A 111,311-nucleotide genomic window follows, 5' to 3' on the forward strand; every position below is an offset into this window, starting at 1 on the left:
ACATTCCGAACCCGGAAGCTAAGCCTCACAGCGCCGATGGTACTGCAGGGGGGACCCTGTGGGAGAGTAGGACACCGCCGAACAAATATTGGGAAAGGCCCACGCCGTCACGGCGTGGGCCTTTCTGCGTTTACGGGTTCGTTTAGGCTCAGGACATGCGCTACGACCTGGTTATCTTCGACAACGACGGCGTCCTTGTCGACAGTGAGCCCATCTCCAACCGGCTCCTGGCCGGCTATCTCACCGAGTTGGGGCACCCGACCTCCTACGAGGACTCCATACGGGACTACATGGGGTCCGCGATGCACCGGGTCCACGACCTGGTCCTGGAGCGTACCGGGCAGCGGCTGCCGGACGACTTCGACGACGTCTTCCACGCGCGGGTGTTCGCCGCCTTCGAGGAGGAGTTGAAGCCCGTGGCGGGGGCCGCGGGGGTGCTGGAACAGCTGGCGGCGGACGGGGTGCCGTACTGCGTGGCGTCGTCGGGCAGCCATGAGCGGATTCGGGTGGGGCATCGGACGACCGGCCTCGACCGGTGGTTCGACGAGTCGCGGATCTTCAGCTCGCAGGATGTGGGGCGGGGCAAGCCGGCACCGGATCTGTTTCTCTACGCGGCCGAGCGGATGGGGATCGCGCCGGGGCGGTGTGCCGTGGTGGAGGACAGTCCGCTGGGGGTCCGGGCGGCTGTGGCGGCCGGGATGGACGTGTACGGGTTCACCGCCATGACGCCGGCCGAGCGGCTGCGGGGTGCCACCCAACTCTTCTCGGACCTGGGGCAGTTGGCTGACCTGCTGGAATGACCGGGGGCATGACGGCGGCGCTGACAATTGTCATGCCGAGCTCCGGACGTTCGTTTCTACTGGGGGACCCCGGCCGGACGCGAAGCTGGGGGCATGACGAAGACGACGAACACCGGGTCCCAGAGCAAGCAGCAGCCCAGCGTGCTGGAGAACCTCCGGCCGCTGATCGTGGACGTGGCGGTGCCCCTCGGGTCGTACTACTTCTTCAAGGGGGCCTTCGGGATGAGCACCTTCGCCGCGCTCGCCTGGAGCAGCGTGGTGCCGGCCGTGCGGACGGTCTGGAGTGTGGTGAAGGAGCGCCAGGTCAACGGGCTGGCAACGCTGATCCTGGTCGTGAACGTGGTCGGGCTCGCGCTCAGCTTCGTCTCCGGTGACCCGCGGCTCATGCTCGCCAAGGACGGTGCGGTCAGCAGCACCGTCGGGATCGGGATCCTGGTGTCGGTGGCGCTGGGCAGGCCGATGATGACGGCGGGGCTGAGGCCGTTCCTCCTCAAGGGGGACGCGGCCCGGGAGGCCGCCTGGGAGCGGCTGGCGTCCGGGACCGCGGCCAGGTCGGCGGAGTTCCTGCACAAGGAGCGGGTCTTCTCCGTGATCTGGGGGCTGGTCCTGGTGGTGGAGTGCGTCGTCCGGGTCGTCGGCGCCTACACGATCCCCGTGGACACCATGGTCTGGCTGAGCTCGCTGCTGCTGGTCGTCGCGATCACCCTCGGGATGGTGGTCTGCGGAGGTGCCGCCGCCGAGCCGATGGCGTGCCTGATCACCGACGAGGTGAAGCGCCAGGAGGCCGCGCAGAAGCAGGAACAGGAGCTCGCGGTCGCCGCCTGAGCGGGCGGAAGGTAAAGCTGAAGGAAATTCATCTTTGGCTGGATCTACCCACGAGTACGCCGGGGCCCTACGCTCGCCGCCATGACAGATGTGCTGCGGCGCGGTAGGGCCTCACTGGCGTTCAGCTTCTTCACTCAGGGTGCCACCTTCGCGCTGCTGGTGACGCGCATCCCCGCCATCCAGGACCGGTACGGCGTCTCCGACGCGCTGCTGCCGGTCTTTCTGGCTGCCGTGCCTATCCTGGCCGGTGTCGGCAGTGTCACCACCGAGCAGCTGGTGAAGCGAATACGGCCCAGCCGGCTGCTGCGCTGGTCCCAGCCCGTGGTGATGCTGGCGCTGCTCGGGGTCGGGTCCGGCGGGGCGATGGCCGAGCTGGCGGTGGCGCTGGCCGCGTTCGGCCTGGCCGTCGGCGCGCTGGACGCCTCGATGAACATGCTCGGGGTGAGCCTGCAGCGGACGTACGGGCGCAGCATCATGCTCAGCTTCCACGCGGCGTACAGCCTGGGCGGGATCCTCGGGGCCTCGCTGGCCTGGGTGGGGGCGCACTGGCATCTCGCGCTGTGGGTGTCGTACCTGCCGGTGGTCGCGGTGCTGCTGCCGGCCGCGCTGGTGGGGAGCCGGTGGTACGTGGACGGTGACTCCGCGCCCGTGGAGGAAGAGGCGGCCGGTGGTGGCGCGGGCGGTGGTGTCGTCTTCAAGGTGCTGTTGCCGCTGTGCCTGGTGATGACCTTCGCCTACATCGGGGACTCGACCGTCTCCAACTGGAGTGCGAAGTACCTGAAGGACGTGCTGGGCAGCAGTGAGCAGCTCGCCACCGTGCCGTACAACGTGTACATGGTGACCACGCTGGTCGGGCGGGGCATCGGGGACTTCGGGGTACGGCGGTTCGGTGCCGTACCCGTCGTACGGCTGGGGGCGGTGGTGGCGGCCGCCGGGTTCGCGGTGGTGGCGGGGGCGCCGGGGGCGTGGGTCGGCATGGTCGGGTTCACTCTGCTGGGGCTGGGGTTGTGCGTGCTGGTGCCGCAGACCTTCGCGGCGGCGGGGCGGCTGTTTCCGGGGGCTTCGGATGCGGCCATCGCGCGGCTGAATGTCTTCAACTACGTCGGGTTCTTGATCGGTTCGCCGTTGGTGGGGGCGCTCGGCGATGCGTGGAGCTATCGCGGGGCGATGCTGGTGCCGATGGTGTTGGTGCTGGTGACGTTGGTGTATGCCCGTTCGTTCGCGACCAGGTCGGACCGATACGGTGGCGGGCATGAGCGGCCGCGCACAGCTGATGTGGGACGAGGCAGTAACGAGCTATGACTTCGGTCCGGGGCATCCGATGGACCCGGTCCGGCTGGCGTTGACCCGGAGTCTGGTCGGTGCCTTCGGGCTCGACCGGGCGGTGGACGTCGTGGCGGCGAAGCCGGCCGGGGAGTCGACGCTGCGGCTGGTGCACCGGGAGGACTACATCGAGGCCGTGAAGGCGGCCTCGGCGGATCCGTCGGCGGCCGACCAGTCGTACGGGCTGGGGACGATGGACGATCCCGCCTTCGCCGGGATGCACGAGGCGTCGGCGCTGATCGCCGGGCAGTCGGTGGGGGCCGCCGAGGCGGTGTGGCGGGGGGATGCCGATCACGCCGTGAACTTCGCGGGCGGGTTGCACCATGCGATGCCGGGGGCCGCGTCCGGGTTCTGCATCTACAACGACGCCTCGCTCGCCATCGCGCGGTTGCTGGAGCTGGGTGCCGAGCGGGTCGCGTACGTGGATGTGGACGTGCATCACGGGGACGGGGTGCAGGCCGCGTTCTGGGAGGACCCGCGGGTTCTGACGATCTCGCTGCACGAGCATCCCCGTACGTTGTTCCCGCAGACCGGGTGGCCGGAGGAGGTCGGTGCCGGGGCGGGGGAGGGTTCGGCGGTGAATGTGGCGCTGCCGGCGGGGACCGGGGACGCGGGGTGGCTGCGGGCGTTTCACGCCGTCGTGCCGGAGCTGGTCGCGGACTTTCGGCCGCAGGTGCTGGTGACGCAGCACGGCGCCGATACGCACTTCGAGGATCCGCTGGCTCATCTGGCGGTTTCGCTGGATGCGCAGCGGGCGGTGCAGGTGGCGTGTCATGAGCTGGCGCACGAGTACGCCGGGGGGAAGTGGGTCGCGTTGGGTGGGGGCGGGTACGAGGTGGTGGATGTCGTGCCTCGGTCGTGGACGCATCTGGTGGGGGTTGCGGCGGGGCGGGAGGTCGCGCCTGAGGCGCTGGTGCCTGAGGGGTGGCGGCAGGAAGTGTTTGCTCGGACTCGGCAGTTGGGGCCTGGGCGGATGACGGACGGGCGGTGGCCGGTGGGGTGGGCGCGGTGGGACGCGGGGTACGACCCCGCTGATCGCTTGGATCAGGCGGTGCTGGCGACTCGGCGCGCTGTGTTTCCGCTGCGGGGGTTGCTGGCGTAAGGGTTTTCTCGCCCCCGCCGCCCCTACCCGTCCCGTCCCGTCCTTCCAGGGGGTGGGCCCCGTTCGACCGCCCGTTTCGGGGGCTGCCGCCCCCGGACCCCCGCTTCGGTCTGAACGGCCTCGTCCTCAAACGCCGGACGGGCTGGTGGGGGTGCGGACCGGCTCTCGTCCTCGAACGCCGGGCGATGAGAGGTGGTATCGGTCGGCCTTCGTCATCGGGTGGATTACGCCGACTGTGCGGTTTTCGTCTGTTCTGGGGGTCTGGTGGGGGTTGGGGCGTCAGGATCTCTGGTGTGGTGAGTAGTGGTGGGCTTCGGGACTATTTGGTGGCTGCCGGGCTGGCGGGGGTGGTGGGGACCTCGCGGGAGCGGAGTCTTCGGAGTTATCGGTTGTTCGCGGCTCGGGATCCTCGGGTGTTGATCGGGATTGATCCGCAAGGGGGGTGGGGAGAGGCGGAGTTGATTCGGTTGATGGCCGCCAAGTGTGGGGTTTCGGACGATCCTCGGCGTGTTTCAGGGCATGATGTGATCGATCCCGACTTGACGGTCGCGGGGCTGGACGCGTTCGCCGAGCGGGTGGGGGCGGCGGCCCGGCGGCGGGCTGCCGTGTTGTTCGGGACCGGGCATCCGCACCGGCTGATCGGGTTCTACGCCGGTCTCGCGGACGCACTGTCGGCGGCGGGGTGTGAGGTCCTCACCCCCGCGCAGGGTCACTGTGTCGACATAACGACCCGGTTCGGTCTACGTACGTGCAACCTCGATTACGTACGAGGTGTCGGGTTCGTGAGAGAAGTGGGCCGTGAACGCCCCGGTTGTGCGCCGGGTGCGCACACGCATTCGCCGCTGCCGGTTCGGGTGGCGCTGGATGCGGCGGCGGAGGGCGGCGGGCCCCTGCCGGAGCTGGTGGTCGGGGACCATGGGTGGGTCTGCGGTGCAGGTCAGCTCGGGTTTGAGGCCATTGGGCTCGCGGATACGGATGACCCTGCGCTCTTCGTGGGGGAGGCCGAGGGGGCGGTGTCCGTGGCCGTTCCGGTTGATGACGGCGTGCGGTCTGATTGCTACACGCCGCTCACCCGCTACGTACTCAATCGAGCGTGTCTGTCACAGTAGGCCGCCGATGGGTGCACCTCTTCCCCACTCGCATCACCCGCCCCTACATTGGGGAGTGAGCACGCAACGACGAAGAGTCACCGGAAGGGGAAGCCGGTGGCCCGTCGAGTGCGGAAGGTTCAGGTGTGTCATGGCAGCTGGCGAGAGGCCTCTGAACGAGGTTGTGTTCCTGACCGTGGCGGAGGTCGCCGCGGTGATGCGAGTGTCGAAGATGACCGTGTACCGGCTGGTGCACAGCGGTCATCTGCCCGCGATCCGGGTGGGGCGGTCCTTCCGCGTCCCCGAGCAAGCGGTACACGAGTACCTTCGCGAGAGCTATGTGGGGGTGGAGACCGCCTGACGACGGTTTCGGGATAACCCGGAGCACCTCGATTACGAGCTCAGCGCTCGGGCGGGTAGGATAACCCCTCGTAGGTCGTATGGGCCCATGATGCCCAGCACCGAGTGATGAGAAGTGAGCGAGGGTAGTCGTGGGCTCTGTTATCAAGAAGCGGCGCAAGCGGATGGCCAAGAAGAAGCACCGCAAGCTGCTCAAGCGCACGCGTGTTCAGCGTCGTAACAAGAAGTAATTACGGCGCCGAGCCGCGAGAGCTTGTGTGTGGCCCCCCACCAGTACGGTGGGGGGTCACTGCATTTTCCGGCCGTTGCGGCTTGTCGTGGCCTGCTGGGGGTCATGCCGGCGCAACATCGACCCGCTAAGTTGGCCCGCATACGGGAACACGGAAGAAAGGCGCTGATCTTGGGGAAGGTCGTGCTCGTGACCGGAGTGGCCCGTCAACTCGGGGGCCGGTTCGTACGGCGTGTTCAGCGTGACCCCGACGTGGACCGAGTGGTCGCCGTGGACGCGGTGCCGCCGGAGCATCATCTGGGCGGGGCGGACTTCATCCAGACCGACATCCGGCAGCCCACCATCGCCCGGGTGCTGGCCGAGAGCGGCGCCGACACGGTCGTCCACATGGACGTGACCGGGACACCGCTCGGCAGCGGGAGCCGGGCCACCGTCAAAGAGACCAACGTCATCGGGACCATGCAGCTGCTCGGCGCCTGCCAGAAGTCGCCGAACGTCAAGCGGCTGGTGATCAAGTCCAGTACGAACGTGTACGGCTCCGCGCCGAAGGATCCGGCCGTCTTCACCGAGACCACCCCGCCGAAATCCCTGCCCAGCGGGGGGTTCGCGAAGGACACGGTGGAGGTGGAGGGGTATGTGCGGGGGTTCGCCAGGAGGCGGCCCGACGTCGCGGTGTGCGTGCTGCGGTTCGCCAACATCCTCGGGCCGACCGCGGACACCCCACTCGCCTCCTATTTCTCGTTGCCGGTGCTGCCCACCGTCCTCGGGTACGACCCGCGGCTGCAGTTCGTGCACGAGGACGACGTGATCGACGTGCTGCGGATCGCCTCGCACGAGCCGGAGCGTGGCACGCTGAACAGCGGCACGTTCAACATCGCGGGTGACGGGGTGCTGTTGCTCTCGCAGTGCTCGCGGCGGCTGGGACGGCCCACCGTGCCGCTGCTGCTGCCCGCGGTCACCTGGGCCGGGTCCCTGGTGCGGACGCTCGGCATGAGCGACTTCTCGCCCGAGCAGATCCGGCTGCTGACGCACGGCCGGGTGGTGGACACGGTCCAGATGCGCGAGACGCTGGGATTCCGGCCGAAGTACACGACGGCGGAGACCTTCGCGGACTTCGTGCGCGCCCAGGTCCCGGGGCTGCTGCCGCCCCAGGCCGTGGCCGCGGCCGTCGACCGGATCGCCGCGCTGCCCGCCCTGCGCGGCGGGCGGACGCCGGCGGGGACCCCGACGCAGAACCCGACCCAGAGCGCCAACTGAGGAGCGCAGCAACGATGGCGGACGCCAAGGTCATTCCGTTCGACGACGACCGGTCCCGCGGGGCTGCCGTGCAGCGGCCGGCCGCCCGGCGCCGGGGTGCGGGAATCCGGCGCAAGGGCGGTGGCGAGCAGGCCGCGGTGCGTGAGCCTGCGGCGGGGCGCGAGTCCGCGGTGGTGCGTGAGGTCCAGCCTCTCGCCGGGCGGATCCCCGCGCAGGAGGATGTGCATGTGACCCGGGAGAACCCTGAGACGGGCGTGAAGCAGCCGCCGCACGACGAGGCCGGCCTGGAGCAGCGTGTCGCACGCGGACTCGCGTTTCTGCGGCGGCGGCTGACCGGGGAGTACGAGGTCGACGACTTCGGGTACGACGAGGAGCTGACCGACCAGGTCCTGATGTCCCTGCTGCGGCCGGTGTACGAGAAGTACTTCCGCGTCGACGTGAAGGGCATCGAGAACATCCCGGCCCACGGTGGTGCGCTGATCGTCGCCAACCACTCCGGGACGCTGCCGCTGGACGGGCTGATGATGCAGGTCGCCGTGCACGACCGGCATCCGGCGAATCGTCACCTCAGGCTGCTGGCGGCGGATCTGGTCTTCGTGCTGCCGGTGGTGAACGAGCTGGCGCGGAAGCTGGGGCACACGCTCGCGTGCGCGGAGGACGCCGAACGGCTGCTGGCCCAGGGTGAGCTGGTCGGGGTGATGCCGGAAGGGTTCAAGGGCATCGGGAAGCCGTTCGGCGAGCGGTACAAGCTCCAGCGGTTCGGGCGGGGTGGGTTCGTGTCCACGGCGCTGCGGCAGGGGGTGCCGATCATTCCCTGCTCGATCGTGGGGGCCGAGGAGATCTACCCGATGATCGGCAACGCGAAGACGCTGGCGCGGGTGCTGGGGATTCCGTATTTTCCGCTGACGCCGACGTTTCCGTGGCTGGGGCCGCTGGGGGCGGTGCCGTTGCCGACGAAGTGGACGATCCAGTTCGGGGAGCCGATCCATACGGACGGGTATCCGCCGGAGGCGGCCGAGGATCCGATGCTGATGTTCAACCTGACGGATCAGGTGCGGGAGCAGATTCAGCACACGCTGTACAAGTTGCTTGTGCAGCGGCGGTCGGTCTTTTTCTGAGTCGCGATGCGTTGAGTGGTGCGTGCGGGTGCGTGGGGGCTGGTCGCGCCCACGCGGCGGCAGCCGCACATCAAATACAGCCCCGCGCCCCCAGACGGCGGCGAAGCCGCCGTCTGGGGGCGCGGGGTCTTTAGTTGCTCGTGTCCTCGCTGTCGATGCCCAGGCCCGGGAGCAGGCCCGGCAGGAGCGGGGGCAGAGTCACGTCCGGGGCGCTGGATGCGCTCTTGGACGGAGAGGGGCTGGTCGAACCGGTCTTCGGCGGGTCCAGGAGGCCGCCCGTGGTGCCGCCGAGCAGGCCGTTGTCGGTGCTGCCGGAGGCGGAGCCGCTGGGGCTGCCGGTGCCGGTGTCGTGGCCCGAGGAGGAGCTTCCGGAGGAGGACGGGGCCGTCGACCGGTGCCTGCCGGAGGAGCCGGTGGACGCCGTGCCGGAGTCCTTGCTGCCGGTGCCGCCGCCGGTGTTCTGGGACGGCTGGGGGAGCAGGGACTGCAGCGGGGCGACCTCTTGGTCTATGGCGTCGAAGACCGACGACACCTGCTGACTGACGTCCCCGAGCTGGACCGGGAGCCTGCTGCGCAGGGCGCCCCAGGCCTCGCGGTGGGACTGGGCGAAGGCGGACAGGGCCTGGATGGGGCCCAGGGAGTTCGGGTCGCGCTCATACGCCTCGTGGAGCAGGCGGTGGCCCTCGGTGACGTCGTGCTGCATCCCGGACAGGGTGCGGCGGATCTCGCCGATCGACTCGTGGTCGAGGTGGCCGCCGCGGTCCCGCTCCATGAGCCGGCGGGCCTCCATCAGCCTGGTCGAGGCCTGGTCGAGGTAGGTCTGGCCGCGCTGGTCGTCACCGTCGGACAGATAGTTGAGCTTGAAGTCCTCGATGCCGCGTTTGAGGCCGTACAGGGAGTCGCCGGGCAGGGCGTCGGAGCTGGCGGCGGCTACCCCGCCGAAGGCTCCGGCGGCCACGCCGACGCTCAGGCCGCCCGCGGCGAGCCCCTTGGTGAGCCGGGAACGCGGACGCAACTTGCCCAGCGGGCCGGCCCGGTGCGCGCCCTTGGCACGGGACGCACGCTGCTCGGGTACCGAAGCGTCCGCCGCCCCGCCCAGGGTGCCCTCCGCCAGCATGGCCTCCATCGCGGCCACCAGCTGGGCCCGCTGGACGACCTTGACCTCCGGGTCGAGCTCCGGTTTGGGCAGCGCGGCGAGCCCTGTCGCCAGGGCCAACAGCTCGCCCTGCTCGGTCCGTTCGGCCCGGTCAGGGGCGGCCGGTGGATCGCCCGTGGGTCCTCCGGACGGCTCGGCCGCCGGGTCCCGGTCGGGCTGCTCCTCCAGAGCCTGGGCGAAGGCGTTCGCCCGCCGGTGGGCCGATACGTTCGCGATCACTGGCGGCACCTCCTCTCGTCATGACGGTCGACTCCCCAGGGGGTCCTGAGGGTTGCACGCCCCCGACCAGTCCACACGATCGGGTGACCGGGGTCTGGTCGGACGTGACCACAGGGAGCCTGTATCCCGCACAACGAGCGGCTCGGCACTTGGGTTACGGACGGCCGGGGATCGGCTGAGAAAGGCAACGTGCTTTGACGGAGCGTGAGTTGAGCGTCGCCCAGGGTGGCCGGTTCAGCGGGCGTCGTCGGGGAGGAGCCGGGCGAGAGTGCGCACGGCCCGGTACTGGAGGGTTTTGATGGCGCCCTCGTTCTTGCCCATCACGCGGGCCGTCTCGGCGACCGAGAGGCCCTGGAGGAAGCGGAGCGTCACGCACTCCTGCTGCTGGGGGTTGAGGCGTCGTACGGCGTCGAGCAGGGCCGCGTTGGAGAGCGACTCCAGGACGGAGTCCTCGGGGGAGCGCTCGACCTCGTTGGCGTCGAGCATCTCGCCGGTGGTGACCTCCAGGCGGAAGCGGCTCGACTTGAAGTGGTCGGCGACCAGGTTGCGGGCGATCGTGACCAGCCAGGCGCCGAAGTCGCGGCCCTGCCAGGTGAAGGTGCCGATCCTTCGCAGCGCCCGCAGGAACGTCTCGCTGGTCAGGTCCTCGGCGGTCGCCTTGCCGCCGACGCGGTAGTAGATGTAGCGGTACACGGTGTCGCTGTACTGGTCGTAGAGGCGGCCGAAGGCGTCGGCCTCGCCGGCCTGGGCGCGCTCCACGAGGTCCATCATCCGGGCGCTGTCGCTGTCTGCGGCCGGGCGGCGGGCGGTGGTGGCACCGGTGCCGGTGCCGGTGGTGCGGCCGCGTCTGCCCACGCCGCGTCCGTCGCCGGAGCGGCGGCCCTCGACGACGGCGCTGCGCGCCGGCGCCTGTTCCATGCCGTCGGCCAGTGCGTAGCACGGGCCGACGGGGGCGGCGGTGGCGAAGGCGGGGACGGCGTACGCGGTCGGGACAAGGCCGCGCAGCGTCTCTTTGACCGTCGCGACTGTTGCGCGCAGCGTAGCCAGGCCCGAGGCGTCAACCCCGACGTGTGGGTACACGGGACTCCCAGAGGCAGAGCTTCCATCACGTGCAGTACGGAACCTTTCACCCGTCGTAGCGACGGAGGGGTACCGGTTTGCGTCTGAGGAGAATAACGCTTCGTGCAGGCACTGCTACACCGAGTTGCTCAAATCATCGATTGCGTCGCTTCTGTAACCGTTTGGCGGTCGCTCAAGAGCCTTAGGCTGACCGGTTGTTGAACGAAAAGGTGCGGGTTTCGGCGATGTGCGGGGCGTGTTGGGGTGACCGAGCGATAATTCGGGGCGCGCGGCGGGTGGGGACCGGGGTGGGGACGCTCACCGGCGCCTGCAGGGTGCCTCCCCCGGCCTTCGGCCGGGGGGACCCCCAGCGCCCACCCGTGCCGCCCTGCGGCACGACTGCCCGCAGCTGTGCAGGGCACGGTTGAGCAGCGCCCCTTCAGGGGCGCTGGGGGTACCCCCAGCCGAAGGCCGGGGGAGGGACTGCGCGACCAGCCACGACGTGGCGGCGGCTGAGAACCGGCCCGCGGTGCTGCGGCGATGTCCTGCCCGGCCGAAGCCGGACTATCGACGCCGTCGGCTCAACGCGATCGCGGCCGCGGTGCCACCGGCCACCGCGCCGACGCCGGCCGCCGCCGGGATGCCCACCTTCGCCGCCTTGCGCCCCGTCCGGTAGTCGCGCAGGCGCCAGTCCAGCTCGCGGGCGTGTTTGCGCAGCTTCGTGTCCGGGTTGATGGCGTAGGGGTGGCCGACCAGGGAGAGCATCGGGATGTCGTTGTGGGAGTCGCTGTAGGCCGCGCAGCGGGAGAGGTCGAGGCCCTCGGCGGCGGCCAGGGCGCGTACCGCCTCCGCCTTGGCGGGGCCGTGCAGGGGCTCGCCGACCAGTTTGCCCGTGTAGACGCCGTCCACCGACTCGGCGACCGTGCCCAGCGCGCCCGTCAGGCCCAGTCGGCGGGCGATCACGCCGGCGATCTCCACCGGGGCCGCTGTGACGAGCCACACCTTCTGGCCCGCGTCCAGGTGGGCCTGGGCGAGGGCGCGGGTGCCGGGCCAGATGCGCTCGGCCATGTACTCGTCGTAGATCTCCTCGCCGATGGTCTGGAGCTCGGCGACGCGGTGGCCCTTGACGATGGAGAGGGCCGAGTCGCGGGCGTCCTGCATGTGCTCGGGGTCCTCGACGCCGGCCAGCCGGAACCACGCCTGCTGCCAGGCGAACCGGGCCAGGTCGCGGGTCTCGAAGAACTTCCGTTTGTACAGGCCACGGCCGAAGTGGAAGATGGCGGCGCCCTGCATGACGGTGTTGTCCAGGTCGAAGAACGCGGCGGCCTTGTCGTCGCCGAGCACCGGGAAGTCCGGCTCCGCTGCCTCGTCGAGCGGCGCCGTCGCTTCCTGGTTCTTGCGCGCGGCCTCCGCCGAGGCCTCGCCTGCCAACACGCTCCGCGCCGTGGCGGAGCGCCTACGGGGAGTGAGCCATCCGAGAGCGGCCATGTCGTGAGCATAGCCAGTTTGTTCGGGAGTTCCGGAGTCACGGGAGTTGGCTCGGTGTGAACTCTCCGCGACCGGGTCGTTAAACAAGGCGAAGAACCCGTGCAGAAGACGGCGGACATGCCCTCCCAGGGGCGGGACAATGGACGTCATGAGTCCCCTCTTTGGCCGGAAGGCGCCCGCGCCGAGTGCGCGATCGGTCACCCTCATCCGTAAACCCGGCTGCCATCTGTGTGATGACGCACAGGTCGTGGTCGAGAAGGTGTGCGGCGATCTCGGAGTGCCCTGGGAGCAGAAGGACATCACCCAGGATGCCCGGCTTCACGATCTCTACTGGGAACAGATCCCGGTGGTACTCGTCGACGGCGAACAGCACACCTTCTGGCGCGTGAACGAGGAACGGCTCCGCAAGGCACTGACCGACTAGTCCAAACCGGCTGGAAAAGTCGCTTAGGATCGAGCCGGCTTGGTCTCGGGGGCGGGATTCGTGAGGAGTGTGTACGGTTTTGCCCCCATCGGAGAGGGAGCGCGGGCGCTTGTGCGCCGGTTCCGCACGGCTGCGCCGGGGGCGCGTGACCCCGGTCACGTTGGCCGGGCAAATTGGACACCATCTTTGTGCACGCGTTCACAAAGACATAGCCTGCTGTCGACGGGGCGGTCTGGGTACGTGTGACCGTCCGCAGCCCCGCTCAACCCGTTGGAGCACCGTGGCAACTGGCCGAACTCACCGACCGGCGACCCGCAGCCGAGGGATCCCCGAGGCCACCGTCGCCCGGCTTCCGCTGTACCTCCGCGCTCTGACCGCACTGTCGGAGCGCTCGGTCCCCACGGTCTCCTCGGAGGAGCTGGCCGCGGCCGCGGGGGTCAACTCCGCGAAGCTGCGCAAGGACTTCTCCTACCTGGGTTCGTACGGAACGCGCGGTGTCGGCTACGACGTCGAGTATCTCGTCTACCAGATCTCCCGCGAGCTGGGCCTGACCCAGGACTGGCCGGTTGTGATCGTCGGTATCGGAAATCTGGGCGCCGCGCTCGCCAACTACGGCGGGTTCGCCTCCAGGGGTTTCCGGGTCGCCGCCCTCATCGACGCCGACCCGGCGATGACCGGACGGCAGGTCGCCGGGATCGCCGTGCAGCACAGCGACGACCTGGAGAAGATCATCTCCGACAACGGCGTCTCGATCGGCGTGATCACCACCCCGCCGGGCGTCGCCCAGCAGGTCTGCGACCGCCTGGTGGCCGCCGGGGTCACCTCCATCCTGAACTTCGCGCCGACCGTGCTGTCCGTCCCGGACGGCGTCGACGTACGCAAGGTCGACCTCTCCATCGAGCTGCAGATCCTCGCCTTCCACGAGCAGCGCAAGGCGGGCGAGGAGCACGAGGGCGTGGCCGCGCCCGTCACCGCGCACCAGGAGGCCGGCGAGCAGGGGCCCGACGGGGACGTACCCGCCGTGATGCCGGCATGAGTCTCCTCGTCGTCGGACTGAGCCACCGCAGCGCACCGGTCAGCGTCCTGGAGCGGGCCGCGCTCGGCGCGGACGCCCAGGTCAAGCTGGTCCAGGACACGGTCGCCGCCGAACCGGCCACCGAGGCAGCGGTCCTCGCCACCTGCAACCGCATCGAGCTCTACGCCGACGTGGACAAGTTCCACGCCGGGGTCGCCGAGCTGTCCACGCTGCTCGCCCAGCACAGCGGGGTCGGGCTGGACGAGCTCACCCCCTATCTCTACGTGCACTACGAGGACCGCGCCGTCCACCACCTGTTCTCGGTGGCCTGCGGGCTCGACTCGATGGTGGTCGGCGAGGGGCAGATCCTCGGGCAGATCAAGGACTCGCTGGCCCGCGCGCAGGAGCTGCACAGTGCCGGTCGGCTGATGAACGACCTGTTCCAGCAGGGGCTCCGGGTCGGCAAGCGCGCCCACTCCGAGACCGGGATCGACCGGGCCGGACAGTCCCTGGTCACCTTCGGCCTGGAGCAGCTGGCCGCCGGCACCGACGTCGAGGCCTGGGCCAAGGGCAAGAAGGCGCTGGTCATCGGCGCCGGATCGATGTCCTCGCTGGCCGCTGCCACGCTGGCGCGGGCGGGGGTCTCGGAGATCGTCGTCGCGAACCGCACGTACGACCGTGCGGAGCGGCTCGCGCAGATCCTGAACGACGCCGACGACACGGACGTGACGGCCCGCGCGGTACCGATGGATGCGGTGCCGGGCGAGCTGACACGTGCCGACGTCGCCGTCTCCTGCACGGGCGCGACCGGACTGGTGCTGGGCGCGGAGGCGGTTGCGGCGGCGGTCGAGGGCCGTACGGGTGAGCCGGTCGCCGAGATCGACGCACCGACGGCGCCGAAGCAGCCGCCGGCCGTCACCGGCCCCGGTGGCGGACTCGGCGCCGACGACAACTGCCCGCTCGACCGCACCGCCGAGCAGAGCGGCTTCTCCGTCATGGGGGAGGCCGCCGTCGCCGGGATGGCCGCGGCCGAGCTGGAGCAGCACGCGGCCTGGGTGGACAACGGGACCGTCGACCGACGGGACGCGGCCCGCCGTACGCCGGAGGCCGAGGCCGAGCTGATCGGGGCGCTGGCCGAGGCCGCCGCCCGGGTCGGCCGGATCCCGGAGCGGCGCAGGCCGGAGCCGGTCGCCGGGTTCGTCCGGCCCGCCCCCGCGCTCTTCCTCCTCGACCTCGCCATGCCCCGCGACATCGACGCGGCCGTGCACCGGCTGGCCGGGGTGCGGCTGGTGGACATCGAGTCGCTGGCGGAGGCGTCCGCGGACGCGCCGATGGCGGCCGACGTCGACCAGGTGCGGCGGATCGTTTCGGACGAGGTCGCCGCCTTCGGCGCGGCCCAGCGGGCGGCGCACATCACGCCTACCGTGGTAGCCCTGCGGACGATGGCCGCCGACGTCGTCGCGAGCGAGATCGCGCGGCTCGACGGGCGCCTGCCCGACCTGGACGAACGGCAGCGCGGGGAGATCCGGCAGGCCGTGCACCGGGTCGTCGACAAGCTGCTGCACGCGCCGACCGTACGGGTCAAGCAGCTCGCGGCCGAGCCCGGCGGCGCCGGGTACGCGGACGCGCTGCGGACCCTGTTCGACCTCGACCCCGAGACGGTGGCCGCCGTCTCCCGGGCCGTGGACAGCACAGACAAGAAGGACCGACCGGCATGAGTGACATTCCACTGCGACTGGGGACCAGGCGATCCAGACTCGCCATGGCCCAGTCCGGACAGGTGGCGGAAGCCGTGAGCCGGGTGACCGGGCGGCCCGTCGAGCTGGTCGAGATCACCACCTACGGCGACACCTCCCGCGAGCACCTCGCACAGATCGGCGGCACGGGCGTCTTCGTGACCGCCCTGCGGGACGCGCTGCTGCGCGGCGAGGTCGACTTCGCGGTTCACTCGCTGAAGGACCTCCCGACCACCCAGCCCGCCGACCTGGTCCTGGCCGCCGTACCGGTGCGCGAGGACCCGCGGGACGTGATCGTCGCCCGGGACGCGCTGAAGTTCACCGACCTGCCGCGCGGGGCCCGCATCGGCACCGGTGCGCCGCGCCGGGCGGCGCAGCTGAACGCGTACGCGCGCTCGCACGGGCTGGACATCGAGACCGTGCCGATCCGGGGGAACGTCGACACCCGGATCGGATACATACACGACGGCGAGCTCGATGCCGTGGTGCTGGCGGCGGCCGGCCTGAGCCGTATCGGCCGCATCGACGAGGTGACCGACTTCCTGTCGGTCGACACGGTTCTGCCCGCCCCCGGCCAGGGGGCACTGGCGATCGAGTGCGCCGCGGACAACGCGTCGCTGATCGCCGCGCTCGGGGAACTCGACGACCCGCTCACGCGGGCCGCCGTGACCGCCGAGCGATCACTGCTCGCCGCCCTGGAGGCCGGCTGCTCCGCCCCTGTGGGCGCGCTTGCCGACCTGCTGGCCGACGGGCAGATTGTCAAGGAAATGCGCCTGCGGGCAGTCGTCGGCACGACCGACGGCACCCGGACGGTGCAGATGTCCACCACCGGTCCCGTGCCCGAGACATACGACCAGGCGACGGCGCTCGGTCGCGAACTCGCCACCGAGATGCTTGCCCAGGGCGCGGCCGGTCTGATGGGGGAGCGAGCACATTGAGCCCCACCAACCTTCCCGCCGGCCTGGAACACGGGCACGTCACCTTCCTGGGTGCCGGACCCGGGGATCCGGGACTGCTGACCTTGCGTGCCGTGGAGGCACTGTCCAGCGCGGACGTCCTGGTCGCCGAGCACGACGTGCTCGACGTGATCAGAAGCCACGCCAGGCAGGGCGTCTCCGTCGTGGCCACGAATCCGGATCCGTCGTCGGACCCGTATCCGGGCACGGGCACGCCTCAACTCACGGTTGTTGACGGCGCGTCAACAACCGCTTCCCTCCCGCCCGTGCGGGATGCGGCTCATCTTGTCATGGAGGCCGCACGGGGTGGCAGGCGGGTCGTCCGTGCGGTGTCCGGGGACCCGGGACTTGATACGTACGCGACCGAGGAAATGCTCGCCTGCGTGGCCGCGGGTGTGCCGTTCGAGGTCGTGCCGGGTGTCGCGGCCGCGGTGGGTGTGCCGGCGTACGCCGGTGTGCCGCTGCGGGACGCGCAGGGCGCGGACGTCCGCTTCGTGGACGCCCGTACCGCCTCGGACCGGTGCTGGACCGAGGTCGGCGCCTCGGACGGCACCGTGGTCGTGTCGACGACCCTCGACTCGGTGGCCGCGGCCGCCGGGGAACTGGTCGCCGCCGGCCGTAAGCCGGACACCCCGCTGACGGTCACCGTCGCCGGTACGACGACCCGGCAGCGCACCTGGACCGCCACCCTCGGCACCATCGCGCAGACCCTGAAGCAGGCGAAGGTGCTGCCCTCGCCGGACGGCGGCCGGCCGGTGATAGCCGTGGTCGGTGAGCGGTCCGCCGCCGCCCAGCGCGACCAGTTGTCGTGGTTCGAGTCCAAGCCGCTGTTCGGCTGGAAGGTGCTCGTGCCGCGCACGAAGGAGCAGGCGGCGTCCCTCTCCGACCAGCTGCGGTCGTACGGCGCCGTGCCGCACGAGGTGCCGACGATCGCCGTCGAGCCGCCGCGCACGCCCCAGCAGATGGAGCGGGCCGTGAAGGGGCTCGTCACCGGGCGCTACGAGTGGATCGCGTTCACCTCGGTCAACGCGGTGAAGGCGGTCCGGGAGAAGTTCGAGGAGTACGGGCTCGACGCCCGGGCCTTCGCGGGCATCAAGGTCGCGGCGGTCGGGGAGCAGACCGCGAAGGCGCTGGTCGCCTTCGGCGTGAAGCCGGACCTGGTGCCGAGCGGTGAGCAGTCGGCCGCCGGGCTCCTGGAGGACTGGCCGCCCTACGACCCGGTCTTCGACCCGATCGACCGCGTCTTCCTGCCGCGGGCCGACATCGCCACCGAGACGCTGGTCGCCGGGCTCATCGAGCTGGGCTGGGAGGTGGACGACGTGACCGCCTACCGGACGGTGCGGGCGTCGCCGCCGCCGGCCGACACCCGGGAGGCGATCAAGGGCGGCGGCTTCGACGCGGTGCTCTTCACGTCGTCGTCCACCGTGCGGAACCTGGTGGGTATCGCCGGGAAGCCGCACAACGTGACGGTGATCGCCTGTATCGGGCCGGCCACGGCCAAGACGGCCGAGGAGCACGGGCTGCGGGTGGACGTGATGGCTCCGGAGCCGTCGGCCGCGAAGCTGGCGGAGGCGCTGGCGGAGTTCGGTCTGCGGAGGCGCGCGAGCGCGCTGGAGGCCGGGGATCCGGTGACTCGGCCGAGTGAGCGGCGGCCGGGGGCGCGGCGGAGGCGTACCACTACGTGAGCCTCGTGCGGTGAGAGAGGGGGTCCGGGGCTGCGCCCCAGGCCCCCCTTTCCCCTGTCGTCGGTCGGCTGCGGGCCGGTGAGGGCTGGTCGCGCAGTTCCTCCCCCAGCGCCCCTATCGGGGCGCGTCGTTGGCGAGGATCTTCTTCAGGTTTTCGACCACCGTTGGGATCTCGCGGTCGAAGGCCAGGCCGTCCACGCCCTCGTCGGTGACGACGGCCAGGAGGGCTCGGGTGCCCACCGCCGTGACGATGACGTGGCCCGCGCTGCACTGGGCCGTGAGCTGGCGGAGGGTGCCGGTGTCGCCCTGGTCGGCGAGGCGGTGGCCGAGGGAGAGGGCGGCGGAGGCCACGGCGGCCATGGACTCGGGTTGGGTCTTGTCGGTGTCGCTGGCCACCACCAGTCCGTCCACGGTGGCCAGGGTGGTCTCACGGACGCCCATCACCCGGTCGCGCAAGGAGACGAGGATGTCCTGCACGGGATCGTTCATGGTGGCTTCTTCCTGTGCTGTCGTGCTCGGCGGTGCGTGGGCCACCGCTGCCCGGGACTAGCGCTTGCGGCGGGGGAGGGGGGTCGACGACGGGCGCGGTGCTGCCGTGGGGGGAGCGGGTGGGGTGCGCGGGGCCGTGCTCGGGCGGCCGGCGGGGGTCGCGGACGGGGGCTGGAGGAGGCCCAGGGCCAGGAGGTCGCGGAGGTCCAGCATGACGGCGAACAGGCCGCGGCCGAGGGTGAAGGCGATGTCCCGGGGGGTCCTGCGGCCGTCGGCCACCGCCATGAGGTTCCGGTGGCGGGGCGAGAGACGGGCGGTCTGACGCGGGTCGCGGGCGGCCGGGGCCGGTTCCAGGCGGTCGCGGGCGAAGCGGGCGGTGGCACCGCGCTCGTTCGCCAGCAGGCGGATGCGGCGGGTGTTCTCGGTGACCAGGCGGTCGGGCGGTACCGCGACGCCCGTGTCGAGCAGGGGGCGGGGATAGGTCACCTCCCAGCCGTCCGGGGTGGTCAGGGCGAGGGCGAAGGCCGCGTCGAACAGGGCCGCCTGGCCGGTGATCTCCAGTTCGGCGGCGCCCAGCAGGCCCTCGGCGACCAGTTCCAGGGCCAGGCGTGCGGGGTCGGCGCCGGTGGCGCGGGCGGCCGTCCAGTCGTCCTCGGTGATCCGGTGCGACTTGAGGAGGAGTACCTCGACGCCGGGGGCGCCGGGGGTCTCCATGCCGACGACCATGCCGTCGCGGACGTGGATGACACCGCCCGGGGCGCCGGAGACCAGCACCGCACAGGAGCGCCGCTCGGCGTGCAGGCCGGCCAGCAGGGCGGGGACGTTGCGGGCGGCGGCCGGTGTCTCCCGCGTCATGCGAGCAGTCGGTCCGTGTGCTCGGCCAGGTCCCGCAGCGCCCACGTGATGTTCGTACGGTCCCGGTCCACCAGGGCGAACAGCAGGAGCGGGTCGCCCTGCCGGTCGACGCGGGTCGTCACATGGTGGTGGGCGGCGGTGGTGACGACGATGCTCTCCAACTCGCCCGTGAAACCAGCCCTGTTGAGGTGCATGGTCGCCGAGTGGGCGGTCTCCTGGGCGTCCTGGGCCGGTTCCGGGGTGCCGTACTCGGCATAGGAGAGGCCGGTCACGCCGTCCAGGAGGGCGGCCGCGGTGACGCCGGGCGTCCGTCCGACGTCGCGCAGGACGGTGTCGAGCAAAGCCATGAGTTCCCCCTCCCGACCCCTCGGTCGCACAGTACTTTATTGCCAACTGTTGCAACACTGGCCAAAGATGACGCTTATTCGGACTCGGAGAGGTCAGGGAGCAACCTCCGTCGAACTGCTTGCGTCCGAGTCGACCCACGTAAGGAAATCGAGGGCACCAGCGTGAACATCGAGACAGCGCTCAAGGAAGCCATGAGCATCGACGGGGCCGTCGGGGTCGCCCTGGTCGACTACGAAAGCGGTATGTCGCTCGGCGTGCTGGGCGGCGGACCGCACCTGGACCTGGAGTTGGCGGCCGCCGGGAACACCGAGGTCGTCCGCGCCAAGCAGCGCACGCTGAAGTCCATCGGCCTCGACGACGAGATCGAGGACATCCTGATCACGCTCGGCGGCCAGTACCACCTGATCCGTCCCCTGACCAAGGCCGGCGGCTCGCTCTTCCTCTACCTCGCGCTCGACCGCGGCCGGAGCAACCTCGCGCTGGCCCGGCACAGCCTCAGGAAGCTGGAGGGCGAGCTGGAGGTCTGACCTCCCGGTGCCGTGGCGTCCCCGCCCACCCGTGCGCGGGTCGGGCGCCGACGTCGAGTCCGACGCCGAGTCGGCAAGCGCGCTCTTGTGACGGGCGTAGCGTAGAGGGCATGACGAAGTACGGCTCCTTCCCCGGCACGCGGCCGCGACGGCTGCGGACCACCCCCGTCATGCGGCGCATGGTCGCCGAGACCCGGTTGCACCCCGCGGACTTCATCCTCCCGGCGTTCGTCAGGGAGGGCGTGAGCGAGCCGGTGCCGATCGCCGCCATGCCCGGCGTCGTGCAGCACACCCGGGACAGCCTGAAGAAGGCGGCCGCGGAGGCGGTCGAGGCGGGCATCTCCGGGATCATGCTGTTCGGGGTGCCCGAGGAGAGCAAGAAGGACGCCCTCGGCACGCCCGGCACCGACCCGGACGGGATCCTCCAGGCCGCGTTGCGCGACGTGCGCGCCGAGGTCGGCGACGACCTGCTGGTGATGTCCGACCTGTGCCTCGACGAGACGACCGACCACGGGCACTGCGGGGTGATGGACGCCGAGGGCCGTGTCGACAACGACGCCACCCTGGAGCGGTACGCCGAGATGGCCCAGGTGCAGGCCGACGCGGGCGCCCATGTCGTCGGGCCCAGCGGGATGATGGACGGGCAGATCGGCGTCGTGCGCGACGCGCTCGACCAGATCGGGCGCGAGGACGTCGCGATCCTCGCCTACACCGCCAAGTACGCCTCCGCCTTCTACGGCCCCTTCCGCGAGGCCGTCGGGTCCTCGCTGAAGGGCGACCGCAAGACCTACCAGCAGGACCCCGCCAACGTGCGGGAGTCGCTGCGCGAACTCGCCCTCGACCTGGAGGAGGGGGCCGACATGGTGATGGTCAAGCCGGCCGGGCCCTACCTCGACATCCTCGCGCGGGTCGCCGACTCGGTGGACGTGCCGGTCGCCGCCTACCAGATCTCCGGCGAGTACTCGATGGTCGAGGCCGCCGCCGAGAAGGGCTGGATCGACCGCGAGCGCGCGATCCTGGAGACCCTGACCGGCATCAAGCGGGCCGGCGCGCAGAACATCCTCACCTACTGGGCGGTGGAGGCCGCCCGGATGCTGGGCTGAGCGCGGACACCGGCGCCCCTGTCCTGCGCCCCGGCGGACGAGATTCCGCCGGGGCACTTTCACGACGTCTGCGCGGGCGTCCGTGCGGGCGTCGACGCCGGGGCCCGAGCAGGGCTGACGGCGGGCCGGACGCGGGCCGCGGAGGAGGACGGGCCCTCGTCGCGTACGCCCTGGCCGTCCCGGCATCCGCTCAGTGCGGTCGCGGCGACCAGCGCCAGGGCGGCCGCCGCCAGGAGACGGCGGCGGCCGGGGGCCGGGGTGCGGTGCGGGACGGACATGCGAGGGCTCCCTTGGCGATCTCGGCTCGCGCGGCGTTGAGGGTGGGGGGTGAGCGGTGGTGTTGACGTGCCCTCAGCCTGTGGGGCGGCCCGCCCCGACCGCCAGAGCCGACGGGAGATTCGGGACGCCCGAGCGCGGTTCACGCCTGTGAGCTGCGTGGATCCCGCCCCGTGGGACGGCGGAACGGGACGTCCGAAGCCCGCGGAAAGGCCGCGCCGGGGGTCCCGGCCCGCTGCCCCCTGCCCCGCCCGTCCGGATCGCGGAATTACGGGTGTAGGCGGCACGTACCTCTCTAGGCTCCCGCCAAGACGAGGATCAGCCCAAGGAGCCGTCCATGACCCTCACCCCTGCCCCCGCCCCGCTTCCCCCGCTCGCGGACCGGACCCGGACCGTCGGCGGGTCACCCGTGCGGGAGATTCTCGCGGTGACCGCCCGGCCCGAGGTGATCAACTTCGCGGGCGGGCTGCCGGCCCCCGAGCTCTTCGACCGGGAGGGCATCGCGGCCGCCTTCCGCACGGTGCTGGAGGAGGCGCCGGAGCGGGCGCTGCAGTACTCGACGACCGAGGGCGAGCCGGCACTGCGGCAGCGGCTGGCGGCGCGCATCGCCACGCGCGGCCTGCCCACCGCGGCCGACGACCTCCTCGTCACCACCGGCTCCCAGCAGGCGCTCTCCCTCCTCGCGAGCGCCCTGATCGACCCCGGGGACACGATCCTCGTCGAAAGCCCCTGCTATCTCGCGGCACTTCAGGTGTTCGGGCTGGCCGGAGCACGCGTGCTGCCCGTGCCCGGGGACGCGGACGGCGTGGACCCGGCCGCCCTGGAGGAGCTGATCCGCGCCGAACGGCCCAAGCTCCTCTACCTCGTCCCGACCTTTCAGAACCCCACCGGCCGCACCGTGCCCGCCGCCCGCCGGGCCGCCCTGGCCACGGTCGCCGCCCGGCACGGTCTGTGGGTCATAGAGGACGACCCCTACGGCGAGCTCCGCTACGACGGCGACCACGTCCCCTGGATCGCGTCCTTCCCCGGCGCCGAGGACCGCACGGTCCTGCTCGGCTCCTTCTCCAAGGTCATGGCCCCCGGCCTGCGGCTCGGCTGGCTCCGCGCCCCCGCCGCCCTGCGCCGCGCCTGCGCGGTGGCCAAACAGGCCGCCGACCTGCACACCCCGACCCTCAACCAGCTCGCCGCCGCCCGCTACCTGGACGTGCTGGACGCCCACGTCGCCAAGGTGCGCGCGGTGTACGGCGAACGCCGCGACGCCATGCTCGCCGGACTCCCCGACGCCCTCCCGGCCGGCTCCACCTGGAACCGGCCCGAGGGCGGCATGTTCCTCTGGGCCAGGCTCCCGTCGTCGTACGACACCACCGCGCTGCTCCGCCAAGTGGTGGACCACAACGTCGCCTACGTCCCCGGCGAGCCCTTCTACGCCGCCGACCCCGACCGCTCGACGCTGCGGCTGTGCTTCGTGACGCAGACGCCGGAGGAGATCGGGGAGGGGTTGCGGAGGCTGGCCAAGGGCTTGGGCGGCTGAGCGTTCCGCGGGTTACGCGGTTCGTTCTCTGCGGGCCGGTGGGGGCTGGTCGCGCAGGTCCTCCCCCAGCCTTCGGCCGGGGGCACCCCCAGCGCCCCTTACGGGGCGCTAGTCCCACCAGAAGTGCCACAGCCGCTCGCCGACCAGCTGCTCGGCGTACGACGAGAGGGTGTCGTCGGCGCCGGGCAGCACGGTGTACGGGCAGAACGCGAAGTGCTCGGCGGCGACCGCCTCTGCCGCGTCGAGGTCGGCGGGCGGCGCGGCGACGGACAGCGCGAGGTGGTCGAAGCCGAGCGCCACCACCCGGATGCCGAACCGGTCCTCCCAGGAGCGCAGCACCGCGCACAGCCGGGCCACGTCCTCCTCGTAGTTCACCGGGCCGCTCCAGCCGATGGCCGCGGGTATGTCCGCGCTGCGCCGGGCGGACACCAGCGCCAGATGCGGCTCCTTCAGCCAGGGCCGTCCCTGGCTCAGCGCGTCGGCGACGTCCGCGGCCCGCGAGTCCGGGTCGGCGACCAGCGCCGGAGAGGGGGCGAGCCCCGGCCACTCCTCGCCCTCCGGCGGGTCCTCCTCCCAGTAGTCCTCCAGCACCTCGTCGGCGTCGTGGTCCCCCGGGTACGACGTCTCCCCGGGCGCGAAGTCCCAGTCGTCGACCTCGGACACGTCGATGAGCACCGGCAGCAGCCCCGCACGCGCGGCCGGCGCGCCCAGCGCGGTCCAGGTCCCGGGCCCGGCGGGCTGCCCGGCGTACCACAGCAACGGCGCGTGCCACGGGCCGTCGAGCGTGTCGTCGAGCAGCGTCCCGGGCGGGAGTTGGAGCCCAAGTGACCGACCACTGGGGTCGGTCGCCAACTTGGGCAGCGGGTTGGGAAGAGTCGCCATGGCGATGACTGTAAGGGGCGTCACTGACAACGCCGGACGCGGTTGTCCCACGGACACTCGGCAAGGTGGTCTGGGCCGAGTTCGAGCGCTCGGTCGGGACGGGCGTACGGCGGTGACCGCCGGGGCGCTACGGCAGATACTGACCGGCCCCTGCTCCCAGGACGTTCAGCAGGGCCAGGGCCTCGGCGTCGGGGGATCCCGGCGGTGCGCTGAACAGCACGAGGTACTGGTCGCGGTCGGTGAGGGCGAGGGTGTCGCAGTCGACGGTGACCTCGCCGACGGCCGGGTGGCGGAAGGTCTTCGTGAGCATCGGCGCGGCCTGCACGTCGTGCCGCTCCCAGAGCCGGGCGAAGTCGGGGCTGGTGTCGCGGAGTTCGTCGACGAGTCGGGTCACGGCGGGATCGGTGGGGTAGCGGGCGAGGGTGGTGCGGAGCTGCATCACGACGCCGAGGCGGAAGTCGGCGGCGTCGGAGATCCCGTACAGCGGAGCTTCGGTGCGCTCCGGTCCGGGAAAGGCCCGGCGGGCGAGGTTGCGGTCCGCGGGGGCGAGCGGGGCGAAGTCCTCCATGAGCGCGGCGGCGAGGTCGTTCCAGGCGAGGACCTCGCACGCGGCGGACATCACGAAGCCGGCGGTCTGCGGCAGCCGTTCCAGGAGCGTGAGGATGCTGGGGCGGACGTCGCGCCGGTGCAGTCCCGTACGGTTCGGGGCGGTGCCCGCGAGGACGTGGAGGTGGTCCGACTCCGCGTCGGTGAGCCGCAGCGCTCCCGCGATCGCCGCCAGGACGTCGCCCGAGGGGCGTGGCGCCCGGCCCTGTTCGAGGCGGATGTAGTACTCGGTGGAGATGTGCGCGAGGACCGCCACCTCCTCGCGGCGAAGCCCTGGCGTGCGGCGGCGCGGGCCGGAGGGAAGGCCGACGTCCTGCGGGTGGAGTCGCTCGCGGCGGCTGCGGAGGAACGCCCCGAGTTCCTGTCTGTCCATACGCCCAGTGTGCGCGCCGCCCGGCGGCGGATCCTGGTACAGCCTGTGCCTGTATCCGGCCGGCGGCCGACCGGACGCTGTTGCCATGACGAACAACACGAACACCACCGAAATCGGACCCGCCGGCCTGCTCGACGGCAAGGTCGTCTTCATCACCGGCGCCAGCCGTGGCATCGGCGCGGCCGCGGCCCGGCTCTTCGCCGCCGAGGGCGCCGCCGTCGTGCTCGCCGCCCGCAGCACCGACGCCCTCGACCGCATCGTGAAGGAGATCCGCGCCGACGGCGGCACCGCCGACGCCGCCACCCTGGACCTCGCCGACAGCGCGAGTATCCGCGCCGCCGTCGATCGCGTCGAGGAACTGCACGGACGGCTCGACGGTGCCTTCAACAACGGTGCGGTGATCCAGCGGCCCGGCCCGGTCGACACCACCTCAGACGAGGACATCGACAAGCAGTTCGCCGTGAACTTCCGCGCGCACTGGACCGCCATGAACGCCGAGATCGCCCTCATGCGCCGCACCGGCGGCGGGGCCATCGTCAACACGTCCAGCATCGGCAGCCGCCGCGCCAACCCCGGCCTGCCCGCCTACGGGGCCATGAAGCGCGCGCTCGACAGCCTCACCGAGACCGCCGCGGTCGACCTGGCCTCCGCCGGCATCCGGGTGAACGGCATCACCCCCGGCGGCACCGCCACCGAAATGATCGACGAATGGGAGGCGGCGACCCCCGGCATCATCGAGGGGATGAGCGCGAGGATCCCGATGGGCCGGATGGGCGAGCCCCGGGAGATCGCCGAGGCGGCCGCCTGGCTGCTCAGCGACCGCGCCTCGTACGTGACCGGCGCGATCGTCCCGGTCGACGGCGGCGCCGGCGCCTGAACAGGAGCTACCCGGTTCCGGGCCGCTCCTCGCCGTCGGTCCCGCCCGACGTCGCGGACGCGGTCGAGTTCCTCACCGGCGAGCCGGCCCGCTGGATCAGCGGACAGCAGCTGCTCGTCAGCGGTGGCGCGCTGAGCTGATCACGCGCCACCGCCGGCGGACCGGTCAGAGCTTCTCCGGCGTCCGGATCCCCAGCAGCGCCATGCCCTGGTGCAGGGTCCGGGCCGTGATGTCGCACAGGAAGAGGCGGTTCTCCACCTGCTCCGGGGTCTCGGCCTTCAGGACCGGGCACTTGTCGTAGAACGACGTGTACAGGGACGCCAACTGGTACAGGTACGCGGCCAGCTTGTGCGGGGCGTACTCCGCCGCCGCCTCGAAGACGGTGTCGCCGAACGCGTCCACGTGCAGGCCCAACGCCCGCTCCGCCGCGTGCAGTTCCAGCTCCGGGTGCGCGGCCGGCCGGACCTCTCCCGCCTTGCGGAGGATCGACCGGATACGGGCGTACGCGTACTGGAGGTACACCGACGTGTCGCCGTTGAGCGAGACCATCTGGTCCAGGTCGAACTTGTAGTCCCGGTTCGGCGACGTCGACAGGTCCGCGTACTTCACGGCGCCGATGCCGACCTGCTGGGCCCGCTCCTGGATCTCGTCCTCGGTCAGGTCCTGCGCCTTCTCCCGGACCACCTCGGCGGCCCGCTGCACCGCCTCGTCCAGCAGGTCCTCCAGCCGGACGGTCTCGCCCTCACGCGTCTTGAACGGCTTGCCGTCCGCGCCCAGCACCGTGCCGTAGCCCATGTTGTGCGCCGTGACGTCGTCGGTGAGCCAGCCCGCCCGCCGCGCCGTCTCGAAGACCATCTTGAAGTGCAGCGACTGGCGGACGTCCACGACGTAGATCAGGGACGTGGCCTGCAGGTCCTGGACCCGGTTGCGGATCGCCGTCAGGTCGGAGGCCGCGTAGCCGAAGCCGCCGTCCGCCTTCTGCACGATCAGCGGGACCGGCTGGTCGTCCTTGCCCCGGATGTCGTCGAAGAAGACGACCAGTGCGCCTTCGGAGCGGACCGCGACGCCCGTCTCCTCCAGGAGCCGGGCGGTCTCGGGCATGCCGTCGTTGTACGCCGACTCGCCGACGATCTCGTCGTCCCGGATCTCCATGTCCAGCTTCTCGAAGACCGAGTAGAAGTAGACCTTCGACTCGTCCACGAACCGCTGCCACAGCTCCAGCGTCTCCTTGTCGCCGGACTGCAGGGCGACCACCCGCTTGCGCGCCCGCTCCTTGAAGGCCTCGTCCGCGTCGAAGACCGCCCGGGACGCCTTGTAGACCCGGTTCAGGTTCGACATCGCCTGCTCGCCGTCCGTGTCGGTCTCCGCGGACAGCTCGTCCGGGTTCTCGATCAGGTGCTGGATGAGCATGCCGAACTGGGTGCCCCAGTCGCCGATGTGGTGCCGGCCGATCGTCCGCTCGCCGGTGAAGTCGAGCATGCCGCGCAGGGCGTCGCCGATCACCGCGGAGCGCAAGTGGCCGACGTGCATCTCCTTGGCGACGTTCGGCTGCGCGTAGTCGATCACCGTGATGCCCGGCTCCGCCTTCGCGGGCACGCCGAGCCGGTCGCCGTCCGCGTACCGCGCGGCCAGGTTCCCGGTGATCGCCCGGTCGGAGAGGGTGATGTTCAGGAAGCCGGGTCCGGAGACCTCGACGTCCCGGATCAGGTCCGCGCCGGTGGTGAGGTGGGAGACGACCTGCGTCGCCAGCTCCCGCGGGTTCGCCTTGGCCCTCTTGGCGGCGGCGAGGATGCCGTTCGCCTGGTAGTCGGCCCGGTCGCTGCGTCGCAGCAGCGGGTCGACGGAGGCCTCCGGCAAGGTTGCCGAGAGGGCGTCGGTGAGCTGCTGGTTGACGGAGGCGCTGAGGGACGTTACCGGGGCCATGGGGTGGGAGCCGTTTCTCCTCGGGGGGCTTGGTAGACGGCTCCAGTATTTCACGGGGGGCAAAGGGGTTTTTGCGGCTACGAGCTCGGGGGGTCCGGTGCGTGGCCGGGTGCGGCGCCGTGTGGGCTGGTCGCGCAGTTCCCCGCGCCCCCAAGCGACGGCTGCGCCGTCGGCTGGTCGGGCAGTTCCTCCCCCAGCCTCCGGCCGGGGGTGCCCCCCGCGCCCCCAGACGGCGGCTGCGTCGCCGATCAGGGGCGCTTCGATAACCCGTTTTCGTGGATTCGACCTCGGCTGGGACAATGGAGCGGTCAGCCGTGCGACCGTACCGGCTGTCCCGTGCCAGAAAGAAGGACGTGCCGATCGTGGCTCAGAGCACCGAGACCACCGACTGGGTCTCCCGTTTCGCGGATGAGGTCATCGAGGAGTCGGAGCGTCGGGCCCCGGGCAAACCGGTCGTCGTCGCGTCCGGGCTCTCGCCGTCCGGGCCCATCCACCTCGGCAACCTCCGCGAGGTCATGACCCCGCACCTGGTCGCCGACGAGGTCCGGCGGCGCGGGCACCAGGTCCGGCACCTGATCTCCTGGGACGACTACGACCGCTACCGCAAGGTGCCCGCCGGTATCGCCGGGGTCGACGAGAGCTGGGCCGAGCACATCGGCAAGCCGCTGACCTCCGTGCCCGCGCCGAAGGGCTCCGCGTTCCCGAACTGGGCCGAGCACTTCAAGGCCGCGATGGTCGAGTCGCTGGCCGAGCTCGGTGTGGAGTTCGACGGGATCAGCCAGACCGCGCAGTACACGTCCGGTGTGTACCGGGAGCAGGTGCTGCACGCCATGAAGCACCGGGGTGACATCGACGCGATCCTGGAGCAGTACCGGACGAAGAAGGCCCCCAAGAAGCAGCAGCAGAAGGCCGTCGACGAGGCCGAGCTGGAGGCCGAGGAGGGCTCGGGCGCGGCGAGCGAGGACGACGGCTCGTCCGGCACCGCCGGGTACTTCCCGTACAAGCCGTACTGCGGCGGGTGCGGGAAGGACCTGACCACCGTCACCGCGTACGACGACGACACCACCGAGCTGACGTACACCTGCAACGAGTGCGGCTTCTCCGAGACCGTCCGGCTCAGCGAGTTCAACCGCGGCAAGCTGGTCTGGAAGGTCGACTGGCCCATGCGGTGGGCCTACGAGGGCGTGATCTTCGAGCCCAGCGGTGTCGACCACTCGTCGCCGGGGTCCAGCTTCCAGGTCGGCGGGCAGATCGTCGGGATCTTCGGCGGGAAGCAGCCCATCGGGCCCATGTACGCCTTCGTGGGCATCAGCGGCATGGCGAAGATGTCGTCCTCCCGGGGCGGGGTGCCCACCCCGGCCGACGCGCTGAAGATCATGGAGCCCCAGATCCTGCGCTGGCTGTACGCCCGGCGCCGGCCCAACCAGTCCTTCAAGATCGCCTTCGACCAGGAGATCCAGCGGCTCTACGACGAGTGGGACAAGCTGGACGCCAAGGTCGCGGACGGATCCGCGCTGCCCGGCGACATCGCCGCGCACGCGCGTGCCGTCCGCACGGCCGGCGGCGAGCTGCCCCGGACGCCGCGCCCGCTGCCCTACCGGACCCTCGCCTCCGTCGCCGACATCACCGCCGGGCACGAGGACCAGGCGCTGCGCATCCTCAGCGAACTGGACCCCGCGAACCCGCTGGGATCGCTGGACGAGGCCCGCCCGCGGTACGACAAGGCCGAGGCCTGGATCAACACCCAGGTGCCCGCCGACCAGCGCACCATCGTCCGCGACGAGCCCGACGCCGAACTGCTGAAGTCCCTCGACGAGGCGTCCCAGCAGTCCGTACGGCTTCTGCTCGACGGGCTCGCCGAACACTGGTCGCTGGACGGGCTCACCCACCTCGTCTACGGCGTCCCCAAGGTCCAGGCCGGCTTCTCCGCCGACGCCACGCCGAAGGAGCTGCCGCCGGAGATCAAGACCGCCCAGCGGACGTTCTTCGCCCTGCTCTACCACCTGCTGGTCGGGCGGGACACCGGCCCGCGGCTTCCCACGCTGCTGCTCGCCGTGGGACAGGACCGGGTACGGGCCCTGCTCGGGGCGTGACACCGACACCGGCATGAAGAAGGGGCCCTCCGCAGAGGAGGGCCCCTTCTTCATGCCCCACGGGCTCGCCTACGCGATGTGGTCTTCCTGGAGCTCCGCCGTGTGACGGTTGGTGAAGCGGTTGACCATGCGCTCCGCGTCACGTTGCGCCAGCGTCATGCCGTAGGTCGCCTCCACGTCACCCCTGAACTGGCTCGAACTCGGGTAGCCGCCGTCGATCGACTTCTTGAAGACCAGGTAGAAGTCCTCCTCCGTCGGCTCCGGCGGGCCACCGCCCTCGCCGAGCTCACGCGTACGGCCCGGGCCGGAGGGGATGGGGAAGCTGCCGGTCGTCTCCGACGGGGACTCCTCGGGAAGAGGCTGCTGCTCCTGGGGCACCTGCTCCGGCGGGAACTGCTGCTGGAGCTGCGCCTGCTCGTACTCCTGCAGTTGGCGCTGGTACTGCTCCTGCTCCTGCTGGTACTGCCAGGCCGCGTACTGCTCCTCGGAGAACTGGGGCTCGTACGTCGGGTCGTAGTCACCGTGGTACTCGATCTGCTGCGGGTTCCTGGCATGCAGCCAGGGGTTGACCTCCGGGTCGGGCGGTAGCGGCGGCTCCGGCTCGGACGCGTACACAGGCTGCTCGGGACGGGGGCCCGGGACCAGCTCCGGGCGCTGCCCGCCGGCGGGCGCCGCCTGCTGCGGGGCGGGGGCCGCGACGGCGGCACGAGCGCCCGCAGCCGACTCGGCAGCGGGCAGCAGCGCCGGAAGGTCGATGCCCGCCGCCGCCAAACCGTCCGGGGCCGTGTCCGCCAGCGGGACGCCGTACTTGGCCAGCCGCAGCGGCATCAGGGACTCCACCGGAGCCTTCCTGCGCCAGGCCCGCCCGAAGCGGGACCGGAGCCTCGCCTGATAGACGAGACGTTCCTGCTCCAGCTTGATCACCTGGTCGTAGGAGCGCAGCTCCCACAGCTTCATCCGGCGCCACAGGAGGAAGGTCGGCACCGGGGAGAGCAGCCAGCGGGTGAGGCGCACCCCCTCCATGTGCTTGTCCGCCGTGATGTCCGCGATCCGGCCGATCGCGTGCCGGGCGGCCTCGACCGCCACCACGAACAGCACCGGGATCACCGCGTGCATGCCCACACCCAGCGGGTCCGGCCAGGCCGCCGCGCCGTTGAAGGCGATCGTCGCGATGGTCAGCAGCCAGGCCGTCTGCCGCAGCAGCGGGAAGGGGATGCGGATCCAGGTCAGCAGCAGGTCAAGGGCGAGCAGGACGCAGATACCCGCGTCGATGCCGATCGGGAACACATAGGCGAAGTTCCCGAAACCCTTCTTGATGGCCAGCTCACGGACGGCCGCGTACGAGCCGGCGAAGCCGATGCCGGCGATGATCATCGCGCCGGTCACGACCACGCCGATGAGAACGCGGTGCATCCGAGTCAGCTGCATTGGCGCGGCCACCGGTACTCCCCTCCCCTTGCGTGTTGTTGCGCGCAACAGGGTGGCACATCAGTGCGGCGCACGTATGGCCGGTCAGCTCTTCTTGGCTGACGACTTGGACGACGGCGCGGACGGCGAGGCCGACTTGGAAGCCGACTTCGAGGGCGTCGCCGCAGGTGAACTCGGCGCAGAACCCGACCCGTTGGCCGTCCCCACCGACACCACGGCCTCCTTCGCCGCCTGCTCCGCCGCCTTCGTCAGAGTGCCCGCGTCCGGCGCCTTCCCGCCCGCCAGACCCGCACCGTTGTAGTCGAGGGTGACGACGACGTTCGCGACACGCGCCACGACCGTCTGCTGCTTGAAGGCACCCTCCTTCTTCTTCAGGTCGTAGCGCACGGCCGTCGCCTGGTCACCGGCCCCGGCCACCGGCTCCGACTTGGTGTTCTTGGCACCCGCCACGGACTGCGCACCCTGCACCTGGCTCGCGTAGTAGGCCTCCGCCTGCTTCTCCCCCGAACCACGGCTGGAGTCCGAGTCGAACCGCAGGAAGGAGATGTTGAGCCAGCGGAACTGGGAACCCTTCACCCCGTTGCTGTCCAGGCTGCTCCAGGAGCAACTGCCCCGCGTGGCCACGTCGTCCGACGTGCCCTCCTTGCCCGACTTCGCGCCCTTCGGCACCAGCGCCGTGAGCGTCTTCTTCGACAGCACCGCACACGGCTCCGGCAGCTTCGCGTACTTGGCCGCCTGAACGGTCGGAGAAGCAGCCGTGGAGCCGCCGGCGTCCGTGGGCCCGGCGGCGGAACCCGAACCGCCGCCCGTCCCCTGCGCGGCGGCGTCCGAGTCCGAGGAACAGGCCGTCGCGAACAGCGCCACGACGGGGACGGCGGCCACGCAGACGAGACCTCGGCGCAGGCGCCCCGCCCGTCGCCGTGCGTTCCGCTCGTTCCGGGCGCGCTGGTCGTCTGACTGGACTGCTACTCGCTGCATGGTTCCTTCACTCACACGTTCGGGGTTCCTGCGGTCGGATCGGGTCCGAGGGGCCACGGTACGCGGTGAGGGAGCTGTGCGGTTTCGGTTCGCGCCCTTTGCGGGCGGGGTGCGCAGGGCGTGCCGGAGCCCTCAGCCGTTGAGTGCCTCGGCCAGCTGCCCGGCCAGATTCTGCGCCCTGTCCTGCATTTCCTTACTGTCCGGCACGGTCCCGGTGGCCATCGGCTGCTCCTCGTACACGATGGTCACGACGACGTTGGACGTGCGGAACACCACAGTCACCGTCCGCTGTTCGGCCGTCGAACCCGAGCCGGTGAGCTGGTCGTCGAGATACGCCTCGTCGCCGAGATCGGAGAGAGTGCGCGGCTGGAGACCGGCCGGCGTGGCGGAGGACGAGGCGGAGGCGGAAGCCGAGGAGGACGGGTCGGCGGATCCGGTGGGCGACGCGGAGCCCGACGCCGACGCCGACGGGGAGTCCGACGCCGACGGGGAGTCCGACGCCGACGGCGATTCCGTCTCGGCCGGGCTCGGGGGCGCGGACTCGGGGATGTCCGCCGCAGCCTTCAGCTGCGTGTAGATCGTCTGCGCCTCGCTGTCGTCGCTGACCGCGTTGTCGTACGACACCACGCGCTCGAAATCGACGGACAGCCGGTCCGTGGCGTCGGTGGACTCGATCTTCCAGTGGCAGCCGACCTTGCGGTCGGTGTCGTAGGTGAGCGCTGCCTCGCCCGCGTACGCCTTCTCGCGCTGCTCCTCGTCGGTGATCTGGGCGATGCCCGGCAGCAGGGAGTCGAGGGTGTCGTGACTGACCGCGCCGCAGGCCTCCGGGAGGGTGCGGTACTTGCCGGGCTGGGCGGCGACGGTGGCGGTGCTGGTGTCCGCGTTCTTGTCGGTGGCGTCGTCGCCACCGCTGGAACCGCTCGTGCAGCCGGCCAGCAGGGCCGCGAGGAGGGCGGCGATGCCGGTTACGTACGCCTTCCGCTGCACGGTCAGGCTCCTTCCGTTCGCTGGTCCGCTGGGTCCTGCTCCGGTGTCCCCGCTGGTTAATCGCTTGCCGCAGTGGGGCGCCCGCTGGAGACAATGTCTACCGCACGCACTGCTGTGAACGCCGGTCCCCTGTCTGGTTCGTGGATCTAGGGCGCCGCATTTGCGTTTTGTTTGATTTAAAGCTTTTTGTCCTTTTTGATGTGCTGTTCGCGGGGGAATGAGGAAGACATGTCGTACGTGGAGATGCCGGGCGCGAAGGTACCGATCCGGATGTGGACCGACCCGGCGACCGTCGAGGACGTGGCACTCCAGCAGCTGCGCAACGTCGCGACCCTGCCATGGATCAAGGGCCTGGCGGTGATGCCGGACGTCCACTACGGGAAGGGCGCGACGGTGGGGTCGGTCATCGCCATGCGGGGTGCGGTGTGCCCGGCGGCGGTGGGGGTCGACATCGGCTGCGGGATGTCCGCGGTGAAGACGTCCCTCACGGCGAACGACCTGCCGGGGGACCTGTCGCGGCTCCGCTCGAAGATCGAGCAGGCGATTCCGGTGGGGCGGGGGATGCATGCGGATCCGGTGGAGCCGGGGGACTTCCATGGGCTGGACACGGCCGGGTGGGGGGAGTTCTGGGGGCGGTTCGACGGGGTCGCGGAGGCGGTGAAGTTCCGGGAGGAGCGGGCGCATCAGCAGATGGGGACGCTCGGGTCGGGCAACCACTTCACTGAAGTCTGCCTGGATACCTCCGGTTCGGTGTGGCTCATGCTGCACTCCGGTTCCCGGAACATCGGCAAGGAACTCGCCGAGCACCACATCGGCGTGGCACAGAAGCTTCCGCACAACCAGGGCCTGGTCGACCGCGACCTCGCCGTCTTCATCGCGGACACCCCGCAGATGGCGGCCTACGAGCACGATCTCTACTGGGCTCAGGAGTACGCGAAGTACAACCGGTCGATCATGATGGCCCTCCTCAAGGACGTGATCCGCAAGGAGTTCAAGAAGGCCAGGGTCACCTTCGAACCCGAAGTGAGCTGCCATCACAACTACGTGAGCCGCGAGCGCTACGAAGGCGTGGACCTGCTCGTGACCCGCAAGGGCGCGATCAGCGCCCGAACCGGGGAATACGGCATCATCCCCGGCTCCATGGGCACCGGGTCGTACATCGTGAAGGGTCTCGGCAACGAGATGTCCTTCAATTCCGCTTCGCATGGTGCGGGCCGGCGCATGAGCCGGAACGCGGCCAAGCGGCGCTTCTCGACGAAGGACCTGGAGGACCAGACGCGGGGCGTCGAGTGCCGAAAGGACTCCGGGGTCGTGGACGAGATCCCCGGCGCCTACAAGTCGATCGACCAGGTCATCGACCAGCAGCGGGACTTGGTGGAGGTCGTGGCGAAGCTGAAGCAGGTCGTCTGTGTGAAGGGCTAGGACGGGGAGGGGCGCAACGGCTTCCGGTGGCGGTTCTGGCGACGAGGCTCGCATTCGTCGAGTTGATGCCGTGGCGTCCCTTTCGGGTTACTTCGCGTGCCGGACCGCGTAGATCATCACGAAGGCGATGATGTGGATGCCGAAGAGGAAGTAGGCGAGGAAGTACCAGACCTGGCGTTCGTTCTTCGTCTCCTGCTCCAGGCGGCCTTTTTCGAGTTGTCTTTCCCAGGTGGTCGCGGGGTCGTTCTCGTCCGGCATCAGAGGTCCCGGTGGACCTTGGTGTTGGAGGCCTGGGCGCGGGGACGCACGACCAGGAGGTCGATGTTGACGTGGCTGGGGCGGGTCACCGTCCAGGTGATGGTGTCGGCGACGTCGTCCGCGGTGAGGGGCTCCGCGACGCCCTGGTAGACCTTCGCCGCCTTCTCCTCGTCGCCGCCGAAGCGGGTCAGCGCGAACTCGTCGGTCTTGACCATGCCGGGGGCGATCTCGATGACCCGGACCGGCCTGCCGACGATCTCCAGGCGGAGGGTCTCGGCGAGGACGTGGGCGCCGTGCTTGGCGGCGACGTAGCCGGCGCCGCCCTCGTAGGTGCCGTGGCCGGCGGTGGAGGAGACCACGACCACCGTGCCGTCGCCGCTCGCCTCCAGCTTGGGGAGCAGGGCCTGGGTGAGGTTCAGGGTGCCGATGACGTTCGTCTCGTACATCGTGCGCCAGTCGGCCGGGTCGCCGGTGGCGACCGGGTCGGCGCCGAGGGCTCCGCCGGCGTTGTTGACGAGGACGGCGACCGTGTTGAAGGCCGTCGCGAACTCGTCCACCGCCGCGCGGTCCGTCACGTCGAGGGGGTAGGCGGTGGCCTGGTGTCCCGCGTCGTTGATCTCCTTGGCCAGGGCCTCGATACGGTCCTCCCTGCGGGCGGTGAGGACGACGCGATAGCCGGCCTCGGCGAGCCGGCGGGCGGTGGCGGCGCCGATGCCGCTGCTGGCGCCGGTGACGACCGCGATGGGGGAGGGGGCCATGGGGGTGTGCTCCTCAGCGGGGTTCGGTGTGCGGGCTTGTGTGGGTCAAGAATAGGTGGGGGCCGATTTCGGTGGTTCGGCGCCTGCGGGCCCGGTGGGGGCTTGTCGCGCCCACGCGGCGGCGGCCGCAGATCAAATACAGCCCCGCGCCCCTCTGGGTAGGCAGTGTCAGCCTCCGTTGCGTGGCGCCCACATGATCACTGCCATTCCCGCCAGGCAGATCGCCGCGCCCGTGAGGTCCCAGCGGTCCGGGCGGTAGCCGTCCGCCACCACGCCCCACAGGATCGAGCCCGCGACGAAGATGCCGCCGTACGCGGCGAGGATGCGGCCGAAGTGGGCGTCCGGCTGGAAGGTGGCGACGAAGCCGTAGGCGCCGAGGGAGAGGATGCCGCCGGCGATCCAGAGCCAGCCGCGGTGTTCGCGCAGGCCCTGCCAGACCAGCCAGGCGCCGCCGATCTCGAAGAACGCGGCCACGACGAACAGGGCGGCGGAGCGGAGGATCAGCATGCGTGCAGCGTGTCACGTCCGGCGGGTGTCACCTGATGGGGGGCGCCTGCGGCGGGGCCGGGGTGGCATACATCCGTACGAGTGCGAACCGACGGACGGACGGGACGGGTGGCATGGCGATGCGTCGTGGTGGGCCGGCGGTGGCCGGTGCGGTGGCGGTGGCGGTGGGTGTGCTGGTCGTGGGCGGCGGTGGTGCCGCCTGGGCCGGGAGCGCGGATCTGGAGGTGCACGGGTCCGCGGTGCTGAGCGGGGACTCGGTCGAGGTCCGGGTGACTCCGCGCAACCACGGGCCGGACGGCGTGACCGGGGCCAGCGTGCGGCTGGTCTCGTCGGCGCCGCTGGCGGACTCGCAGCAGCTGCCGGGCGGGTGTGCGCGCACCGGTGACCGGGAGGTGGTGTGCGACACCGGGCCGCTGGCCGTCGAGGTGCCCGGCGAGCAGCTGGTGGTTCCGGTGCGGCTGCGGGAGCGGCCGGCCGAGGTGACGCTGTCGGTGGACGTGGTGTGGGGCGGGGGCGCGGTGGACCAGGACCGTACGAACGACAAGCAGCGGGTGCTGGTGCTGGCGACGGGGGATCCGTACGCGTTCTGATCCGGGGCGTCCGGGGCGTCCGGGGCGTCCGGGGCGTCCGGGGCGTCCGGGGCGGCCCGGGCGTGCGGGTCGTCCCGGTCGTCCGGGCATGCGGGGCCGGTAATTCACGCATGCGCACCATCAGCTGGGTACGGCGGCACCGGATGCACGGCACGCACGGGCGCGCGACCACGATGGGGTCCGAAGCGGCGGCCGCGGTGACCGGCGCCGGGACCCTTTCACTGCCCGCGCTCCCCGGGCCGCTTTTCCGCCGGTCGGCGAGAGCGGGACACCCATGACGCGGCGCCCTGGGTGCCCCGCCCCCATGCCGCCGCCCTAATGCCACATGTAGTTCTCGGCGGCGTCGACGATCAGGTCCTTCACCGCCTGGGGGTGGGAGACGAGGGAGACGTGCGAGGAGTCGATCTCCACCGTCTTGCGGGCGTTGGCGCGTTTCGCCTCGAACAGTTCCAGGGCTGGGTTGATCGCTCGGTCCTGCCTGCCGACCAGGGCGTACACGGGCTTGGTGTGCCAGGCGGCGCCGGTGAGTCTGTCCGCGAACGCCGACATCGCGATCGGGCGCTGGGTGACTCCCATGAGGGTGGTCTGGCTACTGGGCAGGTCCGCGGCGAAGACCTGGCGCAGTTTGTCCGGCTGGATGTACACGTCCGTGCCGGTGGTGCCGTCAGCGCCGCGGAAGGGCACCAGCTTCAGGGCCTTGGTGAGAGGGGCGGGAGCGAACTTCGCGGCGAGGGTGGCCTGCGACTCTCCCTTGTCCGGCATGATCGCGTTGATGTAGACGAGGGCCTTGACGTTGTCGTTTCCGACGGCGGCCTGCGAGATCACCTCTCCGGCGTAGGAGTGTCCGACCAGGACGATCGGTCCCTTGACGGACTTCAGGAAACTCGCGAGGTAGGCCGAGTCCTGGGCGACACCGCGCAGCGGGTTGGCCGGTGCGTCCACCGTGTAGCCGTTCTGCTGGAGCCGCTGCACGACGCCGTTCCAGCTCGACGCGTCGGCGAAGGCGCCGTGCACGAGCACGATGGTGGGCTTCTGCCGGCCGGGATCTCCGCTCGGGCCGCCGGCCAGTGCCGTCATGGGGGCGAGGACGGCGGTGGTTCCCGACAGTGCCAGGAGTGCTGCGCCCCAACGGGCGGCGTTCACGGTGCGGAGGGCTTCGCGCGGTATTCGCATGCTGCTCCGGTCCTTCGGTGCGAGGCGTCGGCGACGCCCGGGATTCCAGCGTCGAGGACGCCCGTCGGCGTGTCCCCGTGCGAGGGCCGTCCGGGTGAACGGGTGACCGCGCCCGGGGCCCGCGCTCCGCCGCCGCCCGCGGTGATCAGGTGGCGCCGGCCGTCGTCCCGAAGGTCACCCGGTAGTAGCAGGCGCCCTTGCAGGGCATGGTCGCGCCGTCGTCGAAGGCGTAGGAGCAGGCGTAGGGTTCGGCGCGTTCGAAGACCTGGGTGTAGTCGACCGGCCACTTGGCGGGGACGCAGTCGTCGCGGCCCGCCCAGGCGCCGCGGCAGCAGTACGTGTCGCCGCCGAACGCCGCGCACGGCGGTTCGCAGCCGAACTCCCGGCCGCCGGAGAGGGCCTGCATGGCCTTGGGGCAGGTGACGTCCGTGGTGCAGGTGCCCTGGTAGCAGCCGGAGGCGCTGACCGGGTCGGTGGTCGTGGTGTGGGAGATGTTGATGTACATGGGCAGGTTGCCGATGATCTGGGGTGCCGCCTCCGTCACCGACCCGGCGCTGGCACAGGCGCGGGCCGAGGGGCCGTACCTCCTGGGCTTCAACGAACCCGACATGGCGCGGCAGTCGAACATGACCGTCGACCAGGCGCTGGGGCTGTGGCCCAAGCTGATGGCGGCGGGCAGGGTGCTGGGCGGCCCGGCGGTGGCGTACGGCGCGGACACGGCCGGCGGCTGGCTGGACCGGTTCATGTCGGGGGCGCAGGCGAAGGGGTACCGGGTCGACTTCATCACGCTGCACTGGTACGGCGGCGACTTCCGCACCCCGCAGGCCGTGCAGCAGCTGACCTCGTGCCTGGCGGCGGTGTACGCGCGGTACCACAAGCCGATCTGGCTCACGGAGTACGCGCTGATCGACTTCTCGCAGGGGGACCCGGTTCCCGTCGGCGCGGCAGCAGGCGGACTTCGTCACCGCGTCCACGAAGGCGCTCGACGCGCTGCCGTACGTGCAGCGGTACGCGTGGTTCGGGCTCGGTGCCGACCCGGCGAAGCCGAGCAGCGGGCTGTTCACGAGCGGTACGGCGGCCACTGCGGCGGGCCGGGCCTTCCAGGCGGCGCGCTGAGCGGTGGGGTCGCTCCGGGTGCGGGGAATAGGTGGCGGCGGGGTCTCGTTCTGCGGGTATAGTTGAATCGTAAACAACCTGGAGGGTGAGCGAGCATGCAGTTCGGGATCTTCACGGTCGGCGACGTCACGCCGGACCCCACCACGGGCCGGACGCCGAGCGAGCGGGAGCGCATCAAGGCGATGGTCGCGATCGCGCTGAAGGCCGAGGAGGTCGGCCTGGACGTGTTCGCGACGGGTGAGCACCACAACCCGCCGTTCGTGCCGTCGTCGCCGACCACCATGCTCGGTTACGTCGCCGCGCAGACGGAGAAGCTGATCCTCTCCACCTCCACCACCCTCATCACCACCAACGACCCGGTGAAGATCGCCGAGGACTTCGCGATGCTCCAGCACCTGGCCGACGGCCGGGTGGACCTGATGATGGGCCGCGGCAACACCGGGCCGGTCTACCCCTGGTTCGGGCAGGACATCCGCGAGGGCATCAACCTCGCCATCGAGAACTACGCCCTGCTGCGCCGGCTGTGGCGCGAGGACGTCGTCGACTGGGAGGGCAAGTTCCGCACGCCGCTGCAGGGCTTCACCTCCACCCCGCGGCCGATGGACGACGTGCCGCCGTTCGTCTGGCACGGCTCGATCCGCTCGCCCGAGATAGCGGAGCAGGCCGCCTACTACGGTGACGGCTTCTTCCACAACAACATCTTCTGGCCCGCCGACCACACCAAGCGGATGGTCGAGTTCTACCGGAAGCGGTTCGCGCACTACGGGCACGGCACGCCCGAGCAGGCGATCGTCGGCCTCGGCGGCCAGGTGTTCATGCGGAAGAACTCGCAGGACGCGGTGCGCGAGTTCCGGCCGTACTTCGACAACGCGCCGGTCTACGGGCACGGGCCGTCCCTGGAGGACTTCACCGACCAGACCCCGCTGACGGTGGGCTCGCCGCAGCAGGTGATCGAGAAGACGCTGGGCTTCCGCGAGTACGCGGGCGACTACCAGCGCCAGCTGTTTTTGATGGACCACGCGGGGCTGCCGCTGAAGACGGTCCTGGAGCAGCTCGACATCCTCGGCGAGGAGGTCGTGCCGGTGCTGCGCAAGGAGTTCGCGAAGGGCCGTCCGGCGGACGTCCCGGAGGCGCCGACGCACGCGTCGCTGCTGGCCGCCGCCGCGCAGGAGAAGAAGGCCGACAAGGACAAGGCCGACAAGGACAAGGCCGACAAGGACAAGAAGGAGGTCGGGGCATGAAGCTCGTCGTCGTCTCGGCGGGGCTGAGCGTGCCGTCGTCCACGCGGCTGCTGGCCGACCGGCTGGCGGCGGCCGTCGGCCGGCAGGCCGAGGTCGAGCTGGAGGTGGTGGAGCTGCGCGACCTCGCGGTCGAGATCGCGCACAACTTCACCAACGGGTTCCCCGGGCGCAGGCTCGCGGCGGCCCTGGAGGCGGTGACCGAGGCGGACGGCCTGATCGCGGTCACGCCGGTGTTCACGGCCTCCTACAGCGGGCTGTTCAAGTCGTTCTTCGACGTGCTCGACAAGGACGCGCTCGCGGGCAAGCCGGTGCTGATCGCGGCGACCGGGGGTACGGCACGGCACTCGCTGGTACTGGAGCACGCGCTGCGGCCGATGTTCGCGTACCTGCGGGCGGTGGTCGTGCCGACGGGCGTGTACGCGGCGTCCGAGGACTGGGGTGCCGAGGGCCTGGAGGGGCGGGTCGAGCGGGCGGCGGAGGAGCTGGCGGCGCTGATGCAGGGGCTTCGCCGTGCCGTGCGTGAGGAGCCCGAGGCGCTGCCGGTCGTGCCGTTCGCGGAGCAGCTGGCGAGGTTGGCCGCGGGCTGAGGGGGCGGGGCGGGGGTGGGGACGCTCACCGGCGCTTGCCGGGTGCCTCCCCCAGCCTTCGGCCGGGGGACCCCCAGCGCCCACCCGTGCCGCCCCAGCGGCACGACTGCCCGCAGCTATGTAGCTGGCGTGACTGCAGCGCCCCGTAAGGGGCGCGGGGAACTGCGCGAGCACCCCCCACCGGCCCGCAGCCGAAATCCGGCGCCCGGTTGCCTCTGTGACGGTGAGAGGCAGGTAAAAAGGGTGATCGTAGGCCCGCTCACCACGGCAGAACCGCCGGAAGCCTTGGCAGACTGGGGAGGTGCCCCAGACTGTGCTGCTCGCCGAAGACGACCGCGCCATCCGCCACGCCCTGGAGCGGGCCCTCACCCTGGAGGGTTATGAGGTGACTGCGGTCGCGGACGGTGTGGAGGCCTTGGCGCACGCCCACCGCACCAGCCCCGACGTCCTCGTCCTGGACGTGATGATGCCGGGCATCGACGGCCTCCAGGTCTGCCGTGTCCTGCGGGCGGAAGGGGACCGCACCCCGATCCTCATGCTGACCGCGCTGGTGGAGACCGCCGACCGGATCGCGGGACTGGACGCCGGCGCCGACGACTACGTCGTCAAGCCCTTCGACGTCGAAGAGGTCTTCGCCCGGCTGCGGGCGCTGCTGCGCCGGACCCTGCCCGTGACCACCGGCGGCGGCAGCAGCGGTGGCGGCGGTGGTGGCGGTGTGCCCGCCGAGCCCGGCCGGGAGCCGCAGGTCTCCGACCGGCAGATCGAGGCGGCCGGACTGCGGATGGACCTCCAGGCCCGCCGGGCCTGGCGCGGCAGGCGCGAGCTGGAGCTGACCCGCACCGAGTTCGAGCTGCTGGAGCTCCTCGCACGCAACGCGGGCATCGTCCTCGACCACTCCACGATCTACGACCGCATCTGGGGCTACGACTTCGGCCCCGGTTCCAAGAACCTCGCCGTCTACGTCGGCTACCTGCGCCGCAAGCTCGACGAGCCGGGCGCCCCGCAGCTGATCCACACCGTCCGGGGCGTGGGTTACGTGCTGCGGGAGGACTGAGTGGGCCCGCTCCGGCGCCTGGAGCGGCTCACGCGGGTGCTGGCCCGGCGCCGGCCGGGCCTCGTCTCCCTGCGGACCACCTTCGTCGTGTCCTTCGCGGCGGTCACGGCCGCCGTCACGATCGTCGTCGGCATCCTGTCGTACAACGCGGCCGCCCGGCTGGTCCGCGTCGACCAGCAGTCGGTGTTCACGCAGGTCGTCTCCGACGTCCAGGACGAGGTCAAGCAGCACAAGATGGTGCCGGCGGACTTCTCCTCCTCCCAGCCCGGCCATGACCTGGTCCGGCCCGCGCGCACCGACGTCCAGGTGCTCGGCGCGCGGGGCGAGATCATCGACCGCGGCAGTCCGGTGCTGCCCGTCACCGCCGCGGACCGGGCGGCCGCCACCGCCGCGGAGGCCGGGAAGACGGTCCAGCACAAGGACGTCCAGGCCGGCGAGGACCTGTTCCGGATCGCCACGGTCGCGCTCGGCGGCGGCCGGGGCGCGGTGCAGGTGGCGCAGGAGTTCAGCGACACCGAGGACCTGCTGCAGGCGCTCCAGCAGCGGACCCTGCTGCTGATGTCGGCCGTGGTGGTGGCCGCCGGGCTGTTCGGCTGGTGGCTGGCGAGGCGGATCACCCGCCGGCTCGTGATCCTCACCTCCGCGGCGGAGAACGTGGCCCGCACCCGGCAGCTGGGCATCCAGGTGCCGGTGACGGGACTGGACGAGGTGGGCAGGCTGGGCCGCGCCTTCGACCGGATGCTGGGCCGCCTCGCCCAGTCGGAGGAGGACCAGCGGCGCCTGGTCCAGGACGCGGGTCACGAGCTGCGCACCCCGCTGACCTCGCTCCGTACGAACATCTCCCTGCTCCGCCGGATCGACGAACTCCCGCCCGCGACCCGTGACGAGCTCGTCGCCGACCTCGGCCAGGAGGCACGCGAGCTCACCGACCTGGTCAACGAGCTGGTCGACCTCGCGGCCGGGCAGTCCGACACCGAGCCCCCGCAGCGCGTGGACCTGGCCGACATCGCGGAGGACGTGGCGGGGCTGGCCCGGCGCCGTACCGGACGCGAGATCGTGCTGCGCGCGGCCGGCGACACCACGACCGACGGCCGCCCCGGCATGCTCCAGCGGGCCGTCTCCAACCTCGTGGAGAACGCGGCCAAGTTCGACCGGGACGGCAAGGCCCCCATCGAGATCAGCGTCACCGGCCCCGCCCGGCCGGGCACCGTCCGCGTCGAGGTCCTCGACCGCGGCCCCGGTATCGCCGAGGGCGACCTGATCCGCATCTTCGACCGCTTCTACCGGGCCGCCGACGCCCGCTCCCTCCCCGGCTCCGGCCTCGGCCTCTCCATCGTCCGCGAGGTCGCCATGGCCCACGGCGGCGCCCCCTTCGCCTTCCGCAGGGAGGGCGGCGGCGCGGTGATCGGGTTCACGGTGGGCGGGGGGATCACGGGCGGGACGCCGCGCGGCTGAGCCACCTGGCCGGGACCCGCCAGCGCTCCGGCCGACGGCGTGTTTCGGGCACGGGGCGGCGACGACCGCTGTCCCTCGGCTTTCCCTTCCGGGGTTTCCCGTCGTGCTTTCCCGTGCAGGCTGTCCTGAGATGAACGAGCCGACGGCATGGCGGGAGACGGACTCCGAGGAGCACCGGGTCTGGCGGAAAGTGTTCAACGAGGACTGGACCGGCCCGGACCTCGTCGGCCCGTGTCCCGTGTGCGGCGCCCGTGCGCTGCATCGCTGGTACCTGCTGGAGGACGACGAGGCGAAGGTCTTCCGGGGGATCCGGTTCAGCGGTCGCGGACGACTGTGGGAGTGGTGCTCGGTGTGCCGGACCTTCGAGCACTACCCCGACGGCCACGTCCCCGCATGGTGGATCCCTCCCTACGACGTCCCGCCCGAGTCGCTACGGTACGACCCGGCACCCGTCGATGAGGCACGCACGGCCGCGCGGTGACGGCGCGCCGGCCTTGGCAGTCCAGAGATTCCCCGTCGGCGTACGGCTGCCCCGCGGCTGCCGCGGCGCCGTCCCCGGCCTCGTCACGACCCCCAAGGCACCGTGAGGAACCCCTCCGCCCGGGCGCTCGCCAGGCCGATTCTCGGGATGTCGCTGCTCCTTGCGAAGAGCAGGTAGCGGGGCTCCCACACCGGGCGGTACTTGGCGTTCGCGCGGTACAGGGACTCGATCTGCCACCAGCGGGAGAAGAAGGTGAGGGTGGTGTGCCACAGGCGCAGGACCGGGCCGGCGCCGAGGCGGGAGCCGCGTTCGAAGACCGAGCGGAACATGGCGAAGTTGAGGGAGACGCGGTCGACCTTCAGCTCGGCGGCCCGGAGGAGGAGTTCGACGACCATGAACTCCATCAGGCCGTTCTCGGAGTGGCGGTCGCGTCGCATCAGGTCCAGGGAGAGGCCCTGCTCGCCCCAGGGGACGAAGCTGAGGAGGGCGCGGGGGGAGTCGTCCGCGTCCCGGCACTCCAGCATGACGCAGCGGCCGTCCGCCGGGTCGCCGAGGCGGCCGAGGGCCATGGAGAAGCCGCGTTCCGTGGCGCCGTCGCGCCAGTGGTCGGCCCGCTCCATGAGTATGGCCATCTCGTCGGCCGGGATGTCCTCGTGGCGGCGGATGCGGACCGTGTAGCCGGCGCGGCGGACCCGGTTGTGGGCCTGGCGGACGACGCGCATCGCGCGGCCCTCCAGGGTGAAGTCGGCGATGTCGACGATGGCCTCGTCGCCCAGTTCCAGGGCGTCCAGGCCGTGCCGGGCGTAGACGGTGCCCGCCTCCTCGCTCGCGCCCATGACCGCGGGCGTCCACGCGTGGCGCCGCGCCTCCGTCAGCCACGCGTCGATCGCGCCGGGCCAGGCCTCCGGGTCGCCGATCGGGTCGCCGGAGGCGAGGCTGACGCCGCCGACGACGCGGTAGGTGACCGCCGACTTGCCGGTGGGGGAGAAGATCGCCATCTTGTCGCGGCGCAGGGCGAAGTAGCCGAGGGAGTCGCGGGCGCCGTGCTTGTCCAGCAGGCCGCGCAGCCGGGACTCGTCCTCGGGGCTGAGCAGGCGGCGGCCGCGCGGGGAGCGGAAGCCGGCGTAGAGGACCAGGCAGAAGGCGGCGGCGAGGAGGATGTTGATGACGATGTCGGTCCAGCGCGGGGCGTGGACCGCGGTGACGTGGTCGGCGAGCGGGCCGACGCTGACGCCCCTCAGGAGGGTGTAGGCGATCTCGTCGGGGAGGGTGGCGCCGGGGAGCTTGTTCGTGGCGTGCACGAGGAGCGTGCCCAGGCCGCCGGTCACCAGGACGCCGCCGGCGCCCACCGCCAGCGCCGTCTTCGGGTTCGACGGGTCGCCCACCGCGCTGAACTCCCGGCGGCTGATCAGCAGCGCGGCCACGAAGAGGCCGGTGACGGCCGCCGAGACCCAGTTGAAGAAGTGGGCGCGGTACTCGTGCTGGGTGAGGGCGAGGACGTAGAGGGCGAAGAGCGGGGCGGACAGCAGCAGGTTGACCACCCAGGCCGCGCGCTTGCGGCGGCGCATCACCAGGACGAAGAAGATGGCGAGCGCGGCCGAGACCAGGCCCGCCGTGGCCAGGTACGGGGTGAAGAACTGGCCGGAGTGGTGCGCGTGCTGCCGGTGCAGGTGCAGGGTGATACGGCCGTTGTTGTGCTCGTCGACCTCCTGGCGGAAGGGGAGTGACATCACCGCCACTATGTTCAGTACGGCGATCACACGCAGGTACCAGACGGTGAAGTCGGCGGCCCGCCTGTGCAGTGCGCCGCCGGACGCGCCGGTGGGGGCGCGCAGGGCGGCGGAGACGCGGGGCGGGATCGGGGCCGACAGCTGTGCGGGCATGGGGACCGGTCACCTTGGGGACGGGGTGCGGGTTGACGGAGGGCTGACCCTACAGTCTGTAGGGTAACTGTGGGAGACGCGGGAGCGGTCCACCGTCGTACGGAATACGGTGTGAAAGGGCGTCCTGCTCTTACGGACGTGTGTGAGCCTGAGCCCGTTCCCGCTCCGCCCGCCGCCGGGCCGCCAGCATCCACGCCAGGTTGCCGATCGCCGCCCCGGCCGCCACCGCGGCCACGATCACCCCACCGGTCGCCAGCCCGTCGCTGAACAGGTGCGGGCGCCGGTCGAGGGCCTGCAGGCCGAAGCCGGACAGCTCGTACACGCCGACCGCGGCGACCAGCAGGCTCGCCACCAGCACCGCCACCGTGGGGGCGAGGCTGCGCCGCGCCTCCTGTGTGTCCGTGCCCTGCATGAGTACCCCCGTGAGCTGACGAGCCGCCGTGGCCGACTGGGAACCTACAATACGTAGGGTCCGGATAGCCTCAGGACGTGCGTATTTACATCAGCGTGGACATGGAAGGCATCACCGGGCTGGTCGACCGGGACGATGTGCAGCCGGGCGGCCGGGACTACGAGCGCGGCCGGTCGATGATGGCCGAGGACGTGAACGCGGCGGTCCGCGGGGCGGTGGCCGCCGGTGCGACCGAGGTGCTCGTCAACGACGCCCACGGGCCGATGCGGAACCTGCTCCCCGAACACCTGCACCCCGCCGCCCGCCTGGTGCGCGGCAAGCCGAAGAAGATGATGATGCTGGAGGGGCTCACGGCGGAGCACGACGCGGCGATATGTGTCGGATACCACTCCCGGGCCGGTGCCCTCGGTGTGCTGAGTCACAGCTTCATGGGCCACGAGATCGAGGACATCTGGCTGGACGGGAGGCCCGCCGGGGAGATCGGGCTCGCCCACGCCACCGCCGCGGCCCTCGGCGTTCCGGTCGTGGCCCTCACGGGTGACGACGCGGCGTGCGCCGAGATGACGGCCTGGGACGAATCGGTGGTCACCGTGCCCGTGAAGTACGCCCGGGACCGGTTCGCCGCCGAGCTGCGCCCGGCGGAGGAGGCCCGCCGGGCGATCGAGGAGGGGGTTCTGGCGGCCCTGACGCCCGTGCCGAAGCGGCCCGCCGCGCCCGAGGGCGAGTCGGTCCTCGCCGTGCGCTGGCAGTCCGCCTCCGTGCCCGCCGTCCTCCTCGGCATCCCCGGGGTGACGGCCGTGGACAGCCGTACCGTCCAGGCCCGTGGCCCGCTTCCGGCCCTCTACCGCCAGTTCGGCGTCTGGATGCGGGTCGCCTCCTCGCTCACCAACCAGCCGCCGTACTGCTGACCCCCCGCAGTCGGCTCAGCCGAACCGGCCGGCCACGTAGTCGGCCGTGCGCTGGTCCTGCGGGGAGTTGAAGACGGCGTCGGTGGCGCCGTGTTCCACGATGCCGCCCGGCGTGCCCTGCTCCGCGAGGAAGAACGCGCACTGCTGGGAGACGCGCGCCGCCTGCTGCATGTTGTGGGTGACGATCACGATCGTCACCTGGCCGGCCAGGTCCTGGATGGTCTCCTCGACGCGGCGGGTGGAGGTGGGGTCCAGGGCCGAGCACGGCTCGTCCATGAGGAGGACCCGGGGACGGACCGCGAGGGCCCGCGCGATGCACAGGCGCTGCTGCTGGCCGCCGGAGAGGGCGCCGCCGGGCTGGCGGAGCCGGTCGCGGACCTCCTTCCACAGGCCGGCGCGGGTCAGCGACTCCTCGACCAGCACGTCCTTCTCCCGGCGGGTCACCTTCATGCCGGTCAGCTTCAGGCCCGCCACCACGTTGTCGTAGATCGACATCGCCGGGAACGGGTTCGGCTTCTGGAAGACCATGCCGATCCTGCGGCGGGCGTCGGTCAGCCGCCAGGACGGGTCGTAGATGTCCTCGCCCTCGAAGAGCACCTCGCCGCCGAACTGCGCCGACGGGATCAGCTCGTGCATCCGGTTGAGGGTGCGCAGGAACGTCGACTTGCCGCAGCCGGACGGGCCGATCAGCGCGGTCACCTCGCCCGCGGGCATGGTCAGCGACACCTGGCTGAGCACCTGGTGGGAGCCGAACCAGGCCGAGACCGCACGGGCTTCGAGCGTGGCGGGCGCGGGGCCGTCCACCACGGCGGTCGCGGTGGGGAGCACGGCGGTGTCGGTCATCTCGGCGTTCTCGGCGGTAACAGCAGTCACGGCGATCTCGGCAGTCTCGACAGTCTCGGTTGTTTCAGTCACTTCGGTTGCTTCAGACACTTCACTCACCTCGGTCACAGCAGGTTCGGCAGCAGTTCGGTGGTCCGCGTCGCGACCTGGAGGCCGAGCACCGCGACGACCGGGGCGAAGACGATCCACGTCTGGTGGCGGCCCCAGCGGTGCCAGGTCCAGACGGCGGCCACGGCGGTGAGGAGCAGCGCCTGCAGCCACATCACGAGCGGCCACGGCACCCCGGAGGGCCGGGCCAGCGGTTCCTCGGAGCTCGGCAGGGTGCCGGCCCGGATCACGGCCGACGGGGTCTGGAACGGCGCGGAGACCAGGTCGGCGTCGACGCGCAGCACGCCCGAGGGCATGAACTTCGGACCCGTCGCGGTGATGAGGACGATCCGGCTCTTGCCCGAGGCCAGCGCCGTCGGCGCCGGGTCGCCGGCCCGCCGTACGTCGATGACCTGGAACTTCGCCTTGCCCTGGCCGGTGGTGACGGAGAACGTGTCACCGGTGGCGAGCTGCGAGAGCTTGCCGAACGGGCCGCCGTACGCCGCCGCCCGGCCCATCAGCACGCTGGTGCCGGCCTGGCCGGGCATCGGGGTGTCCCGGCGGTGACCGGGGCCGTCCGTCATCACGGAGGAGTCGGTGCCCTCCAGGACGACCTGGCTCAGGCCCAGCTTCGGTATGTCGACGAGCGCGACCGGCGTGCCGGGCGCCAGCAGCTTGCCGTCCTGCCCGGTCTGCGCCACCGGGGCGGTGCCGAGGGCGAGTTGCTCGCGCAGCTGGTCGAAGTCGGCGTGCTGGGCGGAGTGTTCCTGGGCGCCGCTGAACACCAGCAGCTGGGCGGTGATTCCGAGCAGCAGGGCGGCGAGGCTGAGCAGTCCGCCGCGCGAGAGGTGGCGGACGAAGGTGAGGCTGCGGACGGGCCTGCGGGGCACGGCCGGAGCCAGGGTTTTCGGTGTCGGTACGGCGACGGTCATGGCGGCCCGCCTCCTTCGAAGAATTTGGTGAGGGGCCGCCGGGAACCGAACGAGGCTCCCGGCGGGCCCGTCAGACGGTCACTTGCTGGTGATGGTGAAGTTGGCGCCGGTCTTCGAGTTCACGGTCGAGGAACCGACGTAGAAGGCGTGCAGGGTGTGCCTGCCCTTGGCCAGCTTCGGCAGGGTGATGGTGACCTTGCCGCTGCTCAGGGTGCCGGTCGCGATGACCTTGGAGCCCTGGTAGATGCGGACGGTGCCGGTCGGGGTGGTGCCGGTCGCGGTGACCTTGACGGTGACCTTGGCCCTGGCGGTGTGGCTCACCGAGGTGGGGGCGGAGGTGGAGACCGACGCCGTGGCCTTGGTGATCTTCAGGGAGACGGTCGTCGAGGACGCGTTCAGGCTGGAGCTGCCCGCGTAGGAGACCGACAGGGAGTGTGTGGCGACCTTGAGGTGGTTCGACAGGCCGATGGTGACCTTGCCGGACGCGTCGAGGGTGCCGGTGCCGAGGACGGTGGTGCCGTCCTTGACGGTGACCTTGCCGGTCGGCTTCACGCTGTGCGTGTCGGTGACGGTGACGGAGACCTTCGGGGTCTTGCCGTAGGCGGTGGTGGCGGTGGTGGCCACCGTCTTGCTGGCGTACTTGACCGAGCCGGTCCAGGTGGCCGCGGCACCGGTGCCGTTGAGGTTGTTGGCGGTGACCGTCGCGGTGTAGGTGCCGTTGGTCAGGCCGGTGAAGGAGTACGACGTGGCGGTGGCCGCGACGTCCTTGACGGCGACGACGCCGCCGTCCGCGTCGGTCAGCGCGATCCGGTAGTCGGTCACCGGCAGCGCGGTGGCGGACGGGGCCGTCCACGACAGCTTCAGGCTCGCGTCGCCGACGGTGGCCTTCACCGTGGGGGCGCCGGGCACCGAGGCGTCGACGCCGGACTCCTCCAGGCCGCCGACCTTGGCGTGCTTGGTCAGGGAGATGGAGCCGTTGTAGGACTCGTTGACGAAGCCGAACTTGGCGATGACCGCCTCGGCGGCGTCCGACGCCAGCGCGGCGGTGTGGCTGCCGCTGGTGACGAAGACGTCGTACAGGTCCTTGTCGAAGAAGATGCTGTTGGTGTCGATCGCGCGGCTCGGTACGACGTTGTAGACGTCACGGCCGAAGGTGGAGTTGTCGTAGTAGGCGGTGACCGGGGCCAGCTTGCCGTTGACGGTCGTGACCGGGCTGGTGGCGCCGCCGGTGTCGCCGGGCAGCTGGACGGAGGCCAGGTGGCCGCCGGCCGCGGCCGCCGTCTTGCTGTAGTCGGGGGAGACGCCGTTGATCTGGGCGATCCAGGAACCGACCGAGAACGGGACGAGGGCGCCGTCCTCGGTGAGGGCCGCGTTCGCCTGGTTCTCCTGGACGGTGGTGACGTTCGGGGAGAGCGTCGCGTCGGTCAGGCCGATCGCCGCGAGGAAGAACTTGCGGGTGCCGGAGCCGGCCTGCGGGATCTTCGGGTGCACGGTCTGGCCGTTCACCGTGGTGAGCGTGCCCGAGTAGATGTCGTGCAGCTGGTCCGCGGTCAGCGTGTCCAGGGCCGAGCCCTTGACCGCGACGCCGACCGCGTCACGCGCCATCGGGATGTAGGTCAGCGCGGTGCCGGAGACGGACGGGCCGCCGGAGGAACGGGCGAAGTCGACCTGGCCGCTGATGGAGACACCGGCGCTGGTCGGGTACTTGTCGCCGGTCAGCGCCTCGCTCAGGGCGAGACGGCCGTTGCCGGAGCCGTTCGGGCGCAGGAAGGACGGACCGTCGGTGCGGGTCTTGATGGTCGAGGTGGTGGAGCCGGTGCCGGGCTCGATCGCGTCGTACGACGCGATGCCCGCGCCGTTCGCCGACTTCACCGCGGTGGCGGAGTAGCTGGTGCCGTTGACGGTGTCACCCGCCAGGGCGTTGAGCACGTCCTGGGTGGTGTCCGAGCCCACGCCGACCAGCTGGCGGAAGGCACCGGCATCCGGGTCGGCGACCGCCGGGGTGGCGAGGGCGAGGCCGCCGGCCACCACGGCAGCGGCGACGAACGCCGCCGAAGAGCGCATTCTGCGCATCGAGAGTCTCCTGACAAGAGCTAGCTAGCTGGGTGTTGCCAGAGGATCTGGCAGGGTGGTGCGAACCGTCCGCCCCGACTGCCTTTCGGGGCGGACGGCCGTCTGTGGGGGAGCACTGGGCTCCCGTGGGGCTTTCAACGCCCCTGTGTGGAGCGCCCCGTCAGGGGCGTGGGGCGTTATCGTTTTGCGGCTCCGCCGCGTGGGCGCGACCAGCCACGACGAGCCCGCAGCCGACGTACCGCCGTCGTCACGGAAGCCATCGACAGCCGACGCCCGCCCGCGAAGGGCGCCCCGACCCCGGCGACCGCCCCGAGCGCGGCCCCCACCGGCACGGCATAGCGCAGCGGAGTGGCCGGGTCGGCCGGCGTGTTCCCGGCCGCGGTGGTCTCCAGCGCCTTGCCGCCGTCGTAGGACGGCTTGGCGCTGGGCGAGGTGCTGGCGCCATCGGCCGGCGTACCCGTACCGGCGCCGCCGGTCGTGCCGCCGTCGACCGCGGCGGTACCGCTGGGGGCGCCGCCCCCGCTCGTGTCGGTGCCGCCGCCGTCGGCGGATCCGCCGGTGGAGGTCGGTCCGGTGTAGTCGAGCAGCGCGTTCGCCGCCTTGACGGTCTGGGCGCGCAGCTTCGAGGAGAGCGGGGCGTAGCCGTCGGGCAGCTTGCCCGGGTCGGCGCCCGGGGTCTGGCCGGTCGCGGCGGCGTAGCGCAGCAGGGCCGCGTAGTCCCAGCGGGCTGCCTCGCTCACCTTGCCGGGCCGGACCGCCGCGTAGACCAGCTCGGAGAGCGGGTAGGCGGCCTTGGCTGTGGCGTTGGCCGGGGTGATCTCGGCGACGCCGGAGCCGGTGGCGGTCGCGGCGGCCGCGGTCAGGGCGGCCGTGCTCGGGGCCACGTACTTGCCGGCGGTGTTCTTCAGCTCCGCGGTCTGCAGGCCGTACCGGGCCGCGGACGCCGTGTCCGTGATCGTGATGATGAAGCGCGAGCCGACCGTCTGCGGGCCCGGGCTCTTGTACGCCTGCGGGCTGGACAGCGCGTCCCAGCTGGACTTCCACAGCGTGTCCGCGCGCCGGGTGTGCAGGGCGCCGGAGTGCATGTCGTCCACGTAGGGGTGGAAGTCGGTCATGCACTGGGTGGCCGTGGACGGCGCGTCCGAGCCGGGCGGCACCGTGCACCACGGGTCGCTCTTCGGGTAGTCGTCGGTGCTCGACGGGTCGAAGGCGATACCGGTCGGGTTCAGGTCGGCGTTGGTGCTGTAGTACGGGTTGACCCGCATGCCGTCGTCGTCCGGGACACCCGCGAGGAACTGCCGGGCGTCCTTGTCGGCGAGGATCCACTGCCAGATCGCCCGGGCGGTGTCGGAGTGGCCGAGCGAGGTGATCAGGTCGGTGTCGGTGGCCGGAGTCTCGGCGACCGACAGGTACTGGAACTCCGGGTTCAGCGCGATGAACTCGGGGTCGGAGGCGATACCGGCCGGGTTGTTCTTCGTCCAGCCGTACCCCTTGGCCGCCGTGCCGTTGATGACCGAACCCCAGGTGGAGTTGCGGTACGACTCGGTGAGCAGCTTGGCGACCAGGCGCTGGTTGAGCTTGATGGACTCGACCTTGGTGCCGGCGAGGTTCTTGATGCTGTCGGGCGCCCCGGACTTGGGTCTGCGCTCGATCGTGAACCCGATGACGGCTCCGGAGAGCGCGACCGGTGCGTAGGTCGTCGTCCCCGACGGTGCGGTGGTGCCCGCGTCCGCGCCCAGTTTCCGGGTGGTGAAGGCCAGGCCCGTCGAAGAGGAGTCCGAGATCAGCCGGGACCGGGTGTCGGGCTCACCGAGCTCGGTGTAGCCGTAGACCTTGCCGACCGAGCAGAGCTGCGCCTGCCAGCTGGTCATCGCGTCCGCCGCCAGCTCGCTGCCGGTGGTGGGGCGCTCGTCGGCGCCCAGGGCGCAGTTGCTGCCGACGCTGTTGAAGTCCAGCTTGACCGCGATCCGGTTCTTCCAGTTGGTGGAGGAGACCGGCGACCCCGCGTTGACCTGGCTCTGGTCGGCGTACGGCTTGCCGTCCAGGTCCAGATGACCCTGCGGGACGATCACCAGCCAGCAGGAGCGGGGCCTGGTGACGCCGTCGGTGGTGACGGGGACACCGCAGCCGAGGTGAGGTGCCTCGTTGGCGGTCTGGACCTCGAAGAATTCCTTGCCGGTGCCGTTGGTGCCGGTACGGGCGAAGTCGATCTCGTTGGTGGTGTTGTAGTTGAACAGCGCGTTGTTCTGGGTGTTGGTGGTGATCGTGGTGCCGTCCACCGACTTGAAGGGGACCTCGCCCGGGGCGTTCGGGTTGGCGGCGCCGTACCGGTTGTCCTGGCCGTAGTTGGTGGGGTCGGCGCTGTAGAAGATCTGCCGGGTGTCGTCCTGGCCGTTGCCCGGCCAGCTGGTGCGGTTGGTGGTCGGGGAGGCGCCGTACTGGCACTGGGTGCGTGACGGGCCCGGGTTGGAGGGGACCGTGCCGTCGTCGTCGCCCCAGCACTGCATGATCTGCACGAAGTCGGTGTTGAACTGCGTGCCGGCGAACGTGGTCGGGGTACCGCCGGTCCAGCTGACCGTGACGGCCTGGCTGGTGAGGTCCTTGGTCTGGGAGACCGTGAACTTCATGTCCTTGAACTCGCCGCGCCCGGAGACGGTCACCGCGGAGCCGGTGGCCGCGGCGGCCGTCGGGGCGGTCTGGGCGACCGCGAGTCCGGCGAGGGCGCCGACGGTGGCGCCGGCCAGCAGGCGTATCAGCGCGTTGCGTATCCGGGTGCGTCTCATCGCGAACTCCCGTCGTCGGAGCGGCTGTTGCCGTTGCCGGCCGCCCTGCTGCCGACCAGGCGGGAGACCACCGAGGGCAGCAGGAGCAGGCCGAAGACCAGGACCGCGGCCAGCAGCATCAGCGTCTGGGTGCCGGTCCAGCCGTGCCCGGTGGCCACGGCGACGGGCTGCGCGAGGGCCACGGTGCCGTCGGCGCCCGCGCCGGTGCCGCCGGAGGCGGTACCCGTGCCGCCGTTCGGGGAGATGGTCTGGCCAGTGTCAGGGTCGACGGAGGGCTGGGCGCTGTTGTCGCCGGCCGAGCCGGAGCCGCCTGCGGTGGCGCCGCTGCTGGAGCCGGTGCCGGTGGAGCCGGTCGAACCGCCGGAGCCGCCACCGCTGCCGCTGCCGGAGTTGGTCGTGGCGCCACCGCTGCCGCTGGTGCAGGGTGCGGCGCCCTTGCGGTCACAGGCGGCCGGGTAGGGCGCGGTCTGCGCGAGCCTGTTCTGGCCGTTGGCCGTGAAGGTCGGGTTGTTGCAGTTCTTGATGTTGATGTTCTGCGCCTGCACGCCCGGGATCCGGCGGATCTGGTCGAAGCCGGCCTGGACGAGGTTGATCGGGAGCGGCGAGTAGCCCAGGTTCGGCGCCTGCTGCTGGCCCTGGCACATGAAGTAGTACGAGAACGCGCCGAGCGTCTTGCCCTTGGCCTCGGTGAAGGTGCCCTGCACCTTCAGCGGCAGGATCATGTACGAGTAGCTGGACAGCGGGTAGTTGCGCCTGTCGGTGTCGTTGTAGACGCCGTCGAGCTGCTGGGTGAGGTAGTCCGCCGAGTTCTTGTCGGTGTTGATCCTCGCCTTGAGCAGGGAGACCGCCACGTTCTGCGGGGTCGGCTCGGTGTAGTAGCCCGCGTGGTTCAGGACCTTGGCGACCGGGTAGTGCGCGTTGAGCGCGTACGAGTAGTTGACGTACCCGATCGCGCCCTCGCCGTAGTTCTGGGCGACGTAGCCCGCGACACCGAGGTCACCGGACTGGGCGATCATGCCGGAGACGGTGGGGTAGTACGACGTCTGCCCGCACGATCCCGAGCGGCCGACCTTGGCGCAGTAGGCGTTCCACAGGGCCTTGTGCTGGTTCGCCATCCACATCGTGAACTGGGCGGTGGAGCCGGAGCCGTCGGAGCGGACGACGGGGACGATGGTGCGGTGCGGCAGCTGCAGGCCGGGGTTGTCGGCCTTGATCGTCGGGTCGTCCCAGCTCTTGATGACCCCGGTGAAGATCTTGGTGACCACGTCGCCGGAGAGGCGGAGGTTGGTCACCTTCCTGCCGTTGACCGTGAGGTGGTACATGAACACCGTGCCGCCGGCGACGATCGGCATGTAGGCGTACGAGCCCTTCGCGGGGCGTTCGGCGGCGCTGCCGTCGGTGGGGTTCGTCTGGAACGGGATGTCGGAGACGGCGAAGTCGACGGTACCGGAGAGGAACTGGCGGCGGCCGTCCGACGAACCGGTGCCGGCATAGCTGATGCGCATGCCGTTCTTGTTGACGTCGCGCCGCCACTGGTCGACGGCGTTCTCGGCCCAGGTGGAGCCGGCGCCGGCGATGGGGGTGTACGAGTCGGCGACGGCCGGGGTACCGGCGAGGGTGCCGAGGACGCCCATGAGTGCGGCCAGGATGCCCAGCCGTCGGAGGGCGTTGATGACTTGGCTGGACATCAGTGACTGTCTCCTGTAGCGGGGTCTGTGTTCCCACCCGCACCACCCGTGCGGGATTCGTGGTCGGGTGCGGGTGGCCCCTGTCGGGGGCCTTCGCCGTCGGCGGGTGCGGGTGCGTTGTCTTGGGGGGACTGCTCGCCGTCGTCGGCTGCAGGTGCGTCGGGGCTGGGCGCGCTCCGCGACGGAGCCGCTGATTGATGCAGCCCCGCGCCCCTTTCGGGGCGCTCGGTCCCGCCGTCGGTTTCGGGGGAACCGGTCTCGAACAACTCCAGACCCGGCGTGTGGAGTTCCGCGAACCTCGTCACGTCCCGGCGGGAGGCGCGGGCCGCCCGCCTCGCCTGGCGCTTGTTCTGGTGGCCCGGGCCGCGGCCGCCGATCACGCGGGCGATCACGAAGAGGACCAGGACGAGTGCCATCAGGACCGCCGCCGCGCCGAAGCCGCGCGCGATCATCGTGGGCTCGGGGGACTTGACGAAGTTGAAGACGGCCAGCGGGAGGGAGACCATCGGGCCGTTCGTCGGGTTGGCGTTGAGCGCTGCCGTGTAGCCCGCCGTGAGCAGCACCGGGGAGGTCTCGCCGATGCCGCGGGCGGTGCCGAGGATGACGGCGGTGGCGAGGCCCGAGCGGGCCGTCGGCAGGACCACGTGCCAGACCGTCCGCCAGCGCGGGGCGCCGAGCGCCTCGGACGCCTCCGTGAGGGTGCCGGGGACCAGACGCAGCACGACGTCCGCCGCACGGATCACGATCGGCAGCATCATCACGCTGATTGCGAAGCCCGCCGCCAGACCCGACTTCTGCATGCCGAGGTTGAGGATCCAGACGGCGTAGACCATCAGGCCGGCCACGATGGACGGCAGCGCGGTCATCGCCTCGACGATCGTGCGGACGAACCGGGAGAACCGGCCCGGGATCTGGTTCAGGTACACCGCGCAGGCCAGGCCCAGCGGGACCGTGATCGCCAGCGCGATGGCGATCATGATGAGCGTGCCGAGCATGGCGTGCGCGATGCCGCCGTTGGTCAGCGGGTCGAGCGGGCCGGCCGCCTGCATGTCCTGGGTGAAGAAGTTGGCGTGCGGCAGGGCCTCCCGGCCGCGCCACGCGGTGAAGCCCACGACCATGGTGAGCGCGGCGAACATCAGGCCGCCCGCCGACCACAGGACGACGGTCATCACCCGGTCCCGTACCGCCTGCCCGTCCTCCTCAAGGCCTGTCAACACCGCGTAGATACCCAGGAAAGACAGGTAGGCGGTGACGAAGAACCCCAATGCGCCGGAGAACGGCGCGAGCTCGCCGAAGAGGAGGACGGCCACGCACAGCCCGGAGGCGGCGGCGCCGAACACCGACAGCACACCGGAGCGGGTGACCCCGCCGATCCGGCGCGGCAGGTCGGGAAGCGCGGCGACCGCGGTGTCCGGAGCGGTGTCCGCGCCAGTGCCCTCGGCGGCCTTCCGGGGGGCGTCCTGCGGGGCGTCCTGGGGAGCGCCCTTCTCAAGGTCTACGACGGTCATCGTCAGGCCTCGCTCTGTGCGCCGGACCGTGACCGCGCCACGATCGAGGAAGCGGTGAAGTTGACCGCCAGGGTGAGCAGGAACAGCGCCAGGCCCGCCGCCATCAGCGCCGACATGCCGAAGGTCGAGGCATCGCCGTAGTGCAGGGCGATGAGGGAGGAGACGGAGTTCGAGCCCGTCTGCAGGATGTGCGGCTGGATGGTGAAGACCGGGGAGATGATCAGGTAGACCGCGATGGTCTCGCCGAGCGCCCGGCCCAGGCCCAGCATCGTGCCGCCGATGATCCCGCCCATGCCGTACGGCAGTACGACCGCGCGGATCATGCCCCAGCGGGTGGCGCCGAGCGCGTAGGCCCCCTCCCGTTCACCCGCCGGCGCCTGCGCGAACACCTCGCGCATCACCGAGCACTGGATCGGCGCGACCATCAGGGCCACGACGATGCCGGCCACGAACGTGGAGGCGGTGTAGACGCTCTGGGAGGCCAGCGGCTCGCCCGGCTGGGTGCCGTCGACGTGCAGGAACGGGATCCACCCGAACCAGTCCGACAGCCAGCGGGAGAGGCCGATGACGTGCTGCTGGAGGAAGAACAGGCCCCACAGGCCGTAGACCACGGACGGCACGGCGGCCATCAGGTCGACCATGGAGACGAGCGTGCGGCGCAGCGGGCGGGGTGCGATGTCCGAGATGAACAGCGCGGTCCCGAGGGCCAGCGGCACGCTGATCGTGACGGCCACGGCGGCGATGAGCAGGGTGCCGGTGAGCACGGCCGCGATGCCGAAGCGGTGCACGTCCGGCTGCCATTCGGCGGTGGTGAGGAAGCCCCAGACCCCTCTGGTTCGCAGCGCCTGTCCGGCCCGGAGCAGCAGGAACAGCCCTACGGCAGCCATGATGGCGAGGACGATGACGCCGGAGGCCGTCAACTGGACCCGGAAGATCCGGTCCCCGAGCCCCCGGGCGGCCGACAGCTGCCTGGGCACGGGTCTTTCGGATTCCGCCCCTGCGGAACCCTTGAGCGCGGACACCACTGTGCCCCCCCTATACGGAAACGAATTGCCCCCTACACGGCTCCAACGGGTTGCCGCGCGGGTTGAGTCAATGGCCGGTTCCTTGCGCACCAACGCGTCGAAGATGGAGAGCAGGTGAACTGTTCATGCCATTTCAGTGGGGGAGATGTGGGTGCCTGTGTACTGGAGGGTCAGGCGGGACGAGATCCTTCCGGCACCCGTGCCGCCCAGGAGGCGGGCGGGCAGGGCGAGTTCGGTCAGGTCGTTGTTCGTCCGGGTGGGACGGGGACAGTCGTACCACCCCTGTGGCCGGGCGTGGCCGGATGTCGCCGGGCGTGAAGAACCGGGGACGGGGTTCAGTCGCGGGCCGCGCGGTCCAGGGCGCTCTTGGCGGCCTGCTCGTCCTGTCCGAGCAGCGCCTTCTCCAGGCTGTGGTCGTCGTGCCGGGAGAAGCGCTCGCCCTCGGCGACGTCCTCCTTGCTCAGCACCCGCCCGCACCACTCGCCCTGGTCGCCGGTGTGGTCGTCGAAGGGCACGGCCCCGCCCTCGCCCAGGACCGCCCAGCCGCCCTCGTGCCAGCGCAGGGCCAGCAGATAGGTGTGGCCGACCTGGAGGCGTGGCGCGTCGGTGGCCATCTCGGCGGCGCGGGTGCCGCTGGACCGGTAGACCTCCCAGCCGGGGGCGACCAGGTCGAAGGCGGAGCCGAGGGCGTGCCGGGGCGAGGCGTGCGACCACAGTGTGCTGTCGGTCCGGAAGCTCACCAGCCGGTCCGTCGCGTACGCCACGGCCCCCTTGGCGTACGTCCGCCGGTTCGTCTCCCGCTCCCCGGTCGGGCTGGCGACCACGACGTGGTCGGCGTACGACACCCAGTCCTTCGCGGTCTGCGACGGATACAGGTCCCCGGAGGTCCCGCACCCCGTCACCGACTCCAGCCCCGGCCGGCCGACCAGCACCCCCGCGACGACGCCGACGGCGGCCAGCAGCGCGGCGAGCGGCCGCACCGGCCCGCGCCGAGGCATGGCGAATCGTTCCCTCATGATGGCGAAGCCCCCTGTGTTCCCCGTCTCCCCTGTGCGGCGGCGGAGGTGGTCGGCGTCCGCCGGCCGCGTTGATCACTTTAAGCACGACCGAACGAAAGTGAACAAGGATCACCTTGGCCCGGCACAGAACTGTGACGCAGGCCCGGGGCGAGGGCGGGCGGGCGGCTCAGCAGCCCTCGCGGGTCGCGGCGAACTCCAGCCGGGCGTGGTCGTCCGCGGCCAGGGCCTCGCCGTAGACCGAGCTGCTGACCTGGTACCAGACGTCGTCGCGCCGCTTGTCGCCGTTCACGTCGTCCAGCTCCACGCACCACTTCTCGGTGCGGACGGTCCTCCGGTAGGTCTCGGTGCCGCGGTGCACCTTGGTGCAGGACCGGTACCGCTCGGTCGTGTACCAGGTCCTGGTCTTCCGTCTGCTGCCGGTCCCGCTGCTGGAGGTGTGCCGGACCCGGTGCGTAGTGGTGGCGCACGTCCTGACCAGGCGGGGGCGGGTGGCCCGGGTGGTCTTCGCGGTGATGTGCCGGACGGTGTCCTTCAGCCCGTGGACGGTGTCGTCCTGGGCGGACGCGGTGCCGTTGCCGACCCCGTTCCCGTCGTTCCCGTTTCCGCTCCCGCCCCCGGAGCACGCGCCGAGCGTGCCGATCAGAATCGCGATGGCTCCGCTCACCATGAGCCGTTTTCCGAACATGAATCCCCACCCTTGAGAACCGTGCCGATCACCGCCTGGTGATCGCGCCGATTCTGCACGAGCCCCGGTGCGGGGCCGGGGCGGGACAGGTATAGCGTCGCGCAGTGGACTGACCTGACCCGTTTCGTCCCCGACCGAAGGAGGGTGAGCCGGATGGCCGAGCTGACTGTGGGCCGGCTGCTGACGTCGTGGCAGCCGGACGTGCCCGCGCTGCTGCTGGTCGTGGCCCTGGGCGGGCTGTACGGCTGGGGTGTGCGGCGCGTGCGCGCCGGGGGCGGCTCCTGGTCGCCGGCCCGGTCCGCGGCCTTCGCGGTGCTGGGCCTGGGGGCGCTGGTCGTCGCGACGATGTCCGGCCTCGCCGTCTACGACCATGTGCTGTTCTGGCCCGCGGCCGTGCAGAACATCCTGCTCGACCTCCTGGCCCCGCTCGGCCTGGCCCTCGGCGACCCGCTGCGGCTGGCGGTGGAGGCGCTGCCGGCAGGCGGGGCGGCGTGGGTCCGCCGCGCGATGACCGGGCGCGTGGTCCGCCTCCTGACCTTCCCCCTGGTCAGCACGGCCCTCGTCCTCGCCACCGAGCTGACGGTCTACTTCACCCCGTACTTCGCCACCGCGCTGCGCGTGGGCTGGCTGCACGAGCTGATGTACCTGCACCTGCTGGTGGCGGGCTGCCTCTTCGTCGTACCGGTCCTGACCCGCGAGGAGAGCCTGCCGGCCTGGTGCACCCATCCGGTGCGGGCGGGCCTCGTCTTCCTGGACGGTGTGATCGACGCGGTCCCCGGGGTCGTCGTGATGACGCACGGCACGCTGATCGCCGGGGCGTGGTACCTGCACCACCACCCGTCCTGGGCCCCCGACGTCCGGCACGACCAGCAGATCGGCGGCGGCGCGATGCTGAGCATCGCCGAGCTGGTCGCCCTGCCGTTCCTGCTGGCGCTCCTGTTCCAGTGGGCGCGGGCGGAACGCGTCCAGACGGCGGCCCTCGACCGCCGTCTGGACGAGCAGCTCGCGGTGGTCCCCGCGGCCTCCCCCGCACCCACGGCCGGCACTGCTGCCGGCCCCGCCGCCCCCGCCGCCGAACGGGTCCGGCCCTGGTGGGAGACGGAGGAGAACGAGGTGGCCTCCAGGATCCGGCGGCAGCACGGCGAGAAGTGACGACCGGGCGCCTCCTCTCCGCCGGTGCCGACCCGCGCGGGGTCAGGCGGTCGCGAGGGACACCTCGGTCGCCTTGATCAGCGCCACGACCGGCGCGCCGGCCGTCAGGCCGAGATCGCCGACCGCGTCCCTGGTGATCGCCGCGGTGAGGTCCTGGCCTCCGTCCACGGTGACCTTGACCGTGGCCATCGCCCCGCCGGTGGCCACGTCGCTGACCGTGCCGGGCAGCTGGTTGCGGATGGACACGCCCGGCACCCGGCCGGTGGCGAGCGCGACCTCGGTGGACTTGACCATCGCGCGTACGGCCGAACCCTCGGTGAGCCCCAGCTCCCGGACCGCCTCCAGGGTGATCGCGGCGGTGAGCTCCTGGCCGCCGTCGAGCCGGACCTTCACGGTCGCCATCACCTCGCCCGGGGTGACGGCGGTGACGGTGCCGGGGATCTGGTTGCGGATGCTCAGGCTCATGGCGGACCGCCTAACAAAGGGGGGAGAAAGAGGTGGACTGTCGGGATTGTCCTGACGTCGACTCCACAAGTTAGCCGTTCGGGAGCGACGCGCCCGTCAGGAACCGCCCCCGGCCTGTTCGCCCGTGCCCCGGCGGTCCGCCTCGTCCCTGACCAGCAGGGTGAGCAGGGAGGCGACGGTGAGGCCGGCGCCGGCTTCGGCCGGGTGGCGGAGCACCTTGTCCGGGTCGATGCGGTACTGGTTGGTGCGGCCGTTCCGGGTGTGGGAGAGGTAGCCGTCCTGTTCCAGGTCCGCGATGATCTTCTGGACGGCGCGTTCGGTGAGCCGGCAGCGGGCTGCGATGTCGCGGATGCGGGTGTTGTGGTCGTCGGCGATGCTCGCCAGGACGCGTGCGTGACTGGTCAGGAACGTCCAGCCGGTGTGCGGCTCGGGAACTCCGTCGACTCCCACCATGGCGCACATCGTACGGCTGTAGGTTCCCCGCACACAAAAACGCGAAAGATGATTCACGTATGTACTGACGGGTCCTGGCGGGTTCTGACGGGTCCGTGGGCATCCACCGGCGGGCCGGAGGCCGCCGTGCTGCGCACACGTCTGCGCACCTCCTCGCCCACCCTTCCGTGCACGCACCGCATCACCCCGGCTGCGCTGGGTACGTGAAGCGCATGAGAGTGGGCCTGGTGGACGCGGGATCGAACACGGTTCGGCTGGTGGTGACCGACGCGACGGGCGGGGTGCCGCTGCCGGTGCACACCGCCAAGTGGAAGCTCCGCCTGTCCGAACAGGTCGGAGCCGACGGGCACTTCGGGAAGGAGGCCACCGGGCAGCTGGTCGAGGCGCTCCGCAAGGCCGCCGAGATCGCCCGCCGGTGGGGCGCCCCGGAACCGCTGGCGTTCGCCACCGCCGTCGTACGCAACGCACCCGACCGCGTCGCCGTCCTGCGGGCCGTGGCGCAGGACACCGGGGTACGGCTGTGCGTGCTGCCCGGCGAGGTGGAGGCCGAGCTCACCTTTCTCGGCGTCCGGCGCTGGATGGGCTGGCGGGCCGGGCCCCTGGCCGTCTTCGACATCGGGGGCGGCTCCTTCGAAGTGGCCTTCGGGCGCGGCCGGATGCCGGAGTTCGCGGTCTCCCTGCCGCTCGGGGCAGGCCGGCTGACCAACGAGTTCCTCGGCCACGACGGTCCGCCGACGGCGGACGAACTGCGCGACCTGCGCCGCCGGGCCCGCCATCAGCTGCGCGACGCCACCGCCCGCATCCGCTGGGAGCACCCGCGCACCGTCGTCGCCACCTCCCGCACCTTCCAGCAGCTGGCCCGGCTGTGCGGCGCGGCCCCGGGACGGAGCGGCCCGTTCGCCGAGCGGATCCTGTGCCGGGGCGACCTGCGCCGCGCGATCGACCGGCTGGCCGCCCTGCCGGTGACCGAGCGCTCCGGCCTGCCCGGCATCTCCGCGCCGCGGGCCCGGCAGAGCCTCGCGGGAGCGGTCGTCGGCCACACCGCGATGAAACTGAGCGGCGTGAAGTCGCTCGCGATCTGCCCCTGGGCCCTCCGCGAGGGCATCCTGCTGCGCTACCTGGAGGACGGCGCCGACTGGTGGGCCGACATCGAGGCGGCACACGACGCGAACCCGGACGGGGATCGGGGCAGCGGGGACCGGGACGGTGGGGATCGCGGCGGCGACCGGTACGGCGACCGGTACGGAGACCGGGACAGAGACCGGTGCGGAGGCCGGGACGGGTCGGCCGCGAAGCCGGTCAGCCTGCTGCCGCTCCGGAGCTCCCCGCCGACCCCGACCGCCTGTCCCGACCGCTTGACGCGACCGACTGACCCGACCGTCTGACCCCGCCCGACGCTTCCCCCTGCTCGGCGGCGCAGCCCCAGGGCCTCGGCGCCCGCTTGGCGGGCCTGAGGGCCCAGTTCCTGTTCGATGCGGACGAGTTGGTTGTACGTGGCGGTGCGGTCGGCGCGGGACAGCGAGCCGGTCTTGATCTGGCCGCATCCGGTCGCGACGGCGAGGTCGGCGATGGTGGTGCCCTCGGTCTCGCCGGCGCGGTGGGCGGTGGCGACGGTGGCCAGGGTCTCGGTGAGGGTGCCGATCTGGTTGACCTTCACCAGGACGGAGTTGGCGATGCCGTCGCGGATGCCGGCCCGCAGCGGGGTCTCGTCGGTGCAGAAGACGTCGTCGCCGGTGAGCCGGCAGCGGTCGCCGAGCCGGGCGGTCAGGTCGCGCCAGCCGTCGTGGTCGTCCTCGGCCATCGGGTCCTCGATCGACCCGACCGGGTAGCGGTCGACCAGCGCGGCCAGGCCGCGGCCCTGCGCCTGCCGGTCATCCGCGGCGCCGGCCGCCTGCGGCACAAGCGCCTCATCCTGGTCGTCGACGCCGAACGGACCGTACGGCACACGCTCTTCCCGGTCACCGACATCCCGCGCGCCGTCGAGGAGAGCCTCCGGCTGGCCACGGCCCTGCGGAACCCCGTTGCCGGGGACGACCGGGGCTGGCTAGGTTCGGCCCATGGCGGATGACGAACCCACGCGCGCGGCGCGCCTGCTCGAGGCGCAGGGCAAGGCCGTGCGGCTGTTCGCGGAGATCGAGGAGCGCGGGCTCGTCGTGCCCGGCGAGGGGGAGCGGGCGGTCAGCGACCGGATCCGGGACCTGGCGAACGAGTTGTTCGGGACGACCCGGCACTGGCACAAGCGGATCGTGCGCTCCGGGCCGAACACCGTGCTGCCGTACCGGGAGAACCCGCCGGACCGGGTGATCGGCACGGACGACATCGTCTTCGCCGACTTCGGGCCGATCTTCGAGGAGTACGAGGCCGACTTCGGCCGCACCTTCGTCCTCGGCGACGACCCGGTCAAGCACCGGCTCCGCGCCGACCTCCCCCGGGTGTTCGCCGCCGGCCGGCGCTTCTTCGAGGCCGACGTGGAGATCACCGGCGCGCGGCTGTACGCCGAGGTGGAGCGGCTCGCCGGGCAAGCGGGGTGGGGGCTGGGCGGCTGGCACGCCGGGCACCTGGTCGGCGAGTTCCCGCACGAGACGATCGACGGCGCCGACGTCGAGTCGTACATCACGCCCGCCAACGACACCCCGCTGCGCCGCACCGACAAGGCGGGCCGCACCTGCCACTGGATCCTGGAGATCCATCTCCTCGCTCCGGAGCGGCGGTTCGGCGGGTTCCACGAGGAACTGCTCACCCTCTGAGGGCCGGACCGGCCCCGTGGGCCCAAGTCGCCCTGCGGGCAAGGCGGATGAGGCGCCCGAGTACGATCATCGCGACCTCGGTCCCTCACCGTCTCCCCCGGCGCGATGGAGTTGCCATGACGACCAACCCACAGCCGTCCCTGCCGATAGACACCAGCAGGGCCCACCCCGCCCGGGTCTACGACTGGCTGCTCGGCGGCAAGGACAACTACCCGGTCGACGAGGCGGTCGGTGAGAAGCTGCCGGCCGAGGCGAGGGACGCCGCCCGGCAGAACCGTCAGTTCATGCACCGGGCGGCCGCGTGGCTCGCCCGGCAGGGCGTCGACCAGTTCCTGGACATCGGCACCGGAATCCCCACCGAGCCGAACCTCCACCAGATCGTGCAGAACGTCGTGCCGTCGGCCAAGGTCGTCTACACCGACAACGACCCGATCGTCCTCCGGCACGCCGAGGCGCTGCTGATCAGCCGCCCCGAGGGAGTGACCGACTACATCCAGGCCGACGTGCGCGACCCGGAGGCGATCGTCCGGCACGCCCGGCACGTCCTGGACTTCGACCGCCCGGTCGCTCTCTCCCTCATCGCCCTGATGCACTTCATCAGCGACGAGCAGGGCGCCCACGGTATCGTCCGCGCCCTGGTCGACACCCTGCCGTCGGGCAGCTACCTGATCCTCTCGCACGCCGCGTCCGACCTGTACCCGGAACTCGTCGAACAGGTCGTCGCCGAGTACGCCAGGGGCGGCATCCGCCTCGCCTTCCGCACCCGCCCCGAAGTGGAGCGCTTCTTCGACGGCCTGGACCTGGTCGCCCCCGGCCTGGTCACGGCGACGGAGTGGTTCGCCGGCACCCCGGCCCCGGAACCGGAGGGCAGCGGCATCTACTCGGGGGTGGCCCGCATCCGCTGACCGGCCTCCCGGGGCGGCGCGGCCGGCCCGCCCGCCCGCCCACTCGCGGGGAACGGTTCAGTTCACCTCGGCCACGGTGTGCGCCGCGACCGGGGTGTCGCGCAGATCCGGGTGGTGAACTGCCTGGACGCCTGTGAACAGGCCGACGTCATCGTCGTCCAGCCGTCCCCGGCCGGTCGCGCGGCGGGCGGCCGGCCGGTGTGGCTCGGTCTGGTCAACGACCCCGACGCGACGGCCGACATCGCCACCTGGGTCCGCGCCGGGGGCCCGGGGCTGAGCGAGCCGCCGGACATCCTGGACCTGTACGAGTTCAGCCCCTCGCGGCGGGTACGGCGCGGCGTCGAGGGCTGAGCAGCGGCACGACGTCCTCGGGCGCGGGCCCGCCCCTTAGGGTCGGCGGCATGACGACACCCCTTGCCCGCAGTGCCTTCGACTCGCTCCGCCTCGACGCCGTGCCCGACCAGGAGGCGTTGCGCCGGGTCTACGCCCTCCCCGGTGACGCGGCCGTGCGCAAGCAGATGACCGAACTCACCGAGCAGACCCGCCGGTTGATCGGCTGCTCGGCGCTGGTCCTGGTCGCCAGCGCGGACGCCGAGGGTAACTGTGACGTCTCCCCGCGTGGCGGTCCCCCCGGGTTCGTCGCCGTCCTGGACGCACGGACGGTGGCGATACCGGACGCGACCGGCAACAAGCGTCTGGACACCCTGCAGAATGTCGTCGCCACCGGACGGGCCGGGCTGCTGTTCGTCATTCCGGGGCGCACCACGACGCTCAGGGTCAACGGCCGGGCCTGTGTCTCCACCCGCCCGGAGCTGCTGTCCCAGCTGACCGCCGTGGGCAAGCCGCCGGCCAGTGCGCTGGTGGTGGGCATCGAGGAGGTCTACCCCCACTGCCCCAAGTCGCTGCTGCGCAGCGGGGCCTGGAAGCCGGAGCAGTGGCTGCCGGCGGACACCCAGCCGACCTCGGCCGAGGTGACGCTGGCCCAGCTGCGGATGCCGGAGCTGACGATCGCCGACATCGAGCAGGCGGAGGCGGATTCGCTGAAGTACCGGTACGAGTGACGGACCGGGCAGCAGATCGCCGATGTGATCGACAGCGAGCCGGAGAAGCTCGCCCGCGGCCAGGCCACCGTCGCCCGGACCCGGCAGACCCTCCAGGCCAAGGCCACCGGCATCGGCACCGGCCGCTGAACCGCCGACGCCCGCACGCTCGTACGGGCGGATGCCGATCACGCCCACCGGCGCCGGGCGGACGAGGCAGGAGGCCGGCGCCGTGCGGGCGCGGTGCGGGGGCAGGTCAGAGGCCGCCGGTGTTGAGCAGCCGGTTGGGGGTGTCGGACCGGATGCCGTGCAGGGCACCGCGGGTGGCCGTGTGGTCGAGCCAGACATGGACCTGGTCGGCCGTGGCGTGGGGGTGTGCCGACAGGTACAGGGCGATCACGCCGGTTGCGTGCGGCGCGGCCCAGGACGTGGCGCCGTCGTTCTCCGTGGTCGTACCGCCGCCGGCGAGGGCGGCGGTCACCTTCTGGCCGGGGGCGTACAGGTCCACGCACCGTCCGTACCCCGATCCGTAGGAGCCGCCGTCGCTCCATGCGCGGTCGTTCGGGGTGGAGGCCGCGACGACGATCGTGCCGGGGACACCGGCCGGCGAGTGCTTGCAGGCGTCGTCATGGAAGTTGCCGGCCGACACAACCGTCGGGATCCCCGCGTCGACCATGTGCTTCACGGCGCTCTCCAGGGCCGCCGACCGGTGGTCGAGGTTGAGCGACATGTTCACCACCGCGGGCTTCTGTGCGTGCGCGGTGACCCACTTGACCGACTTCACCAGGGCCGCCTCGGCCGCTGCCGGGGAGCCGCCGCCCTCGCTCTCGCACAGGATGCCCTGCACCCGTACGAGCTCCGCCTTGGGCGCCACCCCGTACTTCGTCCCGCCGATGATTCCCGCGACGAACGTGCCGTGGCCGACGCCCGCCTCGCTGAAGCAGTCTCCGGAGTCCTTCGGGCCCACGAAGTCGGCACCCAGGTGGGCACGTCCGCCGAACTCCTTGTGGCCGATGTCCATGCCGGTATCGATCACGTAGACGTGCACACCCTTGCCCGTGGCGGTGGTCGTGAACGTCCCGTTCAGGGGCCGCGACCGCTGGTCCAGAATGTCCAGGTTCCATGGCACGTGCCGGGTGATGGACGACGCCGCGGCCTGCGCGATTCCGGCCGGCGTCCCCACGGTGCCGGGGGGTATCGGAGCCGAGCTGGACGACGTCCTGTCTCCAGAAGGCGCCACGGACTCCGTCGTCCCGTGCGCGGGGAGCGATCCGCCGCTGCTCCCGGCGGCCGCGCCGGCTTCCCCGCCGCAGGCCGAGGCACCGAGCGCTGTCGCCATGGCCACCACCACGAGACCGGCCTTCGTCACGTTCCGCGCCATTACGTCCCCCACAGTCCCGCTTCGTACACAGTCAGCGCACAAGACGACCACAGGGGGCGGGCGGTTCCGGCGGGGCGTGAGAATGGGGCGGTCCACACGCTCGGCGGAATCCTGTCCGGCCGCGCACCGGTGAAGGCCGCCGGGGTCGGCACCGGCGGCCTGCGCGGTCGTGGCAGGTCCGTCCACCTCCCCCCGGCACAAAGAAGGGCGAGGCCCGAGGACCCCGCCCACCCCGTAAGAAACCTAGGCCGTACGGCTGATGCCCCGCCTCATGCAGGCGGTGGCTGAAGTCCTGCCACTCGTGCGGCGAACGGGGAGCCGTTTCACCAGAGGGCGCCTTCTGTCAGGCCGGGCCGAGTACTTCGTCGGCGCTGCGCGGCTCGGTGCGTGGCTGTTGGTTGAGCTTGTGGCGCGCGATGGAGGATTGCCGGTAGACCTCCTTGCGGGCCCGCATGATGTTGCCCAGGGGCGCGTGCTCGGCGGTGACCCGCCAGGGTGTGAAGGACAGTGCGTCCATCTTCTCCAGGTTCTCCGGGCTGGAGATGTCCTGCTGCGGCAGCCGCAGCTTGGCCACGGTGACGGACGGCGAGAGCTGTTCGGGCCACTCCACGGTGGTGTCCTCCACCGGCATGCGGTGCAGGTCGGTGCAGAGCTGGACCTGGATGTCGAAGGCGTAGGGCCGTTCCTGCAACTCGCCTTGCAGGGCCGGTCGGAAGACCTCCGCTGCCGAGGTCGGGTCGATGGTGCGCCGGACCACCGCGGCGGCGGAGGACGGGTCGGGGGTGAAGCGCACTTTGGCGATGTAGTCACCGTGGCGGACCGCGCCCATGGTCCAGTAGCTCGACAGCAGCACGTTTGCCGGAGGAGTCTTTGCCAGGCGCAGGAAGGCCAGGAACTCGTCCCACGCCCAGTTGTCCTGGTCCAGGGTTCCCTTTCCGGTCACGAAATCGGTGTAGAAGCGATGGGCGCCGGGGCGGCCCTGGGAGAAGTAGGCCGGTGCGTCGAGGAACAGTTCCTGGATGAACAGGTAGTGCTCGACCGTGTTGCAGAAGAAGATCGGTCCGTTGATGTTGGCGTAGTCGAAGGTGCCCGTGTCCGGTTCGTCGTCCAACAGGGTCGGGCCGGGGATGTCGAACATCTTCAGGGCCAGTCCGGTGGCGGCGCCCAGGCGCGCGTCGGCTCCGGCGTGGGGCGAGCCGTTGGAGAAGCGGATGAGCGCGTCGTGGGTTCCCGGGGTGGCGTAGATTCCCTGGGCGTACTCGGGGGGCAGCCCGGCCAGGATCTCCACTTCCCCGCGGACCAGCCCGTAGCCCTTGGCGTGGGCGTCGCGGAGGGCCTGTCCGGTGCCGCCGGCCTCGACCGACTCGGCGATGTAGTTCTTGGTCTTCTCGATCACCGTCTGCACGTTGCGTTCGAAGTCCGGGTCGGCATCCTCGACGTCGGGCGTGTAGCGGACGAACTCTGCTGCCATGACTCCGACCTCTCCTCTCAGCGACCGTGATCGTGCTCCAGGGGCCTGGAACCGTCCTCAGCCCTCGAGTTCGGCGAGCCAGCGCAAAGCGCGCAGCCCCGGAACGAAGCAGTACTCGCCGCCGCGGGTGACCACGAAGCTGGGCAGGTTCTGGAGACGGCGCCGGACCGGTTTCTCCGGGATGGTGAGGCTGCCGGTTCCGCCGTGGTGCCCGGCGACCGGATCCTGCTCGCCGGGGTAGCCGATGAAGTTGCCGTCGTTGACCCATTCGGCCTTGATGAACTCGAACTGTCGCTCCAGGTGGGCTCCGAGGAAGACGCCGACCAGGCCGCGGTCGGCGCCGTCGTCCTCCAGCACGCCCTCGGGCAGTGGCGGGCCGTAGGTGGTGCCGCGGCGGATGAGGCGGTGCATCCGCGCGTCGCCGATGATCGTGGAATCGCGGGGGTTGGTGCGCCGGATGTGCGCACCGGCGGGGCACCGGTAGCCGCGGTCGTCGTTCTCCCGGTAGAGGAAGTCGTTGACGCGGTGCGGATCGGCCGCGAGCTCCGGATCGTCGTGCTCCGGCGCCAGCGCCAGCGGCGCCCCACTGGGCCAGCGCCCGACCATCTTCGCCGCCAGGAGCGCCTCCTCCTCGGCGTCGGCGCTGTTCGCGCGCAGGTATCGGCGCCAGGCCGCCACGTTGGTGTGGATCTTGCGGACGGCGGCGTAGGTGCCGTTGCGCCCCAGCACGTCGGGTTGGGGCATGGGGGGCGGACTGCCGGTTTCGTCGGGGTAGCCGAGGATGAACTCGCCGGCCTTGATCGGGGCTTCCTGCGGGTTGGAGCCGGGCAGCCCGACACCCTCGATGTTCGGATGACTGATGCCGTCCCGGAACCCGAAGGTGGTGCGTCCGGTCGGCAGCTGGTGGACGTCCTGCTGCCAGATCACCCGGACACCAGGGGTGTCCTCGTAGGCGGCACGGGTCCGCTCCAGCTCCTTGTCGAGCTGTCCCGTGTCGGAGGACAGGGCGCTCAGGGCGATGTGGACGTCACCGGTTCCGAACGGTGCCTCCCAGTGGGCCGGCGCACTCTCACCCACGTCGCCGATCCGCTCCGCCCGGGCGGCCATGCCCTCACGAAACGCCTGGGGAAAGCTGTCCAGCGACTCCTGCGGCACCCCCAGGGCCCTCAGCCCCTGATAGGTGAAGGCCACAGAAACCCAGGCATCCTGGCTCCGGTCTGCGCCTGGCAGACCACCCGAGGTCGCCGGCAGGAGCCGCCGCAGCAGGGCGCGCCCGGCGTGGCGGTCCTCGACGTGCAGGAAGACGAACTTTCCCTCGTACGGAACGGGCCTCGGCCGCAGGGCCCCGCTCTGGACGTCGTCGATCTCGACGCTCGTGCCGGCCGCGCTGTCGCTGTCCGCTGTGTTCATGGTCGCTTGTGCCTCCGCGTCGGTCTCTGCCTGGACAGCCCGGCAGCGGCTGGTGCGCGCCTGTCGACGCGGTCCACCGATGGCGGTGGGTGGGAGTCCGGGGGCCGGCTGCGTCCGGGTTCTAGGCCGAGGCTTCCTCCAGCAGCTTCTGGAAGGCCGGCGTGGCCAGCAACTCGGCGTTCGCGGGGTTGTCCAGTGCCTCCCGGAACTGGGGGGTGTCCAGCACCTCCTGGAACGCTTCGTCCACGCGGTGGTCCTTGTAGATCTGCTGAACGGTCAGGTCGGGATAGGCGCTGACGAAGACCCCTGCGGGCTCCTGGTGGGCGAGGAACCAGTCCTTGACCCCTGGATCCTTGATGCCGGGGAACCCTTCGCTGTGCGCGAAGACCTTGTCGAAGCGTTCCCCGACCACCGTCTTGGCGAAGTCGTCGATGTAGGTGTCCCAGGAGCCGTCGAAGACGCTGGCGAACATGAACCTGGTGTCGTTGTCGAAAATGACGTGCCGTGCGTCATGCAGCGTGCCGATCTGGCGCAGCGCCGCATGGACGTTCTCGTCATTCGCCGCGTCGCCGAGCCAGGTGAGATCCGCGCGCAACGCATCGGCCTCGCCCGGCTTGATCTTGGTGAAAACGGTGAACTCGTTGGAGACGCCATCCGTCCTGCCCGGGTGCTCAGGGTGAGCCGGCGGGGTTGCACCTGTCGCAGTCATCGCGAAGCTCTCCTGTCGCGGATCGGTGCGAGAGTCGCCAAGCGCTCGGACACGAGGCGCCATCGCCCTCACGCCTTCAATCCTGACTGCGGCTGAGCTGCCTCGCATCTCGGCCCCTGGGCGTCGTGGTCACCTGGGGTGGTACCTCCCCGAGGACAGATCCGGCCAGGGGCAGGAGGGTGGAGTTGAGGTCCTTGATCATGACCGCGTACACCGGTGAGTCGGCAAAGGGCTGTTGCTCACCGGCCTTTGCGTGGGCCCACGTCCCGCAGAGGGCCTGCACCTTCGGGTGGGTTACGTCGACCAGGAACAAAAAGGGCGAGGCCCGAAGACCCCGCCCACCCCGTGAGAAACCTCAGCTCACGGCCACACCAGGCAGTACGGCTGGTGCCCCGCCTCATGCAGGCGGTGGCTGAAGTCCTGCCACTCGTGCAGCGATTGGGGGCGGGAGGGGGCTGACCTGGGGTTTCGTCGGGTGATGTGCGTTGACCTGGGAAAACTCCTCTCGGCAGTTCTCACGGGTCAACGCCGTTTCCCAGGCTCATGTGCCCTGGATGTGCCCTACGAAGACCATGCGGGGGTCTTTCGCAAGGCAGTAGGTCGAAGGTGTACGAGCGGCACGAGCTGCGGCTCTCGTCGCTCGTGTAACAGCAACAGACCGTAGCCGCCCCCTCCGGTGACCCGCGTTGGAGTTCGTCGATGTCGCCTGGGGCTCCGAGACCCGACTCGCGCTCGCAACCGCGCAAGCCGCCGACCGGAAGCCGACCGGAAGCCGACCGAAGATCTACGCACTCTCAGCAGATATACACTCAGGATATATCTGCGGTGTATGGTCCTCGCATGAGTGTTCCTCTCACCCTGTTGGGGCTGTTGGAGCGGGAGCCGAGCCACGGCTACGACCTCAAGCGTGACTACGACGCCTTCTTCAACCGCGGCAAACCGCTGCCATACGGGCAGGTCTACACAACGCTTGGCCGGTTGGCGCGGGACGGGAAGGTCATCGCCGGCGAGGCGGAGCCCGGAGTCGGCCCCGAGCGCAAGCGCTACGTGATCACCGAGGCGGGGGCGACGGAGTTCGAGACCTGGCTCACCGAGCCGGTGGCCCCCGAGCCCAATCTGCAGACCGTGCTGTTCACCAAAGTCGTTCTGGCCCTGATGCTCGGCCGCGACGCCCAGCAGTATCTCGACACGCAGCGGGCCGCCCACCTGGAGCGGATGCACGAGCTGACGAAGCTGCGCCGCACCGGCCCGATCGTCGACGCCCTGCTCGCCGACCACGGCCTGTTCCACCTGGAGGCCGACCTACGGTGGATCGAGCTAACCACGGCCCGGATGGACACGCTGGCAGCGGCGGTGCGCGCATGAGCGCCCTGATCGAGGCCCGTGACCTCACCCTCTCCTTCGGCGAGACCCCCGCTCTGCGCGGCGCCAGCCTGGCCATCGAGGCCGGCGAGGTGTTCGCCGTGATGGGTCCGAGCGGCTCGGGCAAGTCCACCCTGCTGCACTGCCTGGCCGGCATCCTCACCCCCGACTCGGGCGAGGTGCACTTCGACGGACGCCGCATCGACAACCTGAACGAGGCCGAGCGCAGCGCCCTGCGCCGCGACACCTTCGGCTTCGTCTTCCAGTTCGGCCAGCTCGTCCCCGAGTTGACCGCCGAGGAGAACGTCGCCCTGCCGCTGCTGTTCTCCGGCATGCGCCGGGCGGCCGCCCTCGCCGAGGCCCGGCCCTGGTTCGCCCGGCTGGGTCTCGACGGCCTGGAGCGGCGCCGCTCCGGGGAGTTGTCGGGCGGTCAGGCGCAACGGGTGGCGCTGGCCCGCGGCCTGGTGGCCCGGCCCAAGGTGCTGTTCGCCGACGAGCCGACCGGGGCGCTGGACTCGCTGACCGGCGAGCAGGTGATGGACCTGATGGTGGACGCGGCCCACGAGGAGGGCACCACCATCGTCCTGGTGACCCACGAACCCCGGGTCGCCGCGCACGCCGACCGGGAGGCCATCGTGCGGGACGGCAAGGCCAGCCTGCTCACGACCGGACGGATCGCCTCGTGATCGCCTTCGCGCTCCGCCTCGCGGTCAGCGGCGGCCGGGAGGCCCTCGCCCGGCTCGCCATGATCACCGCCGCGGTCGCCATCGGCGTCGGACTGCTGCTGTCGACCTTCGCCAGCATGAACGCGGTCGAGCGGACGAACCAGCGGCAAGTCTGGCTCGACACCGGGGCCGCAGGCCGTACCGAGCAGGCGACGGCGGACCCGCTGTGGTGGCGGCCGCACGGCGACTACTACGACGGCAAGTCCCTCACCGAGGTCGACGTCGCCGCGACCGGACCCACCTCGCCCGTCCCGCCCGGCCTGACGCACCTGCCGGCTCCGGGCGAGTACTACGCCTCACCCGCGCTGGCCAAGCTGATCCGCGACACTCCCGCCGACCAGTTGGGCGACCGTTTCCCCGGGCGCCTCACCGGCACGATCGGCGACGCCGCGCTTGCCTCCCCGGACTCACTGACCGCTGTCGTCGGCCGTACTCCCGCCCAGATCAAGGGCGCACCAGGGGCGAGGGCAGTCACCACCATCGCTACCAGCCGGCCATCCACCTGCGACAACGCGTGCTGGGACAACGCGGTGCGCGGCGACGCGCTGACACTCATCTCCTCCGTGGTGGCCGGGGCCCTGATCTTCCCGGTGCTGATCTTCATCGCCACCGCGACCCGGCTGTCGGCCGCCACGCGCGAACAGCGGTACGCGGCGATGCGGTTGGTGGGCGCCACTCCCCGGCAGGTGTCGCTGGTATCGGCGGTGGAGTCCGCGCGGGCGGCGGCCGTCGGGACGGTGGTCGGCTTCGGGCTCTACGCCGCGCTGCGCCCGTTGGTCGCCACCATTCCGCTCACCGGGCAGCAGCGGTTCTTCCTGTCAGATCTGACGCTCCAGGCCCCGCAGGCCCTCGGCGTCGTCGTCGGCGTACCGGTGGCGGCGGCGATCGCGGCGCTCCTCGCGCTGCGCCGGGTCACCGTCTCCCCGCTCGGCGTGAGCCGCCGGGTGACTCCGCGCCCGCCGCGCGCCTGGCGGCTGATCCCCCTGCTGGCGGGCCTGGCGGAACTGGCGTACTTCGTCTTCGCCGGCCGCCGCCCGGCGACCGGGAACGGCCAGACGGCGGCTTACCTCCCGGGCTTCCTGGTGGTGATGCTGGGCCTGGTGGTCGCCGGGCCGTGGCTGACCATGATCGTCGCCCGGGCGGTGGCCCGGCGGACCCGGCGCCCGGCCGCCCTGATCGCGGTGCGGCGGCTCGCCGACGACCCGAAGGCAGGCTTTCGCGCGGTAAGCGGCCTCGTCCTGGCCCTGTTCGTGACCACCGCGACCGTCAGCATCATCGGCACCATCAACGACTACCGCGGCACCCTGGGCGGTGACCGGCAGACCCGGACGGTGGTGGAGGCCAGCAGCGACGGCCAGGCGCCTTTGGCCGGGGCCATCCCGGCACGGCTGCTCACCGAGGTGCGGGCGATTCCGGGCGTGCGGGGCGTGACCGTCGTCCACGCAAACCCGGACGGCGTAGGCAAGGTCGTAAACCGGCGCGTGCACCCAGGCGATCCACCCCTGGATGCGCCGGTCTTGGTGACCTGCTCCGATCTGGCGCAGACTCCCATGGTGGGCCGCTGCCCGCCCGGGGCGCGCGTGGCGGCCGTCGACTCCTTCGCGTTCGTCAGCCTGCAGTCGCAGTCGAGCCTGCAGTGGCCCGCCGCCGCAATCAGCCCCGCAGCCGTCACCAAGCTGCCCGTACAACTGCTCTACACGGCCACCGACGGCTCGTCAGCCGCCATGGAACGCGTACGGACCGCGCTCAGCATCGCCTACCCGCACCAACAGGTCCGCACGGTAGGCGACTGGGGCACAGACTTGCAGCAGGAGCTGGCCGGTTGGCGGCAACTGGCCGATGTGGTGCTGCTGACCACCCTGCCGATCGCAGGCTGCAGCCTGGCGGTGAGCGTGGTCGCGGGCCTGTCGGATCGCCGGCGCCCGTTCGCGTTGCTGCGGCTCACCGGCGCGCCGCTGCGGTTGCTGCAGCGTGTGATCGGACTGGAGAGCACACTGCCGCTGCTGGCCGTGGCCGTGATCTCCATCGGTGCGGCCTTCGCCGCCTCCGCCCTGTTCCTTAAATCGCAGATGCGCTACGACCTGGTGTCGCCGGGCGTGGCGTACTACGTGCTCGTCGCTGTCGGCCTCGTCACCTCGCTGTGCATCATCGCGTCGACTCTCCCCCTACTCAAACGCATCACCGGCCCAGAGGCCGCCCGCAACGGCTGACAGGCCAACTCCCCACTACGGCCCCGGACATCCTTCCCATCGGCGTCCTGGGCTGATGGAGCTCTTCGCAACACGACAGCGGTTGACTCCGAATCCACAGCCAGGGGCCTTGACGATGCACATGCCTTCAGACCATCCGTCTCGGTGTCGGGAACCTCGGCCTGATCAAGGCAGTGTCCTGCGGTGAACATCGTCGAAGAGGTCTTCCTACTGAGCGCCCGCCACGTTCACGAGGAGCGACAACGTCTGGAGTGGATGCGCGACGACGAGGGCGAGGGAGACCCCTGCCGCGGGCCGATCGACCTCGACAGCGGCATCGCCCACATCAGGATCGGCCCGAAAGCAGCCGCCTCGGCGGAGCGACGCCGATCACCGGACGCGAGGCCATGACGATGCCACGCCACACCCAGTAACACGGGCTGCGAGCCCGGCTCCGACCAGGAAACCCAGTCTCGGGAGGATTCATGACCGTCACGGCGTCCAGCAGCCGAACACCAATGACACGCCGTCACATGCTCGGGGCCGCGCTGACCGCTGGGGTCGGGGCTGCGGTGCCACTCGACGCTGCATCCCGCGCGTGGGCGGCTCCTACCTCCTCCAGCCCGGCGCGTCTCACCCTGCCCCCGCCCACCGGACCGCACCCGGTGGGCACGGTGGCGCTCCACCTCGTCGATACCTCACGTCCGGATCCCGTGGCCGGCCCGGGGCATCACCGCGAGTTGATGGCCAGCGTCTGGTACCCCGCCCGCAGGACGGAGGACTGGCCGTGTGCCCCCTGGATGACCGAGGGCGCGCTGCGGGCGTTCCTGACAGACGCCGACTTCCCCCTCGCCCCCGCCCTCGGCCCGCTCACCGCCGGGCACGTGGGCGCCCCCGTGCACCGTACGGGCCACCGTCTGCCCGTCATCGTGTACTCGCACGGCGCCGGCAGCCACCGCGGCGACCACACCATCATGGTCCAGGAACTCGCCAGCCACGGCTACGCCGTGGTCACCGTCGACCACACCCACGACACGTTCACCGAGTTCCCCGACGGCCGGGTGGTCACCCCGGGCGACGTCCCGATGTTCCCGAGGGACTACGCCGCGGACCTCCGGTTCCTGCTCGACTGCGTGGAGGAGCTCGCCGCCGGCCGCAACCCCGACGTCGACGGCAAGCCACTGCCACCGGGCCTGCTCGCAGCAGATCCAGGACATGATCGGCACCCTCGCCCCGGCCCGGTCGGTACGGATCCAACAGGCATACCCGCTTGCCTTCTTCGACCTGCACCTGCGACACCGTCGAGGCCATCTGCTCGACGGCCCGAGCGCGGCCTTCCCAGAGGTGAAGTTCCTTCCATGAAGCCGTGGACCGCGGCGCTCACGTCCCGCGCCGCGGTCCACGCGCCCGGCCGCGGTGAAAAGCTGCGTGGGATCCGCTGTCCCGTTGAGCAGAACCCGGTCCGTCCAGGGGATGGGTAGGACGTCAGGTGTCAGTTAATGAGTCCGATCCGGATGGCCAAGACGCCGAGGGCTTCCTTCTCTGACGGGTAGATGGCCCGGATGTTGGCGAGCTGCTCGTCGCGGCTGGCTGTGGGGTTCACGTTGGTGGGGCCCTCGCCGTCGAGCAGGGCCTCGAAGTCGGGGTACTCCGTGACACGCTCGACCTTGACCTCGCAGGTCTTGTCGGTGTCCTTGATGCGGAACCGGATGCTGTCGCCGGCGGCGAGGTCGGCAAGGTGCGGGTACTTGACCCGTACCTCGATGGTCTTGGTGCCGGAGGCGACAAGGTCGAAGTAGTGGCGGTACAGGTTGAGTTCGCGGACGCGGCCGGTGGTATCGCTCATGGGGCGGCAATGCTCCTGGGTGCTGGTGCGGTGATCAGGCGGCCGATCTCGGCTGCGGAGTATGAGCGGAAGAAGTGTCGAGGGTCGGAGAGCAGGGTCTTGGCCGTAGCCAGCAGTTGATCGGCGTATTCGGTGACGGTGCCGGGCCATTGCCGGGTGTCGAGCATCCAGTTCGCGGCGCCTTCCGGCAAGGGGGCTCGGCCTTCGCGGATGAGGGACTTGGAGAGCTTTGCGCCGGTGTCGGTGACGACCTGCGGGCAGAACAGTCGGGCGGGGAGTTGGGCGCGAGTGAGGCCGACGGCCTGGAGTGCTTCGTCGACGAGGAGGGAGCCGAAGACCCAGTCGCCGCCCTTGACCATGACGTGCAGGGTTCCGTGGGGCGGTGTGCCGGTGAGGGCGAGCTCTTTGACGAGGTTGCGGTAGAGGGTGGCCAGGTCGAGGTAGGCGCCGGCGGTGGGCGTGATGGTGGTTCGGTAGGGGCCGTGGTGGAGGCAGACGGCGGCGACGGTGGCCTCTTCTCGGTCGGTGAGGTGGACCCGTGTGTGTTCCGCGTACTTCTCTGCCCAGCCACAGCCTGGGTGGGGGCACGGGATGCGCAGGTGCGGGGTGCCGGTGGAGGGGGCCAGCCACCAGCGGGCGGCGTCGAGACGTGGCAGGAGGCGGAGCCAGGTGCGGCGGAAGTGCTCGCCGGCCTGCTGCTGGGTGTAGGTCTCGATGCGGTGGGGGATGCCCAGGCGTCGTGACAGTGCCATGAACAGGGGTTGGTAGAGGGCGCTGACGAGATCGAGCAGGGCCTTGGCGTCGAGGGCCTGCGCGTAGGCGCGTTGGTAGCGGTGGCCGCTGGCCGGGTCGGTGATCAGTTCGTACGGGGCGTTGTCGAGGGCGTTGAAGAGGACCTCGGTGGGGATGCCGAAGCGGTCGCGCAGGCGGGCGGCCATGGCGAAGGCCAGGGACTGCACGAGGGAGGTGCCGATGTGCGGGGCGCCGTTGATCTGAGTGCCGACGACCAGCACGATCCGCTGGGGTGGCGTGGCCAGGATGCGCGGGGTCAGGACGTCCTCGGCACGGAGAAGGGCGTTGGCGAGGATGGTGTTCGGTGAGACGAGGTGGGTCGTCACGGATGTCCCCTTGCGGTTGGGGCGGAGGGCTGTAAGGGCTTGGTGGGCCGGGACGGCGGGTGTCGGGCCCTAGAGGCCGGCGTCGGAGCGCGCTACTTCCTTGGCAGCCGCGACGTATGGGTGTTGGAGCGCGGTGCGGAGGGCGTCCGCGTCGGTGAGGGTGTCGTCGTCGGGCAGCTCGCACCAGCCGCCGAACCAGTCGTCGAGCAGCTCCAAGCCTGGTGCGACGAGCCAGGAGTTGGTGGAGAGGTGCCGTACGGGTAGGTCGTCCCAGCAGGCGGCGGTACCGGTCGGGATTGCGTAGTAGAGGCGCTCGTTGGGCCTGTCGTAGAGCACCGGGCCGACCGATGTCCCAGTGTCGAGAAGGTAGGCCAGGGCCAGAAGGCCGGTCTCAGCGGGGATACGCACAACGTCCCAGCCGTCGCCGACCTTCAGCAGACGCAGTCCAGGCACGTCGTTGACCATGGGGGCGCGGCGCAGCGCGTCACGGACGGACATCACATGTCCCCTTGCGGCTGGAGGTTGGGGCTCGCGCCGAGCGAAGAGGCGGATTCCGTGGTCGGCTTGAGGGAGCGCACCACGATCAGACGGGCGCCCGTTGCTGTTATCTGCCGCTTGCGTTCGGTGCCGAGGCTCTTGGGGCCGAGATGGCTGAGGGCCGGGATCACGGCGCCGTACGTATCAGGCAGTTCAAGAGCGTCCACGAGGCCGACGAAGGCGGGGGAGCGAATGGCCACCGTGGTGTCGCGGTCGGTGAACACACCGCACAGGTTGAGCTCGTGCCGACGGCAGTACTCGCTGAGGCAGTCGACGAGAGCCGCGTGGCGGGCCAGGCCGCCGGTGATGTGGCGCAGGTATCCGAAGACCTGAGGGAAGGCGACGGGGCGGCGTTCGGTGATGAGTTCGTCGTCCATGCTCCAAGCGTCGGCCGCCGTGAGCGGCCTTGAAATGACCTGCTGTTGCACTTCCGTTGCACTTACCGCCCCACGCCGTCACCGAGAGTGCTTCTATACGTGACGGAGGGAGGTCATCCGTGGTCAGCGTGCAGCAATGGACGGGTCGGGAAGCGAGTGCCCTGCGTGCCGCGCTTCGCATGAGCACACGTGCCTTCGCCGAGCACTTAGGTGTCGCGCTGCGCACGGTCGCCAAATGGGAGAGCCTCGGCACCGAGACGCAGCCACGGCCAGACACTCAGGCCATCCTCGACACCGCACTCGCACGAGCGGACTCCGCTGCCCAATCCCGGTTCGAAGCGGTGCTGTTCCCTGAGCGCAAGAGCACCCGGCCTGCGGACTACGAGACCTGGACCGAGGACATCGAGCGTGCGGTTGTCTGCGTCAGCCGCCAGGACTTCCCTTTCGCGGCCACACTGCTGAACCGCTGGCTGGGCAGCCACGACCCGCATCGGCTGGACGACAAGGGGCTCTACCTCTTCGGCCGCTCCCTCGTGCTCCTCGGCGACCTCCAACGTGACCAAGGCGCGATCCTCGGCCCGCTCTCCGCCCGCCACTCGTACATGACGGCCCGCGGCATGTTCACCGAACTCGACATCCCGCGTCGAGCAGCCCAGATCGATCTCTCCCTTGCCGTCGTCCAGGAGATGTCAGGCCAGCTGGAAGCCTCCGCCCGTCAGTACGAACTCCTCGCCTCAGATGAGCGTTTGAGCTTGCGCGATCGAGCCCGGGCGCGGCTCTGGGTGGGTACGGCGCTGAGTAAGGAGGGCAACAACGAGTACGCCACTAACGTGATGACGGCCGCCACCCATGCCTTCGAGGACCTGGGCGAACCGGAGGACTGGTCGGTCGCGCACCAGAAGCTGGCCCTGGCCCACCGCGGTGCCGGCGACCTGAAGCAGGCCCTGCACTACATCGGCATCGCGCGTACGACCGGCACGGTCGACTCCCCGATGCAGCGGGTGCGGTTGGACACCGCGTACGGGCACATCCTTCTGTCGGATGCGGCGACCCGGAATGATGGGCTGTCCGTCCTCGATCAGGCGGCACAGGTGGCTCGCCAGTACGGGCTGAGCCACCAGCTGCGCAGCATCGAGGGCATCCGGAAGGACCAGCAGGGATGAGCCAGGGAGTGCCAGTGCCGGAGCACGAGCAGCGCCAGATCACCGATGAGCAGTTCCATGACGCGACGCTGATCTGGAACTACCACCAGATGGGCCACGAGCAGCGGCCCTGCTCGGCGGCGATCGGCCTGGGTAGCCATGACCTCGGGGTGGCCACCGCGGCCGCCGATCTGTACCGCGCCGGTCTCTTCCCGGTCGTGGTGTTCAGCGGTGGCAACAGTCCCACCACCCGGGCCCGTTTCCCGCGCGGCGAGGCGGTGCACTACCGCGAGCATGCGCTGAGCCTGGGTGTGCCGGACGAAGCGATCCTGGTCGAGCCGAAGGCAGCCAACACCGGCCAGAACATCACGTTCTCCCGCGAGCTGCTGGCCGAGGCCGGCATCGCGGTCGAGTCGCTGCTGCTCATCTCCAAGCCGTACATGGAACGCCGCTCGTACGCGACGTGCCGCAAGCTGTGGCCCGAGGCGGACGTTGTCTGCGCCTCCGAGCCACTGGAGTTGGACGACTACATCAAGTCCATCGGCGACGAGAAGCTCGTCGTCGACATGCTCGTCGGCGACCTGCAACGGGTGATCGAGTACCCGAAGCTCGGCTTCGCCGTCGAGCAGGACGTACCGGGGGATGTGTATGACGCTTACGAGCGCCTTCTGCGCGACGGATTCGACAGCCGCCTCATCGGCACCTGACCCGTCCCACGCCGGTTCGCCGGGCGGGGTGTGCGCGATCCACCAACCGAACCTGTTCCCGCGGCTGTCCACGGTGGCGAAGCTGTACGCCGCCGACCGGTGGATCGTCCTCGACGACGTCCAGTTCGCCCGGCGCGACTACCAGCACCGGGCTCGTCTGGCGGCCCTGGACGAGCCCGCTCGGCAGCAGTGGCTCACGCTCCCGACCCGCCTTCCTCACGGGCGCCCGACACCGATCGACCAGGCACGGCTCGCCGAACCCGGCCGATCTCGTCGCACCGTCAGCCTGTTGACACGCCAGTACTACGGACGCAGCCGCTACTGGCCCGCGGTGCGCGACGTCCTGGACGCGGTTCTCGATCAGTTCGAGGACACCGACCGTGTATCCGACGTTGCCAAGGCGTCGACAGTCGCCCTGCTCACCGCGTTGGGCTGGAGCGGCGAGATACTGCGCAGCAGCGCGATTCCGACCCGGGCGGGCCGGTCAGAGCGACTCGCCGACCTCGCCGCGGCCGCCAGCAGTACCCACTACCTCTGCGGCACGGGTGGCTGGCGCTACCTCGACACTCAGGCGTTCGATGCCCACGGCATCCAGGTGCTGTCCTTCCACACCCCTGTGGACACGGGCGACCCACTCTGGCGGTGGGCCCGCCACATCAGCAGCCTCTGGGCGCTGAGCCGGATCGGGCCGGAAGCTCTGGCTGCCCTGCTGGTGGCCCAACGAGACCATCGGCTTATGGGGGGCTTCACGTGACCGAGCCGCAGGTGCCGGGCAAGAAGCCGTTCCTGTACGTCGTGGTGTGCGCGGCCGGGGTCGCCGGCGACGTCGGCAAGCTGATCACGGCTGCTCAAGAGGCGAACTGGGACGTGGGCGTGGTGGCCACTCCGCAGGGCCTGGGTTTCATCGACACGGAGGCGGTCGAGGCCCAGACCGGCTGCCCGATCCGCTCGGCCTGGCGCTCACCCGGCGATCCTCGTCCGCTGCCGCGCGCGGACGCCATCGCGGTGGCGCCGGCCTCCTTCAACACGGTCAACAAGTGGGCGGCGGGGATATCCGACACCCTGGCGCTGGGCATCCTGTGCGAGGCGTACGGCATGGGCATCCCCACCGCAGTCCTGCCGTACGTGAACTCGGCCCAGGCCGCCCATCCCGCATACCGGCAGAGCCTGGAGCGACTGAGCGAGATGGGCGTCCTGATCGGCTCGTACGAGCCGCACCGGCCGAAGGCCGGCGGTGGCGCGGACCGCTACCGCTGGGAGGAGGCGCTGGAACTGCTCACTCCCAGGGTGTCCGTGCGGCCGTGATCAGCGCCGCCGTGCCGGTGGTGGCTGCGGCGCTGGAGGGGCTGCCGCTGGTTGGACGGGAGAGGCTGGGCGTCGTGTGGCGCGGCGAGCCCTGGCTGCCTCTGCTTGCGGACCCGGGGCGTGTCGTTCGCCGAGGCGGCGGATGCGCCAGGTGAGTGCGCGGGCGGGGCAGTGGGCGTCGTCCAGGGTGCGCTGGCTAAGCGCCTGGTCGAGGACGGTGGCCGGGTTGTGTCCTGCTGCTTCGGCCTCGGCGAGCACAGTGGCGAGTGCGTCCCAGGCCGAGTCGGCCAGGACGCGCTCGGCGTGCTCCGGCACCGTCTCATGGAGGTGCTGGGCGAAGCGGCGCTTGGTCTGCGGGCTGGGCGCCCGGCTGGCGAGGCCGACCAGGACCGGCTTGGCGACCTGCGCGTACGCGACCTGCAGGTGGACGAGGGCTTGTTCCGCTGCTGCCTCCTGTTGGGCGTGCTGGCGGGTGCGGTGCCAGTGAATCGCGTAGGCGACCGCGGTGAGCGCGACGTCCAGCAGCATCGCCAGCCCGGCACCGTCCCCATGCCGTGCGGGGTCGTTCCAGATCGCCTGGACGCTGCGGCGCAGGACGCGTGTGCTGTCCAGATCGGCGGCGATGCGGGAGCGGGTGGCGCGCTCGAAGACGGCCGCGGCCTGCTCGAGTTCGGCCTTCAGCGCCGACGGTACGGTGACCGGCAGGAGGTCCAGTGCGGCCCCGAGCGCGACCAGCTGTCCCTGCCCCGTGGGGTCGTCGCCGTGGGTGAGGTGGTGGGGGATGCGTTCGGTGGCGGCGGTCGCCTGGTGCCACGGATTGCCCGGCCGGACGGTGACCGGTTCGGGGCTGGTGGTGGCGAGACGCCGGCGGATCTTGGGGAGAGAGGTCGGGGGCGAGGGTGGAGCCGGAGTAGAAGACCGGCTCGCCCTGGTCGTTGGTGTCGCCGGGCAGGGCGAAGTTGCAGCCGAGCGCATCGCCGGACGGACCGAGCTTGAGGCGCACGGTCACGCCGGTGGCCTCTAGCAGGGCGAAGAACTCGGCCTCGGTGGAGGCAGCTGCCATCGCGCGGCGGACCCGCAGGCGCAGGACGTCGCGGGAGGTGGCGTCCTGGCCCAGGCGTTTGGCCTTGAAGTGTTCCTTGCTGGTGGGGCGTTTGGCGGCGGTGCCGTCGCCCGGCTTCAACCGCCTCAGCCCGTAGTCGACTTCGATCTGTCGGGCTTCGCGCTGGACGGCGCGCTGGTCGTAATCGCGCTGGGGGCGGCGGCCGTCCTGGCGGACGAGGGTGGCGGCGATGTGGATGTGGTCGTCGGCGTGGCGGACAGCCACCCAGCGGCAGGCTTCGGTGTCGCCGTCGGGGGCGATGCCGGCGGCGGCCACGATCCGGCGGGCGATGTCCGCCCACTGGGCGTCGGTGAGGAGCGGGTCTTCGGGTGCGGCACGGACGGGGCAGTGCCACACGGTGTATTTGGGTGCCTTGTCGCCGAGCATCTTCACGGGCTGGTCGAGCTGCGCGGCGAGCTGGGCCTCCACCTCCTTCGGGTCGCGGTGGGGACTGCGACCGGGGTCCGGGGCGAAGTCGTTCCAGGAGGCCACCAGGTGCGGGTCGATGTGCTCGTTGGCCCGGCCCTTGCCGAAGAGGTAGCCGATCGTGCGGCGTGTGGCTTCTGGCCCCTTGCCGAGGATGATCTTCGGGATCAAGGGCTCACCGCCCCTCGGTGATCTGAGCGACGGCGGTGTCCACCTCGGCGATGGATGCCTCGATGCGCTCCAGGAGCCGTTGGACGGTGTCGGGGTGGGGCCAGGCGCCGTCCTTGTTGAGGTGCCAGGCGAGCTGGTTGAGGTTGTTGCCGATGAAACCGAGCTGCCCGTTGGCGGCCAACAGCGCCTTGACCATGGAGCGGTAGTCGGCGACGGCGGCGGTGGGGTCGTCGGCGCGGGCTGCGGCGAGCGCGCACTCGGCGACGTAGCCGCCGGGCTGCATGCGGCTCAGGGCGGCGGCCTTCTGGACGAGGTCGAACTCGTCACTGTTGTAGCGAGGATGGACGCGGTGCTCGCGTAGCTGCTTGTCACGCAGACGGCGACGCGGCGCAGACTGCTGCGGCACGCTCGACGACGGCTCACCGCCCCCACTCTCGGTCGGCTCCCCCGGGCCGACCGACCCCGGTGCCCCTGCGCCGGATGCCTCCGCACCCTCCACGGCGGAGGCCGGGTAAGGACTCCTTACCCGACAACTTGCTGCGCGTGTGACGGGGGTGCGGGGCATCTGCTTCTGGGGCATGGGGTGTTCGGGGTGCAGGTCGCGCATCGGAGTACTCCGTTGGTGAGGGGGCGGGAGGTGTGTCACGTGCGTCGCATCCGTCCCATGCCTGGTCAGGACAGGTACGGACACCCAGGCAGGTACGGAGAAGTCCGTCCCGGCGAGGACATCCGTCCCCGCGCTGACCTGCGCGGGGACGGATGCGACGCAGTGATACGGACCCGGGGGGAGGCGGGTCAGCGGGCGGGCTTGGGGCCGGTGGGGCCGCCGGGCGGGCCGATGGGCAGTTGGCCTGCCGGGGCGGCGGGCGGCTTGCCCTGGGCCGGGCGCGCGGGTGTGGCGTCGTGCGCGGGTGCGGGTGCCGTCTCGGTGAGGTCGGGGCAGTGCCGGGCCCAGCTGTCGAGGAACCGGTTACGGGCGTACCCCTTGGCCTGCCTGCCCTTGTCGAACCGGTAGTTGGCCGGGCGGATGTCGAAGTCCCGCAGCATTCTGCCCAGGTGGTAGGCGCTGAGCCCGTTGGTGCCGTGTTCCGCCCAGGGAGCGTCGGGGTCCTGGAGCAGGGCGGTGACCAGATCCAGGGAGGACAGGGCCTCGGGGTTGCCGTGTGCCTCGAAGACGCGGTGGATGTCGCGCAGCAGCCGTGTCTTCAGGTTGGTCTGCTCGTCCTGGACGGCCTCGAAGCGGGTCATCGCCACACAGGCCGCACGGGCGCTCGCGGGCCAGTGGCCGCCGGCCAGGTCGGCGATGATGACCAGCGGTTCCCAGGTGTCCGCCGCCCGGTCCTCCACCGGCATGGGCGGCGCCATGCGGGCGGCCGTGCCGCGCAGCGGTCCCAGCCAGGCGGTCAGCTTGTCCCGCAGTGCGTTCAGTTCCGGTGTGGCGTAGCGGGAGCGGAACGGGGTCACCTTCTCGCCGGGCTTGCGCTTTTGCATGCGGAGCACGACTGCCCGGTCCGTGATCGTGTCGGGCAGGTCGCCGATCGAGGCCAGCGCGGCCATGGCGAAGGTGGGATACGGGGTCGGCTTGTGCTCTGGACCCGAGATGCGCCAGGCGGGCCGGTTGCGCTGGTGTCCGGCGTTCAGCAGGCCGCGCAGTTCCTCGTTCTCGCCGGCCTTGCTGAAGATGGTGTCGGCCTCGTCCACCAGGATCGTTCGCGGGTTCTTGCCGATGACGCGGAAGAGCACCGCCGTGGACATGTTCACCGTCATGATCGGCTGGTGCACGGTCTCGTGGAGCACGTCCAGAACCCGGGACTTGCCGCAGCCCTTCGTCGGGCCTACGACCGCCAGCCGCGGCGCATGCTGCAGGACGCTCTGGATGTGCGTGGCCGCCACCCACAGGGTGACCGCGGTCAGCGCCTCGTCACTGGGCAGCACGACGTACTTGCCGATCGCCGCCCGCAACTCATCCAGCAGTACGGCACCCTCACCGGAACCCCGTTCCATGGGGTCTGCCGGTCCCCGAGGAGGCCGGTGACCGGCCTCCTGATCCGGTCCCCGCGCGTCGACGGGACCGGTCCCCTCCTGCTGGGCGGTTCCCGCCACGGGTGTGTCGGTCCCCAACGACCAGCGGGGACCGTGCTCACGGTCCCCATTACGGTCCTCTGGTGCAACTGCAGCCTCTCGGGGACCGTTCCCCGATTTCCCGCCGCTGGCCTGCGGGTTTGCATCGGATGTCGATTCGGGGACCGGGACGTGCGGGGACCGAGTGCCGGGCACGTCGCGGGGACGGTCCCCAACCGCCGCGTCGGCAGACGGCTGGGGACGGTCCCCGTGTGCTTCCGCATCCGCCGGGTGTTCGGCGGTCCCCGACGCGGGGGACCATGTGTCCTGCTGATCCCGGCGGCGCCAGGGGATGCCCTCGCCGGGGACCGCGGGAGTGGGCCAGCCGGTGGGGGAGGTGTTCGTGGTGCTGGGGGACGTAGAGTCCTCCATAGGCGTTCCTCTCCGGTGAGGGACTGGACGGGCAAGGTCCCGCCCCTCACCAGCTCGTTCGTTCAGGGATGGGCAATCGGCAGGGGAGTCTTCGGCCCTCGGCGTTGACGCGCCGGGGGTCGCTTCGTTGTCCGCGTCAGATGCGAGGTCAGGCCGTGAGGTCGTACGACGTCTGGGCGTCCAGCCACGCGCCCACCTCCGGCCAGCGGTAGCGCAGGTGACGGCCGACCTTGTGGACGCTGGGGCCGATGCCCCGGTACTTCCACTGGTAGAGGGTCTTCACCGGTACCCCGAGATAGGCGGCGACCTCCGCAGGGGTGGCAAGTGGGCCACGCTGGGCAGCCGCAGCGGTGGCAGGGGCGTTGGTGCTACGGGGAGGGTTCTTCGGCACAGGGCTCCTTTTCGGTCTTGAACAATGGGCTGGACAACACAGCCACACCACCCGGAGAAAAGTCCAGAGTTGGTTCTGAAACTCCTCGCTACTTCTTTCGGTGTGGCCGGGGAGAGGGATACAGTAAGGGTGGATCCCCGGTTGCCGAAATCGCTCCCGCCGGGCCCGAAATTTTCTTGCGGCGAAGCAACCGGTCGAGGTGTCGGAATCCGGTACCTCCGCAGCTCAGAGGTGACACCTGGCGGCCAGGGATGACGTGACTGACCCGCCGGACATCCCGGCTTATGTCTGCCCGAATCACCCATATCGAAAACGGCGAGGGAAGGTAACACGGCACCTCGGCCGAAACGCCTCGCGATGTACCGGAATTCGACGAGACGAACGCCACTTCGCCCCCGAACGACTATTGGAGAGTTTAAGGGCTAACTCTTGCCATGGCGCCCGGATGCAAGTTACAGCTATCTGTCATGCCCAATCGATCTGTCGAAATAGGCCCTGCCGGCCTCCACAGCGCCCGCGCTATCGAGCACCTACGTTTCGTGCGCGGCCTGACCCAGCACCAGCTCGCCGCCCGCTGCACCGCGTTGGGCCGCCCGATGGCCAACACGGCCCTCAGCCGCACCGAACGCGCCCGCCGCCGATGCGACATAGACGACCTCGTCGCCCTCGCCACCGCGCTCGGCGCCCCTCCCGCATCTCTGCTGCTCCCGTGGCCGACGCACTCCCCGGTGTCCCACGCCACCTCCCACTCCCTCATCCCCGCCCAGGAGGCCCTTCTTGGCTGACGTGTACGACCGCTGGCACAAGTCCCACCCCAAGCCCACCGAGGCCGAGTGCGGCGAGCACAAGAGCCGTACGAAGCGGATGGTCCCGACTGCCGACCACGGCATCGGTAAGCGTTGGCAGGTCCGTTACCGCGACCTGGACGATCGCCAGCGCAAGGAGAACTTCCACACGAAGGCCGAGGCGGACAACCGCGCCGCCGAGGTCGACGTCGAGATCCGGCAGGGCTCCTACGTCGTCCCCGCCGAGACGAAGCAGACGCTCGGCGCCTACGCGCAGAAGTGGCTCGACGCGAATTCCGTCGGCCCGACGACCGCGCTCCGTTATGAGGCGACGGTCCGCAACCACATCACCGAGCACCTCGGCCGACGCGAGCTGCGATCCCTCAACCAGCCCTCGGTCATCCAGGGTTGGATCCGCACACTCCAGGACGGCGGCCTGGAGGTGTCGACGATCGAGGGCATCTTCGACATCCTCTCCAGCATCCTCGGCGCGGCCGTGGAGGACGGGCTGCTGCCGAAGAATCCGTGCAAGGCGAAGTCGGTCAAGCTCCCGACCGCGACCAAGAAGAAGGTCATCCCATGGTCGCTGGAGCGCGTCCGCGCGGTTATCGGCGGCCTCCCAGAGCGGTTCCAGGCCGGCGGCAAGCTCGCCTTCGGCTGCGGTCTGCGGCAGGGCGAGGTGTTCGGCTTCGCCGTCGAGGACATCGACTTCAAGGGCGGCTGGATCCACATCAACCGCCAAGTACGGCTGGTCGGCACGAAGCCTGTCTTCGCCCTGCCCAAGGGCAACAGGATCCGGTCAGTGCCCCTGTCGGCTCAGCTCGCCGCGGCCCTCAAGGCGCACATGAAGGAGCTCCCGCCAGCCGATGTCGCCCTGCCGTGGGGCAAGCCGGACGGCGAGCCGAAGACCTTCCGCCTCCTCTTCGTCGACAAGAAGGGGCGGGCCTACAACCGCAGCGTCTTCAACATGGGCGACTGGAAGCGCGCTCTTGCCGCCGCCGGCGTGATCCCTCCCCGCGAGCGCGGGGCGCGCTACCTCCAGGCGGCTCCGGAAGACGGCATGCACGCCCTCCGGCACGCGTACGCCTCCGTGCTCCTGGACGCGGGGGAGAGCATAAAGGCGCTCTCCGAGTATCTCGGGCACTCGGACCCGGGCTTCACGCTGCGGACGTACACGCATCTGCTGCCGTCCAGCGAGACCCGCACCCGCAAGGCGATCGACGACGTCTTCGCAGAAGCCGACGCAGAAGCCGACGCAGAAGCCGACGCAGAAGACGAGGACGACCGGCCCGGCACCCAGGGCACATCAGTGCCCCCAGCGAAACCCATGTGCCCTCGTTGTGCCCTGGCCGCCTGACGGCCTCTCTCCGCACATGACGAGGGCGGGGTCAGAAACCCCGCCCGAAACCCCTGAAACCCCAGGTCACGGCCACACAAGGCAATAAGGCTGGTGCCCCGCCTCATGCAGCCGATGGCTGAAGTCCTGCCACTCGTGCAGCAGCTGGTACACGTTGAACGCGTCCCGTGGGCCGCCCCGGTCCGGGACCGTCGACCAGATGAAGGCGGCCGCGCCGACCGCTTCCTCGCCTATGCCGCGCAGCGGGTCGACCACCGTCATGGGGAGTTTCACCACCGCGTAGTCGGGGTGCAGGACGACCAGTTCCAGTGGCGGCACCTTGTGCAGGGGCACGCCTTCGATACCCGTCAGCACCATCGCGGCCATCGTCTCCGGCTTGATCTTCGTGAACATGCCGTTCATGCCGAGCTCGTCGCCGCCGAGTTCCTCGGGGCGCATCGAGATCGGGACCCGGGCCGCGGTCGCGCCGTCCGGTGCGCCGAAGTATTTGTACGTCACCCCCACCCGACCACCATTCCTGCTACCGGTCTGCAGACGGTCGATCCGCCGATCGCTCCGCTGGCCCCGATCCCTCTGATCGCGGTCCCGCTGATCGATACGTCGGTCGCGCCGCTCCGACTCACCCGGTACGCCCTGTTCCTGCCGTGCTGCTTCGGTCGATTCCTCCGCGTCGCGCCGGTGCCTTCCCCGTTGGGCACGTCGAGGACCCAGGTCATCGGTCCCCTCGCCCACTCCGCCACCGCGATGCATATCTCCACCCGACTGCTTTTCTAGGACGCGTGGCCCCCGCCGCGCAACCCGATCATCGTGTCAGTGACCTCCCCCACGGCCGCCCGCCGAAACGTGCGTCGAAACATCAGTCCGCAGGATCTTTACAGCCTCCGGCCGCCTGCGTACCGGATGAGCTGGGTGTATCGGATCACAGTCTCGCAGATGCCCCGGGCGCTGTGCGGGGACCGCGGTCCTCCGCTGCGAGGAGAGCGCCGCCTTCCGCCGAAGGGCCTGCCCTCCGGCTCACTCACAGACGCGGGGGGTGGCACGCACTCCCCCAGAGGGGGTGCCCCCAGCGGCGTTGTCGTCGGTCGCCGACATCACCCAGCCTTCGGCCGGGAGGTGCCCGCACCGCCGTCGACTCCCTCCTCCGCCTTGCAGCTGCACGCACCACCCCCCGCTCACCGGCACTCGTCAGTCACCGCAGCTGCCCTGTGAGTGATCCGGAAGGCAGGCCCTACCCTGAGGAGGTCACCAAGCATCCGGAGTCCGAGAAGTCGGAGAAGTCGCACGTCATGAGTGCCCAGAGCGAAACGCCCTATCCCTACGACGCGCCCGTCTCACAGGCGCTCTTCGACCGCGCCTCCGCCGTCACGCCCGGCGGCGTGAACTCCCCGGTGCGCGCCTTCCGCGCCGTCGGCGGCACCCCCCGTTTCATGGTCTCCGGCAAGGGGGCCTACCTGACGGACGCCGACGGGCGCGAGTACGTCGACCTCGTGTGTTCGTGGGGACCGATGATCCTCGGGCACTCGCACCCCGAGGTCATCGCCGCCGTCCAGGAGGCCGTCTCCCGCGGCACCTCCTTCGGTACCCCCGGTGAGGGCGAGGTCGCCCTCGCGGAGGAGATGGTCGCCCGGATCGAGCCCCTGGAGCAGGTCCGGCTGGTCAGCAGCGGGACGGAGGCGACCATGTCCGCCATCCGGCTCGCCCGCGGGTTCACCCGGCGCAGCAAGGTGATCAAGTTCGCCGGGTGTTATCACGGACACGTCGACAGTCTCCTGGCCGCCGCCGGGTCCGGCGTCGCCACCTTCGCGCTGCCCGACACCCCCGGTGTCACCGGTGCCCAGGCCGGGGACACGATCGTGCTGCCGTACAACGATCTGGAGGCGGTGCAGGAGGCCTTCCACCGGCACCCGGGGGAGATCGCCTGCGTGATCACCGAGGCCTCGCCGGGCAACATGGGCGTCGTCCCGCCCGCGCCCGGGTTCAACCAGGGGCTGAAGAACGCCTGCCGCGAGAACGGCGCGCTGTACATCTCCGACGAGGTCATGACCGGGTTCCGGACGAGCCGGGCCGGGTGGTTCGGGATCGACGGCGTGGTGCCCGACCTGATGACCTTCGGGAAGGTCATGGGGGGTGGCTTCCCGGCCGCGGCCTTCGGTGGGCGGGCGGACGTCATGGCGCACCTCGCCCCGGCCGGGCCCGTCTACCAGGCCGGCACCCTCTCCGGGAACCCCGTCGCCACCGCCGCCGGGCTCGCTCAGCTGCGGCTGCTCGACGACGCGGCGTACGACAAGGTCAACGCCGTGTCGGCGCAGATCCAGGGGCTCGTCGCCGAAGCGCTGAACAAGGAGGGCGTCGCGCACCAGGTGCAGACCGCCTCCAACATGTTCTCCGTCTTCTTCACCAACCGTCCGGTGCGCGACTACGAGGACGCGCGGGGCCAGGAGTCCTTCCGGTTCACCGCCTTCTTCCACTCACTCCTCTCCGACGGCGTCTACCTGCCGCCGTCGTCCTTCGAGTCCTGGTTCGTCTCCACGGCCCACGACGAGCGGGCCATCCAGAAGATCGCCGACGCCCTTCCGGCGGCGGCCCGAGCGGCCGCGGAGGCCACGGCAGCATGAGCCAGCAGAGTGAGCAGAGCGAGCAGCAGGGCATCACCGTCGTGCACGTGATGCGGCACGGGGAGGTGGCCAATCCGCAGGGGGTGCTGTACGGGAGGCTTCCCGGCTACCACCTGTCCGAGCTGGGCCGGCAGATGGCCGACCGGGTCGCCGAGCACCTCGCCTCGCGGGACGTGACCTACGTCGTCGCCTCCCCGCTGGAGCGCGCGCAGGAGACCGCCACCCCGATCGCCAAGGCGCACGGGCTCGACCTCGCCACCGACGAGCGGCTCATCGAGGCCGAGAACATCTTCCAGGGCAAGACCTTCGGCGTCGGCGACGGAGCGCTGAAGAAGCCCGCCAACTGGAAGTACCTCGTCAACCCGTTCCGGCCGTCCTGGGGCGAGCCGTACGTCGACCAGGTCGTGCGGATGAAGAGCGCGCTGGACACGGCCAGGGACCGCGCGCGCGGGCACGAGGCCGTGCTGGTCAGCCATCAGCTGCCGATCTGGATCCTGCGGTCGTACGTCGAGAACCGCCGGCTCTGGCACGACCCGCGCAAGCGGCAGTGCACCCTCGCCTCCCTGACGACTTTCACGTACGAGGGCGACAGGATCGTTTCCGTGGGCTATTCCGAGCCCGCCATCGACCTCGTCCCGGTCCATCTCCGCGCCGGCGCCAAGCCGGTGAAGGGGAAGGAGAAGGCCTTCGGGGCGTGAGCCGTCGGCAGCGCCTGCGCCGCGCCACGTAAACCCCGCTTCATGAAATTAGTCTGAAAATATGCGGTTCCTTGCGGAACCTCCCCGTTCGTCCCGCCCTCTGAGTGGGTGACCACCAGAGGACGTGACGAATCGGGGAACCATGCGGACCTTCACCCGAAGGGGACTACTCGGCGTCGGCGCGGGCGCCGCGGCCGGACTCGGCCTCGCCGGCTGCGGCACGCACACACCGTCGGACGGTACGGACCACGCCGGCGGTTCCACCCGGCAGCCCTCGAAGAAGCCAACGGCGAGCGCCCGCCCCCTCGGTGACGGCTCCACCTCCCGCACCGGCAGGCAGCCCCACCAGCCCGCCGCTCCCGAGCCGCTGGAGCCCGGACAGACCCCGCCGCAGTTCGTGATCTTCTCCTGGGACGGTGCCGGCGAGGTCGGCACCGGCCTCTTCCCGCGCTTCCTCGACCTGGCGAAGGAACACGGCGCGTCGATGACCTTCTTCCTCTCGGGGCTGTACCTCCTCCCCGAGTCCAAGAAGCGGCTCTACAACCCCCCGAACAACCCCCGCGGCGCCTCCGACATCGGCTACCTCACCGACGAGCACATCAGGGCGACGCTCGCCAGCGTCCGCCGGGCCTGGCTCGAAGGGCACGAGATCGGCACCCACTTCAACGGTCACTTCTGCGGCGGCTACGGCACCGTCGGCAACTGGACACCCAAGCAGTGGCGCAGCGAGATAGACCAGGCCAAGGCGTTCGTGAAGGAGTGGCGGACCAACTCCGGCTGGACCGACCTGCCCCCGCTCCCCTTCGACTACGACAAGGAGCTGGTCGGCGGCCGTACCCCCTGCCTCCTCGGCCAGAACAACCTGCTGCCCACCGCCCGCGAGCTCGGCTGGCGCTACGACGCCTCCTCGCCCGGCGGCCGCCAGGTCTGGCCGGAGAAGAAGCTGGGCATCTGGGACCTGCCGCTGCAGCAGATACCGTTCCCGGGCCGCTCCTTCGAGGTCCTGTCCATGGACTACAACATGCTCGCCAACCAGTCGGTCAACTCGACCAAGGCCCCCGCCTACAACTACCCGGGCTGGCGGACGCAGTCGGCGCAGGCGTACATAGCGGGATTCCAGCGGGCATACACGACAAACCGTGCACCGTTCTTCATAGGCAACCACTTCGAGCAGTGGAACGGCGGCATCTACATGGACGCCGTCGAGCAGGCCTTCAAGCACATCGCCCAGGAGAAGGAGAAGGGCGCCGACGTCCGGCTGGTCTCCTTCCGGCAGTTCGTGGACTGGATGGACGTACAGAAGCCGGCGGTGCTCGCGAAGCTGCGCACCCTGGACGTCGGACAGCGCCCGGCGGGCGGCTGGAAGGGCTTCCTCAAGCAGGGCGCGGCGGCCTGAAAAGGGGTACATCCCGGACCGAGGGGGGTGCGCAAGATCCTCAGAACGGGCATGCGAAACTTTTCACATGAGTACCCGTAGCCGCGCCCTCCTGCTCGGCGCCACGGCCGCCGCGGCAGCCCTGACCCTGTCCGCGTGCGGCAACGGCGGCACTTCCGGCGGAGGCGGCAACACCAACTTCGTCACCGGCAAGGACGGCATCGACACGGTCGCTCAGGGCCACCGCGCGGCGGCCCCCGACCTGTCCGGCAAGACCATCGACGGCACCACCCTGGACGTCGCGGACTACAAGGGCAAGGTCGTCGTCATCAACGTCTGGGGCTCCTGGTGCAGCCCCTGCCGGGCCGAGGCGCCCAACTTCGCCTCCGTCTCCAAGGAGTACGCGAGCAAGGGCGTCCAGTTCGTCGGCATCAACACCCGCGACACCAGCACCGGTTCCGCGGTCGCCTTCGAGAAGCAGAACGGCATCGACTACCCGAGCCTGTACGACCCGACGGGCAAGCTGATGCTCCGCTTCAAGAAGGGCACGCTGAACCCGCAGGCCATCCCCTCCACCCTGGTACTCGACCGGCAGGGGAAGATCGCGGCGCGCTCGCTGGCGGCGCTCAGCGAGGAGAGCCTGCTGAAGATGATCAAGCCGGTCGTCGCGGAGAAGTGACGTGAGCGCACTCCTGACGCTCGCCGCGGAGACGGGCAAGAACGAGACGGTCTTCAGCGGCGCCCTGCTGGTCGCCCTGCCGATCGCGCTGTTCGGCGGTCTGGTCTCCTTCTTCTCTCCGTGCGTGCTGCCCCTCGTGCCCGGATACCTGTCGTACGTCACCGGGGTCGCGGGTACCGACCTGGCCGACGCCCGGCGCGGGCGGATGGCGGCCGGCGCCTCTCTCTTCGTGCTCGGTTTCACCGCCGTGTTCGTCTCCGGCGGGGCGCTGTTCGGCTACTTCGGCCAGAACCTCCAGGAGCAGTCCGGCACCCTCAGCAAGGTGCTCGGCGTGCTGATGATCGCCATGGGCGTGTTCTTCATGGGCCTGATGCCCTGGTTCACCCAGCGCGAGTTCCGCTTCCACAGGCGGCCGGTGGCCGGGCTGATAGGGGCACCGGTGCTGGGCGCGCTGTTCGGCATCGGCTGGACGCCGTGCATCGGCCCGACCCTGGCCTCCGTCACGGCCCTGTCCTTCAACCAGGCGAGCGCGGGCCGTGGCGCCATACTGACGGTCGCCTACTGCCTGGGCCTCGGCGTGCCCTTCGTGGTGGCCGCGGTCGCCTTCCGCAAGGCCCTCGGTGCCTTCGGCTGGGTCAAGCGCCACTATGTCTGGGTCATGCGCATCGGCGGCACGATGATGATCGTGACCGGTGTGCTGCTGCTGACCGGCGCCTGGGACAGCCTCGTGCAGGAGATGCAGGGCTGGTCCAACGGCTTCACTGTGGGGATCTGATCGATGAGCAAGACCGAAACCGACAACAGCGAGCCGGACCTCGGCGCGGCGGGCTCGCAGCTCTCCACCGCCCCCGCGGAGCCGCCGGTCGCCCCGGGGCTCGGGGTCGTCGGCTGGGCCCGCTGGTTCTGGCGGCAGCTCACCTCGATGCGGGTCGCGCTGCTGCTGCTCCTGCTGCTGTCGCTGGGCGCGATCCCCGGCTCGCTGATCCCGCAGTCCGGCGCCGACATCTCCAAGGTCGACGACTTCCGCAAGGCCCACAAGACGCTGTCGCCCCTCTACGACAAGCTCGGCCTGTTCCACGTCTACAGCTCGGTGTGGTTCTCGGCGATCTACATCCTGCTGTTCGTCTCGCTCGTCGGCTGCATCATCCCGCGCGCCTGGCAGTTCGTGGGCCAGCTGCGCGGCCGCCCGCCGGGCGCCCCGAAGCGCCTGGACCGGCTTCCCGCGTACACGACCTGGCGGACCGCGGCCGAGCCGGACGAGGTCCGTGAGGCGGCCCTCAAGCTGCTGAAGAAGCGGCACTTCCGCGCGCACCTCGCCGGGGACGCGGTCGCCGCGGAGAAGGGCTACGTCCGCGAGTTCGGCAACCTGGTCTTCCACATCGCGCTGATCGTGCTGCTGATCGCCTTCGCCTCCGGCCAGATGTACAAGTCGGACGGCACCAAACTGGTCGTCGAGGGCGACGGGTTCGCCAACTCGATCCTCCAGTACGACGACTTCAAGTCCGGCTCCATGTTCAGCACCGACGACCTGGTGCCGTTCAGCTTCGACCTGAAGAACTTCCACGCCACCTACCAGACCAGCGGCCCCAGCAAGGGCACGGCGGTCTCCTTCGCCGCGGACGTCGACTACAGCGTGGGCGCCTACGGCAAGCCGAAGCGGACCACCATCAAGGTGAACGAGCCGCTGCACATCGACGACGCCAAGGTCTACCTCGTCAGCCACGGCTACGCGCCCGTCATCACGGTCCGCGACAGCAAGGGCAAGGTCGTCTACCGCGACGCCGTCCCGCTGCTCCCGCTCGACAGCAACGTCACCTCCCAGGGCGTGGTGAAGGTGATGGACGGCTACCAGGACGCCAAGGGCGTCAGCGAGCAGCTCGGCATCTCGCTGTTCTTCCTGCCGACGTACGCCGGCGGTTCCTCGGTGCTCTCCAGCTTCCCGGCACTGGACAACCCGGTGCTGAACCTGACGCCGTACCACGGTGACCTGGGCGTCAACTCGGGCATCCCGCAGAGCGTGTACCAGCTCGACAAGACCCACATGAAGGAGTTCAAGGACTCCAAGGGCGCGCAGTTCCGGGACAACCTCAAGCCGGGCCAGACCATGCAGCTGCCGAACGGCGCCGGGTCCGTGACGTTCGAGAAGGACGTCAAGGAATGGGCCGGCTTCGAGATCGTCCAGGAGCCCGGCAGCGGCTGGGCGCTGGGCGGCGCGCTCGCCGCGATCTTCGGCCTGGCCGCCTCGCTGTTCATCCAGCGCCGCCGCGTGTGGGTGCGCGCGGTGCAGGGTCCCGACGGCGTCACGGTGGTCGAGATGGCCGGGCTGGGCCGCAGCGAGTCCGCGAAGGTGCCCGAGGAACTGGGCGACCTCGCCGGAATCCTCTACGACCAGGCGTCGGGCGCCCCCGACCCCGACGACACCACTGACGACGACCCCGCAGAATCCCCCGACCCCGAAGTCGTACCTGCCGAAGGGGCTGAGAAGCGATGACTTCCGCCGCCGCAACGACCCTCGCCGCGACCAACGAGCATCTGGCGAGCATGAGCAACACGCTCGTCTACTCCTCGATGGCCGTCTACACGCTGGCGTTCTTCGCCTACATCTTCGAGTGGCTGCTCGGCAGCCGCAGCCGGGTGGCGCGCACCGCCAACGCGCTCACCGCGAAGGGCGAGGCGAAGAAGGCGCCCGCCGTGACGGTCAAGAAGGCCGGCGGCACCGCCGTACTGGAGCGTCCACAGGTGGTCGTCCGGTCCGCGGCGGGCTCGCGGGACGTGCCGGACGGGCCCGGCGCGCACGGCGGCGACGAGCAGGGCGACCTCTACGGGCGGATCGCGATCTCCCTCACCGTCCTCGCCTTCCTCGTGGAGCTGGCGGGCGTGGTCACCCGCGCGGCCTCCGTGCAGCGGGCGCCGTGGGGCAACATGTACGAGTTCAACATCACGTTCTCCACGGTCGCGGTCGCCGTCTACCTGACGCTCCTCGCCCTGAAGAAGAACGTCCGCTGGCTCGGGCTCTTCCTGATCACCACGGTCCTGCTGGACCTCGGCCTCGCGGTCACCGTCCTCTACACGGCGAGCGAGCCGCTGGTCCCGGCCCTGCACTCGTACTGGCTGTACATCCACGTCTCGACGGCGATCTTCTGCGGCGCGGTCTTCTACGTCGGCGCGGTGGCCACCATCCTCTACCTCTTCAAGGACGCCTACGAGAGCAAGCTGGAGAACGGCGGCAAGCCCGGCAGCTTCGCCACCTCGGTCCTGGAGCGCCTGCCCGCCTCGGCCTCCCTCGACAAGTTCGCCTACCGCGTCAACGCGGCGGTCTTCCCGCTGTGGACCTTCACGATCATCGCGGGCGCGATCTGGGCGGGCAGCGCCTGGGGCCGCTACTGGAACTGGGACCCCAAGGAGACCTGGTCCTTCATCACCTGGGTCGCCTACGCCTGCTACCTGCACGCCCGCGCCACCGCCGGCTGGAAGGGCCGCAAGGCCGCCTACCTGGCGATGATCGCCTTCGGCTGCTGGCTGTTCAACTACTACGGCGTCAACATCTTCGTCACCGGCAAGCACTCCTACGCGGGCGTCTGAGCCGACGAGGGGCGACACTGGTGCCATGGCCGGTTCCATCGAACAGGGCACCAGTCAGACCCACGGGAGGACGCACATCCTCCACTTCCTGGTACGACTGCCGAAGCCGACGGACCAGGTCTGGCCGAGCCTGTCCACCCCGGAGGGCCTGGCCGCCTGGTTCACCCCGGTCGACGTCCTGCAACCGAGACTGGGCGGCACGGTCACCCTCGGTGACCTGGGCACCGGTACGGTGACCGCCTGGGACGTCGACCGCGTCGCGGAGTACACGGTGGAGAGCGGCGGCAGAATCCGCTTCCACCTGGAGCGCGCCGGAACCACCGCCAGCACCCTGCGCTTCACGCACGAGTTCAAGGGCGAGGGCGAGACGGAGCCGGCGTGGCGCGCCAGATTCGAGCGTCTGATCGACTCCCTGAACTCTTGAGGCGCCTCGCTGAAGCGCCCCCGAAGGGGCGCTGGGGGTACCCCCGGCCGGAGGCTGGGGGAGGATCCGCGCGACCAGCCTCCACCCACCCGCACCCGCCTACGACGGCGGCAGACACTCCCCGCCCGGCGGCTTCCCCTCCGGCCACGCAACGGTCACGAACCTGGACCCGCCCTCCGGCCGCAGCTCCACGATCGGCACCGCCTTGTCGTACGGGTTCCCGTGCGCGTCCAGGCAGATCCACCCACTCGCCCCGTCCACCCGCAGCGACCCCTTCACCTGCGGCCACTGCAACCCCACGTCGGCCAGTGCCGGCACGGACCTCCCCTCCGGCACCGCCTCGCGAATCCCGTGCACCGCGAGCCGCATCGCGTCGTAGGCGATGATCAGCTGTCCGTCCTCCAGGGCCACCGACCCGACCGGGCCGACCGGCGCCTTCCGCGCACTCGTCAGCAGCCCGGTCAGCGTCGCCATGTCGGCCGCCGAACCGCCCGTCCTCGGGCTGCCCTTGCCCCACGCGTCGGGATGGGCGAGGGCGGTGTAGCGGACGGAGAGGTGGTGCCGCAGGGCACTGCGGTCCAGCTTCGTCTCGCCGGTCAGGTACGACCCCTCGTCCCCGGTCAGCACCGTGAACTTCCGGTCCTGGCAGCCCCGTCCGCCCAGCGCGTTGATGAACTGCCGCAACTGGGTGTGGCGGCCGGCGAAGAGGATCGTGTCCGTGGACCGCGAGGTGTCGCAGACCAGGTTGGTGATCTGCCGGAAGGTGTTCGCGGTCGTCCCCTCCTTGCTGCGGTCGGCCGGCGGCGTGAACGGCTGCGGCTCGTACGGCGAGCCCTTGATCAGCGCCGCGAACGACGTCTGGAGCGTCCGCGTGTACGGGTCGCCCGGCTTGTCGTAGACGAGCAGCGCCCGGCCCGCGCCGACCTTCGCGAAGGAGGCGAGGGCGCGGGCCTCGTCGGTGTTGGTGGGGGAGACCCGGGCCAGCCCGGGGTAGGGGTCCTTGCCGGCCTGCCCGTTGGCGAGATCGTCGGCGGTGATCGACGAGCCGACCACCGGGATGCCCAGCCGGGTCAGCTCCTTGACGGCCTTCTTGTTGTCGTCGGTGCTCTGCCCGACCCCGGCGACCGCCCGCAGCCGGTCCGTGCCGCCGGTCATGCCCGCCAGCTGCGTGACCATCCGCTGCCAGTACTGGCTGGTCGCCCCGGGGTTGGCCAGCACCAGCCGGATCGCCGGGGACTGGCCGTTGGAGTCGTGGTTGGCCTGGTACTGGGCGAGGTACGCGCCCTGGAGCTCGTGCTGGATGTCGGCGAGGCTGGCCGCCGCCGTCGCGGTGTACGGCAGCATCACCGCGACCGTCACATAACCCCCGGGCTTCAGACGGGCGTTCTCCCGGGCGATCGCCTGGACGGTGTTCCGCAGCTGCGGATGCCCGAAGTCGTACGCGGACGTCGCCACGCCCACGCACTCGTCGCTGCCCTCGGGCCGGGCCACTCCCGGCGCGCAGGACCGGTCGTCGTGGACGACCGCCCGCACCCCGACGACCAGTCCGGCGACCACCACGGCCGTGACCAGCAGGGCCAGATAGCGGCGGAGCGGAATCTCCCAGACGCCCTCACGCAACCACGTGCCCACGCCCCGCCCCGCCATCACGCCACCCCGCTCCGCTCGTCGTCGCCCGCGTCACCCTCGTCGTCGTCCCCGTCCTCGGCCGGCGGGCGTCCCGCCAGCACGGCCGCCGGCCAGTCCCGGGAGGCCCGCCACAGCAGCGCGTTGCCGGCCGGCCGCAGGTTGGACAGCTGCTCCAGCTCGAAGCGCAGCCGGTCGCCGACCTTCGGGTCGGGCAGCACCAGCGGATCGGTCAGCAGCCACACCGCGTGCAGCAACCGCTGTATCCGCAGGTGCAGTACGCCGTCCACGCCGTCCGGCACCCGCTGCTGGGCGTCGGTGCGGCCGAGCGCCACCGCCGCCCGCCGGTCGCCGTGGCCGGTGAAGTCACGGCCCTCGGCGTCATGGGCGTGGAAGTAGGGCGCGGCGGCGATGAACCGCAGCGTGTGCAGCCAGCTGCGGGTGTCCAGGACCGGGAAGCCGTCGCGCAGGTGGGCGACGGCCGGTCCGGTCTGTCCCAGGGCCAGTTGGTGGTGGAGCCGGAAGCGGTCCTGCCCGTCCGGCCGGTCCTCGGTGTAGTACGCGATCAGCGTCTCGTGGGCGGTGCGCCAGCCGCTGTGGTCGGCGTCCCGCAGGTGCAGCCGGAGCAGCAGCAGGGTCCGTACGAAGGGGTCCCCGACGAACTGGCCGGGCACGGCGGGCAGCCCTTCCCGGGCGAGCCGGTTCTGCAGCGCGCGTACGTCGGCCGGGCCGAAGTCGTCCGGGAGCAGCGCGGCGGCCAGCGCGCACGCCGAGTCGTGGTCGTGGGCGGCGGCGAGGACGGTCAGCTCGTCGAGGCGGTCGGCGGGGACCAGCCGGTCCAGGAGCTGGAGGTAGGCGGGGGCGGCGGGACCGTCCTCGACGGGCCGCACGTCGGCCATCAGCAGCTCGCCGAGCGATCCGGCCCGCTCGGGATGCTGGGCCGCGGACTCGGCGAGCAGGGCGATGCCCAGCGGGTTGCCGCCGGTCAGCCGGTGCACGGCGTGCGGGAGCTGGGGCGCGGCCGGGACGCCGGTCAGGTGCAGGGTGTCGTCGGGGGTCAGCGGCGGGAGCGCGACCAGCAGCGCCCGCGAGGAGGGTACGGCCGGGTCCGGCGTCCACCCGCTGCGCCGGGCGACCCCGGCAAGCTCCCGCCGTACCCCGCCGCGCAGCAGCTCCCGGCCGTCGCCGCGCAGCCCGGCGACGAAGGCCACCTGGTCGGCGACGCCCTCGGCGCGGTCCCTGAGCACCGCTTCCAGGAGGCCCGGCCCCGGCCCGGTCTGGACGTTGTCGACGAGCACCAGCGGCCGGCCGAGCCGCTGCATCCGGGGCAGCACGCCCGCGTACGCCTCGGTCAGGTCGGCGAGCAGGGCCCGTACGAGATACCGCTCGGCGTGCTCGCGGGAGGTGCCGCCGGCGCGGAAGTGCCCGGAGAGCAGGATCAGCCCGCGCTGCGCGTGCCCGCCCGCGTTGGGGTACGTCCGGTACCAGACCGACGCCTTCTGGTGGCGGCGGCTGGTGAAGCCCTCGGCGACCGATTCCAGGGTGGCCTCGATGGCCCCGGAGACCAGCGGCCCGGTCCCGGTCGCGGCGGCGACCACCTTCGCCGCCACCTTCCCGGCCCACCGCCCGGCGAAGCCGCTGATCCACGAGCCGCTCTCGTTCAGCAGCAGGATCCGCTCCACCTCGCGCCGGATCCGCTCCGAGTCCGCGTCGCCCCAGCCACCGGCGGCCACCGCGACCAGACCGGACATCAGCCGGGGGAACGTGATCCGCCCGGCGCCGGTCACCGGCTCGGCGAGCTGCTCGGCGACGACCAGCAGCGCCTGCGCGACCGGTGACCAGGACTCGGCGGGCCGCTCCGGCGGCGGGCCCGCGAACTGCGCCTCCGCACAGTCGACGAGCGCGACCGGGGTGTGCCCCTTGTACGCGTCCCGCAACTCGCCGAGCACCGCGCTCTTGCCGAGCCCCCGCGCCCCGGTCAGCACGACGAACGGCAGCTCACCGGGGTGTTCGAAGGGAAGGGCGCGATGCTGGTACGGCCGTAACCCGACGATTCTCGGCACGAGCCCGGCCGGCTCCACGTCGAACAGCGCCCCACGCCCGTGCAACCGTCTGTGCAAGGCAGTCCCCCCTCAACGCAAGTGTAGGAAGGGGGAGTTGCTTCGGGCCAGATCGAGTGATGACTGTTGGGTCACGAATCCTGACGCTGTGAGATCAGCCGACGGTGATGGAGTCCAGCTTCTCCCGCAGATAGACGTGCGAGTCGACCGGCGGGTAGGCGACCCTGCCGACCGGCGCCGGGACGGACTCGACGGTGGTGCCCGGGGTGCACTCCCCGAAGTAGACGAGGGACATCAGCTCCTCGGCGGGCGCGTCGGTGGGCGGCGGCAGCACCCGGTGCCGTCCCGACCGCCACCGGTCGCCGGTCCAACGGGCCATCAGGTCACCGATGTTGATGGTGAAGGCGGCCGGGTCGAAGGGCGCGTCCTCCCAGCCGCCCTCGTCGGTGTACACCTGCAGCCCGCCCTTGCCGGCCTGCCGGTCCAGGATGGTCACCGTCCCGAAGTCGGTGTGCGGCCCGATCCGGAACTGCCCCGGCTCGGGCTCGCCCATGACGTCCGTCCCCGGATACCAGTTGATGTTGAAGCCGTACGTCGGGTGGTCCATGTGCCGGGAGAAGAAGTCGCGTTCGAGCCCGAGCGCGTACCCGAGGAGGGAGAGCAGCTCCTTCTCCAGACCGGCCATCCGGTCCAGGTACTCCTCGCAGCGCGTGCGCAGTTCCGGCACCTCCGCCGGCCACACGTTGGGCGCGTACCACTCGGCGTTGACGACCGGGTCCTCGAACGGCTCGTGGGTCGCGAAGGTCAGCGACTCCTTCAGGTCGGGCGGGGTCTCGGTGCCCTCCGAGTAGCCGTTGGCCTCGGCCTTCGGGCCCAGCCAGCCCCGGCCGCCGACCTTCACCTCGTACGCCGCCTTCGCCTCGGCCGGCAGCGCGAAGAACGCGCGGGCGGCCTCCCGTACGGCGCTCCGCAGCTCCGCGTCGACCCCGTGCCCGGTGACCAGCAGGAAACCGGCGGTCTGCAGCGCGCCGTCGACGGTCCGGGCGATCTCCCGCCGCTCGTCCTCGTCGCCGCCGAGCCAGGGGCGCAGGTCGATGGTGGGGATACGGGGGTTGTCACTCATCACCGATGTCCTCGTTCCACAGGGCCGGATTGTTGCCGATGAAGTCGCGCATCAGGCCGATGCACTCCGGGTCGTCCAGCAGGACGATCTCCACACCGTGCTCGGCGAGCCAGTCGTGGCCGCCGTGGAAGGTGACCGCCTCGCCGATCACGACCCGGGAGATGCCGAACTGGCGGACCAGGCCGGAGCAGTACCAGCACGGCGACAGGGTCGTCACCATGGTGGTGCCCCGGTAGGACCGCTGCCGGCCCGCCGCGCGGAAGGCGGCGGTCTCCGCGTGCACGGAGGGGTCGTCGTCCTGCACCCGCCGGTTGTGCCCGCGGCCGAGCAGTGCGCCGTCGGCGCCGTAGAGCGCGGCGCCGATCGGGATGCCCCCCTCGGCGAGCCCTGCGCGGGCCTCGGCGACGGCGGTGGCGAGCCAGGCCCGCGCTTGCGACTGATCCATGTCTTCACTCTCCTGTGGCCGAAACACGAGGGCAACGTGCGGAAAGTACCCTCCGGGCAACCCCCGGCCGGACGAAATGTCAGCGGCCGTGCCCGTCCCCTGGAGGTCGCCGTGCCCGCACTCACCCTCCGCGAAGTCCTGGCCCTCGACCCGGTGCGGGCGGCCCGCCCCGAACTGCTCGCGGGCGAAGGCGCCCTGGACCGTCCCGTCCGCTGGGTCCACTCCAGCGAGGTCTACGAGGGCGCCAACTTCCTCGACGGCGGCGAACTCCTCCTCACCAACGGCTTCGGACTGACCGACGCAGGCGACGAGGTCCGCCGCCGGTACGTGCGGGAGCTGGCGGCGCGCGGTGCGGCCGGGCTCGCGGTGGAGGTCGGGCGCGCCCTGCCCGGCATGCCGCCCGAGGTGACCGACGAGGCCTGCCGTCTCGGCCTGCCGCTGCTCGCCCTGCACCGGGTGGTGCCCTTCGTCCGGATCGCCGAGGCCGCCAACCGGGCGATCGTGGCCCGGGGCCTGTCCGGCCGCCGTACGGTCGTCCGGCCCTGGGGCGACGACCACGCGGCGGCGCTCCTGGCCGACCTGGCCGACGGACAGGCCCTCAACCAGCCCGAGGTGGAGGCGCGGGCCGCCCTCGCCGGGTTCCACCCCGGCCCCGGCGCCCGGCTGCTCGGCGTCTCGCTGCACGGCAGCCGGGGCGTGGGCGCGGTGGACCGGGCGGTACGGGCGCTGGGCGGGGCCGGAGTGCTGCGGGCCGCGTTCCCGGGGGACGTCCTGGCGCTGCTCGCGGTACCGGCCGTGGTCCCCGGCGATCCCGTGCGGGCCGTGCAGGAGGCGTTCCGGGGCGCCGCCGAGGCGGGGGCCACGGTCGCCGTCGGCCACGCGGTCGGCCCCGGCGGCTGGCTGCACTGGAGCGAGACGCTGCGCGCGGCCCGCACCACCCTCGAACTCGCGCTGACCGTGCCGCCCGCCGAACCGGCCGTGCCCGAGGGCCCGTCGGTGACCTCGGCCCGCGCCCTCGCCCTGGAGCGGGAGCTGACCCGGGGCGGGGTCGCCGCCAACCGCGACCGGCTCGCCGCGCTCGTCCAGCACACCCTCGGCCCGCTGCTGGCCTGGGAGGCCGCCCACCCCAGCGACCTGGTCCGCACCCTCGAGGTGCACCTGCGGCACGGCTGTTCCCCGACCCGCACGGCCGCCCTCCTGCACATCGGCCGCCAGTCCCTCTACCAGCGCCTGGAACGCATCGAGTCCCTCCTCGGCCTGGAGATCGACGACCCGGACCTGCTGGGCGAACTCCTGACGGCGGCCTGCGCGCACCGGGTGGTGCGGGGGACGCGCCCTGAAGGTGCGCGGGACCCTGTCCGATCTGCGGCTACCGCCGCGTGCGCGCGACCAGCCACGACGGCGCAGCAGTCGGCAGACGACAGGGCGCGGCACTTCCCGCGGAGCGCCTAGGCGCGGGGCCGCCGCCTCGCCCGGACGGCCCGCACCTGGTCGGGGCGGCAGCGGGTGCGCGTACCGCCCGTCGCACGCAGGCTGGGAGCGTGGGCGACGGGATCAGCGGCGAGGGCGATCGATGATCGTGACGGTGGTGTCGGTGCCGGACGGGGGCACGACGACGGTCTCCGTGCCGGAGGCGCGTCGGCGGCTCGCCACGGATCCGTTCCTGCTCCTCGGCGTCGAACTGCCCGAGACGGAGGACCCGGCGGAGGAGCCGGTGGTCCGGCGGCTCGGGCTGGACGACGGGGACCTGGAGTGGTTCGGCCGGCAGGACGCGTCCCCGCGCGCCGAGTTCCTCGGCGACACCGCCGGGTTCGTGGTGCCGGTGGTCCACGAGGGCCGCATCGCCCATGTGCACGCCCTGGCCTCCGAGCGCTTCCTGGTGGTCGTCCACTGGGGCCGCCGGGCCGGTCTGGCGGGCGTCATCCAGGCCCAGGTGCGGCGGGAGCGGCCGCACGACCCCGTGGCCACCCTTTTCCTGCTGCTCCAGGAGGCCCTCTCGACGTTCCGCCGGGCCGCGGTGGACGCCCTGCTCCAGGTGGAGGAGCTGGAGGACGACATGTTCGAGGGGCGGCGCCCCGAGCAGGTCTACCGGCTCTCCCAGCTGCGCCGCCACTCCGCCGTCCTGCACCACGCGCTGCTGCCCTACCTCCAGGGGCTCGACGAGGTGATCACCCGCAGGATGATGAGCCGCGACTTCCCGGTGGAACGGCAGCGGCTCGCCCAGGAGTTCCAGCGGGCGGCGCGCCTGGTGCTCGCGGACATCGAGTCGCTCCAGGACGCCACCCGCCGCGCCTTCGCCAGCTACGGCTCGCTGGTCGCGGGCGAGCAGAACGGGGTGATCAACCGGCTGGCCATCGTGTCGGTGATCTTCCTGCCGCTGTCGTTCCTGACCGGGTTCTTCGGCATGAACTTCGAGTTCCTGACGAACCGGCTGGAGACCCGCGACGAGTTCTGGCTGCTCGCCGTGGGTCTCCAGCTGGTCGCCGTGGTCGGCTCGCTCTTCCTGCTGCACCGCAGCCGGATCTGGCGGCGGCTGCGGGCCGATGACTGAGGACGCCGACGGGGGGCTTTGGGTCGTCGGTCGGCTGCGGCTTTCGTCGTGGCTGGTCGCTCAGTTCCTCCCCCAGCCTCCGGCCGGGGGTACCCCCAGCGCCCCTTACGGGGCGCTAGCTGCGCGGGCGCTTTCGAAGGGCCGTGTACAGCAGGGCGCTGACCGCGAAGCCGACGAGGGGGGTGATGTCGCCGAAGGACGGCCAGTGCTTCGGGACGTATCCCACGTAGTCCTCCTGGTTGGAGAAGAGCGGGACCGAGACCGCGACGCCGATCAGGAGGGCGGCGAGGCCGGGCCAGTTGGTGAAGGAGCGGTCGGTGAGGCGGGCGGAGAGTTCCTCGTCCGTGGCGGTACGGCGCTGGAGCCACCGCTCGACCAGCACGACTCCCAGCCAGGGCGCCACCCAGTAGGCGATGACGAGCAGGAACGCCTCGTAGGCCGTGCCCGCGTCGTCCAGCGAGGCCCAGGCGGCCGCCGTACCGGCGATGCCCGACACCACGACCAGGGCGCTGCGGCTCAGCCAGGTGGGGAGCTTCAGGCCGAAGGAGGCGATGGAGATCGCGCCGGAGTACACGTTGAGGGCGTTCGCCGAGACCCCGCCGAGCATGATGGCGAGCAGGACGAGGTCACCGAGCCAGCCGGGGAGGTGGCCGGTGAAGGCGGCCGTCGGGGTGGCGTCCTTCGGGGCGACGATGGTCGCCGAGGCCGCGCCGATGACGGCGACGATCGAGACCGACACGAACAGGCCGACGGCCGGCCACAGGACCGTCTTCACCTTGTTCGCGGTGCGCGGCAGGTAGCGGGAGTAGTCGGTGGCGTAGGGGTTCCAGCCGGCCGCGTAGCCCCAGGCCGCGCTGAACGCGAGCAGGAAGCCGCCGACGCCGCCGCCCGAGCCGCCCCCGCCGAGGTCCGCGTCCTTGAAGGTCCACACCCCGGCCAGCAGGAAGACCACCGCGAGCGCCGGGAACGCGTACTTCTCGAAGGTGTGCACGAAGTTGTGGCCGATGAAGCCGATCAGGATCTCGGCGACCACGACGAGGAGAAGGGAGGGCAGGGGGCGCAGTCCGGTCAGGGTGTTGAGGGCGAAGGCGGCGCTCACGCTGTTCACCGCGAACCAGCCGACGCCCGCGAGCAGGCCGTTGGCGGCGGAGGGCAGGATGTTGCCGAGGAAGCCGAAGGAGAAGCGGCCGATCACCATCTGCGGGACGCCGAACCGGGGCCCGTCCAGCGACAGCACGCCCTGGGTGACCGCGCCGATCGCGGTGCCCAGCAGGATCGCGGCGGTCGCCGTCCAGAAGTCCAGGCCGAAGAAGAGGACCGCGATCACGCCGATGTAGACGGTCGCGAACTCGATGTTGGGGGACGCCCAGGTCCAGAGCAACTGGAGCGGGCTGCCGTGCCGTTCGGCGTCGGGGATCGGTTCCGAGCCCGCCGCCTCCACGGCGATGACCCGGTCGCCGTACTCGGGCGCGATGCTGGTGGTGGAACCGGCGGGAGCAGTCGTCATACGAGGTAAGTGTCGGGATCGCTCCCGGTGCGGCCCAGGGGCGCACTGTCCGCTTCGGGCGGCTCGTCGGCGTACAACCTGCACGCACACGAGGACTTCCGGAGGTGCGGTGCCTCCGGGAAGTCCTCGGACGATACCCGCGGTGCGGCCGGGTCAGCCGCTGGTGCAGGCGTTGGCGGCCGCCGGGTTCAGCAGGCCGATGACGTCGATGCTGTCGCCGCACACGTTCACCGGGATCTCGACCGGGACCTCGATGACGTTGCCCGACGCCACCCCGGGGCTGTTGGACGCGGAGCCGGTGGCATCGGCGCCGTTGTCGGCGAACGCGGCGGTGGTGCCGCCGAGCGCGAGGGCCGCGGCGACGGCACCGGTGACGGCGAGGGAACGGATGCGCATGACTGCCTCCTGGGCGTCGGGGGTCGGAACGCGTCCATCACAACCGCCCGTCACCGGGCCCGCACGTGCTGCTGGGCCGATCGGCCCAACCGGCCCCGGACCGGGGGCCGGAGGCCGGTGCGTACGTCAGGCGGCGAGGCGGTCCGCCAGCTCCTTCGCCTTGCTGGCCGCGTCCTGGAGGGCGCGGTCGCGGGAGGCCTCGTAGAGCGGCACGAGCTCGGCCATCGCCGGGTTCTGCGGGGCCATCGTCAGCTCCGGCACGATGAAGTCGACGTCCAGGCCGAGGCCGTCGGAGAGCAGCGCGGTCAGGTAGTTCTGGACGTACTCGAACGGCTCCCGCGGGGTGCCCGGCGCGTACGAGCCGCCGCGGCTGGCGACGACGGTGACCGGCGTGCCCTTGGCGGACGGCGTCTCGCCCATCGTGCGGCCGAACAGGACCACGTTGTCCAGCCAGGCCTTCAGCGTCGACGGGATCGTGAAGTTGTACATCGGGGCGCCGATGAGCAGCGCGTCCGCCTGCTCCAGCTCCTCGATCAGCTTCACCCGGGCCGCGAAGGCGTCCGCCTGCTCGGGGCTGTGGGTGGCGGGGTCGGCGAAACCGGCGGTGTGGGCGGCCGCGGTCAGGTGCGGTACGGGGTCCGCCGCCAGGTCGCGGTAGATCACCTGGCCGTCGGGGTGCTGCGCCAGCCAGGCCGTACGGAAGGCGTCGGTGACGGCGCGGGAGGAGGAGGCCCCGCCGGGGAGGAGGGACGAGTCGATGTGGAGAAGCGTGGCCATGAGAGGTCTCCGGATACACGGGCCCAGGGCAGAGCCCGGGGGCTGAGAATTCGTACTCAGCTATAGATAACACAGGTGCTTACTTTTTTTCAGCCCCTTTCTTTCGGTGGGGCTGTACCCTGATGCCATGGCGGTGGAGCAGGCCCATGACCCGGAAGCGTGCAAAGGTGTCGATGTCGGCATCACGCGCGTCTTCCAAGTGCTCGGCAAGCGCTGGAACGGCCCGATCCTGTCCGTCCTGATGGATCAGCCCGCGCACTTCGCCAGCCTGCGCCGCGCCATCCCCGGCATCAGCGAGCGCATGCTCTCCGACCGGCTCGCCGAACTCGCCACGGCGGGACTCGTGGTCCGCGAGGTCGACGAGGGGCCGCCGCTGCGGGTCTCGTACCGGCTGACCGGGGCGGGGGCGGCGCTGGAGCCGTCGCTGAAGACGCTGGGGGAGTGGGCGCGGGATCACCTTCCCGACTCGCCCTGTTAAGGGCTCTGTTCCGTCGTCGGCGGAGCCGTGGACGCCCGGCCTCCCCCTGTCCGCAAGGGCAGACCCGGGGGCAACTTGCCCTGAGGGAACCGAAATCGGCCAACCACCGGTGTCGGCGGTCCTATGCTGACCGGGTCTTCGGGAGTCAGCGGTGCGGGAGGGGTCGTGGCAGCTCTGGAGCCCGGCGATCCACGCTCCGTCGGGGAGTACCAGCTGCTGAGGCGGCTCGGCGCGGGCGGCATGGGCCGGGTCTTCCTCGGCCGTTCCCCGGGCGGCCGCGCTGTTGCCGTGAAAGTGGTCCATGCCGAACTGGTCGCGGGACAGCCGGAGTTCAGGTCACGGTTCCGGCGTGAGGTGGAGGCCGCCCGCAAGGTGAGCGGTGCCTTCACCGCACCGGTCGTGGACGCCGACCCGGACGCCCCGCTGCCCTGGCTGGTCACCAGCTTCATCGCCGGGCCCTCGCTCCAGGACGCGGTCGCCGAGCGGGGACCGCTGCCGGCCGCCACCGTTCTCGATCTCGCCGCGGGGCTGGCCGAGGCGCTCACCTCCATCCACGCGGCCCAGCTGGTGCACCGGGACCTCAAGCCGTCGAACGTGCTGCTCGCCGAGGACGGGCCGCGGGTCATCGACTTCGGCATCGCCCGGAGCGTGGAGTCCGCGACCATCACGCAGGCGGGGCTCATGGTCGGCTCGCCCGGTTTCATGTCGCCGGAGCAGGTCGCGGGCAGCGAGGTGACCGGTGCGAGCGACGTGTTCTCGCTCGGTGCGGTGCTGGCGTTCGCGGCCACGGGCGGCAACCCCTTCGGTGCCGGGCCCACCCCGGCCCTGCTCTACCGCGTCGTCCACGACGACCCCGACATCACCGCCGTCACCGACCCGGCCCTCGCCTCCCTCGTCGCCGACTGCCTGGCCAAGGACCCGGCCGGGCGGCCCACCCCGCGCGAGATCCTGGCCCGGATCGGGCCGACCGCCGACGCCACCGCCTTCCTCGCGAGACCCGCCGCCGATCCCCGGGCCGGCTTCACGCCGCCGGCTCCGCGGCCCCCTGCCGCGACCCGCCCGGTCACCCGGCTCGCCCCGGCGCCGCCGCAGCAGGCGCCCCACCGGCCGGTCCCGGGCACGAGCCGCCGTACCCTGCTCGTCTCCGGGGGAGCGCTCGCCGTCGCCGCCATCGCGGCCGTACCGGTCGCCCACCTCGTCAACCGGGGCGGGGCCGAGAAGAAGTCCCCGCAGCACTCGGGCGGTTCCGTCTCCGTCCCCTCACCGCTCGACGCCTGGCCGCTGGACGAGACCTCGGGCGCGGTGGCCGCCGACGACACCGGCCGGTACGACGGCACGGCCACCGCGGTCGGCTGGGGGCGGGGCAAGGACGGGGCCGCGCTGTTCGACGGCGGCACCAGCCAGATCGTGACCGCCGGGCCCGTGCTCCGGACCGCCAAGGGCCGCAGCTTCACCGTCTCGGCGTGGGTCGCCCTGAGCCACGTGCCGTCGTTCTTCGCCACCGCCGTCAGCCAGGACGCGGGTGCCGTCAGCGGCTTCTACCTCCAGTACTCGGCCGCCGAGAACCGCTGGGCCTTCGCCCGCCCCGACCTGCGCGCCCTGTCC

Annotated in this window: 106 protein-coding genes, 1 rRNA gene and 5 pseudogenes (1 of these 112 running past the window's edge); 59 read left to right on the top strand and 53 right to left on the bottom strand. The window is 71.1% G+C overall.

Going from position 1 to position 111,311, the window contains the following annotated elements; all coding sequences use genetic code 11:
• The 10 genes from rrf to ACFY6U_RS29315 all read left to right on the top strand — a co-directional run.
• Positions 1 to 83: ribosomal RNA gene (gene rrf, locus ACFY6U_RS29270) — 5S ribosomal RNA — on the top strand; the annotation flags it as partial.
• A gap of 72 nt (positions 84 to 155) precedes the next feature.
• A complete protein-coding gene (locus ACFY6U_RS29275; RefSeq protein ID WP_390042986.1) occupies positions 156 to 800 on the top strand; it encodes an HAD family hydrolase in 645 nt (214 codons plus the stop codon).
• A gap of 93 nt (positions 801 to 893) precedes the next feature.
• Complete coding sequence (locus ACFY6U_RS29280; RefSeq protein WP_390042988.1) at positions 894 to 1,625, top strand: VC0807 family protein; 732 nt, start codon at positions 894 to 896, stop codon at positions 1,623 to 1,625.
• A gap of 81 nt (positions 1,626 to 1,706) precedes the next feature.
• The gene (locus ACFY6U_RS29285; protein WP_390042990.1) at positions 1,707 to 2,927 is read left to right on the top strand and encodes an MFS transporter; all 1,221 of its coding nucleotides are present in this window, start codon (positions 1,707 to 1,709) and stop codon (positions 2,925 to 2,927) included.
• Positions 2,878 to 4,050 carry an acetoin utilization protein AcuC gene (locus tag ACFY6U_RS29290; RefSeq protein WP_390042992.1) on the top strand — a complete coding sequence of 391 codons (1,173 nt, stop codon included), beginning with the start codon at positions 2,878 to 2,880 and terminating at the stop codon, positions 4,048 to 4,050. The genes ACFY6U_RS29285 and ACFY6U_RS29290 overlap by 50 nt, the downstream gene beginning before the upstream one ends.
• Positions 4,051 to 4,343: 293 nt before the next feature.
• Positions 4,344 to 5,159, top strand: coding sequence for a phosphatase (locus ACFY6U_RS29295; protein ID WP_390042994.1), 816 nt, complete (start codon positions 4,344 to 4,346; stop codon positions 5,157 to 5,159).
• A gap of 130 nt (positions 5,160 to 5,289) precedes the next feature.
• Positions 5,290 to 5,499, top strand: a complete 210-nt coding sequence (locus tag ACFY6U_RS29300; RefSeq protein ID WP_067299677.1) for a helix-turn-helix domain-containing protein — start codon at positions 5,290 to 5,292, stop codon at positions 5,497 to 5,499.
• 130 nt (positions 5,500 to 5,629) lie between these two features.
• The gene (locus tag ACFY6U_RS29305; RefSeq protein WP_003948845.1) at positions 5,630 to 5,728 is read left to right on the top strand and encodes a 30S ribosomal protein bS22; all 99 of its coding nucleotides are present in this window, start codon (positions 5,630 to 5,632) and stop codon (positions 5,726 to 5,728) included.
• A 170-nt stretch (positions 5,729 to 5,898) separates the two neighbouring features.
• A complete protein-coding gene (locus ACFY6U_RS29310; protein WP_390042996.1) occupies positions 5,899 to 6,984 on the top strand; it encodes an NAD-dependent epimerase/dehydratase family protein in 1,086 nt (361 codons plus the stop codon).
• A 14-nt stretch (positions 6,985 to 6,998) separates the two neighbouring features.
• Entirely contained in the window at positions 6,999 to 8,102 is a 1,104-nt protein-coding gene (locus ACFY6U_RS29315) for a lysophospholipid acyltransferase family protein (RefSeq protein ID WP_390042998.1), read from the top strand.
• A 130-nt stretch (positions 8,103 to 8,232) separates the two neighbouring features.
• Here ACFY6U_RS29315 and ACFY6U_RS29320 read toward each other — a convergent pair whose 3' ends face one another.
• From ACFY6U_RS29320 to ACFY6U_RS29330, 3 genes are all read right to left on the bottom strand, one after another.
• Positions 8,233 to 9,477: a DUF5667 domain-containing protein gene (locus tag ACFY6U_RS29320; protein WP_390043000.1), complete on the bottom strand. Its 1,245-nt coding sequence runs from the start codon at positions 9,475 to 9,477 to the stop codon at positions 8,233 to 8,235.
• A gap of 234 nt (positions 9,478 to 9,711) precedes the next feature.
• Entirely contained in the window at positions 9,712 to 10,557 is an 846-nt protein-coding gene (locus ACFY6U_RS29325; protein ID WP_390043002.1) for an ECF subfamily RNA polymerase sigma factor, BldN family, read from the bottom strand.
• Between the two features lie 543 nt (positions 10,558 to 11,100).
• Positions 11,101 to 12,024 (bottom strand): HAD-IB family hydrolase, encoded by a 924-nt coding sequence (locus tag ACFY6U_RS29330; protein ID WP_351486201.1) that lies wholly within the window; start codon positions 12,022 to 12,024, stop codon positions 11,101 to 11,103.
• A 148-nt stretch (positions 12,025 to 12,172) separates the two neighbouring features.
• Here ACFY6U_RS29330 and ACFY6U_RS29335 point away from each other — a divergent pair, with 148 nt between their 5' ends.
• From ACFY6U_RS29335 to ACFY6U_RS29355, 5 genes are all read left to right on the top strand, one after another.
• Complete coding sequence (locus ACFY6U_RS29335; protein ID WP_390043003.1) at positions 12,173 to 12,448, top strand: glutaredoxin family protein; 276 nt, start codon at positions 12,173 to 12,175, stop codon at positions 12,446 to 12,448.
• A gap of 280 nt (positions 12,449 to 12,728) precedes the next feature.
• Positions 12,729 to 13,484: a redox-sensing transcriptional repressor Rex gene (locus ACFY6U_RS29340; RefSeq protein WP_390043005.1), complete on the top strand. Its 756-nt coding sequence runs from the start codon at positions 12,729 to 12,731 to the stop codon at positions 13,482 to 13,484.
• Positions 13,481 to 15,181, top strand: coding sequence for a glutamyl-tRNA reductase (locus ACFY6U_RS29345; protein ID WP_390043006.1), 1,701 nt, complete (start codon positions 13,481 to 13,483; stop codon positions 15,179 to 15,181). Before ACFY6U_RS29340 ends, ACFY6U_RS29345 begins: the two co-directional genes overlap by 4 nt.
• On the top strand, positions 15,178 to 16,137 hold the full coding sequence (hemC, locus tag ACFY6U_RS29350) for a hydroxymethylbilane synthase (RefSeq protein ID WP_390043007.1): 960 nt from the start codon (positions 15,178 to 15,180) through the stop codon (positions 16,135 to 16,137). The genes ACFY6U_RS29345 and hemC overlap by 4 nt, the downstream gene beginning before the upstream one ends.
• Positions 16,134 to 17,840, top strand: coding sequence for a uroporphyrinogen-III synthase (locus ACFY6U_RS29355; RefSeq protein WP_351486209.1), 1,707 nt, complete (start codon positions 16,134 to 16,136; stop codon positions 17,838 to 17,840). The genes hemC and ACFY6U_RS29355 overlap by 4 nt, the downstream gene beginning before the upstream one ends.
• Before the next feature lie 114 nt (positions 17,841 to 17,954).
• On the opposite strand, the gene ACFY6U_RS29360 is transcribed toward ACFY6U_RS29355, so the two are convergent.
• The 3 genes from ACFY6U_RS29360 to ACFY6U_RS29370 are packed head-to-tail and all read right to left on the bottom strand — an operon-like array spanning position 17,955 to position 19,531.
• On the bottom strand, positions 17,955 to 18,329 hold the full coding sequence (locus tag ACFY6U_RS29360; RefSeq protein ID WP_390043009.1) for a roadblock/LC7 domain-containing protein: 375 nt from the start codon (positions 18,327 to 18,329) through the stop codon (positions 17,955 to 17,957).
• A 57-nt stretch (positions 18,330 to 18,386) separates the two neighbouring features.
• Positions 18,387 to 19,184 (bottom strand): hypothetical protein, encoded by a 798-nt coding sequence (locus ACFY6U_RS29365; RefSeq protein WP_390043011.1) that lies wholly within the window; start codon positions 19,182 to 19,184, stop codon positions 18,387 to 18,389.
• The gene (locus ACFY6U_RS29370) at positions 19,181 to 19,531 is read right to left on the bottom strand and encodes a hypothetical protein (protein WP_390043013.1); all 351 of its coding nucleotides are present in this window, start codon (positions 19,529 to 19,531) and stop codon (positions 19,181 to 19,183) included. The genes ACFY6U_RS29365 and ACFY6U_RS29370 overlap by 4 nt, the downstream gene beginning before the upstream one ends.
• 162 nt (positions 19,532 to 19,693) lie before the next feature.
• Here ACFY6U_RS29370 and ACFY6U_RS29375 point away from each other — a divergent pair, with 162 nt between their 5' ends.
• Entirely contained in the window at positions 19,694 to 20,059 is a 366-nt protein-coding gene (locus ACFY6U_RS29375; protein ID WP_390043015.1) for a hypothetical protein, read from the top strand.
• Between the two features lie 110 nt (positions 20,060 to 20,169).
• The gene (hemB, locus tag ACFY6U_RS29380) at positions 20,170 to 21,162 is read left to right on the top strand and encodes a porphobilinogen synthase (protein WP_390043017.1); all 993 of its coding nucleotides are present in this window, start codon (positions 20,170 to 20,172) and stop codon (positions 21,160 to 21,162) included.
• Between the two features lie 59 nt (positions 21,163 to 21,221).
• On the opposite strand, the gene ACFY6U_RS29385 is transcribed toward hemB, so the two are convergent.
• The gene (locus ACFY6U_RS29385) at positions 21,222 to 21,440 is read right to left on the bottom strand and encodes a hypothetical protein (RefSeq protein ID WP_390043019.1); all 219 of its coding nucleotides are present in this window, start codon (positions 21,438 to 21,440) and stop codon (positions 21,222 to 21,224) included.
• A gap of 335 nt (positions 21,441 to 21,775) precedes the next feature.
• On the opposite strand from ACFY6U_RS29385, the gene ACFY6U_RS29390 reads away from it, so the two are divergent.
• Positions 21,776 to 22,969 carry a PLP-dependent aminotransferase family protein gene (locus ACFY6U_RS29390; protein ID WP_390043021.1) on the top strand — a complete coding sequence of 398 codons (1,194 nt, stop codon included), beginning with the start codon at positions 21,776 to 21,778 and terminating at the stop codon, positions 22,967 to 22,969.
• 108 nt (positions 22,970 to 23,077) lie between these two features.
• Here ACFY6U_RS29390 and ACFY6U_RS29395 read toward each other — a convergent pair whose 3' ends face one another.
• Both ACFY6U_RS29395 and ACFY6U_RS29400 read right to left on the bottom strand, forming a co-directional pair.
• Positions 23,078 to 23,851: a DUF4253 domain-containing protein gene (locus tag ACFY6U_RS29395; protein WP_390043023.1), complete on the bottom strand. Its 774-nt coding sequence runs from the start codon at positions 23,849 to 23,851 to the stop codon at positions 23,078 to 23,080.
• Positions 23,852 to 23,978: 127 nt separating this feature from the next.
• Positions 23,979 to 24,830: a helix-turn-helix transcriptional regulator gene (locus ACFY6U_RS29400; protein ID WP_390043025.1), complete on the bottom strand. Its 852-nt coding sequence runs from the start codon at positions 24,828 to 24,830 to the stop codon at positions 23,979 to 23,981.
• An 85-nt stretch (positions 24,831 to 24,915) separates the two neighbouring features.
• Between ACFY6U_RS29400 and ACFY6U_RS29405 the strand changes: the two genes are divergently transcribed.
• Positions 24,916 to 25,707, top strand: a complete 792-nt coding sequence (locus ACFY6U_RS29405; RefSeq protein WP_390043027.1) for an SDR family NAD(P)-dependent oxidoreductase — start codon at positions 24,916 to 24,918, stop codon at positions 25,705 to 25,707.
• Between the two features lie 165 nt (positions 25,708 to 25,872).
• Here the strand turns inward: ACFY6U_RS29405 and argS are convergent, their stop codons facing one another.
• Positions 25,873 to 27,630, bottom strand: coding sequence for an arginine--tRNA ligase (argS, locus tag ACFY6U_RS29410; RefSeq protein WP_390043029.1), 1,758 nt, complete (start codon positions 27,628 to 27,630; stop codon positions 25,873 to 25,875).
• A gap of 353 nt (positions 27,631 to 27,983) precedes the next feature.
• Between argS and lysS the strand changes: the two genes are divergently transcribed.
• Entirely contained in the window at positions 27,984 to 29,723 is a 1,740-nt protein-coding gene (gene lysS, locus ACFY6U_RS29415) for a lysine--tRNA ligase (protein ID WP_390043031.1), read from the top strand.
• Between the two features lie 69 nt (positions 29,724 to 29,792).
• Here the strand turns inward: lysS and ACFY6U_RS29420 are convergent, their stop codons facing one another.
• The 3 genes from ACFY6U_RS29420 to ACFY6U_RS29430 all read right to left on the bottom strand — a co-directional run bounded on the left by ACFY6U_RS29420 (position 29,793) and on the right by ACFY6U_RS29430 (position 33,116).
• Positions 29,793 to 31,136, bottom strand: coding sequence for a DUF2637 domain-containing protein (locus tag ACFY6U_RS29420; protein WP_390043033.1), 1,344 nt, complete (start codon positions 31,134 to 31,136; stop codon positions 29,793 to 29,795).
• Positions 31,137 to 31,235: 99 nt separating this feature from the next.
• Positions 31,236 to 32,129 (bottom strand): DUF3558 domain-containing protein, encoded by an 894-nt coding sequence (locus ACFY6U_RS29425; RefSeq protein WP_390043035.1) that lies wholly within the window; start codon positions 32,127 to 32,129, stop codon positions 31,236 to 31,238.
• A 132-nt stretch (positions 32,130 to 32,261) separates the two neighbouring features.
• The gene (locus tag ACFY6U_RS29430) at positions 32,262 to 33,116 is read right to left on the bottom strand and encodes a DUF3558 domain-containing protein (RefSeq protein ID WP_390043036.1); all 855 of its coding nucleotides are present in this window, start codon (positions 33,114 to 33,116) and stop codon (positions 32,262 to 32,264) included.
• 228 nt (positions 33,117 to 33,344) lie between these two features.
• Between ACFY6U_RS29430 and ACFY6U_RS29435 the strand changes: the two genes are divergently transcribed.
• Positions 33,345 to 34,538 carry an RtcB family protein gene (locus ACFY6U_RS29435; protein WP_390043038.1) on the top strand — a complete coding sequence of 398 codons (1,194 nt, stop codon included), beginning with the start codon at positions 33,345 to 33,347 and terminating at the stop codon, positions 34,536 to 34,538.
• A gap of 87 nt (positions 34,539 to 34,625) precedes the next feature.
• Here the strand turns inward: ACFY6U_RS29435 and ACFY6U_RS29440 are convergent, their stop codons facing one another.
• The 3 genes from ACFY6U_RS29440 to ACFY6U_RS29450 all read right to left on the bottom strand — a co-directional run bounded on the left by ACFY6U_RS29440 (position 34,626) and on the right by ACFY6U_RS29450 (position 36,061).
• Positions 34,626 to 34,796: a hypothetical protein gene (locus tag ACFY6U_RS29440; protein WP_390043040.1), complete on the bottom strand. Its 171-nt coding sequence runs from the start codon at positions 34,794 to 34,796 to the stop codon at positions 34,626 to 34,628.
• Complete coding sequence (locus ACFY6U_RS29445; RefSeq protein ID WP_390043042.1) at positions 34,796 to 35,554, bottom strand: SDR family NAD(P)-dependent oxidoreductase; 759 nt, start codon at positions 35,552 to 35,554, stop codon at positions 34,796 to 34,798. Before ACFY6U_RS29445 ends, ACFY6U_RS29440 begins: the two co-directional genes overlap by 1 nt.
• A gap of 168 nt (positions 35,555 to 35,722) precedes the next feature.
• Complete coding sequence (locus ACFY6U_RS29450; RefSeq protein ID WP_351486240.1) at positions 35,723 to 36,061, bottom strand: YnfA family protein; 339 nt, start codon at positions 36,059 to 36,061, stop codon at positions 35,723 to 35,725.
• A 113-nt stretch (positions 36,062 to 36,174) separates the two neighbouring features.
• Here ACFY6U_RS29450 and ACFY6U_RS29455 point away from each other — a divergent pair, with 113 nt between their 5' ends.
• Entirely contained in the window at positions 36,175 to 36,651 is a 477-nt protein-coding gene (locus ACFY6U_RS29455; protein ID WP_390043044.1) for a hypothetical protein, read from the top strand.
• A 315-nt stretch (positions 36,652 to 36,966) separates the two neighbouring features.
• On the opposite strand, the gene ACFY6U_RS29460 is transcribed toward ACFY6U_RS29455, so the two are convergent.
• Together ACFY6U_RS29460 and ACFY6U_RS29465 are read right to left on the bottom strand one after the other, a co-directional pair.
• The gene (locus ACFY6U_RS29460; RefSeq protein WP_390043046.1) at positions 36,967 to 37,824 is read right to left on the bottom strand and encodes an alpha/beta fold hydrolase; all 858 of its coding nucleotides are present in this window, start codon (positions 37,822 to 37,824) and stop codon (positions 36,967 to 36,969) included.
• Positions 37,825 to 37,969: 145 nt separating this feature from the next.
• Positions 37,970 to 38,329 carry a thaumatin family protein gene (locus tag ACFY6U_RS29465; protein WP_390043048.1) on the bottom strand — a complete coding sequence of 120 codons (360 nt, stop codon included), beginning with the start codon at positions 38,327 to 38,329 and terminating at the stop codon, positions 37,970 to 37,972.
• Positions 38,330 to 38,342: 13 nt separating this feature from the next.
• Between ACFY6U_RS29465 and ACFY6U_RS29470 the strand changes: the two are divergent.
• The 7 genes and pseudogenes from ACFY6U_RS29470 to ACFY6U_RS29500 all read left to right on the top strand — a co-directional run.
• Positions 38,343 to 38,675: pseudogene (locus ACFY6U_RS29470) on the top strand (glycosyl hydrolase); the annotation flags it as partial.
• A 139-nt stretch (positions 38,676 to 38,814) separates the two neighbouring features.
• A complete protein-coding gene (locus tag ACFY6U_RS29475; RefSeq protein ID WP_390043449.1) occupies positions 38,815 to 38,940 on the top strand; it encodes a hypothetical protein in 126 nt (41 codons plus the stop codon).
• A 95-nt stretch (positions 38,941 to 39,035) separates the two neighbouring features.
• Positions 39,036 to 40,181, top strand: a complete 1,146-nt coding sequence (locus ACFY6U_RS29480) for an LLM class flavin-dependent oxidoreductase (protein ID WP_390043050.1) — start codon at positions 39,036 to 39,038, stop codon at positions 40,179 to 40,181.
• On the top strand, positions 40,178 to 40,768 hold the full coding sequence (locus ACFY6U_RS29485) for an FMN reductase (RefSeq protein ID WP_390043052.1): 591 nt from the start codon (positions 40,178 to 40,180) through the stop codon (positions 40,766 to 40,768). The genes ACFY6U_RS29480 and ACFY6U_RS29485 overlap by 4 nt, the downstream gene beginning before the upstream one ends.
• Positions 40,769 to 41,069: 301 nt before the next feature.
• Entirely contained in the window at positions 41,070 to 41,822 is a 753-nt protein-coding gene (locus ACFY6U_RS29490; RefSeq protein WP_390043053.1) for a response regulator transcription factor, read from the top strand.
• Complete coding sequence (locus tag ACFY6U_RS29495; protein ID WP_390043055.1) at positions 41,823 to 43,277, top strand: ATP-binding protein; 1,455 nt, start codon at positions 41,823 to 41,825, stop codon at positions 43,275 to 43,277. It begins immediately after the preceding gene.
• A 130-nt stretch (positions 43,278 to 43,407) separates the two neighbouring features.
• On the top strand, positions 43,408 to 43,758 hold the full coding sequence (locus ACFY6U_RS29500) for a hypothetical protein (RefSeq protein ID WP_390043057.1): 351 nt from the start codon (positions 43,408 to 43,410) through the stop codon (positions 43,756 to 43,758).
• Positions 43,759 to 43,841: 83 nt separating this feature from the next.
• Here the strand turns inward: ACFY6U_RS29500 and ACFY6U_RS29505 are convergent, their stop codons facing one another.
• Together ACFY6U_RS29505 and ACFY6U_RS29510 are read right to left on the bottom strand one after the other, a co-directional pair.
• The gene (locus ACFY6U_RS29505) at positions 43,842 to 45,641 is read right to left on the bottom strand and encodes a phosphatidylglycerol lysyltransferase domain-containing protein (RefSeq protein WP_390043059.1); all 1,800 of its coding nucleotides are present in this window, start codon (positions 45,639 to 45,641) and stop codon (positions 43,842 to 43,844) included.
• Positions 45,642 to 45,771: 130 nt separating this feature from the next.
• A complete protein-coding gene (locus ACFY6U_RS29510; protein ID WP_390043061.1) occupies positions 45,772 to 46,053 on the bottom strand; it encodes a hypothetical protein in 282 nt (93 codons plus the stop codon).
• A gap of 77 nt (positions 46,054 to 46,130) precedes the next feature.
• Here ACFY6U_RS29510 and ACFY6U_RS29515 point away from each other — a divergent pair, with 77 nt between their 5' ends.
• The gene (locus ACFY6U_RS29515; protein WP_390043063.1) at positions 46,131 to 46,961 is read left to right on the top strand and encodes a M55 family metallopeptidase; all 831 of its coding nucleotides are present in this window, start codon (positions 46,131 to 46,133) and stop codon (positions 46,959 to 46,961) included.
• 15 nt (positions 46,962 to 46,976) lie between these two features.
• Here ACFY6U_RS29515 and pstB read toward each other — a convergent pair whose 3' ends face one another.
• The 9 genes from pstB to ACFY6U_RS29560 form a co-directional block, all read right to left on the bottom strand.
• On the bottom strand, positions 46,977 to 47,804 hold the full coding sequence (gene pstB, locus ACFY6U_RS29520) for a phosphate ABC transporter ATP-binding protein PstB (RefSeq protein ID WP_390043451.1): 828 nt from the start codon (positions 47,802 to 47,804) through the stop codon (positions 46,977 to 46,979).
• A 104-nt stretch (positions 47,805 to 47,908) separates the two neighbouring features.
• On the bottom strand, positions 47,909 to 48,823 hold the full coding sequence (locus ACFY6U_RS29525) for a sortase (protein WP_390043065.1): 915 nt from the start codon (positions 48,821 to 48,823) through the stop codon (positions 47,909 to 47,911).
• A 78-nt stretch (positions 48,824 to 48,901) separates the two neighbouring features.
• Positions 48,902 to 50,896, bottom strand: coding sequence for an Ig-like domain repeat protein (locus ACFY6U_RS29530; protein ID WP_390043067.1), 1,995 nt, complete (start codon positions 50,894 to 50,896; stop codon positions 48,902 to 48,904).
• A 176-nt stretch (positions 50,897 to 51,072) separates the two neighbouring features.
• Positions 51,073 to 53,679 (bottom strand): hypothetical protein, encoded by a 2,607-nt coding sequence (locus ACFY6U_RS29535; RefSeq protein ID WP_390043069.1) that lies wholly within the window; start codon positions 53,677 to 53,679, stop codon positions 51,073 to 51,075.
• Positions 53,676 to 55,367, bottom strand: a complete 1,692-nt coding sequence (gene pstS / locus ACFY6U_RS29540; protein WP_390043071.1) for a phosphate ABC transporter substrate-binding protein PstS — start codon at positions 55,365 to 55,367, stop codon at positions 53,676 to 53,678. Before pstS ends, ACFY6U_RS29535 begins: the two co-directional genes overlap by 4 nt.
• Positions 55,367 to 56,875, bottom strand: a complete 1,509-nt coding sequence (gene pstA, locus ACFY6U_RS29545) for a phosphate ABC transporter permease PstA (RefSeq protein ID WP_390043073.1) — start codon at positions 56,873 to 56,875, stop codon at positions 55,367 to 55,369. The genes pstS and pstA overlap by 1 nt, the downstream gene beginning before the upstream one ends.
• A 2-nt stretch (positions 56,876 to 56,877) precedes the next feature.
• Positions 56,878 to 57,852: a phosphate ABC transporter permease subunit PstC gene (pstC, locus tag ACFY6U_RS29550; protein WP_351486277.1), complete on the bottom strand. Its 975-nt coding sequence runs from the start codon at positions 57,850 to 57,852 to the stop codon at positions 56,878 to 56,880.
• Positions 57,853 to 58,235: 383 nt separating this feature from the next.
• Positions 58,236 to 58,898 (bottom strand): hypothetical protein, encoded by a 663-nt coding sequence (locus ACFY6U_RS29555; protein ID WP_390043075.1) that lies wholly within the window; start codon positions 58,896 to 58,898, stop codon positions 58,236 to 58,238.
• 187 nt (positions 58,899 to 59,085) lie between these two features.
• Positions 59,086 to 59,604, bottom strand: coding sequence for a hypothetical protein (locus ACFY6U_RS29560; protein WP_390043077.1), 519 nt, complete (start codon positions 59,602 to 59,604; stop codon positions 59,086 to 59,088).
• 153 nt (positions 59,605 to 59,757) lie between these two features.
• Between ACFY6U_RS29560 and ACFY6U_RS29565 the strand changes: the two genes are divergently transcribed.
• Positions 59,758 to 60,756, top strand: a complete 999-nt coding sequence (locus ACFY6U_RS29565) for a cytochrome c oxidase assembly protein (protein ID WP_390043079.1) — start codon at positions 59,758 to 59,760, stop codon at positions 60,754 to 60,756.
• A 42-nt stretch (positions 60,757 to 60,798) separates the two neighbouring features.
• On the opposite strand, the gene ACFY6U_RS29570 is transcribed toward ACFY6U_RS29565, so the two are convergent.
• Both ACFY6U_RS29570 and ACFY6U_RS29575 read right to left on the bottom strand, forming a co-directional pair.
• Complete coding sequence (locus tag ACFY6U_RS29570) at positions 60,799 to 61,221, bottom strand: molybdopterin-binding protein (RefSeq protein WP_390043082.1); 423 nt, start codon at positions 61,219 to 61,221, stop codon at positions 60,799 to 60,801.
• A 96-nt stretch (positions 61,222 to 61,317) separates the two neighbouring features.
• Complete coding sequence (locus tag ACFY6U_RS29575) at positions 61,318 to 61,674, bottom strand: MarR family transcriptional regulator (RefSeq protein ID WP_390043084.1); 357 nt, start codon at positions 61,672 to 61,674, stop codon at positions 61,318 to 61,320.
• Between the two features lie 212 nt (positions 61,675 to 61,886).
• Between ACFY6U_RS29575 and ACFY6U_RS29580 the strand changes: the two are divergent.
• Positions 61,887 to 62,843: pseudogene (locus ACFY6U_RS29580) on the top strand (Ppx/GppA family phosphatase); the annotation flags it as partial.
• Positions 62,844 to 63,085: 242 nt separating this feature from the next.
• Here ACFY6U_RS29580 and eno read toward each other — a convergent pair.
• Positions 63,086 to 63,523 (bottom strand): annotated as a pseudogene (eno, locus tag ACFY6U_RS29585) (phosphopyruvate hydratase); the annotation flags it as partial.
• Positions 63,524 to 63,731: 208 nt separating this feature from the next.
• On the opposite strand from eno, the gene ACFY6U_RS29590 reads away from it, so the two are divergent.
• From ACFY6U_RS29590 to ACFY6U_RS29605, 4 genes are all read left to right on the top strand, one after another.
• Complete coding sequence (locus tag ACFY6U_RS29590; protein WP_390043085.1) at positions 63,732 to 64,421, top strand: M24 family metallopeptidase; 690 nt, start codon at positions 63,732 to 63,734, stop codon at positions 64,419 to 64,421.
• Between the two features lie 116 nt (positions 64,422 to 64,537).
• Positions 64,538 to 65,326: an SAM-dependent methyltransferase gene (locus ACFY6U_RS29595; RefSeq protein WP_390043087.1), complete on the top strand. Its 789-nt coding sequence runs from the start codon at positions 64,538 to 64,540 to the stop codon at positions 65,324 to 65,326.
• Between the two features lie 78 nt (positions 65,327 to 65,404).
• Positions 65,405 to 65,677 carry a (2Fe-2S) ferredoxin domain-containing protein gene (locus tag ACFY6U_RS29600; RefSeq protein WP_390043088.1) on the top strand — a complete coding sequence of 91 codons (273 nt, stop codon included), beginning with the start codon at positions 65,405 to 65,407 and terminating at the stop codon, positions 65,675 to 65,677.
• 50 nt (positions 65,678 to 65,727) lie between these two features.
• Positions 65,728 to 66,387: an MSMEG_1061 family FMN-dependent PPOX-type flavoprotein gene (locus tag ACFY6U_RS29605; protein ID WP_390043090.1), complete on the top strand. Its 660-nt coding sequence runs from the start codon at positions 65,728 to 65,730 to the stop codon at positions 66,385 to 66,387.
• 235 nt (positions 66,388 to 66,622) lie between these two features.
• Here the strand turns inward: ACFY6U_RS29605 and ACFY6U_RS29610 are convergent, their stop codons facing one another.
• From ACFY6U_RS29610 to ACFY6U_RS29630, 5 genes and pseudogenes are all read right to left on the bottom strand, one after another.
• A complete protein-coding gene (locus ACFY6U_RS29610) occupies positions 66,623 to 67,735 on the bottom strand; it encodes a S8 family peptidase (protein ID WP_390043092.1) in 1,113 nt (370 codons plus the stop codon).
• Between the two features lie 355 nt (positions 67,736 to 68,090).
• The gene (locus ACFY6U_RS29615) at positions 68,091 to 69,218 is read right to left on the bottom strand and encodes a catalase family protein (RefSeq protein ID WP_390043094.1); all 1,128 of its coding nucleotides are present in this window, start codon (positions 69,216 to 69,218) and stop codon (positions 68,091 to 68,093) included.
• A gap of 57 nt (positions 69,219 to 69,275) precedes the next feature.
• A complete protein-coding gene (locus ACFY6U_RS29620) occupies positions 69,276 to 70,628 on the bottom strand; it encodes a Dyp-type peroxidase (RefSeq protein WP_390043096.1) in 1,353 nt (450 codons plus the stop codon).
• 121 nt (positions 70,629 to 70,749) lie between these two features.
• Complete coding sequence (locus ACFY6U_RS29625) at positions 70,750 to 71,337, bottom strand: hypothetical protein (protein WP_390043097.1); 588 nt, start codon at positions 71,335 to 71,337, stop codon at positions 70,750 to 70,752.
• Between the two features lie 184 nt (positions 71,338 to 71,521).
• Positions 71,522 to 71,650 (bottom strand): annotated as a pseudogene (locus ACFY6U_RS29630) (GNAT family N-acetyltransferase); the annotation flags it as partial.
• Between the two features lie 527 nt (positions 71,651 to 72,177).
• Here ACFY6U_RS29630 and ACFY6U_RS29635 point away from each other — a divergent pair.
• The 5 genes from ACFY6U_RS29635 (at position 72,178) to ACFY6U_RS29655 (ending at position 77,094) form a co-directional block, all read left to right on the top strand.
• Positions 72,178 to 72,702 (top strand): PadR family transcriptional regulator, encoded by a 525-nt coding sequence (locus tag ACFY6U_RS29635; protein WP_390043099.1) that lies wholly within the window; start codon positions 72,178 to 72,180, stop codon positions 72,700 to 72,702.
• Positions 72,699 to 73,385 carry an ABC transporter ATP-binding protein gene (locus ACFY6U_RS29640; protein WP_390043100.1) on the top strand — a complete coding sequence of 229 codons (687 nt, stop codon included), beginning with the start codon at positions 72,699 to 72,701 and terminating at the stop codon, positions 73,383 to 73,385. Before ACFY6U_RS29635 ends, ACFY6U_RS29640 begins: the two co-directional genes overlap by 4 nt.
• Positions 73,382 to 75,634: an FtsX-like permease family protein gene (locus tag ACFY6U_RS29645; protein ID WP_390043101.1), complete on the top strand. Its 2,253-nt coding sequence runs from the start codon at positions 73,382 to 73,384 to the stop codon at positions 75,632 to 75,634. The genes ACFY6U_RS29640 and ACFY6U_RS29645 overlap by 4 nt, the downstream gene beginning before the upstream one ends.
• Before the next feature lie 183 nt (positions 75,635 to 75,817).
• The gene (locus ACFY6U_RS29650) at positions 75,818 to 76,024 is read left to right on the top strand and encodes a DUF6191 domain-containing protein (protein ID WP_390043102.1); all 207 of its coding nucleotides are present in this window, start codon (positions 75,818 to 75,820) and stop codon (positions 76,022 to 76,024) included.
• A 122-nt stretch (positions 76,025 to 76,146) separates the two neighbouring features.
• Entirely contained in the window at positions 76,147 to 77,094 is a 948-nt protein-coding gene (locus tag ACFY6U_RS29655) for a hypothetical protein (protein WP_390043453.1), read from the top strand.
• Positions 77,095 to 77,105: 11 nt separating this feature from the next.
• Here ACFY6U_RS29655 and ACFY6U_RS29660 read toward each other — a convergent pair whose 3' ends face one another.
• From ACFY6U_RS29660 to ACFY6U_RS29675, 4 genes are all read right to left on the bottom strand, one after another.
• Positions 77,106 to 77,459 (bottom strand): ASCH domain-containing protein, encoded by a 354-nt coding sequence (locus ACFY6U_RS29660; RefSeq protein WP_390043103.1) that lies wholly within the window; start codon positions 77,457 to 77,459, stop codon positions 77,106 to 77,108.
• A complete protein-coding gene (locus tag ACFY6U_RS29665; RefSeq protein WP_390043104.1) occupies positions 77,456 to 78,577 on the bottom strand; it encodes a hypothetical protein in 1,122 nt (373 codons plus the stop codon). Before ACFY6U_RS29665 ends, ACFY6U_RS29660 begins: the two co-directional genes overlap by 4 nt.
• 69 nt (positions 78,578 to 78,646) lie before the next feature.
• Positions 78,647 to 79,075 carry a hypothetical protein gene (locus ACFY6U_RS29670; protein WP_390043106.1) on the bottom strand — a complete coding sequence of 143 codons (429 nt, stop codon included), beginning with the start codon at positions 79,073 to 79,075 and terminating at the stop codon, positions 78,647 to 78,649.
• Entirely contained in the window at positions 79,075 to 79,491 is a 417-nt protein-coding gene (locus ACFY6U_RS29675) for a hypothetical protein (RefSeq protein ID WP_390043108.1), read from the bottom strand. Before ACFY6U_RS29675 ends, ACFY6U_RS29670 begins: the two co-directional genes overlap by 1 nt.
• A 119-nt stretch (positions 79,492 to 79,610) precedes the next feature.
• On the opposite strand from ACFY6U_RS29675, the gene ACFY6U_RS29680 reads away from it, so the two are divergent.
• From ACFY6U_RS29680 to ACFY6U_RS29695, 4 genes are read left to right on the top strand one after another with little or no spacing between them, the layout of a single operon-like run.
• Complete coding sequence (locus ACFY6U_RS29680; RefSeq protein ID WP_390043109.1) at positions 79,611 to 80,654, top strand: helix-turn-helix domain-containing protein; 1,044 nt, start codon at positions 79,611 to 79,613, stop codon at positions 80,652 to 80,654.
• A complete protein-coding gene (locus tag ACFY6U_RS29685) occupies positions 80,651 to 81,340 on the top strand; it encodes a YdcF family protein (protein WP_046728719.1) in 690 nt (229 codons plus the stop codon). Before ACFY6U_RS29680 ends, ACFY6U_RS29685 begins: the two co-directional genes overlap by 4 nt.
• Before the next feature lie 28 nt (positions 81,341 to 81,368).
• A complete protein-coding gene (locus ACFY6U_RS29690) occupies positions 81,369 to 82,094 on the top strand; it encodes a WbqC family protein (protein ID WP_390043111.1) in 726 nt (241 codons plus the stop codon).
• Positions 82,091 to 82,645, top strand: a complete 555-nt coding sequence (locus tag ACFY6U_RS29695) for a flavoprotein (RefSeq protein WP_390043112.1) — start codon at positions 82,091 to 82,093, stop codon at positions 82,643 to 82,645. Before ACFY6U_RS29690 ends, ACFY6U_RS29695 begins: the two co-directional genes overlap by 4 nt.
• On the opposite strand, the pseudogene ACFY6U_RS29700 reads toward ACFY6U_RS29695, so the two are convergent.
• From ACFY6U_RS29700 to ACFY6U_RS29715, 4 genes and pseudogenes are all read right to left on the bottom strand, one after another.
• Positions 82,646 to 84,344: pseudogene (locus tag ACFY6U_RS29700) on the bottom strand (mobilization protein).
• Positions 84,345 to 84,348: 4 nt separating this feature from the next.
• Positions 84,349 to 84,750, bottom strand: coding sequence for a plasmid mobilization protein (locus ACFY6U_RS29705; RefSeq protein ID WP_390043114.1), 402 nt, complete (start codon positions 84,748 to 84,750; stop codon positions 84,349 to 84,351).
• A gap of 389 nt (positions 84,751 to 85,139) precedes the next feature.
• Positions 85,140 to 86,306 carry a DUF3631 domain-containing protein gene (locus tag ACFY6U_RS29710; protein ID WP_390043455.1) on the bottom strand — a complete coding sequence of 389 codons (1,167 nt, stop codon included), beginning with the start codon at positions 86,304 to 86,306 and terminating at the stop codon, positions 85,140 to 85,142.
• A 679-nt stretch (positions 86,307 to 86,985) separates the two neighbouring features.
• Positions 86,986 to 87,228, bottom strand: coding sequence for a helix-turn-helix transcriptional regulator (locus tag ACFY6U_RS29715; protein WP_390043116.1), 243 nt, complete (start codon positions 87,226 to 87,228; stop codon positions 86,986 to 86,988).
• 467 nt (positions 87,229 to 87,695) lie between these two features.
• On the opposite strand from ACFY6U_RS29715, the gene ACFY6U_RS29720 reads away from it, so the two are divergent.
• Complete coding sequence (locus ACFY6U_RS29720; RefSeq protein ID WP_390043118.1) at positions 87,696 to 88,013, top strand: helix-turn-helix domain-containing protein; 318 nt, start codon at positions 87,696 to 87,698, stop codon at positions 88,011 to 88,013.
• 1 nt (position 88,014) lies between these two features.
• Positions 88,015 to 89,370, top strand: a complete 1,356-nt coding sequence (locus tag ACFY6U_RS29725) for a tyrosine-type recombinase/integrase (protein ID WP_390043457.1) — start codon at positions 88,015 to 88,017, stop codon at positions 89,368 to 89,370.
• Between the two features lie 66 nt (positions 89,371 to 89,436).
• On the opposite strand, the gene ACFY6U_RS29730 is transcribed toward ACFY6U_RS29725, so the two are convergent.
• Positions 89,437 to 90,120, bottom strand: coding sequence for a hypothetical protein (locus tag ACFY6U_RS29730; RefSeq protein ID WP_390043120.1), 684 nt, complete (start codon positions 90,118 to 90,120; stop codon positions 89,437 to 89,439).
• A gap of 536 nt (positions 90,121 to 90,656) precedes the next feature.
• On the opposite strand from ACFY6U_RS29730, the gene hemL reads away from it, so the two are divergent.
• The 8 genes from hemL to ACFY6U_RS29770 all read left to right on the top strand — a co-directional run bounded on the left by hemL (position 90,657) and on the right by ACFY6U_RS29770 (position 98,743).
• Positions 90,657 to 91,985, top strand: a complete 1,329-nt coding sequence (gene hemL, locus ACFY6U_RS29735) for a glutamate-1-semialdehyde 2,1-aminomutase (RefSeq protein WP_390043122.1) — start codon at positions 90,657 to 90,659, stop codon at positions 91,983 to 91,985.
• A complete protein-coding gene (locus ACFY6U_RS29740; protein ID WP_390043124.1) occupies positions 91,982 to 92,683 on the top strand; it encodes a histidine phosphatase family protein in 702 nt (233 codons plus the stop codon). The genes hemL and ACFY6U_RS29740 overlap by 4 nt, the downstream gene beginning before the upstream one ends.
• Before the next feature lie 142 nt (positions 92,684 to 92,825).
• Positions 92,826 to 94,079 (top strand): hypothetical protein, encoded by a 1,254-nt coding sequence (locus ACFY6U_RS29745; RefSeq protein WP_390043126.1) that lies wholly within the window; start codon positions 92,826 to 92,828, stop codon positions 94,077 to 94,079.
• Between the two features lie 67 nt (positions 94,080 to 94,146).
• Complete coding sequence (locus tag ACFY6U_RS29750) at positions 94,147 to 94,737, top strand: TlpA family protein disulfide reductase (RefSeq protein ID WP_390043128.1); 591 nt, start codon at positions 94,147 to 94,149, stop codon at positions 94,735 to 94,737.
• Position 94,738: 1 nt separating this feature from the next.
• The gene (locus ACFY6U_RS29755; protein ID WP_351486316.1) at positions 94,739 to 95,512 is read left to right on the top strand and encodes a cytochrome c biogenesis protein CcdA; all 774 of its coding nucleotides are present in this window, start codon (positions 94,739 to 94,741) and stop codon (positions 95,510 to 95,512) included.
• 3 nt (positions 95,513 to 95,515) lie between these two features.
• Positions 95,516 to 97,228, top strand: a complete 1,713-nt coding sequence (locus tag ACFY6U_RS29760) for a cytochrome c biogenesis protein ResB (RefSeq protein WP_390043130.1) — start codon at positions 95,516 to 95,518, stop codon at positions 97,226 to 97,228.
• A complete protein-coding gene (gene ccsB / locus ACFY6U_RS29765) occupies positions 97,225 to 98,319 on the top strand; it encodes a c-type cytochrome biogenesis protein CcsB (protein ID WP_390043131.1) in 1,095 nt (364 codons plus the stop codon). Before ACFY6U_RS29760 ends, ccsB begins: the two co-directional genes overlap by 4 nt.
• A 25-nt stretch (positions 98,320 to 98,344) precedes the next feature.
• Positions 98,345 to 98,743 carry a hypothetical protein gene (locus tag ACFY6U_RS29770; protein WP_390043133.1) on the top strand — a complete coding sequence of 133 codons (399 nt, stop codon included), beginning with the start codon at positions 98,345 to 98,347 and terminating at the stop codon, positions 98,741 to 98,743.
• 99 nt (positions 98,744 to 98,842) lie between these two features.
• On the opposite strand, the gene ACFY6U_RS29775 is transcribed toward ACFY6U_RS29770, so the two are convergent.
• The 4 genes from ACFY6U_RS29775 to ACFY6U_RS29790 form a co-directional block, all read right to left on the bottom strand.
• The gene (locus tag ACFY6U_RS29775; protein WP_390043135.1) at positions 98,843 to 100,390 is read right to left on the bottom strand and encodes a hypothetical protein; all 1,548 of its coding nucleotides are present in this window, start codon (positions 100,388 to 100,390) and stop codon (positions 98,843 to 98,845) included.
• Positions 100,390 to 102,489: a hypothetical protein gene (locus ACFY6U_RS29780; protein ID WP_390043137.1), complete on the bottom strand. Its 2,100-nt coding sequence runs from the start codon at positions 102,487 to 102,489 to the stop codon at positions 100,390 to 100,392. The genes ACFY6U_RS29775 and ACFY6U_RS29780 overlap by 1 nt, the downstream gene beginning before the upstream one ends.
• Before the next feature lie 94 nt (positions 102,490 to 102,583).
• Complete coding sequence (locus tag ACFY6U_RS29785) at positions 102,584 to 103,552, bottom strand: isopenicillin N synthase family dioxygenase (protein WP_390043139.1); 969 nt, start codon at positions 103,550 to 103,552, stop codon at positions 102,584 to 102,586.
• Positions 103,545 to 103,997 (bottom strand): nucleoside deaminase, encoded by a 453-nt coding sequence (locus ACFY6U_RS29790; RefSeq protein WP_390043141.1) that lies wholly within the window; start codon positions 103,995 to 103,997, stop codon positions 103,545 to 103,547. The genes ACFY6U_RS29785 and ACFY6U_RS29790 overlap by 8 nt, the downstream gene beginning before the upstream one ends.
• A 111-nt stretch (positions 103,998 to 104,108) precedes the next feature.
• Here ACFY6U_RS29790 and ACFY6U_RS29795 point away from each other — a divergent pair, with 111 nt between their 5' ends.
• Together ACFY6U_RS29795 and ACFY6U_RS29800 are read left to right on the top strand one after the other, a co-directional pair.
• Complete coding sequence (locus tag ACFY6U_RS29795) at positions 104,109 to 105,449, top strand: PucR family transcriptional regulator (protein WP_390043142.1); 1,341 nt, start codon at positions 104,109 to 104,111, stop codon at positions 105,447 to 105,449.
• Between the two features lie 121 nt (positions 105,450 to 105,570).
• Entirely contained in the window at positions 105,571 to 106,548 is a 978-nt protein-coding gene (locus ACFY6U_RS29800) for a CorA family divalent cation transporter (RefSeq protein WP_390043144.1), read from the top strand.
• Positions 106,549 to 106,663: 115 nt separating this feature from the next.
• Here the strand turns inward: ACFY6U_RS29800 and ACFY6U_RS29805 are convergent, their stop codons facing one another.
• From ACFY6U_RS29805 to ACFY6U_RS29815, 3 genes are all read right to left on the bottom strand, one after another.
• Positions 106,664 to 108,055: a purine-cytosine permease family protein gene (locus tag ACFY6U_RS29805; RefSeq protein ID WP_390043145.1), complete on the bottom strand. Its 1,392-nt coding sequence runs from the start codon at positions 108,053 to 108,055 to the stop codon at positions 106,664 to 106,666.
• A 153-nt stretch (positions 108,056 to 108,208) separates the two neighbouring features.
• Positions 108,209 to 108,451, bottom strand: coding sequence for a chaplin (locus ACFY6U_RS29810; protein WP_390043147.1), 243 nt, complete (start codon positions 108,449 to 108,451; stop codon positions 108,209 to 108,211).
• Positions 108,452 to 108,577: 126 nt separating this feature from the next.
• Entirely contained in the window at positions 108,578 to 109,228 is a 651-nt protein-coding gene (locus ACFY6U_RS29815) for an FMN-dependent NADH-azoreductase (protein WP_390043148.1), read from the bottom strand.
• 127 nt (positions 109,229 to 109,355) lie between these two features.
• On the opposite strand from ACFY6U_RS29815, the gene ACFY6U_RS29820 reads away from it, so the two are divergent.
• Entirely contained in the window at positions 109,356 to 109,706 is a 351-nt protein-coding gene (locus tag ACFY6U_RS29820; protein WP_351486343.1) for a helix-turn-helix domain-containing protein, read from the top strand.
• Positions 109,707 to 109,871: 165 nt separating this feature from the next.
• Positions 109,872 to 111,311 carry the 5' portion of a protein kinase gene (locus ACFY6U_RS29825; protein ID WP_390043150.1) on the top strand. It continues 258 nt past the right edge of the window, so only the first 1,440 of its 1,698 coding nucleotides appear in the window; it begins with the start codon at positions 109,872 to 109,874; the stop codon falls past the right edge of the window.

This window comes from Streptomyces sp. NPDC013157 (assembly GCF_042899865.1).
GTDB lineage: Bacteria > Actinomycetota > Actinomycetes > Streptomycetales > Streptomycetaceae > Streptomyces.

Coding starts and splice junctions, on each gene's coding strand:
- ACFY6U_RS29805 (WP_390043145.1), bottom strand. CDS start 108,055: ATGACGACTGCTCCCGCCGGTTCCACCACCAGCATCGCGCCCGAGTAC.
- ACFY6U_RS29300 (WP_067299677.1), top strand. CDS start 5,290: ATGGCAGCTGGCGAGAGGCCTCTGAACGAGGTTGTGTTCCTGACCGTG.
- ACFY6U_RS29635 (WP_390043099.1), top strand. CDS start 72,178: ATGAGTGTTCCTCTCACCCTGTTGGGGCTGTTGGAGCGGGAGCCGAGC.
- ACFY6U_RS29685 (WP_046728719.1), top strand. CDS start 80,651: ATGAGCCAGGGAGTGCCAGTGCCGGAGCACGAGCAGCGCCAGATCACC.
- ACFY6U_RS29445 (WP_390043042.1), bottom strand. CDS start 35,554: ATGGCCCCCTCCCCCATCGCGGTCGTCACCGGCGCCAGCAGCGGCATC.
- hemL (WP_390043122.1), top strand. CDS start 90,657: ATGAGTGCCCAGAGCGAAACGCCCTATCCCTACGACGCGCCCGTCTCA.
- ACFY6U_RS29640 (WP_390043100.1), top strand. CDS start 72,699: ATGAGCGCCCTGATCGAGGCCCGTGACCTCACCCTCTCCTTCGGCGAG.
- ACFY6U_RS29485 (WP_390043052.1), top strand. CDS start 40,178: ATGAAGCTCGTCGTCGTCTCGGCGGGGCTGAGCGTGCCGTCGTCCACG.
- pstA (WP_390043073.1), bottom strand. CDS start 56,875: ATGACCGTCGTAGACCTTGAGAAGGGCGCTCCCCAGGACGCCCCGCAG.
- ACFY6U_RS29330 (WP_351486201.1), bottom strand. CDS start 12,024: ATGGCCGCTCTCGGATGGCTCACTCCCCGTAGGCGCTCCGCCACGGCG.
- hemC (WP_390043007.1), top strand. CDS start 15,178: ATGAGTGACATTCCACTGCGACTGGGGACCAGGCGATCCAGACTCGCC.
- ACFY6U_RS29290 (WP_390042992.1), top strand. CDS start 2,878: ATGAGCGGCCGCGCACAGCTGATGTGGGACGAGGCAGTAACGAGCTAT.
- ACFY6U_RS29365 (WP_390043011.1), bottom strand. CDS start 19,184: ATGACGCGGGAGACACCGGCCGCCGCCCGCAACGTCCCCGCCCTGCTG.
- ACFY6U_RS29425 (WP_390043035.1), bottom strand. CDS start 32,129: ATGCAGCGAGTAGCAGTCCAGTCAGACGACCAGCGCGCCCGGAACGAG.
- ACFY6U_RS29505 (WP_390043059.1), bottom strand. CDS start 45,641: ATGCCCGCACAGCTGTCGGCCCCGATCCCGCCCCGCGTCTCCGCCGCC.
- ACFY6U_RS29530 (WP_390043067.1), bottom strand. CDS start 50,896: ATGCGCAGAATGCGCTCTTCGGCGGCGTTCGTCGCCGCTGCCGTGGTG.
- ACFY6U_RS29345 (WP_390043006.1), top strand. CDS start 13,481: ATGAGTCTCCTCGTCGTCGGACTGAGCCACCGCAGCGCACCGGTCAGC.
- ACFY6U_RS29660 (WP_390043103.1), bottom strand. CDS start 77,459: ATGAGCGATACCACCGGCCGCGTCCGCGAACTCAACCTGTACCGCCAC.
- ACFY6U_RS29740 (WP_390043124.1), top strand. CDS start 91,982: ATGAGCCAGCAGAGTGAGCAGAGCGAGCAGCAGGGCATCACCGTCGTG.
- ACFY6U_RS29405 (WP_390043027.1), top strand. CDS start 24,916: ATGACGAACAACACGAACACCACCGAAATCGGACCCGCCGGCCTGCTC.
- ACFY6U_RS29605 (WP_390043090.1), top strand. CDS start 65,728: ATGACGACACCCCTTGCCCGCAGTGCCTTCGACTCGCTCCGCCTCGAC.
- ACFY6U_RS29555 (WP_390043075.1), bottom strand. CDS start 58,898: ATGCCTCGGCGCGGGCCGGTGCGGCCGCTCGCCGCGCTGCTGGCCGCC.
- ACFY6U_RS29565 (WP_390043079.1), top strand. CDS start 59,758: ATGGCCGAGCTGACTGTGGGCCGGCTGCTGACGTCGTGGCAGCCGGAC.
- ACFY6U_RS29720 (WP_390043118.1), top strand. CDS start 87,696: ATGCCCAATCGATCTGTCGAAATAGGCCCTGCCGGCCTCCACAGCGCC.
- ACFY6U_RS29420 (WP_390043033.1), bottom strand. CDS start 31,136: ATGCACCGCGTTCTCATCGGCGTGGTCGTGACCGGCGCGATGATCATC.
- ACFY6U_RS29785 (WP_390043139.1), bottom strand. CDS start 103,552: ATGAGTGACAACCCCCGTATCCCCACCATCGACCTGCGCCCCTGGCTC.
- ccsB (WP_390043131.1), top strand. CDS start 97,225: ATGACTTCCGCCGCCGCAACGACCCTCGCCGCGACCAACGAGCATCTG.
- ACFY6U_RS29590 (WP_390043085.1), top strand. CDS start 63,732: ATGGCGGATGACGAACCCACGCGCGCGGCGCGCCTGCTCGAGGCGCAG.
- ACFY6U_RS29275 (WP_390042986.1), top strand. CDS start 156: ATGCGCTACGACCTGGTTATCTTCGACAACGACGGCGTCCTTGTCGAC.
- ACFY6U_RS29335 (WP_390043003.1), top strand. CDS start 12,173: ATGAGTCCCCTCTTTGGCCGGAAGGCGCCCGCGCCGAGTGCGCGATCG.
- ACFY6U_RS29280 (WP_390042988.1), top strand. CDS start 894: ATGACGAAGACGACGAACACCGGGTCCCAGAGCAAGCAGCAGCCCAGC.
- ACFY6U_RS29395 (WP_390043023.1), bottom strand. CDS start 23,851: ATGGCGACTCTTCCCAACCCGCTGCCCAAGTTGGCGACCGACCCCAGT.
- ACFY6U_RS29440 (WP_390043040.1), bottom strand. CDS start 34,796: ATGCCGGACGAGAACGACCCCGCGACCACCTGGGAAAGACAACTCGAA.
- ACFY6U_RS29480 (WP_390043050.1), top strand. CDS start 39,036: ATGCAGTTCGGGATCTTCACGGTCGGCGACGTCACGCCGGACCCCACC.
- ACFY6U_RS29675 (WP_390043108.1), bottom strand. CDS start 79,491: ATGGACGACGAACTCATCACCGAACGCCGCCCCGTCGCCTTCCCTCAG.
- ACFY6U_RS29385 (WP_390043019.1), bottom strand. CDS start 21,440: ATGTCCGTCCCGCACCGCACCCCGGCCCCCGGCCGCCGCCGTCTCCTG.
- ACFY6U_RS29285 (WP_390042990.1), top strand. CDS start 1,707: ATGACAGATGTGCTGCGGCGCGGTAGGGCCTCACTGGCGTTCAGCTTC.
- ACFY6U_RS29510 (WP_390043061.1), bottom strand. CDS start 46,053: ATGCAGGGCACGGACACACAGGAGGCGCGGCGCAGCCTCGCCCCCACG.
- ACFY6U_RS29535 (WP_390043069.1), bottom strand. CDS start 53,679: ATGAGACGCACCCGGATACGCAACGCGCTGATACGCCTGCTGGCCGGC.
- ACFY6U_RS29595 (WP_390043087.1), top strand. CDS start 64,538: ATGACGACCAACCCACAGCCGTCCCTGCCGATAGACACCAGCAGGGCC.
- ACFY6U_RS29455 (WP_390043044.1), top strand. CDS start 36,175: ATGGCGATGCGTCGTGGTGGGCCGGCGGTGGCCGGTGCGGTGGCGGTG.
- ACFY6U_RS29760 (WP_390043130.1), top strand. CDS start 95,516: ATGAGCAAGACCGAAACCGACAACAGCGAGCCGGACCTCGGCGCGGCG.
- ACFY6U_RS29815 (WP_390043148.1), bottom strand. CDS start 109,228: ATGGCCACGCTTCTCCACATCGACTCGTCCCTCCTCCCCGGCGGGGCC.
- hemB (WP_390043017.1), top strand. CDS start 20,170: ATGACGAAGTACGGCTCCTTCCCCGGCACGCGGCCGCGACGGCTGCGG.
- ACFY6U_RS29750 (WP_390043128.1), top strand. CDS start 94,147: ATGAGTACCCGTAGCCGCGCCCTCCTGCTCGGCGCCACGGCCGCCGCG.
- ACFY6U_RS29790 (WP_390043141.1), bottom strand. CDS start 103,997: ATGGATCAGTCGCAAGCGCGGGCCTGGCTCGCCACCGCCGTCGCCGAG.
- pstB (WP_390043451.1), bottom strand. CDS start 47,804: ATGACCGACACCGCCGTGCTCCCCACCGCGACCGCCGTGGTGGACGGC.
- ACFY6U_RS29730 (WP_390043120.1), bottom strand. CDS start 90,120: ATGCATCGCGGTGGCGGAGTGGGCGAGGGGACCGATGACCTGGGTCCT.
- ACFY6U_RS29560 (WP_390043077.1), bottom strand. CDS start 59,604: ATGTTCGGAAAACGGCTCATGGTGAGCGGAGCCATCGCGATTCTGATC.
- ACFY6U_RS29465 (WP_390043048.1), bottom strand. CDS start 38,329: ATGTACATCAACATCTCCCACACCACGACCACCGACCCGGTCAGCGCC.
- argS (WP_390043029.1), bottom strand. CDS start 27,630: ATGGCCCCGGTAACGTCCCTCAGCGCCTCCGTCAACCAGCAGCTCACC.
- ACFY6U_RS29770 (WP_390043133.1), top strand. CDS start 98,345: ATGGCCGGTTCCATCGAACAGGGCACCAGTCAGACCCACGGGAGGACG.
- ACFY6U_RS29775 (WP_390043135.1), bottom strand. CDS start 100,390: ATGGCGGGGCGGGGCGTGGGCACGTGGTTGCGTGAGGGCGTCTGGGAG.
- ACFY6U_RS29500 (WP_390043057.1), top strand. CDS start 43,408: ATGAACGAGCCGACGGCATGGCGGGAGACGGACTCCGAGGAGCACCGG.
- ACFY6U_RS29570 (WP_390043082.1), bottom strand. CDS start 61,221: ATGAGCCTGAGCATCCGCAACCAGATCCCCGGCACCGTCACCGCCGTC.
- ACFY6U_RS29370 (WP_390043013.1), bottom strand. CDS start 19,531: ATGGCTTTGCTCGACACCGTCCTGCGCGACGTCGGACGGACGCCCGGC.
- ACFY6U_RS29525 (WP_390043065.1), bottom strand. CDS start 48,823: ATGACCGTCGCCGTACCGACACCGAAAACCCTGGCTCCGGCCGTGCCC.
- ACFY6U_RS29745 (WP_390043126.1), top strand. CDS start 92,826: ATGCGGACCTTCACCCGAAGGGGACTACTCGGCGTCGGCGCGGGCGCC.
- ACFY6U_RS29390 (WP_390043021.1), top strand. CDS start 21,776: ATGACCCTCACCCCTGCCCCCGCCCCGCTTCCCCCGCTCGCGGACCGG.
- ACFY6U_RS29315 (WP_390042998.1), top strand. CDS start 6,999: ATGGCGGACGCCAAGGTCATTCCGTTCGACGACGACCGGTCCCGCGGG.
- ACFY6U_RS29360 (WP_390043009.1), bottom strand. CDS start 18,329: ATGAACGATCCCGTGCAGGACATCCTCGTCTCCTTGCGCGACCGGGTG.
- ACFY6U_RS29820 (WP_351486343.1), top strand. CDS start 109,356: ATGGCGGTGGAGCAGGCCCATGACCCGGAAGCGTGCAAAGGTGTCGAT.
- ACFY6U_RS29670 (WP_390043106.1), bottom strand. CDS start 79,075: ATGTCCGTCCGTGACGCGCTGCGCCGCGCCCCCATGGTCAACGACGTG.
- ACFY6U_RS29460 (WP_390043046.1), bottom strand. CDS start 37,824: ATGCGAATACCGCGCGAAGCCCTCCGCACCGTGAACGCCGCCCGTTGG.
- ACFY6U_RS29625 (WP_390043097.1), bottom strand. CDS start 71,337: ATGACTGCGACAGGTGCAACCCCGCCGGCTCACCCTGAGCACCCGGGC.
- ACFY6U_RS29620 (WP_390043096.1), bottom strand. CDS start 70,628: ATGAACACAGCGGACAGCGACAGCGCGGCCGGCACGAGCGTCGAGATC.
- ACFY6U_RS29800 (WP_390043144.1), top strand. CDS start 105,571: ATGATCGTGACGGTGGTGTCGGTGCCGGACGGGGGCACGACGACGGTC.
- ACFY6U_RS29810 (WP_390043147.1), bottom strand. CDS start 108,451: ATGCGCATCCGTTCCCTCGCCGTCACCGGTGCCGTCGCCGCGGCCCTC.
- ACFY6U_RS29400 (WP_390043025.1), bottom strand. CDS start 24,830: ATGGACAGACAGGAACTCGGGGCGTTCCTCCGCAGCCGCCGCGAGCGA.
- ACFY6U_RS29450 (WP_351486240.1), bottom strand. CDS start 36,061: ATGCTGATCCTCCGCTCCGCCGCCCTGTTCGTCGTGGCCGCGTTCTTC.
- ACFY6U_RS29655 (WP_390043453.1), top strand. CDS start 76,147: ATGCTCGGGGCCGCGCTGACCGCTGGGGTCGGGGCTGCGGTGCCACTC.
- ACFY6U_RS29615 (WP_390043094.1), bottom strand. CDS start 69,218: ATGGCAGCAGAGTTCGTCCGCTACACGCCCGACGTCGAGGATGCCGAC.
- pstS (WP_390043071.1), bottom strand. CDS start 55,367: ATGTCCAGCCAAGTCATCAACGCCCTCCGACGGCTGGGCATCCTGGCC.
- ACFY6U_RS29435 (WP_390043038.1), top strand. CDS start 33,345: ATGTCGTACGTGGAGATGCCGGGCGCGAAGGTACCGATCCGGATGTGG.
- ACFY6U_RS29575 (WP_390043084.1), bottom strand. CDS start 61,674: ATGGTGGGAGTCGACGGAGTTCCCGAGCCGCACACCGGCTGGACGTTC.